This is a genomic window from Streptomyces sp. NPDC002306, from assembly GCF_053593435.1.
Window position 1 is genome coordinate 57672 of record NZ_JBSFCK010000015.1, and the last position, 112350, is coordinate 170021.

The window sequence follows — 112350 nt, forward strand, 5'->3', positions numbered from 1 at the left end:
TGCTGGGCCTTGGCCAGATGGGATCCGCCATTGCCGAACGACTCATCAACGCGGGCCACGAGGTCCGAGTCTGGAACCGGTCGAAAGGCAAGGCTGACGGCCTGGTGGCCATGGGCGCGTCCGAGCTGGACGCCCCCCACGAGGCATGGGAACGGTCACAGGTCTGCATCACGATGCTCGCGGACTCCCGTGCCCTGGCCGATGTCGCGCTCGCGCCCGACGGAGGGCTCGCGCGCACCGCGTCCGGCAAGGGACGGACGCTCATCGACATGAGCACTGTCTCCGCGGAGGTCTCCCGTGACGTGGCCGACGCGGCCGCGGCCGGCGGCGTCCAGTACCTACGCGCTCCAGTGAGCGGGAACCCGGGTGTCGTGCGCGCCGGGAACCTCACGATCATCGCCTCGGGTGAGGATGCCGTCTTCGCGTCCGTCGAAAGCCTGCTCCGCGACATCGGTCCCCATGTGTTCCACGCCGGCGACGGAGATGCCGCACGAATCATCAAGCTGGCTCTCAACCTCATGGTCGCCGGGACGGCCGAACTCCTCGCCGAGTGCATCGCGTTGGCGGAGGCACACGACGTACAACGGGACAAACTTCTGGAGATCGTCGGTGCCTCGGCGGTCGCGTCACCGTTCGTGAAATACAAGATCGGGCCTCTCCTCGCGGACGACTACACGTCTACGTTCAGCTCGCGGCTCATGCGCAAGGACGTGGACCTGATCCTCGAATCGGCGGCGGCCGGTGGCGTTCCGCTGCCGGTCACCGGCGTCGTGCAGCAGCTGCTTCAGGCGTGCATCTCGACCGGTCTGGGTGAGCTGGACTTCATGGCCCTTCTCATCAGGCTTCAGCGCGAGGCGGGTCAGCGCTGATGTGGCGTGGGTGCCGGCCGTGTTCCCCTATCGCGGTCGGCACCCGCTTTCGTGTCCTCTCGGACACCGCCGGTGCGGGTGGCCGACAGGTCCTCGGGCTCCCGACGGGTGGTGGGCCGGTCGATCGCAGCCCCGCCCACCGCGGCGCCGCTCACCAACGCACGGGCAATGGGGTGCGGTTCGGCTTCCGCGCCTTCACCGAATGCACCTGGGCCACCGGCCCGCCGCCCTCCATGGGTTCATCGGAAACCGCGTCGACAATGCAACGATGGAGCCCCCTTCTGTAAACGATTCCAGGTCGAACTGCTCAGCGCAGAATCAATGGCGGACCCGTCCGGAGCTGTCCACCGCACTCTTCGCGTACCTGGAAATCCTCCACAATCGCGGGCGCGAACACCCGTCCTGGGCAGGCTCAGTCCGGCGGAGTACGAACTTCGCGGTACCCGCAGCGCGAAATCAGCTATCCCGACTCCACAAAACTCAGGGCACGCCTGAGTCCCTACCGAACCCGGGGCTGTTCACGTAGACTCCACCAGAAGCAATAACATGCGCGGAGGTTCGGCGATGTCGAAATGCATGCCCTGGAATGCCAGGAGGGGAGCTTGCCCCTGCATGCCTTCTCGAAATCGCTCCGATGACTGAATCCCAGCCCGGTCCATCAAGTGGGCCAAGGACGCCAGGTCATCACCACCGCACCATCATCAGACGGAAACTCGTAATCCCTGAGCCTGCGAAAAAGGTGGTCCGCCGCCAGAGGCTCAGCCGACGCATACACGAACTCCTCGACCACCACACGGTGGTGAAAGTCCTTGCGACCGCCGGTGCCGGCAAGACGACCGCGGTGGTTCAGGCGCTTCGCGACCTCGACAGGCCTGTTGCCTGGGTGTCGCTCGACGGCACCGAGCAGGCGGCTGGGCGTCTGCTCGTCTACATCGAGGCGGCTGTCGAGAACATGGTCCCCAGTGCGGCGGCTGTCGCCTCGGATGCTCTGAGCAGCAGCCTTCAGATCGGTGAAGCCGCTGGACTGCTCGCCGAAAGCCTGCAGGGCAGTCGGCTCATCGTGGTCTGCGACAACGTGGAACGCATCGCTTCCGACGAAAGCTGCACCGCCGTACTGTCCTCCTTCGCCCGCTACCTGCCGTCCGACGCGAACCTCGTCCTGATCTCGCGCGTCGACGTGCAGCTCGACCTGGTCTCGACCAGCGAGCGCGACCGGGTCGGCGAGCTGGTCGAGACCGACCTCGCCTTCGACGTCCAGGAGGCGAGCGCGGCACTTCGAACGGTCGGCGACCTCAACGTCGACCCCGCGCAAGCGGTAGCCGCGACGGCGGGATGGGTGACCGGCGTCCTGTTCAAGGGGTGGCGCCACGCCCGCTCTCGCGAGATGGATCCTGGCTCACTGCACTCCTACGTCGCCGCGAACATATTCAACTCCCTCTCCCTGGCCGAGCGGACATTCCTGCTCCATACCAGCCCGTTGGACGACATATCGGTCAGCGGAGCTCGCGCACTGGGCCAGGAGAACGCGGCGCACATCATGGCCGGCCTCCGGGGCCGATATCTTCCGGTGACGTGGTCCGCCGATGGTTCGCGCATGGCACCCCACCCCATATTCCGCGACTTCCTCCAGGTGACCCTCGAACGGGAGGACGCCGAGACCGTCAGGAAGGTGCGTCGCAGATACGCAGAAGTACTGATCGCCAACGGCGCGCGCGAGGAAGCCGTCGACGAACTGCTCCGGCTCGGCGATGTGGAGGCGGCCGGGCGGTTGGCCGCAGCCGCCCTCCCGAACCTGGTGGCGCGCATGGACTTCGCCCCGGCGGCGCGCTGGCTCGACGCACTGGGTGCCTCGGTCCGGACCCCGACTCCGGAGATCGGATCCGTCGTCCTGCGCGTTGCCTTCGCACTGGAGCAATGGGGCCGCGGAGTTGAGTTCATCGATCGGCACGGCTACGACTGGCTGCCGGAGCCAGGTGCCCCCGACTCCGAGGAAGCCCGCGTCCTGGCCTGTTGGTGCCTTTGGCACTCCGGACGTATCGACGAGGCCCGAACCATCGGCGACCAACTGCCGCCCGGCCGGAACCGGCGCATCGCCGACACATTGATCGCGGGCGCAACCGGCGAGGAACCGCCGCCCTTCCCCGAACACTCATCGACACCCTCCGGCCCGGTCGACGGTCTGCTGATGCGCCTGGCCTTCATCCGCGGTCGCCTTGACGGACTCGACGACCCAGGCACATTCGACCCGTGGCGCACTGTCCTCGGGGGCCCCTGGGTCGTTGCCGCATTGCGCGCCACGGGACGTCTGGACGCCGCGATGGCCATGTACGAGCCTCGTCACAGTTCGTCGCAGCCGGTCTGGCTGCATGCCGTCGACGCGGTCGATCTCATGCTGGACCTCGGCCGCGGAGAAGAAGCCTGGTCCTTGCTCAAGCGCGGGCGAGACCTCATCGCGTCAACAGGTTCCAAGGTGTTCCACAACATGAGCCTTCTCGCCGAAGCCAAACTGTGGCTGCGCCTCGAAGGCAACCGGCAACGCGCCGACCGCGTGCTGGCGGCGGCCGCCGCCAACGGCGCCTCGGACTACGCCCTGACGCGCGAGACGTGGCAGCTGTGGACAGGCCTTTCCCTGCTGTTGCAAAGCAGGGACGCTGAGGCGCAGGAACACCTCTCGGCATGCTTGCTGAGTATGCAGCGAGGAGACCGCCAGCTCGATCTCCCGACGGCTGCGGTGTATTTGGCTGAGGCGCAATGGCGGCTCGGCCTCGAGGATGAGTCCGACGCCACGGCAGAGCTGGCCTTCGTCTCTGCCTCGACCCACAGGACCCAGCACTTGCTGCTGACAGCGTTGGCGGACATGCCATCGGTCGCGTCCAGGGCGGCGGACACCAAGTCCAGTCGCATGTCGCACTGTCACGAAGTCCTGGCCGTGCTCTCGGGCCGGCACCCCGTGCGCGTGAACGCGAGCGCCCCACGTCTCGTCCTCGAGGAGTTCGGAGAGCCGACCCTCACCGTCGACGGGAATGTCGTCCAGCCTCGACTGACGAAGAGTGTGGAGCTGCTCAGCTATCTGCTAGGAAGCCCTGACCGGAGGGCTACACGCGATGAGCTTCTCGGCGCGCTCTTCGGCGGCCGCAACGACGCCGCCAGCCGAAGCTACCTGCGCCAAGCCCTCTTCCGGCTTCGCCAGGCGCTCCCCGCGGACCTGGGGCCGTCCCAGGACGGGGATGTCTTCAGTCTGGTCGGCCCGGAGCTGGCGATGGGCTCGGCCCAACGAGCTGTTGACATTGTCACGCAAGCCGGACGGCAGGACGGAGCGGTTCGGCTCCAGACGCTCTTGCACGCCCTCGGCAGTACGGACAGAGGCCCTTTCCTGGCAGCGGTGGAGGGCAGATGGATCGCGGAGCGTCGCGTGGCTCTGACCGAGATATTCGTGTCGGCCAGAGTCGACGCGGCCAAGGTGGCGTATCGGCTGAACCAGCTACGTGAAGCGAAGGGGCTGGTCGACTGCGTGCTCCGCGACGATCCCTACCGCGAGCAGGCCTGGCAGCTCGCCATCCGGCTTGAGCATGCCAGCGGCAGCGATGACGCGGTGCTGGCGCTCTATCAGCGCTACATCGCACGGATGAGAGAGCTCGGCGTCGCACCGTCCGACGAGATTCGCCGACTTGTCACCCAACTGCGCCGGTAGGGGCTCGCGTAGACGGGCGCGACTGCGGCGTGTGGCGCAAGTGCCCGGATGCCACTGCTGTACCTGACCGGCCTCGCCCAGTTCGCGAAACCCGAGCGTCTGAGACAGGGCCCGTTCTCCACCGACCCCCGACTCGTCACCACCGGCCGGCGTCGCACCCCCCGCCTCGCGAAGAACCGGCCTGGACAACAATGATCAGCAGTTGCCCGACACACCCCGCGGCGCTTCCACAACCCCGGCTGACCAGCTGCTTCCCGCCCCTACGAGCAGCCTCACCCTGACCGCAGCCCTGAAACCCGGCGCTCACCCGACGCGACAGCAGGGCCATCAACCTGCCCACAGGCAGGAATCTCCGCTCCCGACGAGCAGAAGGCGCCCGTCAGCAAGCTGACGAACCCTCATGCGGAAGCGAGATCGAACAGCAAGCTAACACCCTCTTCGCAGCCGGTTAACACCTCGACCGTGACGATGAGCCGCGTTCCTGGACAACTGGAGGCATGACATGAGGACCGGTTCCGAGTACCTGGAATCTCTGCGTGACGGACGTAACGTCATCATCGACGGCGAGCGCATCGAGGACGTGACAAAGCATCCTCTGACCCGTGGCTACGTCGAGCAGGCCGCTCACTTCTACGACCTGCATCACGAGCCCGCGAACCAGGACTCCCTGACCTTCGTCGACGAGGACGGCACGCGGCGTCCGATCGGCTGGCTGTATCCGCGAGACCAGCGCGACCTCGAGCGACGGCGCGACTACGCCAACCAGGTGATCCGCAGCTTCGCCGGCGGCGCGTTCGGCCGCCTCCCTCAGAGCAACAACGGCAACTGGTACGCCCTCGTGGACGACACCGCCCCTTGGGCCGAGCTGTCCAAGGACACGCCCGCGCACGTCGACCTCGCCCGCAACATCGTCACCGACTTCGAGGCCAACCGCGACGCGGACCTCTGGACGGTACCCCTCCTCAACGACGTGCAGCGGGACCGCTCGGACCCCGGGGCGGCCGCGCGCAACCCGATGCTCCGCGTCAAGGAGCGCAATGACGAGGGCATCGTGGTCGAGGGCTGGAAGGGGGTCTCCACCGCGGTCATATTCGCCGACACCATTCTGCTCGGCAACATCGTCAAGCCCGGGACGGAACCGGAGCACATCATCTGGGCGAGCGTCCCGGTGAACCACCCCAAGGTCACGCACGTGTGTCGCCGTTCCAACGCCGCCTCCGCCGAGGCCGACTTCGAGCGGCCTTTGTCCAGCCTCGGCGACGAGCTCGACTCCATGGCGTACTTCGACGACGTCCTCATCCCGTGGGAGCACGTCTACCACCTGGGCAACGTCGATCACTCCAGGCTGTACGCGCAGCGCACGTTCGACTTCGAGCACGCCGACACCCTGCACCACATGATCGTCAACGCGGAACTCATGACCGGACTGGCGGTCCTGATCGCGCAGACGACGGGAACGCTTCAGCACCCGGTCGTGGGATCCGACATCGCCGACCTCGTCCGCTTCCACGAGACGCTGCGCGCCTTCACGATCGCCTCGGAGTCGACCGCGTTCGTGACGCCCAGGGGGCTGTGCAAGCCGAACAACATCTTCTACGACTTCGGCCGCGCGCACTACCTGGAGAACGTCAGCCGGCTGTCGGAGAAGATCGTGGAGATGTGCGGCCGTTCGGCGGTGCTGTCGCCGAGCGTGAAGGACTTCGAGGTTCCCGGGATCGGCACCAGGCTGCTGGAGATGTTCCACGGCACGACGATGAGCGCGCACGACAAGGTGCGGCTGTTCAAGTTCGTCCAGGACCGGTTCCTCAGCGACTGGGCCGGACGCTTTAGGTCGTTCGAGAGGTTCCAGGGCACGCCGCTGTTCCTCATCAAGCTGCTGACGATGCAGCGCATCTCGACCGACCCCGGCGGCTCCATCACCGAACTGGCCCGTGAGGCGATCGGTCTCGGCACCTCCGGCGAGATGACCGCACGCGTCGTCGCCGAGCGCGAGGCGCTGTTCCCCTCGGCAGATGCCGGCGCATCAGTACCCGCGCGCGCTCGGGCCACCGATGCCAACCAGGGCTTCTCGCTGGACGACAAGGACCAGCCCGACTACATCAAGACCCAGGACGCATGACCGCTGCCGATGTGCCCGGCCCGCAAGCTCCCGCGGGCCGGGCACATCGGCAGTTCGCTTCGCTCGTCAGCGATTCAGGAGGCCGTCCATGAACGTGCTCCGCATACTCTCGAGTGCCGTTGTCACGTCGCGGGGTGTGTGAGGGCGACGGTGTGCAGGAGCGTTGTCGACCTGGGACGTTGGCTCTAATCCAGTCCCTCGCGGGTTGGCTGACTGCCCCGTTGATCTGCTCAAAGTCGGCGAAGGGGATGGTCCTTTCGGCTCGTTGGCCCGATGACGCATCGTCGACTTCGTCGGAATGAGTGGTCTTGCCCTGTGCCGAAGACCACGGATGACACATCATGAGCGAGTGCCGACCCGGTTGCCATGGCCACGGGACGGCATGGAGGGGGCGGCGGCGCGGATCGGGGGGCGGGCAGTGCTGCAGCAGCACCGCACAGGGGCGTGCGGCGGGGCGGGGACAGGGAGAGTGCCGTGACCGGGGCGGATCCGGTCGGTCGGCGGCGGGAGTTCGAGGTGCTGGACGGGCTGCTGGCTTCGCTTCTCGACCGCGGCGCCGCACTGCTGCTGAGCGGCGATCCCGGGATCGGCAAGAGCACGCTGCTGGACTACACCGCGCGGCGCGGCCGTGCGCGGGTGCTACGGGCCCGGGGTGTGGAGTCGGAAGCGGTCCTGCCCTACGCGGTCCTCGCGGAGGTTCTGCTTCCGCTGCGCCAGCACTTCGCGCAGCTGCCGGGATCCCAGGAACGGGCGCTGGAGGCCTGCTTCGCCCTCTCCGACGCCACCGCCGGCCCGGACCTGTACGCGGTGTGTGCGGGCGCGCTCGGGGTACTGGCCGCCGCCGGGGACGAGGATCCTCTGGTCGTGCTCGTGGACGATCTGCACTGGGCCGATCCGTCGTCCCGGCAGGTGCTGCAGTTCGTGGCGCGCCGTCTGGAGTCAGAGCGGGTCGTCCTGCTCATGGCAGCGCGGTCCGGCCCGGGTGACGGGACCGCCTGGGAGGGGGTGCCGCGACTGCCGCTGTCGGGGTTGGACCGTGAGGCGTGCGAGGAACTGCTGCGCGGTCTGGGCCTGGACCCGGCAGAGCCCGTGGCGGCACGGATCGTGGAGCTCAGCCAGGGAAACCCTCTGGTGCTCGTGGAGTATGCGGCGACGCTGCGGGACAGCCGGGGAAGCGGGTCGGATCCGTGGGCGACGGTGCGAGAAGCCCCGGGACCCATGGTGGAGCGTGCCTGGCAACGGCCGCTGCAGGCCCTTCCTCCGCAGACCCGCACGGCGCTGGTGTATGTGGCGGCCAGCCGCTCCGGGGACATTCCCGTGCTGGAGCGGGCGTTCGCCGCGGTCGGTCTGCCGATGGCGGCTCTGGGACCGGCCGAGGAAGCGGGCCTGGTGTTCGTGGAGCCGGAGGGAGGCTACCGGCTGCGGCATCCGGTGTTGCGGCCGCTGGTCCTGCACGGGTGTCCCTTGGACCAGAAGCTGCGGGTGTACCGGGTCCTGGCCGAGGCATCGCCCACGGAGCTGCGCGCCTGGTACCTGGCGGCCGCGGCGACCGGACCCGACGAGGAGGTGGCCAAGACACTGACGGCCGAAGCCGAGCGGGCCCGGCGGCTCGGTGCCCTGGGTACGGCGGCCGAGACCTGGTACCGGGCGGCCGAACTGTCACCGGCGCCGCACGACCGCGCCGTACGCCTGCTGCACGCCGCCTCGGACGGCTTCCACAGCGGCGATGTCCGGGACGCCGTGCACTGGTGCGTGCAGGCGCTGAGGTGGAGCAGGGATCCCGCTCTGACAGCGGACATCGAACTGCTCCGCGGACAGGCGTGCGCCTGGTTGGGGGACCCGGCACAGGCCCATCGCCTGCTGGTGTCGGCCGCCAAGGCGATCCGGCCCGCAGACCCGGCACGGGCCGCTGTCCTGTACGGCGCGGCCACACTGCCCGCGGCGATGTCCGGGCACGTTCTCCTGGCGCTGGAACTGGCCCGGGAGTTTTCCGCGCTCGCCGGCGCCGCGCCCGCCGACGGGCACGGTGCGGTTCAGCGCCGGCGGCTGGCAACGGTGCTGTTCGGGGCCGCACAGGCACTGGCCGGCCAGGTGCGCAAGGGCCGGGAACTGCTGGTGCGGGAGCACGCGGCACTTCCCCTGGCCACGACGCCCGAGCTGCAGCAGGTGACGGTGCAGATCGGTGAGGGCCTGTCATGGGTGGACGAGGACATCGCCGCCGGATCCCTGCTCAGCGAGGTCGTCGACGGCATACGCCGTGGTGGCTCGCCCGGGATACTCCCCTACGCCCTCGCGGCCAGGTGCGAGGTCGACAGCTGGCGGCACTGGGCCGCCGCCCGCGCGGACGGTGCCGAGGCCGTGCGCTGGGCCAGAGAGCTCGGGCAGACGGCCATGGGCGGCTATGCGCTGATCCAGCTGGCCCGCCTCGACGGACAGCGCGGCGACCGCGCGGGCTGTCAGGGACGCATCGCCGCATACCGCGGGCACGGCGGCGGACCAGGCACGCAGGGTCTGGAGGTCTTCGCGCTGGGGGCGCTCGGATCGGCCGCGTTCGCCGCGGGCGAGCTGGACGACTGCGTGCTCCACTTCGAGCGCGCCTTCGCGCTCGCCAAGGATTCAGGCCTGGCCAACCCCAACATGCTGACCTTCGTCGCGGACCTCATAGAGGCCCATGTCCACGGCGGGAAACGCGATCGGGCAGCCGAACTGGTCGCCTGGCTGGAGGAGCGCGCCACGGCGACCGGGCTGGCCTGGCCGGAGGCAGCCGCGGCACGCTGCCGCGCCCTCCTGGCAGCCGGCCCCGACGAGGCAGCGCGGTGGCTGGCCACGGCCGAACAGGCCCATACCCGCCGCGAGATGGTCTTCGAACAGGCACGGACCCGGTTGGTGCATGGCCAGGTCCTGCGACGGATGCGCCGCCCGGCGGCGGCACGGACCCCGTTGCTCGCCGCACACGCGTCCTTCACCGCACTGGGCGCCCGGCCCTGGGCCGCGAGGGCCGAGGCCGAGCTCGCGGCAGCCGGGCACCGCACGGTCACCCGGGGCGCGGTGGCGCCGGTGACCGATCTGTTGACGGCACAGGAGCTGCAGGTGGCGCGGGCCGTCGCCGAGGGGCTGAGCAATGTGGAGGCGGCGAGCGCACTGTTCATGTCGCGCAAGACGGTGGAGGCGCACCTCACCCGGGTGTACCGCAAACTGGGCATCCGATCGCGGTCCGACCTGGCACGGACACTGGCGGGGGCCGGGGTGGTGCGCTGAGCCGTGGAGTGCGGGCGGATCATGGCACCAAGACGCAACACCCGCCTCCGGCTGCGCGCGTCGCAAGAATGGCAGCGGGCGGGTCGTCACGGTCGGCACGCGTCTTCGCAGTCGCACGCGCGGCCGGCACTGTGCCTCTCCCTCGCTGCGTCACGGATAGAGCCTCTGGTAGGTCTGCCACACGTGCAGGCCGTACTCCGGCTCGTGGGGGTTGTTCTGCTGGGCCACCGCCCGTACGACGGTCTCCGTGGCCGGAGCGGGTGACGTGGCGAGTTGCGCGATGACCCTGCCGCGGACGGTGGGGATCACCAGCGCGGTGCCGTTCTCGGACACCGCCACGGCCTCGATACGGCGACCCACGTCGTCCGGCATCGCCGCCACCGCCCTGCGCTGCCAGCCGGCACGGTTCTCCCCCCAGAGGGCCGGCCTCTCGGCGTAGGCCCGCAAGCTGGCCTCGCCCAGGCCCAGCCGGTCCGCGGCGGGAAGAGCCGCGAGCGAGGCGGTGAGACACGCCCGCCGTGCGGCAAGGGCGGAGGCCTCCTGCTCCTTGGCGGACCGTTTCTCCCGCGCCGCCTTGTCCGCAGCGGCTTGCCCGGCCACCTCCGCCTCCTTCCGTACCCGGCCCAGGGCTGCCCTGAGCGCCTCCGCCCGGAACATGGTCCTGACGTCGTCGTCGGTGAGGCCGGTCGCCGTGATGTCCCGACGGTGAGCCGCGACGAACGGGTCCGGTGCGATGCCGGGACCCCAAGCGGTCGCGACCAAGGCGAGCAGTCCGGCCACGGCGGTGACCCGGGCGCCCGCGGCGTTGAGCTCCTTCAAGGTCAGCGCGGGCCGCGCCCGGTCGCGCAGCGCCTTGTGCCGGCGCAGCACGGTGATCGCGTACGGCATGGTGGCCTGCTCGATGGTGGCCATGCTGGCGTGCACACCTGCGACCGTGTCCAGCGTGGACTCCCTGGGCAGGGGGTAGTCGCGGCCCCGGTTGGTCTCCCAGACGCCGATGCAGCGGGCGATGCGCAGCGTCAGTTCCTCCGCGGTCGGCGACGAGACGGGCGACACGGGCGCCGCCTCCGCGTCCGTCGGCCCAGGTGCCGGGCCGAGCAGGCCGGGAAGGCGTACGGCCGGTACCTCGCAGTGCGGTTCGCTCACGCGCGTCACGGTCAGACGGGGCCGCTGACCGCGATGGAACCTGTCGCCGACGTCCGCGGTACGGGAGCCCGGCCGGTAGAAGCAGTGCACCTGCAGATCCGGGTCGGCCTCCAACCAGTCGGTCCAGGTCCCGACCGATCCCGCGTACGTGGTGTCCAACGCCCAGACGCCGGTCAGTTCCGCGAGGGCGCCCTGCCGCATCGCCGGATCCCGTCGGCTTTCGGCGAGCGGCTCCAGGAGATCGTAGGCGCGCGAGTGTCCGGCGAGGAGCAGGTTCGTCAGGGCCGGTGACACGGTGCCGCGTACCCGGCCCACTTGATCCAGTACCTCGTCGACCAGGCGGTTGAACCGCTCCGGCCGGCCCAGCGCGTGCCGGCGCTCGAACCCCCTGCCGAAGGCATGCTCACCGCCGGGGTGGGCCCAGTCCAGCAAAGGCACGGCCAGCACCAGGGGACGCCCCGAGGCGTGCACGGGGGCGCCCAGCGCGAACGGCCGGTGGGTCACGAATCCGGCGGGAGCCTGTCCCGGCAACGGGCAACCGTGGAACAGACCGTGCGCGAAGACCAGGACCTCGACGCTCTGCCCGGACAGCGCCCGCTCCGGGCAGAACACGGCCACGGGCAGCGCGGTCGTCGCGGACACGAAGGTCCACAGCTTGCCACCCAGATGGCCGGTGGTCTCGGGAGCGCCGACGGGGGCCGCCTCGGCGTCCGCCGGCCGCGCCGGTGCGGGCAGGCACGGATGTCCCGTGGCGGGCACGAAGTTGACACCTCGGGCAAGGGCCTCCCCGACTCCGCCGATACGCGCGTCGAAGTGCATCATGTCGCCGCTTCCCCTCGCGCCCGGGCCGAGGTCGACCGCACCCCAGGCCAGGCAGGCGTGGTCGCGCAACGCGACGACGAGGTCGCGGGAGAGCGTGAGGAAGCCGCGGCCGGGCGGCTCATGGCCGCAGAAGTCGCTGTCCTTCTGCCTCAGGCTGCCGCGGTCCTGTTCGATCCGGGTCCGCCAGGTCGCCGTGGCCTGGTCGAGGGATTGGCCCTGGCCCACCAGCCCCGCCGTTCCGTTCGACCGCCCGGACTCCAGGGCCGCCCGCAGCTTCGCCGTGTCCTGGCCCAGGGCGAAGTAGGCGATGAGTTCGTCGCTGCGCCGGCGCACCTCCTCCCAGATCCGCTCGGTGGACCGGTCGCGGGCGGCGCCCAGTTGTGAGAAGTACTCCGGAGCGCTCTTGTGCTCGAGCCTGGTCCCGGAGATCAGGAGGGCCGCGTGCCGCACGGCCTGCCAGCTGGTCGGACGGTGGATCCACGGATTCGCCTTGAAAGCGATGTCGAGGGCGAGTCCGAAGGTGTGCACACTGCCCGTCGACGCGCCTGGCCGGGCACCGCCGTGCCGCTCCTTCAATTCCAGCGTCGCACCGAGCGCGGCCGGGGTCATGCCGCGATACGCCGGGAGCGAGAGCAGGTGGCGTTCCGCCTTCCGCAGCCTGCGGACCAGCAGGACGTGCAGCCCGTGGCCGTGCTTCGTCCGCCAGCCGAACACGGACGGGTCTGTCATGGCGTCGAACCAGGTGGCGGGGGTGAACTCGTTGGAGGTCAGGGACGCGAGCGAGGTCTTGTCGTCGACGGCGTGCAGCCGTTTGAGCGCTGCGGCATTGCCCCGGTCGGCGCCGCGGAAACCGGAGCCGGACCGCACGATCAGCCCCAGACTGTCGAGGGTGGATTCCCCGGCCTGCCCGTCGTGCTCCCGCCGGTCGCAGTAGCACTTGATCTGGAACTGGTGCACGCACTCGACGAGGACAGCGTCGGTGTCCGGGCTCGACGCGTCGACCGCCTCGCCGGGCTGCCGCTTGTTGCGGCGGTCGAGCGCCAACTGGACCGCCGCGGGGTCGACGTAGTCGCGCAGCGCGGCGCGGATCTCCTCGACGGTCACCCCCGACACCGCGGAGTGCGTCCGGCGGGTCCAGGCCACCGCCTTGGCCGACGCCCGGGCGGACAGCAGGGAGTCGGCCACCCGGGCGCGTTCGGTCTCGCCGAACGGCGCAACGGCCGCGGCCGTGTCGCGCCGCACGGATGTGCCAGGCCCGACCTCGTCACCGAAGTCGTGTTCGTGGACGGGGAATTCGCCCGACGGCGGATCCTCACGGCGGCGGTCCGCTGCGACGACGGCCGGCTCGACGGGCAGCGGCTCCGAGACTTCGGCCCGCCCCCGGGGGCGCAGCAACAGGCGCCCTGGCGTGAACGGCCCCCGCGCGAGGCCCGGTTCAGCGAGTTGGGCCGGGGTGAGGGCAACACATCGGCCGTGGCCGGCCCGGCCCAGCGCGACCTCGATGAGGAGGTCCCCCGCACGCGGCGCCCGGCGGACTGCGCGGCCCGGCGCCGCCAGTACCTCGAACCTGTCGTCGATCCAGCGTGCGAGGCGGCCGTTCGGGCGATACAGGTACTCGCGGTACGCGGCCGCGGGAAAGGCGCGCAGCAGGACGACGGCGTCCTCGGACTCCATGCTCGGCTCCTTCGGTACGAGAGGTGCTGTGCCCCAGGACATCGCCCCTATCGCCGGGGCACGACGCTCGCGACCACCTGTCCGCGACGGGCGGTGACAACTTTCACCCCGGTCGATCCGGGCCGGGCGATCTCGGCCTCGACCACGGACGGGGGGACGCCCCTCGGATCGATCCTCTTCAGGGCCCGTGCCATCACAGGGGCGTACGCCGGATGGTCCGGGCCGATGCCCAGGGGCCGCAGTCGGGCGGCGGTCCGGGCGCCCAACTCGGCCCGGACCTGGGCCATGTCGGGCGCCATCCGCTCCAGGGCGTGCTCGCTGTACCACCGGCCGTCGATCCAGGTGCCGCCGCCCTGCGGGGGCAGGTCCCAGACCGGGTCGGTCAGCGGACGCGACCGCACGGTGGGAGCCGGGCGCGCCGGGACCGGTCGCCCTGAACCCAGCGCCCGTCCCACCCCGTACACCACGCCGAGCGAGAGCAGAAACTCCCCGGCCGCGCCGAGCTGTGCAACGTGGTCGCCGGTGAACAACTCCCAGCCGCCGCCCCTCTGCCAGCCCCGCTCCAGCGCGAAGTGGAGGGGGTCGACGTCCCGCACCACGCGGTGGAGCCCCAACTCCGCGCGAAGGGTGGCCGGGTGTTTGTCGACGTGGTTGGCGACGATACGGCGGCGGTTCTCGTAGTTCGCGTACCGGGCGGCGCTCGGGGGGCCCGCCCCGAACCAGGCGTCGGCCCGCGTGCGTTCGTCGGCGGTCAGACGCGCCGGGTCGACGGGCGCGCGCATCCGCAGCAGTCCGGGCGTCCGCGGATCGATGAACGCCTCGATGTACCCGCGCTCCAGCTCCGACAGAGGGTGCCCCCAGCCGGTCCGGCCGGCCCGGACCTGGCGGGCCCAGTACTCCGCCACGTCACGGGGCTTCTCGTTCTCGCTGATCAGCAGCACCACGTCGTCGTACGAGTCTTCGGCCGGTACGTCGTCCTCAGCGGCCGGTGCCCTTCCGGCGCCCCTGGCCGCGACCAGTTCCTCGGCGTCGGCGACGAGACGCGCGATGTTCAAGTACCCGCTGCCCAGCCGGAACCGGGAATCGGCCCCCGCCGGCGGATCACAGCTTCCGAGGACCAGCGCGCGGATGTCCCGTGCGTCGAGCCGGCCGCCCGCGACCTCGAGGCAGAGTGCCACGGCACCGGTGACGTGCGGTGCCGCGAAGCTCGTACCGCTTCCACGGACCAGCAGGCCGGTGTTGCGGTCGGTGCCGGGCGGCGCGGACCGGGCGGCGAGCACGGCGACCCCCGGGGCGACGAGGTCGGGTTTGCGGCGCCCGTCCCGCGAGGGGCCCGCGCTGCTGAACCCCGCGGGCGGCCGGGCCGGGTCATGGGCGTCGTAGGCACCCACGACCAGCGGCAGCCTGCTGGTGGCGATCGCGCCCAAAGTCGTGGCCCGGTCGCTGTCGTGCGAGGTGAAGCGGGTCTGGCAGCCGGGGCAGCGGTCGTCCCGCTCGATGAAGGAGTGGTAGCGGCCGCGGACCACCCGGCGGCCCTCCAGCGCGATCGTCCAGTCGCCCGCACAGCCGACCGGGTCGATGTACGCGACGATGTGGTGGTCCCCGTTGTTGGGGTCGTTCGCCCGGTGGTAGACCCGCCCCACTACCCGGCCGTCCACCCGGATGTCGGCCCGCTCGCCCAGGCCCACCCAGCGTGTGGCGGTGCGTCCTGGCGGACTGAGCCGGACGGCGAACTCGTCCCGGCCGTCGTACCAGATCTCCACCTCGTTGGTGGTCACGTCGGTCGGATGGACGACGAAGGTCAACTGGTGCGTCTCGCCTGCGTCGAGGGTGCCGCGCGCGTGAGCTCGCCATTGGAGGTAGTTGCCGGCGGTGTTCACAATGAACGTGCCCGTCCTCGAGGAGAGCAGCTCGTCGAAGGCGCGCTCGACGAGGGTGGTGCCGTCCTTGGGACCGCAGATACGGCCGGCGCTGATGTTGATCACACACGGATGCGAGCCCGCCGTACGGAATATCCAGTCGCACGCCTCCAGCAGGCGCACGGAGTCACCGAAGTTGCCGACACCGCCGGTACGACGGTCGGCGAGGTGCACGAAGAGCAGCTCCGCGTCGGGGGCGACTCCCGCGGGGCCGCCGGCCCGGCCGTTGCCGGCCGCGATGTCCAAAACCCGGGTCCCGTGCGACCCGCGGCCGCTGGGATCGGCGATCGCCGGGTGGTACCCCAGTCGCTCATAGGGCCAGGGGTCCCGCAGGGCCCGGTCGATCTCCGCCCTGCTGTGCACATGTCCGTAACCGTAGGGGTCCGGCCGGGAACCGGCGGCCTGCTCCCGCTGATCCCACAAACCCAGAAAGCGCGTGACAGGAGACTGCGGATCCAATGCGTCGGGCGGCCGCTGGAACGCGGCACTGGCCACGTCCGCGCCCCAGTCGACCGCCGCGACGACCACGCCCGCCCCGGTCGGCCCGAGCAGCGGCCCCCGCCGCAGGTCGGCGCGGCGAGGCAGCGGACGCGCCCCTGGGCTGTCGGGCACCGCCGCGTCCGGCTCACGGCCGGGAACGACGCCGCGGGCCGCCTTGACGCTCAGAACCTCGGGCCGGGCCCGTACGGCGACGATGTCCGAGATCGGGATCCGGCAAGTAGCGACCGTGCCGAACCGGGAGACGACCCGCACGCCAGGCACCTCGACACCCGGCTCGCGGAACCGGACGACCGCCTCGACCTCGCGGTCCGCGTCGGCCCCCGCTTCGGCCCGCAGCACTTCCTCCCACAGAGCGGGATCCACTATGCCCTCGCAATCGTCGGCCGGTGGTCAGTTCTTGTCTTAGGACGGATTCTGGGACGTGTCTTGGCCTTGAGTCGCCGTGTCCTGGTTCTGAGTCGCCGGGCCCTGGTCCTGAGTCGCCGGGCCCTGGCCTTGAGACGGGTCGCCGACCGACTGCATGGCCAGCCCCCATCCGGGTGCCGGAACGACGGTGACGGTGATGGGGATCCGTACGTCCTTGGCGCTCGCGATCACTGTCACGGAACGCGTTTCGTCACCCGCCTTGTACTCCCCGGTGACCGGGTCAACTTTCAGCACGGCCTGGTCGGTCGACTCCCAGGTGACGGTGACATCGGAGAGCGTCCGGCCCTCCTTGTCGACCGGGTAGCCCACGAACCTGCCCGTCTGCTTCGCCTGGACGCTGTTAGGGCTCACCCGGACGTCGGCCACACCTGGCTTGGAGTTCGTGAACTTCCCTACGAGGAAGATGCCACCGATCAGTGCGCCGCTCAGGAACGCCGGGTGCAGCAGAAACCCTTCCACGCCCTTCTTGTTCTGGTCGCCCGGAAGCAGGGCGAGGGGTGCGAAGCGCGCCGCGGCCCGGACGAATTCATGGTCCGCGAGGGTCTCCTGGTACGTGTCCAGGGCCTGGCCGACCGCACCCGTGGCCAATGCCGAGTACATGGACCGGGTGGCCCGGCGGTTGGCCTCGTCGATGGCCCGCCGCATGGAGTCCAGCTCCGCCTTGTTCTCGAGGTCCACCGCACGGACCCTGACGGTGGCCGGACTGGGCCGCCCGGAGGACCGCGGCGGCACCTGCGGCGGCTGCGGCGCCCGACGGGCCGGCGCCTGCCGCTGCCGCTGCCTCCGCCGGGCGTCCACGATCTGGCGCCGCCGGCGCTGCTCCGCGCGCGACGCCTCGCCGTAGGCGTCCCAGCCGGCGTCGCCCCATGCGTCTCCGTACGCTTCCGCCTCGTAGGCTTCTGCCTCGGCGTCACCCTCGTAGGCTTCCGCCTCCAGGGCCTCGAACGCTGCCTCACTCATCGGTCCACTCCCTGTGATGATCGATGGTTGTTGCCGCTATGTCCTGACTCCGCGCCGCCGCCCGCTGCCGCGGACATGCGCGCGACGGCCGGTCCCACCAACTCCGCGAACAGCTCCGGATCCGGCAGCATCCAGCCCGGCGTGCCCGCTCCCCCGCAGACCTCGCAGTCCGACACCAGGCCCCAGCACTCGCAGGCCCCCAGCGCGGCGGAGACGAGGATGTTGGTGTCGGCCAACCCGTCGTACATGGGGGACGGCTGAACCTGTGTCACGACGGTCCGGTCCACCAGCCCGTCGTCCTGCTCGACATCGGCGTAGAAGGTCGTGGGGTCGGGCATGCGTATGTCGCCCCAGCTCGCCATGACCTGCATCAGCAGCCGTTGGGCGAACCCGGCGGGATCAGGACGGACCCGCTCGAACAGCGCCTGTACGTTGTCCAGCTCCGTGGTGTCCATCAGTACAGCCCCTCCCAGGCGGCCGCTTCGGACAGTTCGAGGTTGTCCGCGCCGAGCAGATCGGCGTACAGCGCATCGGGTGACTCGGCCTCCCCGATCGCCTCCGCGTCAGCGGACCCCCGCTCCAGGTACATCAACGCGTCCGCGTCGGCGGCCGCCTCCGCGAAGAGACGGCTCAGCTGCGACAGCACCTGGGCGTTGGGGATGCCGCTGACGGACTTGCGGCCCTGGGCGCCGAGAGCGGTTGACAGCAGACTCTGCAGGACGTCCTGGTGCTGGCTGAGCACCAGACCCTTCGCTGCAGCGTGCGACCCCCCGGCGACCGCAGCCGGCGGTACGACGCCCGGCGGTACAGCCGTGAGCGGCACGGACGGAACGACCGGCGGACCGGGAGCCGGGGGCCCGGCCGCCGCACGAGGCGCGGCGCGGCCGCCTGTGAGCGCCCCGGCCGCGAGGGTCCCCAGCCGACCGCCCACGGCACCGCCGAGGGGGCCGCCGACCATGCTGCCCGCGACGCCGCCCAGCGCCGGCAGGGCCGCCCCGGCCACGGACGCGAACGTCGGATCGGCCAGCACCTTGCCGGCGTCCTTGGCGATACGGTTGAGCGCGGAGCCGAAGTTGAACGCCTCGGCCGGGCTCATCGCGTCCAGAATGCTGTCCAGGGCCTCCTGCATCTCGTACTCGCCCGCGACCGCGTACTCGTCGCGCAGCGCGGACCGCAGGGCCTGAGTGAGCTCGTGCTCCCGCCTCATGGTGAACCTCCTCTTGGAGCACCGTAGGGAGACGGCTGTCACCCCGTCGTCACCAGTGCGTCACCCCACGAATCCGGCGCGGGCCAGGCAGTGGCCCTGCGTTGGGAACGCCCAACATGGGTTCTCTCAAGGCACGTTGTGGGCTCGGCCCGACAAGGCCGTCGACCCGGCCTTCGGTGTCCGTTCCGCCGTCGCCGCGCCCACCACAGCCGTCACGTCCCTGAAGCCCCGATCCCCCGCCACCCTTGTGCGGCCCGTCGGCCGGTCACCGGAATGCCTCACGGACGAGACCCGACGTGGGCCGATCCGGTATCACCGCCGCACCTGTCTCGACGTTCGTCAAAGCAGCGGCACATGGGGAGTTCCCCGATGCGCCGGACCACAGACGTGCAGTTGCGTAGGGCAGGTCAGCGCATGCTCCAGGGGGAGGGTCATGGCATCGACAGGCTGGACGGCAGATCCGTCACTCACCGCTCTCAGTCCCCGGCTCTGCCTGCTCGGCCGGTTCACGCTCGCCTACGGCCCCACCGTCGTCGCTCTCGGGGCGGGCGCACAGCGGCTGCTCGCCTACCTCGCCCTGTGCCGGCACGGCACCCGCGCGGTCGTCGCGGGCACGCTGTGGCCGGAGGTGACGGAAGAACGGGCGCACGGCAGTCTGCGTACGGTGTTGTGGCGGTTGCACCAGGGGCGGGAGCCGCTCGTGCGCAGCGAGCGCGACACGCTGTCGCTCAGCGAGACCGTCGCGGTGGACGTCCGTGACCTGAGGGTGTCGGCCTTGCACTGCATCGGCGCGCCGACCGCTCTTGCGGACGCGATGGACGCGCCCTCGGACCCGCCTCCCGATCCGGGGCGACGCGTTCTCTTCGCCGGTGACCTGCTCCCCGGCTGGGACGAGGACTGGATCGTCTTCGAACGCGAACGCCTGCGCCAGCTCCGCCTGCACGCTCTCGACGCTCTCGCCCACCGGCTCGTCGCGCAGGGCCGGAGCGCCCTCGCCCTCGAGGCAGCGCTGGAGAGCGTCCGCGTCGAGCCGCTGCGCGAGAGCGCCCATCGGGCCGTGGTCGCCATCCACCTGGCCGAGCACAACGTGGTGGAGGCGATCCGCCACTACCGCGCCTTCAAGGACCTGCTCCGCGACGAACTGGGTATCGCCCCCTCACCCTCGTTCGCCTCGATGCTGCCGGACCGCCTGGTGACCGACGGCTGACGGTCGGGTGACACCGCAGCCCGACCCTGGTCCCGACGCACCCCGAGTCTCCCTGCGACGAGCGGAGCGGCATGAGCGACGTCCTGCGGACCCCGACCGCGATCCTGCTCGTCACGGTGTGGTGCGAGCCCGGCACGTCCCTGCTGCGGGCCCGGATCACCAGCACCACCGAAGCGCGGGTGCCGGGCACCGTCCGCTACCTGTCCGGCCGGGAAGCAGTGCTCGCGAGTGTGCGCGACTGGCTGGAGGAGCGTGAGGCGGAATTGCGGGACTGACTGGCCTTCAGCAGGTGCTTGGGCGATGAGGCCGCCGTATTTCGATCGCGGTTCCACTTCAGCGGCTTGACGGGGCGGCCGCTGGTGCCTTCAGCCGTATTGCGGCCGCAGCCGAAGAGGAGCGCTTCGCGTCCCCATGGCAGTTGACCTACGACACCGAATGGCAGGCCAGGGCACTCCCTGGCCTGCCACTGCCTCACGAAAGTGTCGGCGTACCCTCGTGGCTGCCATAGGGCCGCGTGATGATCTCCATGCCATGCCCAGCCGGATCCATGAAGTACAGGCCGCGCCCACCATGGTGGTGGTTGATCTCTCCAGGCTGCTTGAGATGTGGATCGGCGTAGTACGTGATCCCGGCCTGCTGGATACGCGCGAAGGCCGTGTCGAACTCCTCGTCAGAGACGAGGAACGCGTAGTGCTGCATGACGATCGACTCCGCCGGGACGGAGGCGAAGTCCAGGGTGACCCCGTTGGCGGTGGCCACGGGAATGAACGGGCCCCACTCGGTCCCGATCTCAAGCCCCAGGACGTGCGCCAGGAACTCGGCCGACTCCCGGTTGTCCCGGGCATGGATGATGGTGTGATTCAACTCGACTGACATCTGTGGAATGCCTCCGCAAGGCAATCTCACGGGCACCTCCATGCCTCACCCAGTCGGTGACCGACACGCGATGCCGTGCCCGTGATCCTAAGCAACACCGCTCACGACGTCGAGAGCGTTCCCCCGAACTCCGGCCGACGACGACCACACAGCGTCATCAACGAGAAAAGACTCAGGCGCGGGTCCATATGTGCATGACTCCGAAGTCCGAGGTCGCGTATGTGTACCAGGTGCCGTCGGCCAAGGCCTGGGCGGCGCTCGTCACAGGGAATGGGTACGTGATCTGCTCGGGGGGCTGCTGTCCTGTCGAGAGCAGCCAGTGGCGACCCTCACCCCACTCCTCGTCGCTCTCGACGGTCCCGGCGATCAGGGTGGTCTCGTCCAGGAAGCCGCCGGCCCAGTCCCAGGCGGACCAGGCTTCGTCGTTCTCGGGTTCGGCTTCCGGATGGCGCGGGACATCGGACTCGACGTCCCACCGCGCGAGGATCGACCCGTCCGCGGTGTCGTGCACCGCGAGCGTGTCCTGGTCATGGGACACGGTCATGAAGCGCTCGCCCGACGGGTTCAGCCCGATCAGCGCGAGGTCTTGAGTGTCGAAGTAGTTCACGGTCAGGGTCCGGCCGTCCCAGCGCCCCCAGCGCAGGGGCGCTCCGTCCTGGCCCTCCCCGATACTCAGCCCCATCTGACACGGGTCCGGATGGGCCAGGTGATCGCTTCCGGCCGCCGCGGCGCGGGCGTCCACCCGAGCGAGCACCCGACCGTCGTCAGCCGAGACAATCAGCCACTCGTCAATCACCCCGTCCGCCAGTTCGCCCTCCGGCAGCGGGCCACGCACATGTGCCCACACCAGCCGGCCGTCCGACGAGAACCCGGCCGAACCGCTCTCCAGATACTTGTGATCAGGCTGGTCGCCATATTCTTCGTAGGACTCGTGCATCTTCAGGCAGGCGCCGTACCAGCACCCGTGCCGGATCTCCCAGCGCAGGATTCCCGACGGCTCCACCGCCCGTAGCGCGTGCACGCCCGCGAAGACGGCGAGGCCTCCGTCCGGCGCCACGGCCCAGGTCCCCCGCCGCTGCGGCCAAGGCGCCGGAAACCTGACCGACGCATCTTCAGAACTGAGCGTGTAGGAGTCGTCCAGGGGGACCCAGAGTGCCTCCCGGTCGCCGCGCTGCAACAACACCGTACGACCAGCCGACCGTGACAACCGTGGTGCCCTCGCCTCCGACGCGGACAGTGGCGCGGTCAACGTGGCGACCAGACGGGCAACGACAGGGGACACGGGACTCTCCTGGGCAGGGCGGATCACTGTATGCGGGCGAACAGTACGACACGGCAATGACATCGCCCGCCGCGGCAGAGGGGAACGCCCCCCTTCGGCAAACCGTCCCGTAGGTGCATGGCACTGTGCTGCGCGCACGGCGTAGGAATCCGGGGTAACGAGGAGGCGGCCTCCGCCGACGGCTGGTGGGCCGTCGGCGGAGGCCGCCGTACTGCTCGGGCGCGACTACCGCCTGGGGGTCACCCGGAAGGAGCGGATGACGGTCTGGTCGACCGCGTTGCCCGCCGTGTCCCTGGCGGTGAGGCGGATCGATGCGTGGCCGCCGGCCGACGGCAGCGCCAGCTTCGCGATGCCGCGGTCGCCGCCGCACCGGACCTTGACGGTCTTCCAGGTCTTGCCGTCGTCGAAGGAGATCCGAAGGCCCAGCGAGGTGACGGCCGCCGGTCCGCCGCGCTCGGCCGCCACGGTGAAGTCGTACGTACGGCCACCGGCGATGCTGCTGGAGCTGTTCACCGGGCCGTCGAGGCGGACGTTGAGAAGCGACAGTTCGGTCATGGACGGGCTGCTCGGGCGCCCGGAGGTGAAGGTCCACGTGGCCGAGGCCTTGCTGCCCAGGGTCGACCAGCCGACCTCGCGGGTGCCGGTCGACGTCAGGGTGTAGGTGGCCTTTTCGTAGGGGACGGCGGTCTGCAACTGGCCGAGGGAGTCCAGCGACGCGATCTTCACCCCGTTGCGGTACAGGGTCGACGAGCCCGTGGCGCCCCGGGCCTCGCCCGCGTAGGTCGCCGTGTTCTCGCCCGCCGTGGAGAACAGGCCGGGGGTGAGGAAGAGCCGGTCCTCAAGGCGCAGTGCGTCCAGCGACCGGGCGCGCAGCGGGGCATGGTTCCACCACCGGGTGTAGGCCTTGCCCGGCTTGAAGCGCGTGGTGCCCGCGAACTGGATCTCGTCGAAGCCCGCGGTGCCCTGGGCGCGCATGCCGAGCGTGCGGTCCCAGACGATCGCCGCGTCGTCGGTGTAGTAGCGGGTCTGCCGGCCGGGGACCGGAATCTGGTTGCCGTCCACGAAGGTGATCGCGCCGTAGGTCGGGACCGGGGTGTCGATCCGGACACCGAGGGGCTTGCCGCCCTGGTCGGCGTAGGTTTCCTCGACCCGGCCGAGCGCGCTGTCGTGGATTCTGCGGGTGAGGGCGGCGGGGATGCCGCCCTTGGTGTTGACGGCGAGGTTGTAGGCGTAGCTCCAGGCCGGCTTGGTCCTGCTCTTGGGGACCGTGCCGCTCCACCGCTGGGTGGCGAGGAACCAGAACGGGTGGCTGGTGACCGTCGTGGTCGGGGTGGCGTAGACGCGGCTGCCGGGGAAGCCCATCACGAACTTCTGGGTGCCGTAGCGCCCGTCCGCGCTGATAGAGGTGGTGCTGGCGAAGATGCCGTCGTTCTTGGCCTGGTCCTTGTCCACGGTGAGGTTGACCGGTTTGGCGGTGCTGCCGTCGAGGACGACCTTGGTGTCGGAGGTGAGGTTGACGCCCGGCTTGGAGAAGAGGACCGACGTCTGCGCCACGGGGTCGAACTTGCTCGCCGAGATGTCGTACTCGCTCTGCGGCAGTTGCATCACCACCTTGCCGGCGGCGTCGGTGGTGACGCTGTACTGCAGGCCGGTCCGGATGTCGAAGGCGGAGACGTTGGTGCCCTCGCCCACGGGCTTGCCGTCGAGCCCGAGGACCGTGAACGACAGGCCGTGGGTGAGGGGTTCGGCGTAGATGCCGAAGGCGTCGCGGACGGCGGTGGTGCCGTCGTCGGTGGCGGCGACGATCGAACCGCCGTAGGCGCCCGCCATCGTGCCGTCGACGGTGGCGGTGAGGGACGCGGTGGCGGTGCCGCCGGCCGGGACGGTCACGGTGTCGGCCGACAGGGCGAAGGCTCCCTTCGGCGCGGCCTGGCCTCTGGGGCCGTACGCGTCGACGGACAGGTGGAGCGTGACGGCGGCCGCGCCATCGTTGGTGTAGGTGACGGTGCCGGTCCGGGTGACGTCCTGGTGCGGCCAGTCGGCCTTGCCGAGGCTGATGCTGCCGGAGGTGGCGCGCACCTTCTGCGTGCTGGCGCGGGCGACGTCCAGGCGGCCGCTGCCCTGGTCGTAGGCGGTCAGCCCGGGCAGGCCCTTCGCGGCGCTGGTGAGGGCGGCCTTGAAGTCCGCGGCCTTCCAGTCGGGGTGCTGCTGGGCGAGCAGCGCCACGGCCCCGGTGACGTGCGGGGTCGCCATCGAGGTGCCGGAGGCGGTGACGTACGAGGTGCCGACCGGGTCGCCCATCGTGGTGCCCGCGGCGCGGGCCGCGGTGATGTCCGAGCCGGGGGCGACGATGTCGGGCTTGACGGCGAAGTCGCCGATCCGCGGGCCGCGGCTGGAGAAGTCGCTGAGCGTGTCCTGCTTGGTGGTGCTGCCCACGGTGAGCGCGGAGTCGGCGATGCCGGGAGAGCCCACGGTGCCGCCGAAGTAGTCGGCCGCGGGGGCGCCCTCGTTGCCCGCCGCGATCACGAACAGGGTGCCGTGCTCGGCGGTCAGTGCGTCGACCGCCTCGGTGAGCGGGTCGGACTGGGCGTACGGGGGGCCGCCCAGGCTGAGGTTGACGGCCTTGGCGCCTGCCTCGGCCGCCCACGTCATGCCGTTGATCACGGCGTCATCGGGGCAGAAGCCGTCGTCGGTGCAGACCTTGCCGATCAGCAGCTTGGCGTCGGGGGCGACGCCCTTGTACTTGCCGCCGGAGGCCGCGCCGGTGCCCGCGATGGTGGATGCGGTGTGGGTGCCGTGGCCGTTGCCGTCCACCACCGACCCGGAGTCGGTGAAGTCCTTGGTCTGCCCTGTCCCGGCCTTGTCCGCCAGGTCGGGGTGCGTCGGGTCGTAGCCGGTGTCGAGGTCGGCGACGGTGACGCCCCTGCCGGTGATGTGCGCACCGGTGGAGTCGACGCTGTCCCAGACCTTGGGAGCGCCGATGATGGCCGTGCTCTCGGCGAGGGCGACACGGCTGCGGCCGTTGAGCCACAGCTTGTTCAGCGGGCCGCGCAGCCCCTGTCCTCCGGTGACGAACGTCCAGAACGATGCGGCGTCTCGCTTGGTGGGGGCGAAACTGCCGCCGTTCAGGGCGTCGAGAGTGCGGGAGATCCTGGCGCCGTGCTGCTGGATCGCGCCGCGGGCGACGGCGGACTTGCCGCTACGGCTGGAGTAGATCAGCGGAAACGTTTCTCTTGACGCGTCGTCATAGCCGGCGCCGAGCTGCTCGGTGACGTCGAACAGGCGGGGGTCGAGCTTCCCCGCCGTCAGCAGGGCCTGAGCATCCGACGGGACCACCGAGATGTGATGGTCGGCGCCGTGCCATTCGTGCGACACCGCGAAGCCGATGTGGCCGCGGCCGGGGCCACGTTGAACGCTGACGCCCGGAACACCTCCAGCGCCTCGGGTGACGGTGACCTTGTCACCGGTGATCAGCGTGAGGGTGCGAACCGTCTTGGCCGCGGGTGACGCGGTGTTCGTGACGGGTATGGCGGTGGCGGAGCCCTGGGATGCCTGCGCGGCGCCGGGTACGGCGCCCGCGACGAGGCAAGCCAGAGCGGGCAGCAGGACCCACCCGGCTCGTATACGCATGTATGAGTACCCTTTTTGCCGTCCGGGAGACCTGTGGCACGGGCGGCGGACGGCGGGGTGTCCGGCGGTCGCCGGACACCCGGAACACGGCCTGGGCAGCGCTGAGTCAGGGTGTACGACGTCCCGGTCAGCTCGAACTCCCGACCGAGTTCTTGGTCACGAGGGATGAGAAAACCACACTGGATCGATGTTGCCTAGACTCCAGCTGCAGATCGCGATCTTCATGTCCGGGTGGCCTGGTGCTGGTAGTGGGCGGCCTGGGATCGGGCCTGGTGGGGGCGTCACCAGCGCAACCAGCCAAGCCGGTGGGCAGCGCTGTGGACGAGCCGGACGACGAGTGCGATTCACAGGTGTGGGATCTCGTTGCAGGTGCGCGGTATCAGCCTGTCGGGCTTCGGGGCGCCGGGGGGCGTCGGCCCGAACGACGGCGAGGAAGGCATGGGCGAGCATTGCAGGGGTGACCCGGCGGTGCCAGGACGTCGAGATTGTGACCTGGTGTTCGTCCAGTGCGGTCAGGCCCTTGCGGGGCTGGAAGGTCTCCTCGACAAGCGCCTGCGCCCTGCAACCCGCACCAGGATGGACAGCGACGCCGGGGTGGCTGAGTAGCAGCGGTAGAGGGCGAGTTCGTCGGTGTGTCGGTTGCGGCGGACGGGCAGGTAGCGCTGGGGCGGTCATCGGCGATGCCGGTCGGGGCACAGTCGTTGAAGCGGTGGCCCTTGGCGTCGGCGGAGCGTTCTTGCCAGGTCTGCTTCGGCAGATTCTTGGACCAGTGCGTCGGGGCGGAACGTGCCCGCGCGGGTGGTGATCTGGTGGTCGCGGCCGACGGCGAGTATGTAGTCGACCTGCCTTCCTCCAGCGTGGTCCGCAGGTGTGGGTTGCTTCCGTAAACCTCGTCGCCGGTCTCCCAGGAGACGGGGTCGGCGGCGGCCCGTGCGCGACCGATCACACGCGCGGCGAGCGCGGGTTTCGTGGTGAAGCCGGCGGAGTCGGGTATCCCGGGGCCGCCCCGGCAGCGGGCCGTGTCCTGGGTCCAGGAGCGCGGGACATACAGCTCCCGGTCGATCGCCGCGTGCTCGAGAGGGGACGCGAGGTGGACGGCGGCCTGGCTGTTCTCGACGCGTCCTGCGGTGCCGATGTACTGGCGCTGGACTCCCACCGTGCCGGCGCAGTCTCTTCAGGTCGCCGGTCTCATCCGCGACAGGCACCGCGTCCGCATGGTGCAGGTGCTCGACGACGAGGCCGCGGCCATCGTCGCGTACCGCGTCGTGAACCCACCTGGCCCTCGACAGCAGGTGCCGCAGACCCCGCCTGCGCTTCTGTCTTCACACGCCGACGGTCACCGGTGGGCGCACCCGTTCCCGGACCAGCCTGAACCTGTGCCATCGACTGGCAGGCGGCGAACCCGGAAACCCGCGCGACGGCTACCGACCCGACTGACACCCTGGCGCGCATGACTGCGTCACCGACCGCGAGACAACGACTTGCCGCGCTTCACCGCTATGCGGCCGTGAACCGTGAGGACTTCACCGGCCAGAACCTTGCTTCCACTCGCGCGTCCCAACTGCGGTTCACCCATTGCTCGTTCATCGACGCGGATCTGCGCCACGCCACCCTGGACGGGTGCTGTTTCAGGTTCTGCGATCTGAGCGGCGCTGACCTGCGGGGCGCTTCACTGCGCGGGGTCAGCCTGACCGGATGTGACCTACGGAGTGCTGATCTGCGCCACACCGATCTGACCGGCGCCAGACTCGGGAGCGTGAACACCGGTACGCCCTTGCGCGGGCTGACCGTCATCACCGGGGCCCGGTTCGAGGGGGCGACCCTGCGCAATGTTCAAACGGAAAGCGTCATCGGCTGGCCGCCCGGGCACGACGGAACCAAGTAGGGCGTGCCGGGAGGAACGCTGATCTCAGCGCCGACCAAGCTGAGGCTGAGCACCGGACTCCGCCAGCCGAAGCACCCAGCGACACGACGCAAGACCGCGATATACAGCCGGAGTACTGGGCGCTCTCACGCCGGGGCGGCGCTGCCACCTGGAGGCCGGCGGAGCAGGTGCAGGCAGACGACCGAGGCAACGACGGTCCGCCGTTCTGAGGCGTTCAGACTGGAATTCGTTTCGACTACGTACCGCTGCCATCCGCGCCACCGGTTGACCGAACTCACCGTGACCCGACCGAGTGTCTCGGGCACCGGGGTCTGTTTCGGATCGGTCTCCGTAAGAAGCCACTCGCCGGACAGAAGACCCCGCCGTGTGAGGAAGAGTTGGCGTCCCTGCTCCGTCTGGAGGGTCAGCCGCAGGCTTTGCATGACTCCATGGGCAACAGCGGTGCCGACCTCCTGGTCCGCGCTGTCGGCAAAGTGGAACCGCACCGGGCCGAACTGGCCGAACCGGGAACGCCTCTTGATACGGACGATGCACTCGCCGGACGCTTTCGCGAGGAGGAAGTGCGTGTCGTCGGTGTGCGTGACCTGGGCGAGCGGGGTCTCCTCCACGGTGGACACGGCCAGGACAGGGCCCACGTATCTGCGCCACGATGAACGCTCCGGTTGCCTCACCACGACGGCTTCCAGTTCGAACAGACCTGATTCCGTCATCGGCCTTCCTCCCCCCGCCACGGCTTCCCCTCGACCGTGTACGTCCACTGTGACCGAGAACCTGTGCGACTCCTATCCCCTGGGCGCAAAACGACGCCACTCGATGGGGCCCTGGACGATGCCGGCGGCGCTCATCTCACCGCTCAGGACGAGGGGGCGAAGTCGGCGGACTGGTCAAGGCGGAAAGCGGAGCCCAAACCCGTCGGAGTCCAACCCGCGCGCAGGGCCACGCGAACAGCCGCAGCGACAGTGGACGGCAGCACAGGCTCAGCCTCGCGTCCGATCCAGTTGCTCGGATGCGGCTGGCCTGTGGTGACCACGAGCGTCGTCCCCGGCGTGTCCGCATGCTCGACCGCGAACGTGCACGGCGACCAGGACAGCCCCTGGAAGTACGTCGGCCTGCCTCGCAGCAGCCAGCGGTAGCCCGTGCCGTCGACAACGATCCGCCGTGATCCCTTGCGGACCAGTGTCATGGGTCCCCCCCCTCAGTAGCCAATACGCCGGCGAGCCAGGCCTGGCGTGCGGCCGACGGGCGGAATCAGTCATCAATAAACGATCACTCGCCACCGCTCCACCCACAGCAGCCGATCGTGGTCCGACACGTGTACCTGGACACGGTCGCCGTCCACCTGCCGGACGTCGCCGTAGAGCGTGGCATGGGGGAGGTCCACCCTGACGATGTCGTGGACATCCAAGTCGTTCTCGATCGCCCGGCTCCACACCTTTGAACAGTGCTCACAGACGTAGCCGACCACCTCAAGACCCGCAACGGTCATCGGTCGGCCCGGACGGACCGCCTCAACGAAGCATCGAGGGCAGGGGTCGGCAGTGTACGGGCCAACGGATCGGGACATTGTTCGATCTTGCTGTACGACACTGAAGTACAGCAACCCCAGCAACCGCCGGCACCCGGTACCGCCCCGCGGAGCTCTTCGGCGGCCTCTCTGACCTTCAATGACCTGACGGTGCTTGCCGCACCAGGAGGCGACTTCGGTTGGTCAGTCTGGTGTCGGGTCCGCAGGACCTACGCTCGCATGAACCCGTGGCTCCGTTCCACTTTCGCCACGTGCAGCGTGTAGCTCTGGTACCACTCGGCTCGCCCACGCTTCTGCGCTGCACGGTGCTCGGCGTTGGTACGCCACTCCGTGAGGGCATCGGCGTCCCGGAAGTACCCGACGGTGATGCCCAGCCCGCCAGGAGTCTGCGCGTGGTCCATCCCCAGGAACCCCGGGACGTCCTTCACCAGTTCTTCCATGCGGGCGTTGGTCTCGCTGTAGCCGCTCTGTTCGTGGGCTCGCACCGTGGTGAAGACAGCTATGTAGTAGGGGGGTTCAAAGGCTTCGACGGGCGTGACAGGCGCTTCTGAGTGATCGCTCATGGCGTCACCGTAAGGCGGGACGTGCCCGACGATCCAGCGCCTTTCCTGACCGGGATACATGAGGGACCGGGTTCGTGACCGAAGCCGTCCGAGCTCTCCTTCCAGCTCCCGGCAACGGCCAGTAGCCTGCCAGCTCACGATCCCGCCAAGTCCTCAGGCACCGGGCGGGTTGTAGCCCCCCTCAATGCAGCCAACCAGCCCCTCGCCCCTCGGTTCTCCGTTGAAATCGCTTGGGGAGATGTCCGCTGGCAGTTGGCACATCGTAGGGGCAGGCCATTTCTACCGACTCGGTCAACCCGGGACCGAGCAGTCCAGGATTCGCCCGTCCGCCGTCCCCACGACCAGTCGTTGTTGCTCCGCCCGGTACGCGGCGGACACCGGCGTGACGGGATGGCCGTGCGCGCGCAGGGTGTGCCGGGCTCGCACCTCGCCCGTCGCCGTGTCCAGGGTCTCCACCTCACCGGTGAGGTACACGACGTACAACCTCCGCTCGTCGCCGTCGAGATCGGCGAGCGGCTTGTCGGTGACGTACACCCAGCGTGCCTCTCCGTCCGGCAGCCGGCGGCTCACGACGTACGTGCCCTCGCGGGTTTCGGCGTAGGTGGCGCCCCGTTCGTAGGACCGGCCCGCGTGGACGAGGGTGTGTGTCAGCTCGACGGCGGGGCCGTACCAGGGCTGGAGTGCGGACGCCGGGTCCCAGCGCAGAGGGAAGAGGGCGCGCACGGTGGCGGGACCGTGGGCGCCTGGAGGATCGATCGCGTGGACCCACGGCGCGTCATCGTCCGGGCCGGGGCCGTCCGCGTAGAGCAGACGGGCGCTGTGTCTGACGCGCAGCGCCGGGGAGTTGGAGCCGCTGGGAACGAGGCCCAGGCGTGCCGCCACCTGGTGCGTGGGGGCGAGCAGCAGCGCGTCGTGTGCGTCGTGCCCTTGCGGGCGCAGGGCGAGCCAGCCTTCGTCCGCGGCGCACAGTGCGGGGACGGATGGCACGTCCACGGAGTCGACCGCGCCGCCGTCCGTCGTCGATATCCGCCGAACAGTGGTCGCGCGGTCAACGCGGCGACCCGTCACCTCGTCGCGTCGGTAGCCGCGGTACGTCACCCACGCCGACTCGTCGTCAGGGGCGGCCTCGACCCGGACGCTCCCCTCTCCCTCCGCAGGTAGGGCCCACTTCAGCGCGCCCGAAGGGTTCCAGCATTCGAGGTCCGTGTACCGGCCGGTGGCGAGCACCCGGCCGTCGGTCAGCACCGCGAGGTCCCGCACGTCCGCCCGCCGCCGCCACCGGCCCTGCGTCAGCCGCGCGAGGGTGTCCTCGACGCGCGGGTCGTAGAGGAGCCCGCTCTCGACCATCGGATGGCGTGTGTCGTCGGGGTCGACCAGACCGGCCGGAGCGGACAGCCAGTCGTCCACCGCGACGGCCAGCTCGAAGCCCTTGTCGAAGCCGCCGTCCTTGTCCTCGGGGGAAAGCAGCATCGCGAGCCTGCCGTCCTCCAGCCAGCGCAGGTGGCGCACTTGGCGGCTCTTGCTCAGCAGGTTCGTCACGTGTCCGGTCTCCAGGTGCAGCAGGAGCAGCTGTCCCTGAAAGTCCCAGGAGCCGTCGTAGCGGCCGGTGCCGACGGCGACGAGCGGCAGCTCGGGGTGAGGCTCGATGGCACATACGGAGTGGCGTGAGGCGATGACGTGGCGCGGACGGAGGGTGTCGGCCTCGTACACGCCGATCCGGTGGCTGAGCCAGCGGCCCGTACCGCGCCACATGACGTGCCCGAGGTCACCGGCCGCGATGACACAGCCGTGACGTGCGTCGGTCACGGCCCATACGGGCCGGCCGATCTCGGCGAACGGCTGGTCCCCGAGTATCCGGCGGACGGTCAGCTCATCCGGCATGATGATCTCCCCCCAGGTGGCGGACAGTCTGCCAGGCTCGGCGCTTTCCTGCGGTCTTCCGAGGGAATCGACTCATCCATGGACGTGATCGGGAATGGATCGTTCGTGCGCGCGCTCGCTCGCTCGCTCGCTGACCAGTACATGGGTGAGCGCGATGTGCCTGGTTCAGCGTGTGGCGCCTGGCATCGTGCCGTCTACATCAGTGAGGTCGTAGTGGTGCGCGAGATCCGTCGTGGACACCGCGGAACCTGAGCGGTCCCGGACCGCTGGGTCGGCTGCCAGGGCCGCCACACCCCGCCCGACGAAGCGCGGCGACTCCGCTGCGCCGACGTCGAACGTACCCTCGCCGGGAAGCTCGATCTCCGAACGGCCGCGGTCGCTCGTCCGCGTGGCGGCGTCGACCAGCTCGGTCCGGACGAGGCCCGGCCACACTGAGACGACGGAGACATCTCGCGGGCGCAGTTCCACGGCCATGTCGGCCGTCATCTTGTCGAGCGCGGCCTTGCCCACGCCGTACGCGGTGTTGTGGGAGTACTGGCGGGCGCCTGCTGACGAAATGTTGACGATCAGCCCCCGTCCCGCGGTGAACAGGAGGGGTGCCGCATAGACGCTCGCGACGTAGTGCGAGCGCGTGCCGATGTCCAGTACTTGATCCCACGCGGCGAGCGGCAGTTCCCAGAACGGCTTGCCGAGCCACGCTCCGAGGTCCGGGGACGAGAAGACGTTGTTCACCAGCAGGTCCAACCGTCCGGATTCGCTCCGCACGCGCTCGAACACGTCCGCGACCTGACTGTCGCTGCGGTGATCGCAGACGACGGCTATCCCCTTGCCGCCCGCTGCGGTCACCTGCTCGGCGGTCTCGTTCACGGTGCCCGGCAGCGGGCCCGCCGAGACGCTGCGACCGGTGACGTAGACCGTCGCGCCGGCGGCACCCAACTCAAGCGCGATCCCCTTGCCCACTCCACGGCTCGCGCCTGTGACAACGGCGATCTTGTCGACCAGCGGTCGATGCATGTCCACTCCTCCGGAAGGTCACTGCCTGGGCCGTCGCGGCAGCCCCGATGTCCCCGTGGCCCCCGTATGTCTCGGCACAGTAGGCGTTATTGCACTGAGTGCAAAATTGCGAGGGTGGTATGTTCGCACCCATGGCGGCGGACGGGCTGAGACAGCGCAACAAGGACAGGAAGCGGGAAGCGATCCTGCGGGCCGCCCACGAGCTCTTCGCCGAGCGCGGCTACGAGTCGGCCACGATCACCGACATCGCCGAGAAGGCCGAGGTTTCCCGGCGCACCGTCACCCTGTACTTCCCCGCCAAGCTCGACCTCGCCCTGGCTCACCTCGACACGCTCGAAGCGCGGCTCCACGCCGCCATCAGCGAGCGCGAAGCGGGCTGGAGCGTCATCGATGCCGTCGAGCACTGGCTCTACGGCGAACTGGACCACCCCCAGGAACACAGCGCCCTCACCGAACGCATGCTCGCCCTCAACCCGCAACTGCTGGCTCCCCACAAAGCACGCATGGCCGAGATCGTCGAGAGCGGGGCACGTCGCCTGGTCGAGGACACGGACACGCCTCCTGATGAGAGGGATGCGCGCATGACGGCCGCCGCCGCCGCTGCCCTGTGTTCCTCCCTGGGCCCCACGCCGACACGCGAGGACATCGCCGCGGCCATGACCTTCTTGCGTGCGGGTGTGGAGGCCCTGGCGACGAGGGATACGTGAATGACGCCGTGTGGCCGTGAACCTTGCCGATAGGTCGTCGACGGCGGCTGTCGCGTTGGACGACCTGTGCTCAGGAGCACTGAGCCGGGGGCTTCCCTGCGGAAGGCGAGGTTCAGGTACCGGCGTTCACACCCCGGCGCTCCCGCTCCCCCGCTCGACCGGGATCCACAGCTGGGAGTCGGTCTCCGCGCCGATTTCCACGGGCCGCGTCCGCAGAAGCTCCGGACCTGGCCGGCTCACGTAAGGGTTCGAGGGGAACCACTGCGTGAACACGTCTCGCCACAGCTCCTGAAGGGCGCTCGGATAGGGGCCGTGGTTGTCGAAGACCGCCCAGGTCCCGGCCGGCACGTCGAGAGCGTCGAGCTCATCGACGGCCACCTCGGGACCGGTCACCACGCCGATCCAGTGGTCCACCTCGGCGCCCTCCGCCCGGCTGTCGGTCAAGTGCACCGCCGCCGACAGGATCCCCTCCGGCTCCCGGCGACCGGGCAACTCCTTCATCCGTACGATCGCCCGCTCGTCCAGACTCTCCACGTGCGCCGCGGCGGCCGCGTTGACCCCCTCGTGCACGAGGGGGACCCGGGCCTTCGTGCCCACGACCCTAAACGACTCCTTCTCCACGATCCGATACCGCATGGTCGTACTGCCCTCGACCACGACACGGAAGGACATGCGCGGCTGTGCCGTGAGCACCGCACCCGTGCGCCGGGCCTCGCCCGGCCCGATGCCGTGCACCGACCGGAAGGCCCGAGCGAACGCCTCACCAGAGCCATACCCGTACCGCACGGCGACATCGAGCAGCGTCAGCTCCCCGGCCAGCACATCGGCCCCGGCGAGCGTCATCCGCCGGCGCCGCACGTAGACCGGAAGCGGCATGCCGGCGAGCGTGGAGAACAGCCGCCGGAAGTGGTACTCCGACACCGCGGCGATCCGGGCCACCTCAGCCACGTCGACCTCTCGGTCGAGGCATGCCTCCAGGTGGTCCAGCGCCTGGTTCAGCCGCTCCAGCACACGTATCCGTCCTTCCTCATGGCTGCCCTCCGCTGTGGGAAGGCCCACCCTGCGAACCAGGCACGGCCGCGGGAACCGCAGCGGCCGGCACGCGAGCCGAGCCGGAGTCGCTCATGGAGAAAATTCGATCGCGTGCCGCCCGACAAAACCAGTGCGGGAATTGTTGGGCTGGAAGCCCCGGCGTCACCTGAGGCTTACGCCCATGATTGATATTAAGGGAGTATGCGAGCCGCGGTTCGCCGCAGTCCGTGCGGCCCTTGCGGATTCGCTCGGCAAGGACGACGTGGGCGCCTCCGTCGCTGTCTACCTCGACGGCGAGCGGGTGGTCGACATCTGGGGCGGGTACGCCGACGCGGACCGCTCTGTCCGTTGGGAGCGTGACACCCTCGTCGGCGTGAACTCGACGACCAAGAATATGACCGCCCTGTGCGCGCTCATCCTGGCCGATCGAGGCCGGCTCGATCTGTCCGCGCCAGTCTCCGCCTACTGGCCCGAGTTCGCCGCGGCCGGCAAGGAGAACGTGCTGGTACGGCATGTACTGTCCCACACCGCGGGGCTGCCGGAGCTGTCCTGGCTGACGGCGGTCGAGGACCTGTACGACTGGGAGAGCGTGACGGCAGAGCTGGCTGCGCAAGCACCCGAATGGGAACCCGGAACGGCCGCCGGCTATCACGCGCTCACCTTCGGATTCCTCATCGGTGAGATCGTCCGCCGCATCACCGGCCGCAGCCTCGGCGAGTTCTTCGCCGAGGAGGTCGCCAAGCCGCTGGGCTCGGACTTCCACATCGGACTCTCCGCCGAGCACGACGACCGCGTCGCACCGCTCATCGCGCCGCCGTCACTCACCGACAGGTACGCCGCCAGCGCACCGCCCGGACCGGACGGCGTGCCCCGGGAGATCACCGGTGCCGCGATCCGGGTCAAGGACGTCAACTCAGTGGCCTGGCGCCGTGCGCAGATCCCCGCCGTGAACGGCTTCGGCAACGCTCGCTCTGTCGCTCTTGTTCAGTCGGTACTGGCGAACCGGGGAACGGCCGGCGGGGTGCAACTGCTGTCCGCCCAGGGTTGCGAGCCCGCGTGGCAGGAGGTGTTCCGTGGTGAGGACCGCGTCCTGGGGACGCAGATGTGCTGGACGGTGGGCTTCGGCAAGTTCGGCAACACCTTCGGCTGGGGAGGCTGGGGCGGCTCGCTGGTCGCGAGCGACCCCGACTCACGCATGACGGTGGCCTACGTCATGAACCAGATGATCGACCGGGACCAGCAGGAGGACAACCGCGGCCTGGAGATCGTGATGGCCGCCTACAGCGGACTGCACTGACAGACAACGGGTGCTGTAGGCCGGCACCATCTGCCCCTCTCCCGCTCGCGGTTCCGCGGGCAGGAGGGGCCCCTTCCGGTGCGGATGAACTTCATCGTCCGCACCGGAAGGGGCCCGCCGTGCGCGCCAGCATCGGGCCCTTCGGCGCGGCTCCCGTACTCGCTCTGCAGGCAGTCGAGTTGATGCTCCGCCTGGGCCAGGGCTTGGCGTAGGAACTGTCCAGGACCGACAGGTCCGGAGCGGACTGGCCCGCATCGGCGTGGCATACGTTCATGGGTGGTGTCCTTCGGCGCCTCCAGCGCGTCATCGAGGTCAAGGGTGATCCCCCTGACGACGCGGGCAGCCATGCCCGCGTCGTCAGGGGGATCGGGCCCCAGGGAGCTCTGCCAGATCCCCGGGGCCCGCACGCGCGGCGCTGCCCGTGAGCGATCGCCTGCTCGGCACGCCGCATTACAACCGGGGGAAGCGGGCTCGGGGTCTCGCTTCCCCCGGGCGGTCTTCAGGTTCACACGCGGTCGACGGCCCGGCACATTGGATCATGACCCTGGGTAGCCGTCTCTCGCCACGCCTCGCAACTCGGACGCGCGTTCTATCCGCACACATCCCGAATCGCTGGGATCGCGGCCAGGAGCGGCCGGAACTGTGTGACATCGTGGCGCTTGCCGCCGGTCAGTGTGACGGCGAGCGGTATGCCGTTCCGGTCGACGGCCAGACGGTGCTTGCTGCCCGGCCAGCCCCCGCCGACCCGCGCAAGCCCGGTGTGGTCCCCCTTTCAGCGCCCGGACGTGCAACCTGTCGATCGACGAGTCGTCCCTTTCCAAAAGCCCCGCCGCCCGCAGCTCGGCGTGAAGGATCCCGTGCGACCGGGGCCAGACGCCAGTTTCAGCCCAGTTCCGGAGCCGACGCCAGGCGGTCACTCCCGAACGGCCAACGACCTGGATGGATGATGTCCCGCAGGCTGTACGAGGTGACATCGCGGCCGTGGTCGGCCAGCGTCCAACAGGTCTTGCGTAGCAGGTCCGACAAGAGCCCGCGCATGAACTCCCGGGCCCGTCAACGTGGTTCCACCCGGGTGAACCGTTCAGTGATACGGCCCATGCGTGCCTCGAGCAGATCCTGCCGCCGGGCAGGATCTGTGCTGTGACCTGCGGCACCAGCCTGGTCTTCTGTCCTCACACACCGATGGTCACCGGTGGCCGCACCCGTTGCGCATGCCACCGATGGGTGAGCAGAAGGTGTCAGGTATCGGCACTGTGTTGGGCCGACCCAGACCAGGCAGCTACGAGGCGACAACGAGCGCGCAACGGGTAGGCGGCGACGCTGTGGCCCGAGTTCGCTTGCCCCGTACCATCCAGAGGACGGGGGCCAGACGCGCTCTCCGGGCAGGGGGGGCCATGCGGGCGACCACTTCACGGCCGGTGTTCCGGCGCTTCATCGGGGCCTTCGCGGCCGGCGTGGCCTTGACCGCAACCTCTGGGTGCACGGTTCCGGTCGATGCCGTCACAGGTATCTCTGTGACCAGCGACGGCCATCTGCTCGGCGTCATGATGGTCTGTGGGCATCACATCGACGGCGCGACTCTCTACACGGACAGCGCCGACGTCGACAAGACAGTGACGGTCGGTTCATGGACATCCGACCGTCCCGTCAAGGCAGGTCTCACCACCTGGCCCCTTGATTCTTCTGCCGCCGGCTGGACCGCGACCAGGTCTCTCGCTCCGCTCACCGCCAAGACCAGCTACGCCCTCTACGGTTGGACCGAAGACAACTCGTGGTCATCGAGGAGCGTCACCTTCACTCTGGCCGACCGGGACCGGCTCGCTCCGGGAAAAGTCCTCTACAACAACATCTCGGACAACGGCGACGAATCCACAATCACCGTCCCCATAGCGAAGTTCAAAGCCCGGGCCTGCCACAACATGTGACGCAGTGGCGCCTCCGGACAGGCCGAGGCACTCCTGTCCGGGGGCGGGCGCTCAACACCTTCGCCGTCACAGATCACGATCTACGACTGGTGCATGGGAAGCCGGTGACATGTCTGGCTGACTGTCCGGTGCCAACGTCGCATCCGTGGTGGGTGACCAAGTCGGCCACGGCATGCAGGCGGCCGCTATCGGCCGACTGCGGACCGTCGTGCGCGCCCTCGCCGACATCGATCTGCCGCCCGACGAACTCCTCCTCCGCCTGGACGACGTCGCCATCCGCCTGTCCGTAGAAGTCTCCTTCGATGCCTTCGTCGATACGGCCTCCCTGCCACGCCGAACCGGCAGCAGCAGACGCGCGGTCCCGTGGACAGGGCCGCTCATGCGACCGTCCCCGTCAACGTGGCCGCGGCTACGCCGTGTGCTGGGCGGCGAGGCGTACGGGAGCGTTCTGGGCGCCGTAGCCCTGGTAGTCCGGATCGCGCTGGAGGAGTTCGAAGAAGAGTCGGCCGATGGTGCGGGTGTAGCAGTGGCGGAAGGTGCCGCCCGCGTCGCGGTCGTAGAGGATGCCCAGCTCCTGGTAGGTCTCCAGTTCGTCGTCCGGGAGGTTGTAGCGGGCGGCGAGATCGTCGTAGTAGTTGGCGGGGATCTTCAGCAGGCGGCCGCCGGCGGCGCGGAAGCGGTGGGCGGCGGTGACCACGTCGTCGGTGGCCAGCGCGATGTGCTGGGCCGGTGCGTCGCTGTCGGTGGGTGCGGCGCCGACGGTGAGGACGATGCGTACGGCGCCGTCGGCGGTGCTGACGGCGCGGCTGCGCAGGAGCCCGTAGGGGTCTGCGACGTCGACGCTCTCCTGGGGGCGCAGGCCGAGGACGCTGCGGTGGAAGAGGGTGGCTTCGTCGAAGTGGTGCCAGGGCTGGGTGAGTGCCAGATGGTCGATGCGGCCGACGGCGGCCGGACCCGTGGAGGCAGCCGCGGTGGCTACGGCGGGATGCTCGTCCGTGGTCGTGAAGTCGGCTTGCCAGTCGGGTAGTTCGGGGTGGCCGGTGGCGCAGAAGAAGAGTTCGGTGCCGTCGGGAGCGGCCACCGCGTCGAGCGGGACGTCCTCGGGGGTGCGGCGGCGGGGCAGTACGGGGGCGAGGAGGGCTTCGGCGCGGCGGGCGGCGGCGGCCGGGTCGGGTGACTCCAGGCCGATCGCGGCGAGGGTGGTGCTCTCGCGGCGCGCGGCGGTGCCGGTGTTGACCAGGATGCGGGCGTCGCCCTGTTGCCAGAGGTCGACCGGTTTGCTGCGGTGCCGTGCGGTGCGGGTGAAGCCGAGCGCGCCGAGCACCTGGGTGACGGGTTGAGCGTCGGGGGTGGCCAGTTCGGCGAAGGCGATGCCCGACGGGACGACCGGTGGCGGTAGTCGGGTGACCCCGGTGGCTTCCTGGAGGACGAGCAGGGAGCGGTGGGCGTCGACGGCAGTCGGTGCCGCATCGGCCTGGCGGAAGACGTCGTTGAAGATTTCGAGGGAGAGGGGGCCGTCGTAGCCGGTGCGCAGCACGTGCCGCAGCAGGCCGGCGATGTCGAAGCCGCCTTGGCCGGGGAAGCAGCGGTAGTGGCGGCTCCACTGCAGTACGTCCATCGCGAGCAGCGGGGCGTCGGCCAGCTGGAGGAAGAAGATCTTCTCGCCGGGGATGTTCTCGATGGCTTTGGGGTCGGTGCCGCGGGAGAGGATGTGGAAGCTGTCCAGGCAGGTGCCGAGTGCCGGGTGGTCCGCGCTCGCGACGACGTGCCAGGCGTGGTCGTAGGTGCTGATGTGGCGGCCCCAGGCGAGGGCTTCGTAGGCGACGCGGATGCCGAATTCCTGCGCCAGGTCGGCGAGTCGGCTCAGTTGCTCGGCGGCAAGGTCGTCGTCGTCGAGGGCGAGCGGGGAGACGCTGGAGCAGACGAGGACGGTGTCCGCGCCGAGGCGCCGCATGACCTGGAACTTGTGGCGGGCGCGGCGCAGGTTGCGGGCGAACTCGTCGGCGGGCACCGCCTCGGTGTCCCGCATCGGCTGGTAGAGGTCGATGCTCAGGCCGAGGTCGGCGCAGCGGCTGCGGATGTCCTCGGGGGTGAGGGGGCTGGCGAGGAGGTCGTTCTCGAAGATCTCCACCCCGTCGAAGCCGGCCTGGGCAGCGGCGGTCAGCTTTTCGGTGAGGGATCCGCTGAGGCAGACGGTGGCGATGGATGTACGCACCTGTGTTCCTCTCTTCCGTCCGGTCGGTTGCCGCCGTGGGTGGGTGCTACTGCGCGGTGGGCACGGCGCCCGTGAGCTGCCGGAAGTCCGCCAGCATCCGGGTGCTGTCCGGTTCTTGGCCGGTGAACAGCCGGAAGGCGTCGGCGGCCTGGAAGACGGCCATGCCGCCGCCGTCGAGGGTGACGCAGCCTGCGGCGCGGGCGGTGCGCAGCAGTTCGGTCTCCAGTGGCCGGTAGACGACGTCGGCGACCCACAGGCCGGGGTGGAGCAGTTCGGCGGGCAGGGGCAGGCCGGGGTGGGCGGCCATGCCGGTGGGGGTGGCGTGCACCAGGCCGCCGGCTTCGTCGGCCGCGGCCAGCAGAGCGGGCAGGCGTTCGGGGCCCGCCATGGCCGCGCGGTCCGCGCCGAAGTGGCGGCTGAGGGTGGTCGCGAGGGCGGCGGCCCGCTCGGGCAGGGCGTCGACGAGGGTGATCCGCTCGGCGCCGAGGGTGAGCAGGGCGTGGGCGACGGCTGCGCCCGCGCCGCCAGCGCCCAGTTGCACGACGTGCTGGAGGGGTGCGTCGGGCAGGCCGCGGGCGAAGGATTCGGCGAAGCCGGTGACGTCGGTGTTGTGCCCTGTGGCGCGGCCGTCGGTGTCGATGACGACGCTGTTCACCGCGCCCAGTGCCTGGGCCTGCGGGCTGAGCGCGTCGAGGTGGGGGAGGACGAGTTGCTTGCACGGGTGGGTGATGTTGAGCCCGTCGAAGCCGAGGTCGCGGGCGGAGCGCAGCAGGTCGCCGACCGCCTCGGGCGGTACGCCCAGAACGTCGATGTCGACGATGCGGTAGACGTACCGCAGGCCCTTCCGGTCGGCTTCCCGCTCGTGCAGCGCCGGGCTGAGCGACGTTCCGATGCCGGAGCCGATCAGTCCGACGAGGTACGCGTCCTTGGCCACCGGGAACCTCCTGACAGCCAGCAATGTACGAACTAGTACGTTAGCTATATCAGTGCGGCGGCCGCACCGGAAGCCCCCGGCCTGCGCGCGGGAGCCACGCCGGCGCCGGCTTCTACAATCACCGGCACCGCACCTACACGCGAAGGAAGCCGATGACCAGCGCCGACGAAGCGGCACGACCCAACGGGCGGATCCGCGACGCGGCCCGCACCCAGGCCGAGATCCTCGACGTCGCGACGCAGGAGTTCGCGCGCGCCGGGTACGACGGCGCCCGTGTCGACGAGATCGCCGCCCGCACCCGCACCACCAAGCGGATGATCTACTACTACTTCGGCGGCAAGGAGCAGCTGTTCACGGCCGTGCTCGAGCGGGCGTACGCGGTGATCCGCCAGGCCGAGCGGGAGCTGGACGTCGAGCATCTGGACCCGGTGGCGGCCATCCGGCGGCTGGCGGAGCTCACCTTCGACCACCACGAGCAGCACCCGGACTTCATCCGCCTGGTGAGCATCGAGAACATCCACGAGGCCGCGCACATCGCCGCCTCCGAGGAGCTCGGCCGGATGGGTTCGCCCGCGCTCGACGTCATCCGCCGCATCCTCGACTCCGGGCGGAGGTCCGGGCTGTTCACGGCCGACGTGGACGCCGTCGACCTGCACGCCTTCATCAGCTCCTTCTGCTTCTTCCGGGTCGCCAACCGGCATACCTTCGGCGCGCTGTTCGGCCGCGACCTGGTGGACCCGGCCCAGCGCGAGCACTACCGGTCGATGCTCGGCGACATGGTGATCGCCTACCTGACAGCGGACGGCGCGGCGGCCTGAGCCACGGAGCGGGCCCGACCCTTGACAGCGGGGCGCCACCGGCGCAACATCCCTACCCATTGCGGCTAACTACCCAGTGGGTTAATTAGCAGGGGCGACCACTCGCAAGTCCCGCCTCCACCCGCCCTGTTCGCCCTGCTCGTGCGCCCGCTCCACTCGTCTGCTCACTCCGCCGCGGGTGGAGTGCCCTTCCGAAGGAGTACGCCGTGCCCGTCTCCCCCTCCCTCGGCGCAACCGCCCCGCCCGGCCGGCCGAAGAAGGCCGCGGCGGCCGCCTGGATCGGCAGCGCGCTGGAGTACTACGACTTCTTCATCTACGGCAGCGCGGCGGCACTGATTTTTCCGAAGGTCTTCTTCGACTCCTCCGACCCGGCGAACGCCACCCTGCTCTCGCTCGCCACGTTCGGCGTCGCCTACGCCGCCCGTCCGATCGGCGCGCTGTTCCTCGGCCATTTCGGCGACCGTGTGGGCCGCCGCTCGATCATGGTGTTCACGCTGATCCTGATGGGCCTGTCGACGTTCCTGATCGGCTGTCTGCCCACCCGTGCCGAAGCCGGCGCTCTCGCCCCGGCCCTCCTGGTCGCCTGCCGCGTCCTGCAGGGCATCTCGGCCGCGGGTGAACAGGCCAGCGCCAGCTCGATGACCCTGGAACACGCGCCGGAGCGGCGGCGCGGCTTCTTCACCAGCTTCACCCTCAGCGGCACCCAGGGCGGACAGCTCATCGCCACCCTCGTCTTCATCCCGGTCGCCTCGCTGCCGGAGCACCAACTCCTCACCTGGGGCTGGCGGATACCGTTCTGGGCGAGCATCGTCGTCGCCGTCGTCGGCTATCTCATCCGTCGCACGCTGGAGGAGACACCCGCCTTCGCCCGGCAGGCCGCGACCGAGGGCGTCGTACGGCTGCCGCTGGCTGTGCTGCTGCGCGAGCACTGGGCGGACGTGCTGCGGGTGATCGCGGGCGCACTGATCGCTTCCGTCTCCACGATCTTCACGGTGTGGGCGCTGGCATACGCGACCAGTGACGCGGTCGGCATGGGCCGGACCCAGATGCTGTGGGTGGGCGCGCTGGCCAACGTGGCGGCGCTCGCCGCCATCCCGCTGTGGGCCGTTCTGTCGGACCGCATCGGCCGCCGCCCGGTGTACCTGATCGGCGCCGTGGGCAGTGCTGTCGCGATGACCGGCTACCTGTGGGCGATCTCCACCGGCTCCTATGCCCTGATCTTGCTGCTCGGCATCGTCGCCTTCGGCATCGTCTACAGTGCCGCGAACGGCGTGTGGCCCTCGTTCTACGGTGAGATGTTCTCCACCCGCGTGCGGCTGTCGGGTATGGCCATAGGTACCCAGATCGGCTTCGCGGTGGCCGGATTCGCCGTCACCTTCGCCGCGGAGATCGCGGGCCCGGACGGCACCGACTGGTCGTCGGTGGCCCTGTTCACCGCGGCGCTGTGCGTCCCGCCGGTGGTGGCGGCCCTCACCGCCCGCGAGACCCACACGGTGCCCACCGAGCGCCTCGGCGAACGGGTGGCGCGGGACGCTGTCCAGCCCGTGGCAGTGACCACGTAGGCGGCCTTCTGGATCACCCGGCCGCTCCGGCGGATGCTGCCCGGAGTCCCGGCGTTCCGAGCGCCGCCGGGGCCAGGACCTTCGTCGGTGGTTCACCAGCGTCACCGTTCCCCCGTGAGGCCGGCCCGCAATACAGGACACGTCGCCTTGCGGGCCTTCGTCGACGTCCGTCATCGCCAGCCCGCAAACCTTTCGTGCGGCAGAGACGACGTGCTCGCCGTTGAGGGCTGCTCGCCGCGGCACTTACCGCGCGGTTCGCGCCTGGTATCGGCCTGTTGCTGCGGGACGGCGGGGTATGAGTGCGGGCCGGCTACCGGGGCGGGTGAGATCGATCAAGGTGGCGTGGTCCGGAGACAGTGAGCAGGCCGGGTCGGTACGGGCCGCGTCTCCGGTCAGGGCGAATGCCTGGCAGCGGCATCCTCCGAAGTCCTCGGTCCGCCGCTCGCAGCCGCGGCAGGGGTCGGGCATCCAGTCGGTGCCGCGGTAGGCGTTGAAGGCGGGTGACTCCTCCCAGATCCAGCGCAAGGGCCGGTCCGCGGCGTTGGGCGCATCGAGTCCGGGCAGTGTCGCCGCTGCCGGGCAGGGAAGGGTCGTGCCGTCCGGAGTGACGGTCAGCGACACCGCACCCCAGCCTCCCATGCAGGGCTTGGGTGTGCCGGAGAAGTAGTCGGGAACCACCCAGGTGATCTCGGGAGTGCCGTGCAGGCGTTCCCTCCAGGCTTCCACCTGTTCCCCGGCGGCGGCCAGCTGTTCACGGCTCGGCATGAGTGCGGCCCGGTTGAGCAGGCCCCAGCCGTAGAACTGTGTGTTGGCCAGTTCGACGCGGTCCGCTTTCCAGGCCACGGCGAGTTCCATCAGTGCGTCCAGGGCGTCGAGATTGTGCCGGTGCAGGACCACGTTGATGCCGAGGGGCAGGCCGCGTTCCTTGACGAGTGCCGCAGCCTGGCGTTTCGCCTCGAAAGCGGGGTGGCCGGCGAGGTCGTCGGACCGGCGTGGGTCGGCGTGCTGGACGGACAGTTGGACACTGTGGAGCCCGGCATCCGCCAGGGCATCGAGCCGTTCGGCCGACAGTCCTACTCCGCTGGTGACCAGTTGGGTGTACAGGCCCGCGCCCGCTGCGGAACGGGTGATCCGCTCAAGGTCCTTGCGCAGCAAAGGCTCGCCTCCGGAGAGGTGTGTGTGCAGGACGCCGAGATCCGCCGCCTGGCGGAAGATGCCGGCCCATTGACCGGCTGTGAGTTCCCGCGACCGGCGGGTCAGTTCCAGGGGGTTGGAACAGTAGGCGCAGTGCAGGGGGCAGGCGTGGGTGAGTTCGGAGAGCAGTGCCCAGGGCGGGGTGGGAGCCGTCATCGCAGACCGCCTTCTGTACGGAGGTTGTGCAGGAACGAGATGACGTCGTCGCGGATCGTGTGCTGTACGGGATCCGGCGCGAGGGCGGCGATGATCTCGTCGACGGTGCGGGTACCGTCGACGAGATCGAGGACTGCCCGGCCGGAGCCGTGCAGGACGATGACCCGTTCGGGCAGGAGCAGGACGTGGGTGTCGCGCACCTGGTCGTGGCGCAGGCGGGCGGCGGGTGGCAGGCGGGGGCGCCAGGTGGATGGGTCAGGCATTGCGGCGGTCCTGGTCGGCGGCCCCTTGGACACTGTCGAGCAGGCTCCACAGGACGTCGCACTTGAAGGACAGTGCGGCCAGGGCCTGGTGCTGCTGCTCGCGGGTGACGGACCACGCGCGTACCCAGCCCAGGGCTTCGCTTCCGTCGCGCCGGCCCTGGGGAACGCGGCCTCGGAAGTAGGACAGGCCGTCGGACGTGATCCAGGGGTAGTGCAGGGGGAAGGTCTCCAGGCGCGTCAGCATGATCGACGGAGCGCAGAGCTCCGTCAGGGACGAGGCGACGGCTTCCAGCACAGTGGCGTTGCGGCAGAAGTTGACGTAGCCGTCCACGGCCAGCCGGACGCCGGGCAGGAGGTGCCGATGCTCGAGCAGCTCCTCCCGCCGGAGGCCGACGGCCTCGCCGAGCCGGAGCCATCTCTCGATGCCGCCGTCCTGATCGGTGTGTCCGTCGTGGTCCTGGATGCGTCGGAGCCAGGACCGGCGTTGCGCGGGCAGGGGGAGTTTGCTCAGGATGAGAGCGTCCTTGATGGGGATGTTGCACTGGTAGTAGAAGCGGTTGGCGACCCAGGTGCGCAGCTCGGCCGGTGTCAGCCGGCCTCGGTGCATGCGCTGGTTGAAGGGGTGGCGGTCGTGGTAGCGGCCGACCGCCAGTTCCCGCAGGCGGCGTTCCAGTTCCTCCGCGGTCCAGGGTGCCGGGCCCTCTTCGGTGGTGCGGTGGTGGGTGCCGAGCGCGGTGCCGGGTGCGGTCGTGGTCATAGGGACACCACCATCCTGTCTGCGGCGACGCCCAGGCCCAGGCCGGCGAGCCGTTCGTGTGCGGGATCGTCCGGGTCGACCAGAGGATTGCTGTTGTTGAGGTGGGTGTAGAGGATCTGTCCGCCGCTTCCTTCGAGGCGGGGGGCGGTGCCGTGCGGGCCTTCGATGGGCAGGTGCCCCATGGCGGAGGCGGTGCGCCGGGAGAAGCCTGTGCGGCGGGGCTCGTCGTCCCTGAGGAACGTTCCGTCGATCAGGACGCAGTGCGCGGCGGCGATCTCGTCGTCGAGGCGGTCGCTCCAGTGCGCGAGGGCCGGCGCGTACAGTGCCGTCTTCTCGGTGGCGGGGTCGTGGACTTTGAGAGCGACGCTCCAGGCCGGGTGTGCGGGTTCGTCGGCGGCGTAGCGGGGGCGCTTGGCGGACAGCGGGACCGCGCTGACGTGGAGTCCGCCTAGGTCCGTGGGGTGTTCGGCTCCGGCGAGGGGAAGGCCGTACCAGTTCAGCGCGGTGTAGGGGGAAAGGATCTCGTCGAGGGCCAGACGTGTGGTCAGGGCTTTGCGCACGGGTTCGGTGCACCAGATGTCGATGCGGGAGGCTTCCCTGAGCCGCAGGAGGCCGAGGGTGTGATCGAGTTCGGCGTCGGTGAGAACGACGCGTACGACGGGCGTGCGTTCCTGTCCGGCGTCGGGTCTGAGGCTGGGGTGGCTTTCGAGCTGCTCGGCGATGTCCGGTGTGGCATTGGCGAGGAACCAGGTCCCTGAGTCCGCCGGTCGGAGGGCCAGTCCGTCGTGGAGGCGTCGGCGTGAGGGGTTTCGGCGTGTCCCGGTGCAGCCGGGGCACGCGCAGTTCCACTGAGGTATGCCACCACCGGCTGCTGTGCCGAGGACGCGCAGCAGCACGGCGGCGTCCCCCTACTTCGTGCGCAGCGAGTAGGCGGTCACTTCGAGGGCGGTGTCGACCACCGTGAAGTCGGGGCTCTGCCAGTCCGCGGGGGTCTGGGCCGCCGGCTCGGTCGGGTGCTGGGTGGGGGTCTCGTCGCGCATGGTGATCTTGCCTTCCTTCAGGGAGGGGTGAGGGCGCCGTGGTGGGCGCCCGGAGCCGGCCGACCGTTGCGGCCGGAGGTCACTTGCAGAACGGCGCCTTGCCCATGGCGGATTCGATGCCGCCGAGGAGGAGCTTCTGGAACTCGGCGGCGCCCGCGAAGGAGCCGTCGGTGGAGAAGTCCTTGGCGTCGTGGCCGAGCGTGGTCAGCCAGGCGCGGCCGCCGTCGTAGTACTGGCACCACGCGACGGGGTGGTTCCTGCCGTGCCCGGGATGGTTGTAGTTGCCGGCCACGCCCTTGGCGAGGGTGCTCTCGTCGACATCGGCCAGGACACGCACCCGCGTCGGCGCGGGGACGAGGTTGTACCACTCGTCGGAGAAATTCCACCTGGAGGGCAGCGACTTCGTGGAGGCGTCCTTGCGGTCGACGGTCTCGACCGTGCCGGGCTGTGCGGGGCCGTGGTCGTAGAAGTTGGCGTTGCCGAGCAGTCCCTCGTACCAGGGCCAGTTGTATTCGGTGCCGAACGCGTTGTGGACGCCGACGAATCCGCCGCCGCCGCGGACGTACTGCCGAAGCGAGGTCTGGGCCGCGTCGTCGAGGGCATCACGGCTGGTGGAGTAGAAGATGACCGCGTTGTACTTGAACAGGGTCGCGGGTGAGGCCAGTTGGGATACGTCCTCGGTGTAGTCGACCTGGAAGCCGTTGTCGGCGCCCAGCTTGAGCACGGCCTTCTGGACGACGTGGGCGTCGGTGAGGGGCGGGTTCAGGCCCGTGGCGAGCGCCGGGCCGAGGTTGGCGTGGCGGGGGCCCGCGGTGCGGGTGTAGAGCAGGACTTTGAAGCCCTTGGTGGTGTCGAAGTTGCCCCAGTTGTGGTAGCAGCGGGCGTCGATGCCGCGGCACACGCCGTAGTCGGGGTCGCCGAGTTCCTGGGCGCCCTGGCCGATGCGGCCCTGCGCCATGCTGAGGGTGCCGGTGGCCACCAGGGCGACGGTGATGCCGACGGTCGTGGCGGCGCTGGTGAGTGCTGCATGCAGCGGACGCATGCGGAATCTGGCTCTCATGTGGCGTCCTTACCTCGTTCGGAAGAGCGTGGCGGGCGGCCTGGCGGGGTGGGGGCTGGGCCAGGAGGCGCGCAGGGCTGCCGCAAAGCCGCTACGAGAGTGCGGTGCGGTGGGCGGGCTGTTAGCGGACGACGATCTTGCCGGTGTTCTGCGGGGCGATCGGGTCGTTGTAGAAGTACTCGCCGGGGGTGTTGAAGGTGTACGCGTAGGACTGGCCCGGCATGAGGAGCCCGGTGTCGAACTCGGCCTCGAAGAAGGAGACCGCGCCGTGCGCGGACTTGTTGTCCGCGGGGTTGACGAAGGTGATGGTGGTGCCCTGGGCGATGCTCAGATGCTGCGGTGCCATGGCGTTCTGGGCCACGAGGTTCTCGGTGGCGCCGGGGGTGTTCTTCGCGTTGTCCCAGGTCCTGCCCAACGTGATGGTGTTCTTGGCGGTGTCGCCGGTCACGGCGGCGGTCCGGATCTGGTTGCGCTTGGACGGCGGGGTGGGCGCGGCGGCCGGCTTCACCGTGCCGCCGAGCTTGAACGCCCACAGGTGGTCGCCCCTGGGGATGTCCGGGTAGGGCAGGCCGTTTCCGCCGGCGAGCACGGCGATGTACTGCTCGCCGTCGATCTCGTAGGTCAGCGGGTTGGTGTTGACGCCGGCGCCGCACTGCCAGGTCCACAGTTCGCTGCCGTCGCGGTCGTCGAGGGCGGTGAGGACGCCGTCGGGGCGGCCCTGGAAGAGCACGCCGCCGGCGGTGCTGAGGACGCCGTTGCCGTGGGCGAGGGACCACTCACCCTCCTGGCGCCAGGCCACGGTGTTGGTGCGCGGGTCGACGGCGGCGAGTCCGCCGGCGAAGTACTCGCCGAGGGGCCGTGCGGTGTTGACGCGGCCGCCGTGGGTGTTGGAGTAGGCGGAGTTGATGAGGCCGTAGCCGACGTAGACCAGGCCGGTGCGGTGGCTGAAGGACGGGGAGGACCAGTCGGCGCCGCCGCCCGCGCCGGGGAAGATGATCGTCGCGCGGTCCCAGTGGGCCTCGAAGAGGCCCCCGGTGGGATAGAAGGGCACCGGCCGGGTGGCCTTGTCGAGACGCGGCTCGGTCTCGACGAAGGGCTCGCCGCCGGGGAACGGCTGGGTGGGGGCGGTCTTCTGGGCCGCGTGCTGCGGCACCGGACGCTCCTGCATGCCGTGGATCGGCCTGCCGGTGGCCCGGTCGAGCATGTAGTACATGCCCGTCTTGCTGCCGTAGACGACGATCTTGCGCTTCTTGCCGTTGACCAGGATGTCGGCGAGGACGGGGGACATGACACCGTCGTAGTCCCAGATGTCGTGGTGCACGGACTGGAAGTGCCAGCGCCTCTCGCCGGTCTTGGCGTCCATGGCGACCAGGCAGTTGGCGAAGAGGTTGTCGCCGCCGCGGGTGGAGCCGTCCGTGCGCGGATAGGGGTTGCCGAACGTCCAGTAGACGATGCCCAGTTCGGGGTCGACGGCGGGGTGGATCCAGCAGACGGCGCCCCCGGTCTTCCAGGTGTCGCCCTCCCAGGTGTCGTGGCCGTACTCCCCCGGGCCCGGAGTGCCCCAGAAGACCCAGGCGACCTCGCCGGTGCGGGCGTCGAGGGCGTAGGCGCGGCCGCGGGCGCCCGCGGTGCTGCCCTGGGTGCCGATGTAGACGAGCCCGTCCCAGTACACGGCGGCTCCGGCGAGGCCGCCCTTGCTGCCGCCGCACTGGCCGGACGCCGGGTCGCAGTCCGGGTCGCCCTGGTCCTCGACCATCAGTTCGCGGCTCCACACGACGGCGCCGGTCTTCTGGTGGAGAGCGAGGACCTTGTTGTCGCCGGAGATGGTGAACGCGAGGCCTTCGCCGAGGGCGAGGCCGCGCATGTTGGTGGTGTCGGTGCCGACGTTCGTCTTCCACTTCACCTGACCGGTGCGGCCGTCGACGGCGAAGACGTTCTGCTGGGTGGTGGCCAGGTAGAGCACGCCGTCCTGGGCGATGACGGCGCACTGCTGGGCGGAGGAGGTGGAGGCGTTCTCCAGGTTGATGTGCCAGGCGCCGCCGAGCTTGCGGACGTTGCCGGCGGTGATCTTCCGGAGCGAGGAGTAGCTGTGGTTGCCGAGGTTGCCGCCGGCCTTGGGGTAGTTCGCGCCGGTGGCGGCGTGGGCCTGGTCGGGTACCGGCCGCGCCAGGCCGTCGGCTGTGTCGGCCTGGGCGGGTGTGCCGTGGAGCAGGGCGACGGTGGTGGCTGTTCCGGCCGCGGTCGAGGTGAGAAAGCTGCGTCTGTCCATGGTCCCTCTTTCATGACGAGTCCTGAAATACCCGTCAGTGGCGGGGCTGCGGAGTCTCAGGTGGGGGGAGGGAAGCTGCGAGGCGGATCATGGTCCGCTGTACGGTTCGGATGGTCCGTACGATGGTTGCCGATTGGCGGAAAGCTACGTTAGGGATGCGCTGGGGGTGTGGCAAGAGCTCTGACGCGGATTGCTCACGCGTCTTTCGGCTGGGGCAGACGCGCCGGCAGCATGGTGCGCGGGATCGGGCCCTTGTTGCGGCGGCCCTGCCCGCTCTCCTCCCACGCGTGGGCGAGGATGCCCACCGAGCGGCTGAGGACGAACAGGCCGCGGGCGAGTGGGGCGCGAAAGCCCAGCTCGGCGTAGATGACGGCGGTGGCGCCGTCGATGTTCATCGGCACGGGCCGGGCGCCGGCTCGGCGTCTTTTGAGGATGTCCTCGACGCAGAGGGCGGCGCTCAGGAAGTCGCCGCCGACGACGTTGTCGGAGACCGCCTGCTGGACCAGACGGATCAGCGGATCGCGCCGCGGGTCGACGGGGTGGAAGCGGTGGCCGAAGCCCGGAAGGTAGCGCGAGCGGCTCTGCCAGTCGGCCATGACGTCCTGGGCCGCCTGCCGCCAGGTGACGCCGGAGGCGTGCAGGTCGCGGATGTCGGTGAGCATCTCCACGCACTGCTGGCCGGCTCCGCCGTGGGCGTCGCCCAGCATGTTCACGCCGGTGGCGATGGCGTTGTTGAGGCCGACCCCGCAGGTCGCCGCCATGCGGGCGGCCGCGATGGACGGGGCCTGGGGCCCGTGGTCGACGCCGGCGACCAAGGCCGCTTCGAGCAGGGCCGATTCGCGTGGCGTGGGTGTGGTCGCGCGCAGCATCAGCCAGATGACGTCGACCAGGCCGACGGTGCCGATGAGGTCCTGCACCGGGTGGTCGCGCAGTTCGATGCTGCCGGGCTCGATGTGGCTGACCGCGGTGGCCCACCACTGTGCGGCCTCACCGGCGTCGTGGGGAACGCTGGTCATGACGCGGCGGCCTCTCCGGCCGGCTGGGCGGCCGCGTCGAGCCAGCGGCTCGCGATCTCCTCGCGGTGGACGTTGTGTTCGCCCAGCAGCGGCGGCGGAGAGGGCGGCCCGAAGGCTTCCCCGTCGACCAGAACGCCGTTGCCCACGACGTGCAAGGACTGTCCGGGACGTCCTGGATGGCTGAGAGGGGTGATGAAGTTCCGATGGGCCAGTTGCGGCTGGCCCAGGGCCTGGGGCACGGTGAGCACCCGGGCCGCGGGCACACCGGCGGCGTTCAGGTCGCGCTCCCAGTCGGCGGCCGGACGGCTCGACAGTGCCGCGTTCAGGGCGGTGTTGAGCTCGTCGCGATGAAGCTTGCGCTGTTCCCGTTCGCCGAAACGGTCATCAGTGATCAGTTCTGGCGCGCCGGCCAGCCGGCACAGCGCTTCGAACTGGCGCTGCTGGTTCGCCGCGATGTTGAGCGGTCCGTCCAGGGCGTGGAAGGTGCCGGAGGGGGCCGCGGTGGGGTTCTGGTCACTGAGCGGTTCGGGTGGGATTCCGCTGACCAGGTAGTTGGAGACGGCCCAGCCCATGGTGGACAGCGACGCCTCCAGCATGGAGATGTCGAGGCGGCTGCCGTGCCCGGTGCGTTCACGATGCAGGAGAGCGGCGCTGATGGCGAAGGCGGCCATCAGGCCGCCGGTGGTGTCACAGACGGGGAAGCCCACGCGCTGGGGCGCGGTCTCGGGTGTGCCGGTGATGCTCATCATGCCGGTGAGACCCTGGACGATCTGGTCGTACGCGGGTGCGTCGCTCATCGGGCCGTCCTGTCCGAAGCCGGAGATGGAGCAGTAGACGAGACGCTCGTTGAGCTGGGCGAGGCGTTGCGCACCGTAGCCCATCCTGTCCAGGACACCTGCCCGGAAGTTCTCCAGCAGCACGTCCGCCGCGGACAGGAGCCGTTCGAAGAGTGCCCGGTCGGCGGTGTCCTTGAGATCGAGTTCCAGGGAGGACTTGCCCGCGTTCTGGGCGAGGAAGGACGCCCCGACACCGTCCCGGTTGAGGGAAGGATCGGGGCCCAGGTTCCGGGCCAGGTCGCCGTGGCCCGGACGCTCGATCTTGACCACTTCGGCGCCCATGAGCATGAGCTGGTAGCTGCAGTAGGGACCTGCCAGCACGTTCGTGAGATCCAGAACGCGTATTCCGTCCAGTGGGCGAACGGGCATATGACGTCTCCTTCCAGCGGCGCCTGCTGCGGCGCCGCTGCCGGCGTGGTTAGGTGCGCGGCCCCAGGGGGTGGCGGAAGCCCTGCGAGGCGATGCGTGCGGCCGTCTCGCGCAGGTCGTCCGCGAACACCGCGATGTCCTGCTCCGTGATGCGCGCACTGGGGCCGCTCAGCGAAAGGGAGGCGACCGTGACACCCGACTGGGTGCGGATGGGCACGGCGACGGCCGTGAGGCCGATGTCGCGCTCGCCGTGGCTGGTGGCGTACCCCCGGCTCGCGGCCTCGTCGGCCCACAGCCGCAGTTGCTGCACATGGGCCACGCCGTGTGGGGAGGCGGCCGCGACCCGCTGCAGCAGCCCGTCGGTGGCCCCGATGAGCAGCACTTTGGACGAAGCGCCGGCCCACAGTGGCAGTTCGTCGCCGACGCGCACCACGTGCCGCAGCGGCTGAGGGCTTTCCTGCTGGGCGACGCAGACACGGTGGATGTCGCGGCGGATCATCAGATTCGCCGTCTCGCCGCGCCGGTCGACCAGTTCACGCAACAGCTTCTGCGTGTCCGGCGGCAGTTCCCAGCTGGTGTGGGCCAGATGGGCCCAGCGCCACAGGCCGGGCCCGGCGGTGTAGCCCCCCGGCGTCGCCCATAGCAGTCCGTACTGCTCCAGCGTCTGGACGAGGCGCACCACGGTGGTTTTGGGCAGGCCGGTCGCATCGACCATGTCCTTGAGCGGAACGGTGGGCTGATCTTCGGTCAGCAGCGACAGGATGTCCAGAGCCCGGCGCACGCTGCGTACGCCGCTCGGTCCTTGCTCCGCGTCCATGCGCTCTCCTTCGTCAGTGGTCGGCCGCTCGGCCCGTTGCCGGGCGCGGCACTCGAGGGGACAGCTTCCACCAGCCAAGGTCCATTCGAAAACCGCTGGCTTCAACTTCCTCACGCCGACCTATTGCCACGGCCTCTCGGCGCCCGTACGTTACACGCCAGTCCACAGAGCAGTCCACGGAAACCATCAGATGGTTTTTTCTGGAGACGTGATGCTGCAAGACCTCCTCAAGGCCGCCGACCAGAACGACGTGGCCGAGGCCCTCCCCTACCTCGCCGGATGCTGGGGCGGCGAAGGCCCTCCCACGGACCGCACCGGCCCCTATCTGCGGCGCACCGTCAGCCGCGCCCCCGCCGCGACCGAGCGTGAGATCGACACCGCGCTCGCGCAGGCCGGCCGCTACGCACGGCAGATGGCCGACCTCGCGCCCGCCGCCCGCGCCGACATCCTGGAGGCCGCGTCACGCGACGCGCTCGCCCACCGCGACCGGCTCGCTCGCCTGCTCGCCCTGGAGCTGGGCAAACCCGTCAAGGACAGCCGCACCGAGATCGAACGGGTGGCCTCGACGTTCGCGGTGTGCGCGGCCGAGGCCCGGCGCGTCGACGGTGAGACCCTGCCCGTGGCCGGCTGGAACACCGGCATCGGCACCACCGCCTTCACCTACCGGGCGCCCGCCGGAGTGGCTCTGGCCATCACCCCGTTCAACGCGCCGGCCAACCTCCTCGCCCACAAGCTCGGTGCCTCCTTCGCGGCGGGCAACACCACCTTGGTCAAGGCCCCGCCGCAGGCGCCCGCCGTCTCGGCCGCCGTCGTCGCCCTGCTCCTGGACAGCGGCATGCCCCACCAGGCGGTCCAGCTGCTGCACGGCGGCGGTGATGTCGGCGCCGCCCTGTGCGCGGCCGACCCGGTCAGCGTCATCAGCTTCACCGGCAGCGCCGACACGGGTGCCGCCGTGGCCCGCGCCGCGGGCCGCAAGCGGCTCGCCCTGGAACTGGGCGGCAACGCCGCCACGATCGTGTGCGAGGACGCCGACGCCGCCGCGGCCGCCCGGATCTGCGCCCGCACCGGATACAGCAACTCCGGTCAGAGCTGCATCTCCGTACAGCGTGTCTACGTCCACCGGTCCCACTACACCGAGTTCCTCGACGCCTTCACCGCGGCAGTCGACGCCCTGGTCGTCGGTGATCCTCTCGACGACCGCACGGATGTCGGTTCCATGGTCGACGAGAACGCGGCCGAACGCGTGGTGGCCTGGTCCGACGAGGCACGCCGGCTGGGCGCGAGGGTGATCCGCGGCGGCACCCGTGACGGCGCCACCGCCGCCCCGACCATCGTCGCCGACCCGCCCGTCCACGCCTCCGTGGTCGTGCACGAGGTGTTCGGCGCACTGGTCGCCGTCCTGCCCTTCGACGACTTCGACACCGTTCTCGATCAGTGCAACGCCAGCCGGTACGGACTGCAGGCCGGCCTGTTCACCCACGACATCACCCGCATCCTCACCGCCTGGCGGCGCCTGGAGGTCGGCGGACTGATCGTGAACGGGACCTCCAACTTCCGCCTCGACCATGTCCCGTTCGGCGGTGTGAAGGACTCCGGCTTCGGCCGCGAGGCCCCTCGGTGGCTGATCGAGGACTACACCGTCGTCAAGACCCTCGTCCTGCGCGGACTGTCCATCTGGGGCGACAGCCGCGAGCTGCCCAAGGAGAACCCGTGACCACTGTGACCGCCGCCGAGGCACTCGTCGCCCAACTCGAGTCCTACGGCGTGGAGTACGTCTTCGGCACCTGCGGGCACACCAACATCGCCCTACTCGACGCGCTCGGCCCCAGCTCGGTCGAGTTCGTGATCGCCCGGCACGAGCAGGCCGCGGCCCACGCCGCCGACGGCTTCGCCCGGGCCACCGGCCGCCCCGGAGTGCTGCTCACCCATGTGGGGCCGGGCATGATGAACGCCGTCACCGGCGTCGCCACGGCCGCCCTGGACTCCGTGCCGCTGGTCGTCATCACCGGCGACATCCCCTCCTACTACTACGGGCGGCACCCGCACCAGGAGGTCAACCTCCATGCCGACGCCGACCAGACCGCGATCTACCGGCCCTTCTGCAAGCGCACCTGGGAGGTCCAGCGGGTCCAGGACATCCCCCGCGTCACCGAACGGGCCTTCTTCACCGCCGCCGGCGGCCGGCCCGGCACTGTTCTGATCAATGTTCCGATGGATCTGTTCAACCGGCCGGTCGCGCCCTACGACGGCGGCCATCCGCTGCCCGGACACCTCGGCCGCCCCGGCCTGGACGCGGAGACCGCCGACCGGATCGCCCAGGAACTGCTGCGGGCGCAGCGGCCTCTGATCTACTTCGGCGGCGGCCTGCGCGGCCCCCGGGCGCGCGCCGAACTGCTGGCCCTCGCCGAGCACCTCGACATCCCACTCGCCCACTCCCTGATGGGCAAGGGCGTCGTCTCCGACCGTCATCCCCTGCTGCTGGGCATGCCCGGCTTCTGGGGACTGGACAGCACCCACGAACACACCAAGGGCGCCGATGTCGTCCTGGCGCTGGCCACCCGCTTCGCCGAGACCGACGCCAGCTCCTGGGACGCGACGTACACCTGGAACTTCCCGCCGAGCCGGCTGATACAGATCGACATCGACCCCGCCGAGATCGGCCGCAACTACCCCGTGCACATCGGTGCCGTGGCCGATGTGGAACTCGCCCTGGAGAACATCGGTGCGGCGGTCCGGGCCCGCCGGAGCACGCCCGTCTCGCGTCCGGGCCTGCGCGAGAGCATCGCCGCCGCGCGAACCGCCGTGTTCGACGCGGCACGCGAGGCCGGCCGCAGCGACAATTTCCCGCTGCGGCCCCAGCGCATCCTGGCCGACCTGCGCGAGGCCCTGCCGCACGACGCGATCCTGGTCACCGACGTCGGCTGGAACAAGAACGGCGTCGCACAGTGCTACGAACTGCCGGAGGAAGGCCGCTTCATCACGCCGGGAGGCGCCTCCACCATGGGCTTCGGCCCGGCCGCGGCCGTCGGCGTGCAGATCGCCGAGCCCGGGCGCGTCGTGGTCGCCCTCATCGGTGACGGCGGCATGAGCGCCCAGCTGCCCGCGGTCCCCATGGCGGTCGAGCAGGGCGCACCCGTCATCTTCGTGGTGATGAACAACCGCGCCCACGGGACCATCGCCGACCTGCAGGCCTCGTCCTTCGGGCGTTCCTACGGCTGCGAGTTCACCGACGCCGAGGGCCGGCCCTACAGCCCGGACTTCGCCCGGTACGGCGAGTCCTGCGGCGCCGACGGCTACCACGTCACCGCACCCGGCGACCTGCGCAAGGCGCTCGACGACGCCATCGCCCGCCGCCGCCCGGCCGTCCTCGACGTCCCCATGGTCAATGAGCCGGTACCCACCCCCGGCCACTGGAACATCAAGGACATCTACGCCGGCCGCTTCCCCGCCGACATCCGCTGATCCCCCTTCCTGCAACGCCCGCCGGCCCCGGCAGCACGGGCCGGCGGAGCTCGCGTCGCCTCCCCCCACCCCGCCCGCCACCCCACCGACACCGACGAGGTGACCATGATGTCCCGCATCTCCCAGCCTTCGGCCCCACACACCCTGCTCGCCGCCGCCATCGCCGCGGCCGCGGCCCTCACCGCCTGCAGCGCGCCCGGCGACTCCGACAAGGGCGGCAGCTCCGACTCGGGCCCCATCAAGATCGCCGTCGTCAACGCCCGCAGCGGCCAGCTCTCCTCGCTGGGCGACTGGGAGTACAAGGGCGCCAAGCTCGCCGTCGACGAGTGGAACAAGAAGGGCGGCATCAACGGCCGTACGATCCAGCTCAAGTCGTTCGACGACCAGGGCGACCCCACCACGGGCACCAACCTGGCCCGAAAGATCTCCAGCGAGCACTACATCGCGATGATCGGCACCGCCGAGAGCGCGGTCACCATCGCCATGGCGCCCGTCCTGAAGCAGGAGGGCATCCCCAACATCACCTCCGGCCAGTCCGACGGCCTCGTGGCACTGAAGAGCGAGTTCCTGTTCCTCAACGGCCCGACCAGCACCACCTACGACAGCACGCTGGCCAAGCACCTGGTGCAGACCAAGGGCTACACGAAGATCGCCATGATCACGAACAACGGCTCCTTCGGCACCGGTGAGCACGACGCCTTCACCAAGGCCGCCAAGGACCTCGGCGTCACACCGGTCACCGACCAGGTCGTCACCACCGACCAGAAGGACTTCAGCGCCGCCCTCACCAAGATCCGCGCCAAGAAGCCGCAGGTCATCTTCATCGGCTCGGAAGAGGTCGAGGCCGGCCTGATCGTCAAGCAGGCCCGCGACCTCGGTATCACCGCCCCGTTCGCGGGCGCGGCTCCACAGGGCACACCGGTCTTCGTACAGACCGCGGGCAAGGAGGCGGCCGAGGGCACCATCGTCAGCTCCCCCTACCTGAGCAACGACGCCGGCCCCGCGGCGCAGAAGTTCGCCGCCGCCTACAAGGCCGCCTACGGCGAGGACGCCGAACTGCACGGCGCCAAAGCCTACGACGGCACCAGCATCCTGCTCACCGCGCTCAAGAACAGCAAGGTGGCGACCGGCAAGAAGCTCGCCGACGCGATCCGTGCGACCCAGTACGACGGCCTGCTCGGGCAGTTCCGGTACGGCGCCGACGGCGTAGGCATCACCAAGACCAGCATCGGAGTCATCAAGTCCGGCGCGCTCGTCGCGCAGAACTGAGGGACGACGTGCAAGACACCCTCCAGACGCTCGTCAGCGGTCTGAGCCTCGGGGCCGTGTACGCCCTGGTCGCGATGGGCTTCTCCCTCGTCTACCGCACGATGGGACTGGTCAACTTCGCGCACGCGGACATCGCCATGATCGGTGCGTACGCCGCCTCCACGTTCTACCTCACCTCCCGACTCCCCTTCGCCGTGGCCATGGTGACCGCCATCGTGGTCACCGGGGCCATCGGCCTGGTCATCGAGCGAGTACTGCGCCCGCTGGAGAACAAGGACTTCGACCTCATGCTCATCGGCACGATCGGCTTCGGCATCGTGCTGCAGGCCGTCGCCATCCTGATCTGGGGCACCACCGGCCGCGCCGTCCCCTCGCCCCTGCACTCCGCGCCGCTGGACCTCTTCGGTATCCGGGTGCGCACCTACGACCTGCTGGTCATGGCGGTCGCCGCGGTCGCCGTCGTCGCCCTGGCCTTCTTCCTGTCGCGCACCAAACGCGGCGCGGCCATGCAGGCGGTCGCCATGGACCACGAGGCGGCCACCTCCGTGGGGATCGACGTGGGCCGCAGCAACGCCCTGGCCTTCGCCATCGGCGCCGGGCTGGCCGCCCTCGCGGGCGGTCTTGTCGGACCCATGCTCTACGTCGACGCCTCCCTCGGCGGAGCGCTGGGCATCAAGGGCTTCGCCGCGGCGATGCTCGGCGGTTTCGGCTCGATCCAGGGGGCGGTGGTGGGCGGTGTGGCCATCGGCGTCCTCGACTCCTACGCCGCCGGCCACTTCCAGGGCTACTCGGTCCTGGTCACCTTCCTGGTCTTCACCGCGGCCATCATGATCCGGCCCACGGGGATCTTCGGCGAGAGGACGGTCAGTCGCGCATGAAGACCCGCATGGCCACGACAGGCGCGATCATCGTCGCTGCCTGGCTGCTCCCCTACGGTCTGGGGAGCTACACCATCCACGTCGTCAACATCGCCCTCATCTACGCCCTGCTGGCGATCGGAATGGGCCTGGCGATGGGCGTCTCCGGCCAGATCAACCTCGCCCAGGTCGCGTTCTTCGGCGTCGGCGCCTACGCGGTCGCCATCCTCACCACCCACTACGGGTACGGCTTCTGGACCGCGGCCCTGCTCGCCGTCCTGGCCACCGTCATCACCGGCCTGTTCGTCGGCGTCCCCGCCCTGCGGATGCAGTCGCACTACCTGGGGATCGTGACCCTCGGTCTCGCCCTGGGATTCATCAACTGGATCACCAACGCGCACATCTCCGGCGGCGCCGACGGCATCTCCGGTGTCCCCGGCCCCACACTGCCCGGTATCGATCTCTCCAGTGAGTACCTCTACTACTACCTGGAAGCGGTGGCCTTCGGCCTGGCGCTCGTCTTCGGCCTCTTCGTCGTCCGCACCTCACTCGGGCGGCGCCTGCGCGCCATGCGCGACGACTCCCTGGCGGCCGGAGCGATGGGGGCACAGATCCCGCTGCTGCGGATGACGGCCTTCCTCCTGGCCAGTCTCTACGGTGGCCTCGCCGGAGTCCTCTACTCGGGACTCATCCGCTACGTCGCACCGGAGACGTTCTCGATCGGAAACATGTTCATCCTGCTGGCGATGGTCATCATCGGCGGCCGCCGTTCCCTGGTGGGCTGCGTGGTCGGAGCCATCGGGCTGACCCTGGTCCGGGAATGGCTCTCGGACTTCTCCACCTACGCCCAACTCGGCTACGGCATCGTCGTCGTCCTCATGGTCGTGTTCGCGCCGACCGGTCTCGCCGGCATCCCGGCGCGACTGCGCGGCGTATACGAACGACGGCGCGGCCGGCGCTCCGTCCGCGCCGAGTTGCGGCCCTTCACGCCCTACTCCCCCATCGAGCGTCCGGACACCGCGAACGTGCTGCTGGCGGTGGAAGGCATCACCAAGCAGTTCCGCGGCCTGCGAGCGCTCGACGAGGTGTCCCTCGCCGTGAACGAGGGCGAGATCCGGGGGATCGTGGGTCCCAACGGCTCCGGGAAAACGACGCTGTTCAATGTGATCAGCGGCTTCTACCGGGCGACGGCAGGCACCGTCCGCTTCGCCGGCGGCGACACCACCACCGCCCGGCCTTACGTCCTGTCACTGGCCGGAGTGTCCCGCACGTTCCAGAACCTGCGCCTGTTCGGGCAGCTGACGGTGCGGGAGAACATCCTTGTCGCACTCGACCGCAGCCGCACCCGGTCGATCTGGCAGTACGCCGTGTGGCAGCCGGGAGTGTGGGCACACGAGCGCCGGCTGCGGGCGCAGGCGGCCGAAGTGCTCGATCGTTTCGGGCTGGCGGACTTCGCGGACGCCGACCCCACGGCGCTTCCGTACGGAATCCAGCGCCGTATCGAGATCGCCCGTGCCATGGCGGCGCGGCCGAGGCTGCTGTTGCTCGACGAACCGGCCGCCGGGCTCAACGGCGAGGAGGTGCGGCAGCTCATCCGCATCGTCCGCTCGATCAGGGACAGCGGCACCACCGTGATCCTCATCGAGCACAACATGGGGCTGGTGATGTCGCTGTGCGAGAAGATCACCGTCCTGTCCAGCGGGAACGTCATCGCGGAGGGCACCCCGCAGCAGGTCGTGACCGCGCCCGAGGTCATCGAGGCCTATCTCGGCGAGTCCGACCTGGCCGAGCTCGGCATGGACGCTCCCGAGGCCGGCGACCACCCTGATCGTGCGAAGGAGGCGACCTCATGAAGGTCATCGCAGGCAACGCCGCAGAGTGCCTGAGTGTGCGGGAACTGAGCGTGCACTACGGCGGGGTCCAGGCCGTCAGCTCCATCGACTTCAGCGTCGAGCCCGGCCAGTCCGTCGGCATCATCGGGGCCAACGGGGCCGGCAAGACCTCCACTCTCAAGGCGCTCATGGGTCTGGTTCCGCGCAGCGGCGGCAGCGTCCGTCTCGGCGACAAGGACCTCACCCGGGTCAGGGCCCGCGACATGGTCCGCCACGGCATCGGCTACGTTCCTGAGGGCCGGCACGTCTTCCCCGGGCTGTCGGTCGAGAAGAACCTCCTCCTGGGCGCCTACTCCCGCGCCTGGGACAAGGACACCCATCGGCAACTCGACGAGATCTACGCGCTCTTCCCCGTGTTGAAGGAGATGCGCGAGCGTCTGGCAGGGGCGCTGTCCGGCGGACAGCAGCAGATGCTCGCCATCGGACGCGCACTCATGACCCGTCCGCGTCTGCTGGTACTGGACGAACCGTCCATGGGTCTGTCGCCGAAACTCGTCGGCACCATCCTCGACGTGCTGCTGCGGCTGCGCGAGGAAGGCCTGAGCCTGCTCCTGGTGGAGCAGAACGCCAAACTCACCTTCGGGGTGACCAGTCACTGCATCGTGATGGAGAACGGCCAGGTCGCCATGCGCGGCACCTCCGCACAACTCAGCCACGACCCGCGGGTGCGGGAGGTGTACCTGGGCCTGTGAACCCCGCCACGGCCGGCACACCCGCCACCGATCCACGGGTGGTACTGGCGCTACCGCTGCGGGTGGAACGCCTGATGCTGAGGAGCCGATAGTTCGCCGCCCGCATGGAAGACAACTACTGCGCCAAGGACGGACCGGTCACCGAGCGGTACATCGCCGGCCGCGGTGCGCGGGCTGCGGGCGGCGCCGCGACGGCATGTGGTCGGCCACCGGAGGACGCAGAACAAGCTGATGAAGGCGAGCAGGCCGAGCGCGTCCACGTCGGCGGTGATCCGCCCGCTCTCCCGTCCTCTGCGCAGGAACCGCTCGATGACCGCGAGTGCCGGAGTCCGCAGGTCCGTCAGTGCCGCGACGGGGGCAGGTGACGCCCTCGGTGGACGTTCTCGATGCTCACCGGACGGACGAAATCGGGGCGGGACTCGTGATGGTCGAAGGTCAGCTCCGCCAGCCGCCGCACAGCGTCCACCGGATCCTGCTCGTCAGCGTCCAACAACTGCTCCTGCTGGCGGATTTCACGGTAAGCGCCCTCCAGGAACGCTATCAACACGCCTTCATCGCTGCCGAAGTAGAAGTAGCTCATCCTCTTGCTCGTCCGAGTCCGCGCCGCGATCTCGTCCATGCGCGCGCCGGCGTACCTGGCCTCCGCGAACTCCGCCCTGGTTGCCGCGAGATCTCGCGCCGTGTGCGGTCGGCGTCGCGCGAACGGTGCCGTGTCCGCTGAGACGGCCATCCCCATGCGAACCCCCACGCCCGCCCCCGCCGAATGCGCGACGTGTCCTGAGCGCGGTCGGCGCATCCTTGCCACTTCCCGCAGTGCGCCGATCCTGATATGGATAACGAACCAGTTCGTACATTACTCGTATGGAGTCCGGATGAACCAGCACTCGTACCTGGTCGGGTTGATCGCACCGGGAGCCGAGTTCTCGGTCAGCTCCGAACTCCACCGACGCGAAGCCGAGCGCCACCGCCTGCGTTACCTGTGCCGACACCTGGGCGGGCGGCGGGACTTCGGCACGCTGCTCGACGACTGCCGGGTCTTCGGGTTCTCAGGACTCAGCGTGGCCGCATCCACCGATCACCCGGTGACGGCCCTTGACGGACTGTCTCGAACCGCTGCCAGAACGGGCACGGTCACCACCATCGTCTACGACACGGACGGCCGGGCCACCGGCCACGACACCGGCATGGAAGTCTTCACCGCCGCCTTCGCGCGGAGCCTGCCGGACGCCGCACTCTCCCGGGTCGTACAGGTCGGCGCGACGGGTGCGGGCGTATCCGTCGCTCACGCACTCGCTGAGCACGGCGTGGAACAACTGACTGTGATCGACCCCGACTCGGCTCAGGCTTCAGCCCTGGCCGAGGCCGTGAACCGGCACACGGAGAACCGACCGGCCACGGCCCATCCGGTGGAGACTCTCGACCACCACCTGAAGCAGGCCGACGGACTCGTCAACGCTCTCCCACCCGCGGAGGACTCCGACCGCTTGGCCCAGCTTCTCACCGATTCACTGCGCGGCGACCTGTGGATCTGCGACCTCGACCACCGCCCTGGCGCGGGACCGCTCGCGCGGGCGGCATGGACCTCGGGGTGCCCGGTACTGCAGGGCGGGACCCTGCTGGTCCACGCGGCAGCGCGAACCTTTCACCTCGTCACGGGCCGTCACGCGCACACCTCGCACATGCTCGGGGACTTCGCCGACCTGACAGCCGCACCGGCTGCCCACAGCTGAAACCGCCTCGCCGCCACGCAGGAGCGGCACTCCGACAGATCACGTTGTGACACGCACGCCCTCATCCGGCCTGCGCTGCGGGTGAGCGTGGCCCCGAGCACCGCCGCACTCGACCGTCTCACCGGCCGTCGTCCCGGCGCCCTGCGGGCCGTCTGAGCGCCCCCGTCGACATCTGCGAGGACCTGTACCGAGAGCCTGCGGCCCCGCCCCTGCTCCAGCCTGATGACGTACTCGACACTCACTCCGGCGAATGTCGCCAGTTCCGCGCGGCGCGGTGCAGGCGGGTGGGTGAGCTGTGGTGCTGCGAGCGACGAGAGTCGGGAGAACTCGACCTGGGAAAAACGCCTTCGCCGGCACACGGCATCCCGCTCGCGCCGGACCGGTCAGGACGGTGGGCGGCGGACCGGTCCGGCTGCGGCGTACGCGATAATCGCTGCCGGGACGGGAGCGCGTCGGTGACCGGACAGCGCTGATCAGGGGACATGCACATGGGGACCGAGACGGCGGGCAGGGGCGGGCTCGGGCAGCTGCTGACCGAACTGCGGGCCCGCGCCGGGATCAGTCAAGAACAGCTGTCGCACGCGGCGGGGATCAGCGTGCGCGCGGTGGCGGATCTGGAGCGAGGGCGGACGCGGGGAGCGCAGCGCAGGACGGTGCGGGCACTCGTCAGTGCGCTGGAACTGGACGCCGAGGACGCGCGCGAGCTGGAGGCGGCGGCTGCCGCCGGTCGGCCGCGTCCCCGGTTCGCCGCGGGGCCGGCAGTCCGGGGTGCGCTGGAACTGCCGCGTGGCGTCGCGGACTTCACCGCGCGAGGGCCGGCGCTCGGCCGACTGCGGGCGTGGCTGGAGCAGGCCGATCCGGAGCACGCTCCGGTGGCGGTCATCTCGGGCGAGCCGGGACTGGGCAAGACGTCGTTCGCCGTGCACGCCGCTCACCAGCTGGCGCCGCTCTTCCCGGACGGACAGTTCGCGGTCGGCCTGCACGGCATGCAGCCCGGGCCTGTCCCGGCGCGGGACGCGCTCGCGGCACTGCTGAGCGCGGCAGGCGTGGCCCAGAGCGCTGTGCCGGCGGCAACCGAGGACCGTGCGGGACTGTGGCGCAGTGTGGCGAAGGAGAAGCGCTTACTGGTCCTGCTGGACGACGCGGCCGGCGAGGAGCAGGTACGTCCGCTGCTTCCCGGCGGCGGCCGCTCACTCGTGATCGTCACCAGCCGGCGCGCGCTGGCGGGGCTGGAGTCGGTCCACCGGTGTGAACTTGCGGTGCTGCGGCGGGAGGAGGCCGTCGAGCTGCTGACGAGGATCGCCGGACGGCAGCGGGTGGAGCGTGAGGCGCAGGCGGCCCGTGACATCGTGGACCTGTGCGGGGGCTTGCCGCTGGCGGTACGGATCGCCGGCCAGCGCCTGGCGTCCCGGCCGAACGAGCATCTCGCGAAGCTGGCCACCCGGCTGGCCGACGAGGAACGGCGCCTTGACGCGCTGCAGGCCGGCAGCCTCCAGGTGCGGGCGGCGTTCGCGCTCTCCTACCAGCAGTTGGCCCCCGCGGCGCGCCTGCTGTTCCGGCGGGCTTCCCTGGCGGCGGGCCCCGACTTCAGCCCGGAAGTCGCCGGCCTGCTGGCCGACCTGCCGATGGACCAGGCCATTCAGCACGCCGACGACTTGGCCGACGCCGGCCTGCTGCAGACCCACCCGGCCGCCGAACGGTACCGCTACCACGACCTCCTGAAGGTCTTCGCCGCCGAGCAGTTGGCCGCCGAGGACGGGCCCGCGGGCACCGGCGACGCACTGGAGCGGGCCGACCGGTGGATCCTGCAGCGCGCCACCGCCGCCGCGCTGCGGTTCGACGCCGACCGCCACCAGGACACCTCACTCGGCGACCCCGATCCACACTCCGCCCCCGCCGGCCGGGACGCGGCCCGGGCCTGGCTCGAAGCCGAACGGGACAGCTGGCTCGCCGCCCTGCGCCGCGCCGCGGCGGCGGGCCGCCACCGGCGCGTGCTCGACGTGGCCGAGGCGATGCACTGGTTCTCGGACCTCAACCAGCACTGGGAGCTGTGGGCCGAGGTCTTCTCGCTCTCCTCACGCGCCGCACGTGAACTCGGCAGCCGGCAGGAGGAAGCCGTGCACCTCAACTACCTGGCGTGGGCGTGCAACATCTGCGTCTACGACCACCACGCCGCGTTGGCGGCGGCCGACGCGGCACTCGCGGCGGCCCGCGAGGCAGGGGACCGGCTGCAGGTCGGGTGGGCACTGGGCTACGGCGCCGGAGCCCTGATCCGCACCGGCCGTCCGGACGAGGCGATCACCTGGCTCCGCGAAGCTGACGCCTGCCTGGGCGCGCTCAGCACCACCCAGGCCGTCCTCGGCCGGCTGAGCGTCCTCAGCACCCTCGGCAACACCCTGCGCCAGCAGGACCAGCCCGCCGAGGCACTGACGGTCCACCTCCGTGCCGAAGCGATCTGCAGCGCCGGGCCCCCCGGACCTGTCGGCATCGCCGAGCTCTATCGCGCCGTCGCCCAGCAGAACATCGGCAACGACTACGCCGCCCTGGGCCACTGGAGCAAAGCCGAGCAACCTCTGCGCGACGCCCTGGCCAACTTCGAGACACAGTCGGCGGCCGCCTGGGCCGAACCCGCACGCCTCGACCTGGGACGCGTCCTGGCCCGCCTCGGCCGGCACCTCGAAGCCCGGCAGACCCTCACCACCGCCCACCACGCTCTCCGCGCGCTCAACAGCCCCCGCCAGCACGAGGCAGCCACCGAACTCGGCACACTCCGCACCCCCTGACCTCTCTGTATGGGTGGACTTGCGCGGGTCGGTGCCGATCAGCATCAAGGGCCTGCGTGTGGTGCGCGGCCCTCCCTGTGATGGATGCTGCCTCCGGCTCGGCGCCCGGTCTGTCGTTGGGCGCGGCAGTTGGGCCGGAACGGCCCAGGCTCGCGACGTGTTCCAGTTCTCGGGCACCGGCGGCGTCCAGAGGCGGGGCGGCGGCCAAGACCTGCAGGGTGCGGCGTCGCGCCCCCGGCACCGGCCGTGCTCCGTGTACGACAGCGCCCGCACGACCACCCCCGTGGCCTGTGCCGGTTCCTCCTGACACAGTCCGGCCCCGTCCGCAGACCGCGACGACGCACGCCGAAGTCGCCGACGGCAGGTGTATCGCTGCCGATGCTGAATGTGCCCCCTGACCGACGAGGTCCCGCCGGAGCACGAACCGCACCGGCAAAAGTAGGCAGGACGTCACTTCTGCCGGTGAGACTTCCTGTTCAGCCCTCGGTCCGTCGGGTTGGCTGGAGGCAACCCGGACATGGGTCCGGACCCATCCGGCCGCCTCGATCCCTCGCACCCTCTGCGGAACACGTGCGTGCGTTCAGTGGAGAAGCCGGCCGTCTCCAGTGCACTCGGACAGGAGCCCCATGCCCCCCACCCTCTCTCGCGCCGGCGCCGGACCGCGTCGGCGGTCCCGGCCGCTGGCGCGTCTGTTGACGGTCTGTGTCGCGCTCAGCGCCGCACTGCTCACGCCCGTAGCCGCCGGGGCCGTCGGGACGAGCAACGAAGACGCCTACCGGCACATCGGGGCGGCGGACCGGACCGACTGGATGAGAGACATCGCGAGCGACACCTCGCTTGCGGCGATGTCCGTGCCCGGCACCCACGAGACGCTCTCGCTGCACGGCGGCGACGTCACGCAGACACAGGAGGACTTCGGCGACAGCGCGAACACCCTGACGGCGCAGCTGGAACGGGGAATCCGCGCCATCGACATCAGGGCCCGCGTCACCGAGGGCAAGTACTTCACCGTCCACCACGCGGTGTACTACCAGCAGGCCAACTTCGATGACGTCCTGAGCAAGGCGCAGGCCTTCCTCGGTCAGCACCCGAGCGAGACCATCGTCATGCGCCTGAGGGCCGAGTGCCCCTTCACCAGCCCGGGCCTCTTCGACTGCGCGAACGATCCGTCCACGGTGACCCCGGACACGTTCAGATCGATCTTCTCCGGATACGTGGCGAAGTACCCCGGCCTCTTCTACTCCCCTTCGGTGGCGGGCACCGGCAGGACGGCGGTTCCCCGTCTCTCGCAGATCCGCGGCAAGCTGGTCCTGGGCAGCCTCGACGGTATCGGCGGCTACAGCGACAACTACGGGATCAGCACCTTCAACGAGAACCAGGAGGACCACTGGGCGGCGGCCAACCCTCCGCAGAAGTGGACCTACGTCAAGGCGAACGTCGATCGGGCGGTCAGCGGCGACAAGGGGCAGATGTACGTGACGTACACCTCCGCGTCCACGGCCCCCTTCAACTTTGATCCGTTCCATTACGCCGGCGGAATCGACGACATCCCCGGTGTCAACTTCCAGTTGATGCAGTACCTCAACAGCGGAGGCGCGAACGGCCGCCTCGGCATCGTCATGATGGACTTCCCCGGCTGGGCCCTGGTGAACGACATCATCTCCCGCAACGACGACGGCATCGTCAAGGGCGGCAACCGGGCGATCTGGGTGGTCAACCCCGACAAGACCTACGTCAACTCCGAGTACAACCGGTGCATGGTGCGGGGACCTGAGTTCGACAGCTCCAAGACCGGGGGCCTGGTCACCCAGCACGCGTGCCAGTCGACGGCACCCAGCAGCCACCAGTGGCAGGCCGAGCTCCCCTCGACCTATGACGGCCAGGGCTACTACTGGATCAAGTCCAGCAACGGCAAGTGCCTGACCGTCCCGTACAACAACGGCACCCCACCGTCGGCCGGGACCCAGCTGTTCTGGTGGGGGTGCGAGACCCGCTGGTTCTCGGGCAACCAGCTGTGGAACATCATCCCGACCAAGGTCGGAACGGTCAACGGATACAAGGGGGCCTACCTGTTCATCAACAACTGGACGGGCCAGTGCCTGTCGATGGACCCGGCCACCGCCTCCACCTCAGGTGGCAAGGTCACCCAGGACACCTGCCCCAAGTAGCGCTCACACCCGCGAGAAGACTGGACGGCAACACGCCCCGGCTGCCCGCTGCCCAGGCAGTGACAGCCGCCGCGTAGCCAGAGATGTGAAACCCACCGGCGCGCCCCCTGACAGGGGCGCGCCGTCAGCGATCGCCGCCGACCTGTGCATCAGCAGGGTCAAGTCCCGCCACTCGGCCTGAACCCGTCCAGCTCCCACAAGTAGCTCACCAGCGGGGAAGCGAGGGCGAGAAGGCGGCTGGATGACCGGCTCCTGGCCAGGAGGATCCGCCGCGAAGGCCTGCGGACCGCGTGGAACAGCGCGGAACGAAATGGAACGCCCAACCCTTAGGTGGGAACACGGGCTGGACAGGCCGCGCGCTCTTGAGAGTGCGCGGCCTCGAACGGGTCGGCTCCACCCAATCCGAACATGGGTCGAGAACCGGGACAGGGATGAACATTTCGAGAAAGAGCCGGCTGTTCGCGATGGTCGGGGCCCTGGTGGCCTCGCTGGCCGTGTCCGGGGGCACCGCGTCGGCGACTGTGCCCACAGGGGCCGCCGACCACGCGGCGAACTCGCAGAACTTCAGCATCACTGCCGACGACCAGCAGAACCAGTTCGTCGAAGCGGTCGGCACCCCCAACGCGACGGTGGTGATCGCGGGGACCGTGAATCTCAACCTGAGCGGACTGTCGGCCATACCGGTAGCACCCGGGGTTCGGATCATCGGCGACCGCACGGCCGTCGCGAGGGGGCCGCGCATCTTCACGACGACGTTCCCGCGCACGCTGTTCACCATCGGGGACAGCAACGGTGGCACCGCGGACAACGTGCGGATCAGCGGGATCAGATTCGACGGCGGGGCGCCGATGGACCCCAAAGCATCGGTGGATACCACGGACGCCAACGGGATCGACATCTGGTCCAGCCAGAACGTGGAGATCGACCACGCCGAGTTCGCCCGGTGGCGCGGCGCCGCGATCAACGTGCAAGATCCCGGCAACCGGATCAATCGTGCCAACGCCGACACGGTGTGGGTGCACGACAACTACATCCATGACAACCAGCACCCCACCATGGACGGCATCGAGGACGCGTTCGGCAACCACCACGGCGCCGGCTACGGCGTGGCCCTGAACAACGGCGCCTACGCGCTGATCGAGAAGAACGAGTTCCAGGCCAACCGCCACTCGGTCGCCGGTGACGGCCGGCCCGGCACCGGATACCTCGTGTACCGCAACCTCATGGAATCGCCCGGGCTCGGCTTCTCGCTACTGGGCTGGGACCACTACGAGCACCTCATCGACATGCACGGCCGCGGGGACTGCTCCAACTACCAGTGCGGGCCGGCCGGTGAGTACGCCGACATCGCCTACAACTCCTTCCCCTCCACCAACTCGACCGAGATCAAGCTGCGCGGCACGCCCTCGGACGGATTCGACGTCGAGAACAACGTCTTCGCCCACACCGTCAGATGGTCCACCACCTTCACCAACGGCGCGCTGGACCAGACCGAGACCGGTCTGCACGACAACGGCGGGAACGTCCTGGGCGCCAACCGGGACAACCAACGTACGTGCGACTTCGACGGCGACGGCATCACCGACCCCTTCATGACCACCGGCCGGACCTGGTGGTACGCCACCAGCGCCGGCGACCAGCACTGGGTCTACCTCAACCAGTCGAACGAGCGCATCGCCGACCTCCAGCTCCGCGACGTCAACGGCGACGGCCTGTGCGACCTGACCTCGGTCAACAACGGCAGGGTCTACTACACCCACCGCCAGACCGACGACGCGGTACGTCCCGGCAACGGCCTTCCCACGGTCGCCCCCGCCCCCGGTTCCTCGGTCGCCATGGCCTCCCAGAACGAGACGGACGCCTCCAAGGGCGTCCAGGCGTTCGCCGTCGACGCGCAGGGCGGGCTCTACACCACGCACATCGTCCCGGGCACGCCGGCCCCGGACTGGACTCCTGAGTACGACACCCCCGCACCGCTGACGTCCGTGGCGGCGGCGACCAACGCCGACGGCCGGATCGAGCTGTTCGCCCTCGACCGCAACGGGCTGATCCACTCGCGCACGCAGACGAGTCCCGGGTCGAGCAGCTGGTCGGCGTGGAGGAACATCGACGGCATCCTCAATTCGATCTCCGTGGCGCGCAACCAGAACGGAACCCTTCAGATCTTCGGCACCAACTCCGCCGGTACGATCTGGACCCGCTCCCAACTGCAGCCCTCGGTCGACAACTGGAACGGCTGGCAGCAGATCGACGGCCTCCTGAACAAGATCGTCGCGGGCACCCACGCGAACGGCACGATCGAGATCGACGGCTTCAACTTCAACGGCACCCCGTTCCACCGCCGGCAGAACACCGTCAACGCCACCAGCCCCGGGTCCGGCTGGTCGCCCTGGGCCCAGATGTTCACGAATCAGGGCGTGCTCACGGACATCTCCATAGCCCCCACCTACTACCAGGAGTTCGCGTTCTTCGGTGTCTACGGCGACACGGCCTACCAGAACACCGAGGTGGCGTCGGGCGGCTACAACACCGGCGGGTGGCACGCCATCGCGTACGGCGGCGGCATACGCAACGTCGCCGCACAGCGCTGCGGCACCGACGTACTCCTGATCGGCGTCACCGGCGACGGAAAGACCAAGATCAACCAGATCGGGGGCGGCTTCATCGGTGGTGACACCGGGTGGAACCTGATCAACGGTGCCACGGCGCGTGCCTCCTGAGTCACGGGGCCTACTGATCTCTCGGATCGGCCTCGGGCGGTCCGGGTGAGGGTCAGCGCCGTCTCGGTGAGGCAGCCGTCGCTGAGTTCGGGACAGCGCTGGATGTGTACGAGTCCTCCGCGCGGAAGGCGCGGGTGAGGTGGTCGGGGCCGGTGAATGCGGTAGTGGACATCGGCCCAGACCCAGCGTGCGAAGGCCTGCACGTGGCTGCGGTCGGACGCCAACTCCGCTCACCCGAGCAGCACTTCACACAACTTCTCCGAAGTGCAGATGCATCCCTTGGTCAGCTGACGGGACAATCCGTCCCGAGGGGAAGGGCCGGTACGGGGCCGGAGACCGGCGGCGAACGGCGCGGGTAGTAGGTTTCCTACCCGTGTCACCACACCAGGACAAGACCAGGGCGGCCTACGACGGGGTCGTCGAACTGTACGCGTCGATGTTCGCCAACCAGTTGGAGACGCAGCCGTTCGCGCGGAACATGATCGGCACCTTCGCCGAGCTCGTGCGTGGCACGGGGAACCTGCGGGCAGCCGATGCCGGGTGCGGACCCGGTCATCTGACGGCCATGCTGCACGACTTGGGGCTGGACGTCTTCGGGCTCGATCTCTCCCCGGCCATGGTCGCCCACGCCCGGCAGGCCCATCCGGAGCTGCGGTTCGACGAAGCGCGAATGGAGGCCCTGCCGGTCGAGGACGGCGCGCTCGGCGGAGTGCTGGCCCACTACTCGATGATCCATACCCCACCTGGAGAATTGCCCGCGCTGCTCGCTGAGCAGGTGCGGGTCCTGGCATCAGGGGGCCTGCTCCTGGTGTCCTTCTTCGGGACCGAGGGGCCGGAGCCGGTCCGCTTCGACCACAAGGTGGCGCCCGCCTACAGCTGGCCGGTGGAGCAGTTCGCCGAGTTGCTGGCCGGGGCCGGCTTCGTCACGGTGGCCCGGTTGCTCCACGACCCGGCGTCAGAGCGGGGCTTCCTCGACACCCACGTGCTGGCCCGCCGCCCATAGTCGACACCCGGAGCATGGCCGCCACTGGCTTCGGCGTGGATGGCACCCATCAGGCAGGTGGCACCACTCACGTCAGTGAGCGCGCCGGAGCACCAACCACCGACAGTTGGGACCGTGCGGACGCCGACCGCAGCCACATCTCCCCCGCGTCGACCAGCCCAAGTGGCCCTCACCGGGCCGAAAACCTCAGGTCCGATCTCACTGGCACCAGAGGACGGGCACGGGTGCGCCTCACGCCCACGGGGATGGTCCTGCCGCCGTGGCCAAGCCGGATGCGAACCACGCAGCGACCGCATCCGGCTTCGGCTCATCACATCCCTACGGCCCAGTGCCATGGCGCGGACCGGTGACACCAGGCATTCTTGCGCCACCCCCAGGGCACGTCATCCGCCCGCGGTGACCTCGGCCTCCCAGCGCAGCAGGTCGCCCGGCTGACACTCGAGCACCTCACAGAGCGCGGCAAGTGTCGCGAAGCGAACCGCCTTGGCGCGACCGTTCTTGAGCACCGCGAGGTTGGCGGGCGTGATCCCCACGCGTTCCGCGAGCTCGCCCACGGACATCTTCCGCTTGGCCAGCATGACGTCGATGTCGACGGCGATCGGCATCAGATCACCTCGTTCAGTTCGTCCTGCATCCGCGTCGCCTCGACATCACGTGCGACGGCCTGGGCGAGGAGCATCCGCAGCACGAGCACGATGAGCGCGACGCCCAGGATGGCCACGCCGATCCCGCCCATGATGACGGTGACGCCCGGGTCCTCCCGCTGGCCCGGCGCGTTGACGGCCGTGATCGCGAACCACACGAGGGCAGCCGCAACGATTGCGCCGATCACACCGTCCACGTAGCGGAAGGCGGCGTGGGAGAAAACGGTTCCGCGTCGCACCATCGCCACCAGACGCCATACGCAGACCAGGGCGACCTGGACCGAGATCAGACCCAGGATCGTGATCACCCGCAGCGAGGTCAGTGGAAGCGAGCCGTCCTCCGGATCACTCCCACTGACCAGCACCCAGACCATCATCACCTGAACGAGCACGGTGCCGGTGAACACCATTGCCAGCACGGCGCGCAGCGCACCCACTGTCATCTTTCCCATGACCCACCCTCACATCGAGTTACGATGGGAATCTATCGAAAGTCGATAGGTTAGGCAAGGGGTGCCGACGCAGAGGGCGGACGTCGGCTTCGGGCCGCAGAGGAGCGTTCGCCGCCTCCTTCGACGCCGCCCGCCTGCCCCTGATCCACGCTGCTCCTGCGAGGTGGAGTGGTGGATGGGCGCCCGCTCGGTGACGGCCGCCTGAGGGCCAGGTTCAGTCCGGCGGATCACGGCCGTAGGAGGATGACAGAATCCGCGGTATGGACGAGCACAAGACCGGGACCGTGCTGTGGCGCCCCTACGAGCTGACGGTGGTTCGAGCTGCCGGCGTGAGCCCTGAGGTGGAGCTGGCGCTGGCGGACCCGGGGCTTCCGGACGACTGCCACCGCATGTTCGTCCGCGATGCCGCGCTGGAACTGCAGGCTCGTGACCTGCCCTGCGGGCCTGCCGTGCGCCTTGGTGTCTTCGAGGACGGCGTCAACTCCTACTGGCTGGCGATCCACTCGGGCGAGGTGTGGATGGCTTACGGATACGACGGCGGCTCCCAGCGCTTCGCCCTGGTCAACTCCTCTGTGAGCGGCCTGCAGCGACTGCTCCGACTGTGGGACTCCTTCGTACGGTCCGGCCGGAGCGAGGACGACGAAGACTACGACGATTACGTCGCCGAGCTCATACTCCAGGCTCAGCAGCAGGATCCGGTCGCGTTCGGCGACGAGGACAGTTGGTGGTCACGGGTCTTGGAAGAGGTCGAGTTGGGCGTCCTGGGCCCCGAATGACGGCGCCGAACCTCACTGCCTGAGCCACAGGCGGATCGAGGCCACGGTCACGGTTCCAGTGAAGACGAAGGCGAGCCGGTCACGGCCTCAGCCCACCGAGCACGGATCCCGTCGGTCAGCGCCTTCCGGTCGATACGCCATCCGCCGGCATCACCCTCGACCACCGCCAAGAACGTCATGGCCATGGCCTATCAGATGCCTATGATGCAGCGCCGATCGGCCGTTGCCCAACGCCGGAACGGACTCAGTCGCACCATCAGCTCCCTGCGAGGCTCTGCGTACGGTACTCCAGGTGGCACGGGTACAGCCGCATTGGCTCACGGGGGCCGTCTGCGAACGCCGCTGCGGCAGTGTCCGACGGAAACCGGCCGCCTGCCCGCGCTGCATCGCATGCCCCGAGGAGGACTGAAGGGCCCCTGTGGGGCCATCGTGGCCCAGCACTATGCGGGGCCCGCGGATGGGGCGTCAGTCGAAGCAGCCGGTCTTCGCCCCATCCGTCTCGGAGCCGACCTCTATCTCGAATCCGGAACCCGAGTCGAACTCCGGCCCAGCCTCGTAGCCCCGCCTGACCTTCAGCAAGCGGGCATTGGTGAAGCTCACGGTCAGCATGAGGGCTTCGCCGTCCCCGCCTTTGGTGAAGCACAGTCCCGCGGTTGTTTCAGGGGTGTTCGAGCCTGAAGGGTCGTGCTCCAGCCGCCATCCGTCCGCCGTGGCGGCAACACGGTAGAAGTCCACGACCTCCTGCCGGGAGCCGGGGAAGGCGTAGATGCGTTCGGCGTACAGCCAGGCGTCGCCGCTGTCGTCGTCGATGCATTCCGCGTAAACCGAAGCCAGGCTCTTCGGGGCGATCGCTCCCTCTGGTACGAATTCCAGGATCGGCTGGGAACGCAGATCTTGCACCCGTGTCGCCGTGTCGTCACAGGTATTGAACGGAGAGAGCCCGGAGCAGCCGGTCAGGCCGGTGGCGAACAGGGCGGTCGCCAGAAGCAGTGCGGCGGACACGGCGAGCGGCTGGACGGGCTGCGTCCGGGACAGCATGGAGCGTCTCCCGAGGGTCGTGGGCATCTGTTGAGGAACGGCAGGAGTAGCGACAAGAGGATGTACGGCGGCAACAGCGCCAGCCCCGGCACTCGGTTGCCATCTCGACCTGCCCCAGGACGGCGGCGTCCCACGAACAAGCCCGGGATCAACCTGGCCAGGTACCAGTTGTCGTAGTGCCGCTCGGCAGCCTGGCACAGGTGTGGGCAGAGGTGGCGGCAGTTCTTGTAATCAGGCCACGAAACGGTGGCGGGTCGCTCACTCGCTTCCTGCGCATCGCCGGGTCAGGGCGAAGAGTTGGCGCCTTGGATGACTTGCCACCCGGAAGCCAAGGTGCCCGACCTGAGATGTCGAACGCCTTCTCCTCGAAGCGTCACGAACGCAGTCATGCCAGTGTCGAGTGCCGCGACTCGACGTCCGAAGAAGAGGATCTGCGTCAGCTTGAGATCGACCGCCTGCAGGGAGCCCTTGAGCCGGTCGAAGCGGGCATCACGGTGGACCGGTCCTCGTAGGCAACGCACGGAGACAGTGGCCTGTTCCGGGCTCGCCACGATGACCCGGTCGATCTGCAGTTCCACGTCGTTACGACGGCTGCCGTGGCCAGCGATGTCGTTCACGGACCCTCCTCCTCACACTCGGCCGGGACACCGTCCTGAAACCGGGATCCAGCGCGGACGGCTTGCACTCCATGGCGAGCGGACAGAACGGGTTGCCCACCGTTGGTGACCTTGGCGCGGAGCTTGACGGTGGAGACCAGCGACTCGGGCAATCTGGGCGGCAGCCTTGGTCCACTTGGCACCGGAGGTGCGCGGGAGTATCTCGCTTGCCTGCTCGGCGCGCGCGGTCCTCGGCCTCGGCCCCGCAGGTCTCCTGCACTACTCGGTCGATCAGTCCCGTTCGGGAGCGCCCGGTGGAGTCCAGGATTTCACGGGGGCCGGGGGCGCCTCGAAGGCGCCTCTCAACATGTCCTTCAGGCTCTTCGCCGGGGCTTCCTTCTCCTCAAACGTGTGCGCCAGCCGGGCCACACTCACTCGTATGTGACATGCGCGGTGCCGTTGCTTCAGCAGCACGACCCACACCCCGTCCCCAGTCAGGAAGGCATGGCGGGCCGGCTCGTCTCCGGGCCGCGTGTGCCTGGCCAAAACGTCCGGTATGTAGTGCAGGGCGGCGTCTTCAGCGGCCTCGGCCGCCTGCGACTCGTCCTCACCGATGTGATGCGTACCCGCCAGCCGCCAGTGGTGCAGCTTCACATCAACGCCGTCGAGGCGCTCGCTTGTCCGGTAGTCCTCCTCGATAAGGACGTACCACTCGGTGGTCATAACCGGCGTCTACCTGTCTTCCGGGGCCACGTGAGCCCCCTACGTTCTTGGTGCCGTTCGCTTGAACGCGCTCTTCATATCACCTCACGGAAACCACCCAGTTTCCCGACCCCGCAGGACATGGTCGACTCGCGTTCCCTCATCGCCGCAACTTCGCGGATAGTCATGCGTTTTAGACTAAAACCTCACTTACCCACCGATTCATACCTAATTCACCCCGATTGGTGGATATTTCGGAATCAAGGGCCCTGATCACAGGAAGCCGATCCTGTTCTCTTCGCAGTACGGGTTTGCCTGAAGTCCCAGGCCGACTCAGGGCAGGGCACGGGCGGGGGCTGACCGAACGAGACCGCCAGCGGATCCCACGTTCGTGGTCACGCCGGCCTGCAGGCATTACCTCCGAGCGTCTCCGCCCAGATCCGCCAACCGCCGAGGTATCCCCCGTTGATGTTCACCGGAACAGGTCGCAGTGCCATACCGGTGATCCTGCTCACCCGCCTCCCGGCACATACCCACACCCCCGGCCCTCGCCGGGACCATCGCCTCCCGATGACGGGACCGCCACCACAGTGATGACGTGGGCTTGTTCGTTCCGCGCACCAGCGTTCAACGAGATTGGGTAATCGCTGAGTTGCAGTTCGGTTCAGGCGTGACCCGCCGGGGCCACGTGGACGAGTATCGGGCCGATGGACGTGCTCCACTCGTTGCCGGACTCGACCGCGGCACGCCCCCGCTCGGCCAAGAGTGCCCCGATGGGGTCGATGAAGTTCTCGAAGAACACCGACTCTCGGGCGGCGTCCATTCCCAGGCCATGCAGGGTCTCGGTGGCATCGAGACGGAAAGCCCGGACGGCCTCGTCGAAGTCACCGCCCGTCCACTCGTCCACGTGTTGACCGGACAGCACCCAAGTCATCTTCAGCATGGGCCCAATGCTAACCGGCTGAGGGAAAGGTGCGCGTCGCTTGGGTGGCGTCACCTCTGCATGCAGTTCACCTTCACGCAATAGAAACTGACGGCAGCTCAAATTCCTGAGTTACAGAACTCCCATCGAAATGAAGACAGTACGGCCAACAGGAGAGTGCACACCGAAGCGCGAGGAACATCTCGCGGGTGTCATCGAGTGTCTTGTCGTGAATCTCGCCCAGCAGATCCCCGATCTCTGCTGAGCCTTCGGCGCCCCATCGTCTTGCATGTTGAAGCGCATCGCTGCCGACCACGGAATCGAGTTCCTCACCGACTGCGGGTTCTGCGGCTTCCCACCTTCGTATCATTAGAAATGACCCCACACCAGGGGATGCCAAGTGACGTACATAGCCCCCGAGTGTCGGGCCAAAGCCAAGGCACAAGGCCACCCGTACGCTTCGGAGGAGATCATCGCGGCTGGGTACGATCTGGCAGGCCGCGTCTGCCGAGAACTCCACCGCACCGGTCTTCCCGCCCATGTCGAGCGTCCGGGAGTGTCAAGACAGCCCGGCGTCAAGGTGGAAGTCAACAGCCAGGGCGAGTACGCCGGAGGCCTCTACATCCGCTGGAGCGCCCCAGAACTGGCAGAAGCCGGTATCCGGGCAGTGGCAGAACAGCAGAATCCGAAGGCGCCGGAGTGGAAGCGCTACGCCGAGGTCGTTCTGCTCATGCGGACGGCATTGATCGGGATCCTGCGACCGGCTGGCTTCTCCGTCATACAGGCCGAGGAGGTCGACGATGTGGCTGAGGGTGATGTGTACGTTCACGCCGATGCAATGGGCAGAGAAGACTCTTGACCCGAGCAGGCCGCGAGGATGCACGCACCGCGGCCGTCGCGGGCGAGGATGACGGTTGCATGGCGGCCCATGAGCCAGTCGAGTCGCTTGACGCGGCGAGGGCGTGAGTAGTTGAGGTACAGAATGCGCCGCTGCTATTGATCTTGCTTAGGACTAACGAAATGATCTTCGAGGTGGTTGGATCAGCCTGGGGCTGATGATCCAAGCGGTGCCGCCAGTGCGGGGCAAGCGGGGCCGGCCCCGCCGCCGCCCCGATGCGGTGCTGGGTGACCGCGGCTACGACCACGACAAGTGCCGCAGTCTCGTCCGGGACCTCGGCGTGAAGCCACTGATCGCCCGCCGCGACACCGAGCACGGGTCTGGCCTCGGCAAGCAACGCTGGGTCGTGGAGCGCGCGTTCGCCCACCTGCACTGGTTCCGCCGCCTGCGGATCCGCTGGGAGATCCGCGACGACATCTACGAACCGTTCCTCACCCTCGCATGCGCCCTCATCTGCCGGCGACGACTGCGCGCTCTGGCGAGCGATGCCACGGGCTAGTCAGTCGCCGCCAGCCGGTTGAGAACTTCCACGGCGGTGAAGCTCCAGCCGACCAGGCGCTGCCCACTCCAGTTGACACCGATCACGAGTCCATCCCTGGCGGCATCAGGCAGTACGCGTTCGCACCAGGTGTCCAGGGGCATGGAACCAACGCGTAGCCCGTGCCCCCAGATCTTCGCTGCCCTCTGGGCGCGGGCCGAGGTCGACCAGAACGGAAAACTTCGCGTGCCGTCCTCGGAGAGGTGAGTCGGGCTTCCATCATCATCCCGAACAAGCCAGACCACTCGGCTCTGGCGGACATCTCGGAAGAATGCTGCCGCTTGCGAACCACTCTGCCTCATGGCCAGCGAGCCTACCGCTCCCCACCACCGGCCTGGCCGCGGCCGCGAGCGGCGGCCAGGCCGTAGTGGGTGCCCTGGACGATGAGTTCGCGGATGAACTCCGCGAAGGCGGCGAAGACGTGGAAGACACGCCGGCCGCCAGGGGTGGTGTGTCCAGGTTCTCGTTCAGCGAGGTGAAACCGATCCCGCGCATGAGGAGTTCAGCGACCATGTTGATGAGGTCTCGGAGGCTGCGGCCGTGGCGGTCGGCCGAGGTGCCCCGAGCGTCGAGGAAAGCGTGGCGCCCCTGCGGCTCCGGGCGCAAGTCGGTCCTGCCGGACCTCTTGTCGGAGAAGATCCTGCGGCACCCGGCGGCGGTGGGAGCGCCGAGCTGCCGTTCGAGCTTCTGCCCGACAGTGGAGACCCTCGCGTGCCCGATCTTGATCTGTGTGCGGACGACGGGTCGGCGACGAGGAGTTCGGGGTGGCCGGGCAGCCCCTGAAGGTCGCTCATGACCTCGGATCATGTCAGGAGACGGTGGTCCGGAGCTGTTGAAGGCCCGGATCGGCAGCGGGTGGGGGGCGTCGACGGAAGGTCTTGCGCGCCCGGGCAGCAGATTCTGGGAGTCCGTGCGCAATCCCCTTGCGCAATGGTCAAGAATCGTTGACCATTGCTGGCATGCCTACCGACGATCTCCCCGAGACGTTCCACGTCACCACCGACGAGCAACTGCGCGCCGTCTCCAATCTCACGCGTCACCGGATCATGGCCGTGCTCCGCTTCGAGCCCGCGACGATCACGCAAATCGCCGCGCGAGTGGGTCTCGCGAAGGGGAGTTCCAGCTACCACGTACGGCTGCTGGAGCGGGCCGGCCTCGTGAAGGTGGTCCGGACACGCAAGGTCCGGGGGGTCACCGAGCGGTACTACGCCATGGCCGCGCGGTCGATCGAGCTGCCGGATCCGGGCGAAGGAGGCCCCGATGTGCTGATGCGGCACGCGGTGGCAGACCTGGAGGCATCGCCGACGGACAGCGAGCGCCACGTACGGATGGCGCATCTGCGGCTCACCGAGGAGCAGTTCGCACAGCTCGGGGCGCGGCTGCAGGCCCTGGCCGACGAGTACCGGGAACTGTCCGATCCGTCGCTGCCGGACGCGTCACTCGTCTTCGCACTGTTCCACCCTGCATCCCGCAAGCAGACCGAAGGAGACACCAAGTGACTGCAGACATACGGGCGTTGCCGACCGGGTTCGGACGGCTGTGGACCGCACAGACGATCTCCTCGCTCGGTGACGGGGTGACGCACGCCGCACTGCCGCTGCTCGCGCTGACGCTGACGCGGGATCCGATGGCACTCGCCGTCGTCACAGCCGCCGGAACCCTGCCGTGGCTGCTTTTCGGGGTGCTCGGCGGTGCGCTGGTGGACCGCTGGGACCGCCGGCGCACCATGTGGGTCACGGACACGGCACGTGCGGTGCTGCTCGCGATACCGGCGGCAGCGGCCGCACTCGACTTACTGAGCATTCCACTGCTCGCGGCCCTCGCCTTCCTCCTGGGCCTCGGCGGGCTCTTCTTCGACACGGCCGCCACGGCCTACCTGCCGGATCTCCTCGGCCGCGACCCCGCACTCCTGGAACGCGCCAACTCCCGCCTGCGCGGCACCCAGACCGCCGCGTCCGGCTTCGCCGGGCCGCCCGCGGGCAGTGCCCTGCTCGCCCTCGGGCGGGCGGTCCCGCTGCTCGCCGACGCGGTCTCGTTCGCCCTCTCCGCACTGCTCGTACGCTCACTGCCCGCCGCACCCCGGCCCGCACCACAGGCCCGCGAGTCGCTGCTGCGACAGGCGCGGGCCGGCGCCTCGTACGTGTTCCGGGATCAGCTGCTCCTCGGGCTCGCCCTGCGCCCGGCGGTCGGGAACATCGCCTTCCTCGCCGTGGAGACCGTCCTCGCCCTCTTCGCGCACGACCGCCTCGGCATCGACACCTACGGCTTCGGGCTGCTCCTCACGGCGGAGGCCACCGGCGGTCTGCTCGGCGCGGGCATCGCCTCCTTCCTCGGCCGACGACTCGGCACCGGCACCGCGCTGACCTGCACGGCCGCAGTCGAAGGACTCGCCATCCTGGGCCTTGCCGCCGCCCCCAACCCGTACGTCGCCGGCCTCGCGCTCGCCGTCTGCGGAGCGGGCATGGGCGCCACCATGGTCCTCGCGCCCTCCCTCCGACAGGCGATCGTCCCCGCCCACCTCATGGGCCGAGTCGCCTCCACCTCCCGGATGCTCGCCATGTGCGCCGCCCCCATCGGCGCCTTCCTCGGCGGCTGGCTGGCCACCACCTACGACATCCGCACCCCCCTCTACACCGCCGCCGGCCTCCTCCTCACCATGACCGCCATCACCGCAACCATGACCAGCAACCGCCGGGTGGAAGCGGCGCTGCATGCCGCCGCCCCGGCCGGCGATCCAGATCACCCGGAATCCCAGGTCCCCGTTCAGGAGCGCACAAGTTAGGGCTCAGCGAGGTCGTTGAGCCGGTGCTGACCCGGCCCGGCGTTCCCCGCCTCGGCCCCAGAGCGTCGGGCGTCTGGCGTCCACGGGATGCGACGAATGACCCAGCGAACCAGTACGCCGCCGCAATCCTCGTCGTCCGCGACAGCCTCCGGGTTCCGGAAAGCGCACAGGCCGGTGGGCACGGCGGGCGGGACACACGGTCAGCCGTCGGCGGACCGCAGACCCTCTGCCGGCCGCGACCTGCGAACCGCTTTGACTCTCCGGTCGAACTCGCGGTTGAGGAGCGGCAGGAGAACGCTGCCGAACCGTGCCAAGACCCGGGTGCCCGCGTCCGGGCAGATCACGAAACGCCGCCGCTCGATGCCATCCACGATGGCCGCCGCGACCTTCTCCGCTGTGAGCGGCTTGATCGCCCCGCCGACCACGCGGGTCTCCTCCGGCTTCCACCGGTTCTCCTCGGCGAGCTGTGGGGTGTCCACGTCCGGTGGGTAGACCACACCCACGTGCACTCCATGGGGGATCAGCTCGCTTCGCACCGACTCCATCAGCCCGCGCACAGCGAACTTGGCCGGTCCGTACGCGCTGTAGCCGAATATGCCGATCAGCCCGGCGGCGGACGAGACCGCGACCACGCTGCCGTGCCCGCGCTCGACCATGCCAGGGGCCACGGCCCGGATCGCGTACAGCGTGCCGAAGTAGTCGACCTCCATCATCTGCCGGAAGACCTCGTCCGGCAGTTCCAGGAAGTGCCCGGGGCGGGCGAGCCCTGCCGAGGTGATCAGGACGTCGCAGGGCTGACCCTGTTCTTCCTCCAGTTCGGCTATGGCGCGAGTGAGGGCTGACTGGTCTGCCACGTCGGCCGCCCGCGCGGCGGATGACAGGTCCTTCGCGGCCTCCGCCAGACGCTCCCGTCCCCGCGCGATCAGCGACACCTTCGCCCCGCGCTCCGCGAACAGCCGGGCCGTGGCCAGGCCGATGCCGCTCGAGCCGCCCGTCACGATCACATGTGCCGAACTGACGTCTGCTGGGCGGGTGTTCCGCAGTCTCATGGCTGGGAGCGTATAGGGCGGGTTCATCGTTGGCAGGACGTCTATCAGCGCGGTACGTCGGAGAAGTGTGCGCGGCCGCGGGCTCGCTGAAGAACCATCATCTTGAAGTCGCTGGTCACGAGTGAGCCGCTCGGCTCAGTGGCCTTCACCGTGGTCCCGCACAGGATCCAGCCGTTGAGGTTGGCGGTGTGGCGGGTGGTGTTGGCGAGCCCCACTCACTCCTGAGTGAGCCGCTGAAAGCGAGTACGCCATCAGGCGGTTCACGGCGTCCGGCCGTGACCCTTCTCACGGTGTCCGGATGCGACCTCCAGGTCCGGGGGCCAGTCAGTAGGCATAGGCAGGGTGGAGGCGAACACGCCCTCCGCCGCGTTTGTTTGACGTGTCGTCACCCCATGACCAGGAAGGATCATCGTGCCCCGTTTGACCGGCTCGCACAGACCTCAGGGCGGCTTGGCCGTCCCGGGGCGGACCGTGCGCGCGTTACCCGTCGTCCCCTTGCTGGTACTGGCGATGCTCGCCTCGCTGCTGGCGTTGGCGCCGCAGGCCGAAGCCGCGGACATTCCGACCCAGGAGGAGGTGAGCCGGGCATTGGACAGTGCCCCGAGCACCAACTATTTCTGGACGGGAAGGACCGGCAAGTGCGCGGGCGAGGAGGACAGCGTCAAGGGCACGGCCGAGCAGCTCGCACGGGAGCGCGGCGGCAAGACCCTGGAGATGAGGCTGCGGGAGGCAGGCGTCAAGATGCCGTCCTTCGACGCCCCCGATCCGGCCAAGGACATCTGGCGGTTCGCGTCGCGGGAGTACGCCAAGAAGACCAGCTACCAGGCCTGGGTCGTGAAGGGCAGCTGCGTCCGTGACGGCAACACGTGGGAGGAGAAGGAGTTCCCCAACCTCAAAGCCGGCGGACAGGTGCACTGCGTCTGGGAGATCGACGCCGAGCACCCCCTGGCCGAGAAGCTCATCTGGAACGACTGGTTCTGGGGCGGGACCTGCGCGAAGCAGGTGCACCTGAGGAACAAGGCCAGGATCGCCTGCTACCTCTACGACACCATGGGGCCCAGGTGGGAGCACGGCACCGGGGTGCATGGGGACTACTTCCACGGAAACTGGTTCATCCACGGTACGCCGTGGGGCGGTAGCAGGAACGACCGGGCAGTGGACCGGGATGCCGCCGGATACTTGTTCTCCATCGAACCGACCAGCACATGGCCGACGGATCCGGCCGGATTCCAGGCGGACCACGACGAGTTGCTCGGCTGGTTCCGCAGCGGTGACGTCAGGCCGTACCGGGTCGAGATCATCGACGCCTCCACCACCTTCAGCCGCCTGTGGTCCGAACCGTACGAGAACATCTGCGGGAGTGGAGCGGGCTCCTCGGACAGCCCTCGCGGCGTGGGCGAGTTGAGCAAGCGGGCCGTCACGGTCATGCCGTTGGGCGACTCCATCACTTCCGGCGTCGGCAGCTCCACCAGTGCCGGCTACCGGGCGCCGTTGTACGACGACCTGAAGCGGGCGACGAAGTCGGTCGACTTCGTCGGATCGGTGCGCACGGGCACGATGCCGGACGGCGACAACGAGGGTCATCCCGGCTGGCGGATCGACCAGATCGCCAAGGTCGCGGACTGTTCCGTACCCTCCCAACGGCCCAGCGTGGTCACCCTTCACGCAGGCACCAATGACCTCAACCAGAACCACGACGTCGCATCAGCACCGGCGAGACTCAACAACCTGATCGGTCAGGTGCTCGACGACGCTCCCGAGGCGACCGTACTCGTGGCCGATCTCGTCCCGGCCACCAAGCCCGGCCTGCAACCGCTGATCGACGCCTACAACGCCCAACTACCGTCGATGGTCGACGGCTTCCGCGACCGCGGCAAGCACGTCGCGCTGCTCGACATGAGCGCGGTGACCACCGCCGACCTCGCCCAGCCCGCACACCCCAACGACGCCGGGTACCGCAAGATGGCCGACGTGTTCCTGGACGGCATCGCCCAGGCGGCAGCCGACGGCTGGCTGGCGGACCCCCACAGCGGGACCGGCAAGGCGTGCGGCTCAAGTGACGACGACACCAGCAAGGCCGGGCCCGGCTGGGAGGCCATCGGTGTCATCGCCCCCGGCATGAACCGGTGCACCGGGCGTACGGACCTGGTCGAGCTCAACGGCGACGGCCGCGCCGACTACGTCAAGATCGGCGACGACGGCTCGGTGTGCGCCGCCCTGAACACCCCCGGGGCGGACCTCCTGCACCCGCACTGGGCCGACCCCACCCCCGGGCGCGGTCTCTTCCCGCCGATGGGCACGTCGGGCTTCGGCGCCGGCGTACGGTTCGCCGACGTCACCGGCGACGGCCGCGACGAGTACTTGTACGTCAGCGAGGAGGGCGCTGTCACGGCCTGGCTCAACGACGGGCGGCAGGGCGACGACGACCAGATCCCGTACTTCGGGCGCAACCTGGGCGTCATCGCCCCCGGAGTCCGCGGCGCCACCCGCGAGCAGATCCGCTTCGCCGACGTCAACGGCGACCGCCGCGCCGACTTCCTGCGCGTCGGGGAGTCGGGGGCCGTCGACGCCTACATCAACACCCCCGACAGCGACGGCACCATCCACTGGAAGGAGTGGCTGAACTGGGCCGGGGGCGTCCAGGGCGGCTCCCGCGACCAGCTCCGGCTCGCCGACGTCAACGGAGACCACAGGGACGACTACCTCATCGTCGGCAGCACCGGGGCCGTCCACGCCTACATCAACAACGGAGGCGGGGGCGCGGGCAGCTTCATCAAGGAGCTGTACTTCGTCAACGCAACCGGCTACCCGGGCGACAAGACCACGTTCCGGGACGTCGACGGCGACGGCAAGGCCGACTACGTCGTCATCTACGACGGCGGAGCCGTCCGCGCCTGGCACAACCGCGGCGGCAACACCGGATAGCGGACGGGAACCGCCGACAGCGCTCCACCCCCGGGTGCCCGAACACGCCGCCGTGTCCGGGCACCCGGGGACACGGACGTCAGGACCTCCGGACCCAGCTGGCTCACGCAAGGGTTCGAGGGGAACCACTGCGCGAACACGTCCCGCCACAGCTCCTGGAGGGCGCTCGGGCAGGGGCCGTGCTTGCCGAAGACCGCCCAGGTCCCAGGAGGGTAGTTGTACACGCTGACCGTCGATGGCCCAACACCCCACGCCTCGGGGCGCAATCCGCCTGTCGCCCGACGACACGACGGGCGGATGCCGGTTCTTTGGTCCGGCGCGAGGGTCAGTTCGCCTGCCACCATCCGGTGACGGCGGCCGCGTAGTCGTCTGCGGCTTCCTCCCAGACGAAGTGGCCCGCGTCGAGGACATCGAGCTTGCTGTGGGGCAGGTGCTCGTGCAGGTACTCGGCGTTGGCCACCGGCACCACCGGGTCGTTGCGGCCCGTGATGATCTGGACCGGCGTCTCGATGCCGGGCAACAGGCCACCGAGGATCGGCAGTTCGGCAGGGTACCCGCGGACGTAGGGCATCTGGTCGACGAAGCGCTGGCCCACGTAGGACGCGAGGTAGTCCTCACGCACGGCGTCCGGCAGTTCGTAGCCCGCGATGTTGTCGATAGCGACCGTGACGGCGGCCTTGGGGGGAAAGGCGCGATACGGGGACAGGTCCTCGTCATGCACCCATTCGTTCAGCGGGCTTCCGAGCCGGAGCGGGACCGCCGCTCCACCCGTTCCCACGACCGCACTGCGGAACCGGCCCGGACGCCGCGCCGCGGCGAACAGCACCGCGCTGGTGCCGATGTCCGGGCCGACGACGTGCGGGGCGTCCAGCCCGAACTCGTCGGCGATGCGCAGGATGAAGTCCCCCATGGCTTGCGGGGAGAGCAGGTCCTCGCGGAGTTCGGAGTGCCCGAATCCCGGCAGGTCCACCGCTGTCAGACGGGCGCGCTCGGCCAGTTTCGACCAGCTGGCGTCATAGGCGTACAGGCTTTCCGGCCACGGGCTCAGCAGCAGAGCCTCGCGGCCATCGCGGGGCGTGTCGCTCTCGGCGTACCGGATGGACAGCCCGTCGATCGTGCGGAACCGGGTCTTGATCGCAGTCATCTTCATTTCCTTTCCAGGAACCCGCCTGGGTCGGGATGACCCTTCGTGTCATCGAGCGCCGCGGATGGCTCCGCCGGAGAAACTGGCGTGTCCGCGCGAGTCCGCGCTGGTCGCCGACAGCGAAGATCACATCAGGCGAAATGTTCTTTCTTCAGTAGACCATTACTGTGCGACACACGCCACTGTGCGATGTAAGTTTCTTTTTCCACTAGGCGATGTCCGTTAGGATGGGTAAATGGCCAGAGATGAAGCATCGGAGCCTGCACGGCGGATCCCGGCGACCGCTGCGGCGATGGTGGACCTGCTCAACTCCCGGCCGCACGCCGCAACCGACTCCCTCGACACGCTTCACGCCGATCAGGCGGCACACGCCCTCCTTCGGCCGTTCGGCCACCCCGAAGCGGCCGCGCCGCCATCGCCGGAGCGCCTCGCCGACATCCGCGCCCTGCGCGCGACCCTCATGACCATCGTCGCCGCACCGGACAGCGCCGCAGCGGCGCCCGGCTGGGCGGAACTCACCGAACGCGCCTCCTCCGTCACGCTCCGGCATACATTCTCGGCACCCGGGACGGGGCTGCAGCAGGTGGACGGCGACCCCGTGGTCGGCGGCATCACCCTCGCGGTGGCGCAACTCGTGACCGAAGGCACCTGGCCCCGCATCCGCGCCTGCGCCAACGAGCACTGCGAGCACGTCTTCTACGACACCACGCGCAGCCGCACACAGCGCTGGCACTCATACGAAATGTGCGGCAACAAGAACAACGTGGCCGCATACCGAGCCCGAAAAAAGACCCGCGCCGACGACTGACGGCAGCATCCGCCCGACGGCACCCTCACCAAGCGACCCGGACCCGATCGGCACGTGGCAGGCGTTTCCGCACACAGCCAGCGGAAGTGGCGGCTGTGGTGTGCGGTACTGATCGTTTCGGAATTCCGTCCTGCGGAGATGCCGACGGCCTCATGGAACAATCCCTTCAGTCACGACCTTGAGGGATGGCGCCATATGGAACGGGCTGAGGCTGCGCGAGATCTCGTGCTTGGCTACGTCCACACTCTGGACGCGATCGATGAGGCCATGAGGGCGGCAATCCCCTCGCTCGAGCGACTGGCAGACGTCCTCGGCCTGGCCCGTTCGCGCCGGATCAGCCGGAGTGATCACATCGGCGCCTACTCCTACACGGTTCATGGGGCAGGGTGCCGCTTCGTGAGCGGCAACGGCGCTGAGGTCGACGTGGACTTCGCAGTTGACGGGAGCGAAACCTTCGACCTCTGGCGGCTGCGCCGGTATGGGCTGAGCCTGCCGGAGCCTCTTGATCTCACGGATGAGGACCTGCGGTCCGCAGTGCGGTCGCTGCAACCGCTTCTGAACGAGGTGCGGCCGAGGTGGTTCAGCGTAGCCAACTGATTCATCAGGGACGGATTCACAGGCGGCGCAGACACATGAGGCCGCAAGCCAGTTCCAGCAGGTCCTCATGGAGATCTGCGCGTCGCTCGTAGCGGGTGCGGAGCCTGGCCGATCACTTCCCAGCCGAGGTCATCTGGCCGGCAGAACGTCGCCAGGTCAGCGGGACAGAAGGTAGCGTCACGCACTGGCCTGGGGCGCAACCACGGTCTTCGGGGATCAGTGATCGTCCGGCGGCGTTCGGCCGGTCAGGCGCGGTCGTGGAGAGTGACCTGGTAGCCGTCGGGGTCGGCGAAGGTGAATGTCCGGCCGAAGGGGCCGTCGATCGGTTCGGAGACGATGGTGTGACCGTCGGCGGCGAGAGCATCGTGAATGGCCTGGACGTCTGTGGCGTGGAACCAGATCGCGGCACCGATACCGGGCTGAGCAACGGATGCGAGATCGGTACCGGGAACGACGTCGCGGAGTGCGAAGGCGATCGGCTTCGTCTCGAAGACGACGGCGTGCGGAGGTCCGGCCTGCGAGCGGACGAGGCCCAGGTACTGCTCGTAGAACGCCTGCGAAGCGTCGAGGTCGCGCGCTTGGAGCGAGATGAAGTCGGGTCCGGTGGCGGGCATGATGACGCTCCCTCGTTTCGTGTCAGTTTTCTGACACAGGTCAATCTATGTCAGACTTCTGACATGAATCAAGACGGTGTCGACCTGGAGACGTCGCTGGGCTACCTGCTGAAAGAGGCGTCGAGCGTCCTCCGCGCAGCCATGGAGGAGGTGCTGCGGCCCCTCGGGATGAGCGTGACGCACTACTCCTGCCTCGAGCTGCTTGCTCAACGACCGGGCTTGTCGAACTCCGAGCTCGCGCGGGGCGCGTTCGTGACACGGCAGTCGATGAACGTGCTGCTCCAGGCCCTGGAACGAGACGGCTACGTGACCAGGCCCGCGGAGGCACCCGTCGGGAAGGCCCTTCCCACGCGGCTCACGCCTCGCGGTCTACAGAGCCTTGAGAAGGCGAGCGCAGCGGTCCGGTCCGTCGAGGTCAGAATGCTGGCCGGCATGACCGAGACCGAACAGTCGGGCGCGTTCCGGATCCTGCAGAGCATGATCCATTCCCTGCGTGAGGGCAACGCCGGCGCATAGCTCGTTCCCGGCGCACGTCTCGTCACTCCCGGACAGGAGTGCAGCCGAGGGTGAAAATCCGTGCCGCCGACCTCGAACCGAGGGACCCCGACTTGCCCACCGCCCGCGAGCCGACCGCGCGCGGGCGCTGCGTCCGTCCAGTCGACCGTGCCGCCCGAGACCTCCGGCCCCGGAGATCTGGACCGTACCGCCGGAGTAGGTCACCTCGTAGAAGTTGACCTCGCCGCCCGCGAAGGTCGACCCGTCGAAGTGGACCGTGCCGCCGCAGAAGGTCACCTCGCCAAGGCCGACCGGCCCGCCGCACAGAATGCCTGCTCCCTGATCGCCACCCCCAGGGTGCAGCACGCTTTCCGTCCACTTGCCGCGTCCGCCTCGCAGTCCGTCAGCGGGCTTGGCGTGACCGAACCGGCATCGGCCACGGCTGCGACGTTGTCACAGGGCAGAGCACTGTCCTGTCATTGCACCGCACGAGGCAAATTTACTTTTATGTCTCATATGACCCATTCGCAAGCCTTCCGAGGACGACAGCTCCATGACCAGGACCACGATCAGCATCGATCAAGCGAGACACGCATCCGATATATCAGACACGGCGTTCGCGCTGCTCGACGAGCAGGGGACGGTGGTCGCGTGGACGCAGGACGCCGAGCACCTGGTCGGATACTCCGCCGGTGAGGTGGTCGGCCGGTCCGCCTCACTCGTCCTGCCACGCTTCGGGGTGGCGCCGACGATGTCGGCGTACGTCGAGCAGTGCCGAGCACAGAACGGCTGGTCGGGCACGACGACGGTGCGCCACCGGGACGGTCGCAGGCTCGCCGTCGGCATGCGGATCTCGATGTTGTGGGGCCAGGACGGAGCAGTGCGGTGGCTTGCGTCCGCGACCAACATCGGCGCGCCGTCCGGCGACGCGGTGAACGTATTGGTGCAGGGGTCGATCCTTGACCACGCGCCGATCGGTGTCTCCCTTCGTGACCTGGAGCTGCGTAGCACCTGGGTGAACGACGCGATGGAGAGCCACGACGGCGTCCCTCGTGGCCGGCGTCTCGGATTCAGGATCACCGACTCGTGTCCCAGTGCCGAGACCGAAGCCACGGAGGCGATGATGCGGCGGGTGCTGAGGAGCGGTAGCAACAAGGTCCACGAATACCGGACGTGGCTGCCGACACCTCTGGGCGAGGAGCGCCCGCTCGCGGTTTCGTTCTCCTGCCTCCTGGGCGCCGACGGCCGGCCGCTGGGAGGGTGCACCATCAGTGTCGATGTCACCGAGAGCCGGCGGGAGCACGAGCGCCTCACCGTCCTTGGCAAGGCCGGCACACGTCTGGGCAGCACCCTGGATGTGATGCAGACCGGTCAAGAACTGGCCGATCTCGCCGTGCCCCTGTTCGCCGACGGCGTCGCCGTGGATCTGGAGCAGTCGGTCCCGTTCGGCGAGGGGTCGCCGGTCCGCATCGGCTCGATCGGCGAGCGCCTCCCCGTTCTGCGGCGGGTCGGCTTGGCCTCGATCCACCAAGGGGCGCCGGAGTCCCCTTGGGTGCGCGGTGAGCGGACACTCATACCGTCCGTCTCGCCCATCGCCCAGGTCCTGCGCACCGGCAAGTCCTACCTGGAACCGAACGTGGACACCGCCCCGGGCGGATGGATCGACGAGTCGCCGGCACTGGCGCAGAGGATCCGTGATCATGGCATGCATTCCGTGATGGCCGTACCCATCCGCGCACAGCGTGTCCTGCTGGGCGTGGCGGTGTTCATCCGCACCGAAAACCCGCTGCCCTTCCAAGAGACCGATCTGCTCCTGGCCGAAGAGCTCGTCAGCCGCGCCGCGGTGTCGTTGGACAAGGCCCGCCAGTACCGCCGCGAGCACACCGCGGCCCTCGCGCTCCAGCGCAATCTGCGCCCTCACCGTCTGCGTGGCGGTGCGGCCGTCGAGGCCGCCTCCCGCTACCTGCCCGCCGACATCGACCGTGGTGTCGGAGGCGACTGGTTCGATGTGATCCCACTGTCCGGCGCCCGCGTGGCCCTCGTCGTCGGCGATGTGGTCGGACACGGCATCAACGCCGCCGCGACCATGGGCAGGCTCCGCACCGCCGTCCACACGCTCGCCGACATGGAGGTGCCCCCCGGCGAACTGCTGGCCGCCCTGGACGACACGGTCCAGCGACTGGCTGAAGCGGACGCCGACACTCCGGACTGGAATCCCGCGGTGGTGGGCGCCACCTGTCTGTACGCCGTCTACGACCCGACCACCCGCCGGTGCACCATGGCGGCGGCCGGGCACCCACCGCCCGCGATCATCGACCCGCAGGGCAAGGTGACCTTCCCCGATCTGCCCACCGGCGCCCCGCTCGGCATCGGGCTGGGAGCCCTCTTCGAGGCCACGGAACTGGAGCTGCCCGAAGGGACCCTCCTCGCCCTGTACACCGACGGCATGACCGAGACCCGCGAGGGCGACATCGAGGAGGGAATGCGCTGCCTGGGCGCCGCCCTCGCCCGACCGGAGCTGTCCCTGGAAGAGCTCTGCAGCCGGGCGATGGCACCCGTCGAGGATCAGGTGGCATGCGACGACGCCAGCCTGCTCCTGGTCCGCACCCGCTCGCTCAGCCCGGCCCAGGTCGCCTCCTGGACGCTGCCCCGTGACAGCACCGTCGTCCATCGCGCCCGGAACCTGGCAGCCGGTCAACTGGCCGAATGGGGACTGGAAGGGCTCGAGGGCACCATGAAGCTGATCGTCAGCGAACTGGTCACCAACGCCGTCCGCCACAGCACCGGTCCGATCGGTCTGCGTCTGATCCAGCACGAGGTCCTGACCGTCGAAGTGTCCGATGCCGACTTCTCCTGCCCTCGTACGCACAGCCCGCGCGATGTCGACGGGCACGGTCGTGGCCTAGCCACGGTCGCCCAACTGTCCCGCAGATGGGGCACCCGCCCGGCGCATGGCGGCAAGGTCCTCTGGGCCGAAGTAGACCTTGCCCACGCAGCGGGCCGCTGATCGATCGTCCGTCGGGGCGCCGACGTGAAGCACGTGAGGTGTCCCGGGCCGCCAGGAGGGTGTCGTCGATCGCCGCACGTACGGCCAGTGCGGCCACCCCCGTGGGGCCTCCGCACACAGCGTCCCCGCCTCACACCCCGGTCACGCAGACAGGTACCGCGTCTGGTACCACGTGAAGTACCTTGGGTCCATGCCTGCACTCAATGTGGAATTCAGCGAGGACGAGATGGCACGGCTGCGCGAACGGGCGGCTCTGGCGGGCCGGAGCCTGAAGCAGCATGTGCACGACGTGACGGTCGAGGAAGCCGACCGTCTCGCCTTCGTGGAGGGTGCGGTCGCTGAAGCCGCCCGGGTACTCCCCGGCGTCGAGGCCCGTTTCCCCGCGGGACAGCGGTGAGCCCGGTCATCCGCGTCGACGTCGGCTGGGTCCTGCAGATCCAGTCGGCGATCTCCCCGCTGAATGTGCCCATCGCGGACTGGGGCAGCCTGGGGTACATGGCCGGCCGGCACACCTTCGAGCGGGAGCGCGGCGTCCTGTACTACGAGGAGATCGCCTCCCGGGCCGCGACCTTCCTGCACACCGCGCTGCTGCTGCGTCCGTTCACCGATTACAACCTCGTCATCGGCTGGGCCTGCGCCAGCCAGTACATGCACCTCTCCGGCCGGCCCCTCCAGGCCAAGGACGATGACCTGTACGAACTCGCCCAGGCCATCCGGACGCAGGAAGCCGATCTGCGCGCCGTCGCACAGCGTCTGGAGTCCTGGCGCAGCGAGTGACTGACGGTGAGGGCCCCGCGTCCATCGCTCAGGCTGCCCCGCACCGGACTCCCAGGGACTGACTCCCCACCCTCCGGTGCCCGGTGCGACCCCTCAGACACTCCCCTGCACAATCGTCCGGGGGACCGCCGGGAGGTGTCGCCAGAAGCGCATGCCTTTCCGCGCGGTCGGGACCGCCCCTCTGCCTGCGGCCACGCGCTCCGGCTGTCAAGACGGTGCAGGTGAATGCGCGGGGCCCTGTCATCTCGTCGGCCTGGCGGCCGACTGTGGCATCCGCATCCCTTGGAGTTAAGATCCGCTGCCGACCTGCGGAAAGTCCGAACGGGCGGCTCACATGGGGAGTGAGAAGTGGCTGAAGCAGTCAGGGTGCCGCGCGGGCGGGCCCGGCTCGCCTACGGCGCGCTCGCCGCGTTCGCGCTGGTGACGGCCGCGGCCGGGCTGACAGCGTGGCACAAGTACCAACTGCTCACAGATCCGCACACGCCAGGACCGTACGTCGACAACCCATTGGTCGAGGCCGACACGTATTTCAGGAACCTGGCCGGCTGGCGAACCGCACTGCTGCTCGTGGCTCTGCTGCAATTCAGCATCTGGCTCGACGGCATGCGTGACGTCGCGGATGTGCTGTGGCGGCAGGGACAGCGTCGGCGCAGGGCGTGGGTGGTCTTCGGCTGGGTGACACCACTGGCACAGTTCTTCGTACCCAAGATGTTCGTCAACGACCTGTGGGCCGCCGGCCAGTCACAGCCACCGCGCCATCGTGGACATCCTCTGCTCACGGCGTGGTGGCTCTCCGTCCTCGTCGCGGCGAGTACGTACGCCGACGCCTCCGACGATCTCAAGAAGGCGGTCAACGCGGGCCAGGCTCGACATGTCCTGCAGCAGGTCATGCTGAGCGATGGTCTGTACATCTGCGCCGCCGCACTGTCGATCACCCTCGTCTGGCAGCTCGCTCGCCGGTTGGAACGCGCCGCGTCCATGGCGGCCCCTGAAGCCTGGCCGACGGGCGAAGCGAGAACCTGAGAATCCTGGGAGTGTTGGCGGCGTCCAGGACGGTCTGGCGGCGGCCGCCCTGGATCTCGCGTGGAGAGGGGCGGCCGCCGCTTTCAGACGCGGGTGTTAGCGAACGTCGACGAAGTCGCCCGCGGGCGCGGCCGGGCTGGCGACCGTGACGCCCTCGTACAGGTAGCGGAAGTCGCCGTCGACCGTGGCCTTGACCGTGGTCTTCAGGTTGCCCGCGGAGTCCGACTTGATGGTCTTCAGCGTCGTGTAGACGGTGGAGCCCTTCTTGCGAAACTGCAGCTTGACCGGCTGGTTCGTGAAGCCGCGGTAGGTGTTGGTCTCCCAGTCGGCGCGCGTCAGCTTGCCGGTGACCGTGAGGGTCTTGCCCTTCTTCACCGGCTCCGGCGCGGCGTTCACCGACAGCCCAGTGCCACGCTGGACCAGCGTGGTCGCGGAGGTGGCACCGTCCGCCCAGCCGACCTTGGTGATGTCAGCGTCCGGGGAGCTCAGGTCCTGGCCGTTGAGGGCGATGGCGAGGGCACCAACGCGCCAGGTGCCCGCCTCCGGGTTGAGCAGGTCGCCGTCGTTCGGGTAGATGTCGATGGCGCCCTTGCAGCTGGCGGTGGTCGCCGACGTGACCGTGCAGGTCGCGTCCTTGGCGCCGAACAGCATGTTGTCGGGCAGGTCGAAAGACCCCCGGTAGATGTAGGGACCCGTCAAGAAGTCGGCCGCCGTGATGTCCACGTCGGCGCCGTGGGTCATCGTGTAGGTGACGGACGTGGCGACATGGGCGGTCGGGCCGACCTTGACAGACTTGGCGATCTTGACGTTGGAGAACTGCACGTCCATCTCGTACGGCTCGTCGTCCGGGGCCGGGGCCCGGAACGCGGCCTTGCCCGACGCGGCGTGGGCGGCGGAGAAGAGCTTCGCCACCTCCGCGCGTGAAGGCGCCGCGGCGTCGGCGTGCGCGGCCGGCACGACGAACGCGGAGAGAGCCAGGGCGCCGGTAGCGGCGGCCACAGTGGCACGAATACGCATACTTTCCCCACTGAGGAGAAGAGGGCCACGCACGGCGGTCGTCACGCATCGCTCGTACCACCGCAGCGGCCCTGATGGTAGGGAGTCTGTTGACTCAACGGGTCAGACGATCACTCCGGGGAATGGTTGTACAAAGTTTGAAGATTTTGTGAGTCCTTGTCGACGGCCGCCTCGCCGATCGCCCACCGGTGGTGTCGCTCGGCGGATCCGCAGGTCCGGGGCTCGTGGCGGCCGGAGGGCCGGAGGGTCGGATGATGTACGTGCTGGCCGATCCAACGGATCAGGCGTCGCGGCAGCCGTCGGCGCCTCCCGGCCTGCGCCGCAACGAGGTCGCGGCTCTGGCCGACATGAGCGTGGCGTACTACGCGAGCTGGAGCGCGGCAACCTCGCTGTGGCCATCCTGCACACCGGAGGGGCCCCCAGTTCCGACCCGGCGCCCATGACGATATGCAGTACGGCCGGTCACCCCGCCCTCGGACACAGCAGCCTCAGGATCCCGGTCCGGCCTGGTGCGCGAGATCCCTCATGCCCAACGCCGGGCTTGAGACCAGTCCGGTGATCGCTTCGTGGCGTCGTGGGGCGTTCGGGTGGGGCGGCCGTGTCCGAGCGATCCGGTGTGTCGTTGGGACGCTGATTGATCTTGTGTGGCCGACCGGCCGTCCCGGCCTTTCGGCACCTGTCACGAACCGAGAGGAACACGATGACCGCCCACTTGACCTCCTCCGAGCTCCAGCAGACCCAGACCGACATCAAAGACACCGCGGCGAAGCTGCAGACCGAACTCGGTGAGATGAAGGCTCACATCGTCGAACTCGCCGGCACTTTCGGCAGCAACGCGGCCACGACCTGGCAGCAGATGCTGAGCGACTGGGACGCCAGCGCGCAAGAACTCAACCAGACCATCGACGCCGTTCAGCAGGCACTCGGACAGGCAGCCGAGAACTACCAGGCTCCTGCGAAGGAGAACGTCGGCATGCGGATCTGACCCGTCTCGCGGCCATCTCCCGGCGCCTCGCTGGACAACCCCGACACCTCCGGCGGCTGCGCGGCGGGCGCCGACCCGGCCTTCCACAGTGACCACTTCGAAGTCTGACGCTGCGATATCGGGCTGTTCTTCACTATTTGATCTGGCAGCTCGTAGCACCTGCCGCCCTCCATGCGTCCGGAGCGCGGATGCACGCTCGTTGCGGTCCTCCCAGCGAAGTGACCTCGCGAGGGGACCGGGCCCCAGGGATCCCGCGAACCGCGATGAGTTTCGCGGCCTCCGGCGGTCGTATGGTGGAACCCGTTGCCGAGGAGGGCTTCTGATGCGCAGCCTGACCTATTCGATGGGCGTCTCCCTTGACGGCTACATCGTCGGGCCGGACGGCGATTTCGACTGGACGGCGCCCGACGAGAAGGTATTTCGCTTCTGGATCGACGACATTCGAGAGGTCGGCGTCCACCTGTTGGGGCGACGGCTGTACGAGACGATGCTGTACTGGGAGACCGCCGACCAGAATCCATCACTCGACGACGCGGAACTCGAGTGGGCCGCGCTCTGGAATCCGCTTCCCAAAGTGGTGTTCTCCACCACCCTGTCGGCGGTGCAGGGCAATGCCCGCCTGGCCTCCGGCGGCCTGGCGGAGGAGATCGAGCGGCTGCGAGCCGAGCCGGAGGAGGGCGACATCGCGATCGGCGGCGCGACTCTCGCCGCCGAAGCGGCCGCGTCGGGTCTGATCGACGAGTACCGGGTCATGGTCTACCCGGTGCTGGTCGGCGGTGGCATTCCCTTCTTTCCCCGAGGCGAGCGCCGGGTGGATCTCGAACTCGTCGAGACCCGCACCTTCAGGTCGAAAGTCGTCTACCTCCGCTACCGTGTGGCGCGCTGACCGGCTCGTCCGCCGGTCCCTGAAAAGAACGGGCCAGTCACTGCCGATGGCGGCGAGCTTGTCGCCAATGAGCTTGCCCCGCCTCGATTGGTGTGCGGCGGACACACCCCCGGGCGGACCTCGAACCGCCTCGTAGCGGCGCCGTCGCGGATACGGCTTCTACGACTCGTCGGCAACGGTGCGTGCGCCGCTGCGCGACGGGCTCCTGATGGCGGAGGTGACAGCAGGCGCTGTCCAACTCGCCAGCAGACGCAGTGCGTCGGTGGAGGCACCGGGGTTCGGTGTGTACAGGCACAGGGTCTGGTCGGGGTCGCCCGCGAACGTGAGCACCTCGTAGTCGACCGTGAGCTCGCCGACCAGCGGGTGGCGGTAACGCTTGGAGCCGTGTGTCTTCTCCCCCACCTGACGGGCGGCCCACCTTGTACGGAACTCCGGACTCTTGATACTGAGCCGGCCGACCAGTTCCGTCAGCAGCGGATCGTCCGGGTGGCGCCCCGCGTCCAGGCGCAGCATGGCCACGGTGTCGGTCGCCACCGCTTCCCAGTCGACGTACAGCTCCCGGGCGGCGGGATCGAGGAACTGGTATATGGCCATGTTCCGGTCACGGTGGGGCAGAGCGTCGAAGTCCGTGACCAGGGCGCGGGCGAGACCGTTGGCGGCCAGTACGTCCATCCGGCGCCCGAGGACGAGAGCGGGCGCGGACTCACCCAGCAGATCCAGCATGCGGTGCACCTCGGGCCGCACCCGCTGAGGACGATTTGGGCCTCGTCGGCCGGTGGGGGTGGTACGTGTGCGTGTCAGGTCGAGCAGGTGCCGACGTTCCACGTCGTCCAGGTCCAGGGCACGGGCCACGGCTTCGAGGACCGCGTCGGAGGCGTTCGGCTGCCTGCCCTGTTCCAGGCGGGCGTAGTAGTCGACGCTCACCCCCGCCAGGTACGCGACCTCCTCGCGGCGCAGCCCCGGTACGCGGCGGGCGGTGCCGGTCGGCGTGACGCCCGCGTCTTCGGGGCGCACCTGGGCGCGGCGGGACCGAAGAAAGGCCCCGAGCTCGACATTGTGGTCCATTCCTCCAGTCTCACCGACCGTCCAGGGCTGCTGCCCCCCTCAGGGTGGACCTGTCAGACCCAGGTTGAGCAGTGCGTGCTCGGGGGCCGGATCCGGGGGCGCGACGGACGCAGAGTGGATACCAGGCGCCGATCAGGCCCCTTCCCTCACGATCACCCCTTTCATGGAGAAGACCCTCATGTCCGCTCTCACCCGGAACAACCCGCTCGCCGGCCGCGTCGCCGTGATCACTGGCGCGTCCAGCGGCATCGGCGAGGCCACCGCCCTGCGTCTGGCCGACCTGGGCGCCAAGGTCGCCCTCCTCGCCCGCCGCCAGGACCGCCTCGACGAACTGGCCGCGAAGATCGAAAAGGCCGGCGGCACCGCGCTGGCGATCACCCTCGACGTGACGGACAAGGCCGCGGTCCACGCCGTCGCCGATCGTGTCGCCGCCGAGCTCGGCACGGCCGACCTGGTGTTCAACAACGCCGGTGTCATGCTGCCCGCCTCGATCGAGGAGCTGCGCGAGGACCAGTGGCAGCAGCAGATCGATCTCAACATCTCCGGCCTGATGAACGTCATCGGCGCCTTCACGCCGCAGCTGGTCGCCGCGGCGGCCGAGGGACGCCCCGCGGACCTGATCAACAACTCGTCCATCGCGGCGAAGAACATCTTCCCGAAGTTCGCGGTGTACTCCGGAACCAAGGCATTCGTCACGCACATGTCCGTGACACTGCGCGCCGAACTCGGTCAGAAGGGCGTCCGCGTCTCCGCGATCGAGCCGGGCATGGTCATCACCGAGCTGGAGACCCACATCACCGACGCGGGGGCCCGGGAGTGGTTCGCGGGCTCGCACGACGTGATGCTGCACGCCGAGGACATCGCGGAGACGCTCGCCTTCACCGCGGTACTGCCCCGCCGTGCCAACCTTCAGCAGGTCACCGTCATGCCCACCGGTCAGCCTGCTTGAGAGGAGGTGGACAGAATCGCGAGCTTGGTGACAGAGCGCGCTGCTGCTCACCCGACCGGCGATTCCGGTCGGGTGAGCAGCACGCCTGCCTTCGGGCCGGGCGGCCTGCCGGCATGGTCTGCCGCCGCGTGATGGTCAGTCGAAGACGACGACCTGGCGTCCGACGACGTCGCCGCGGCCGAGGGCGTCCAGGTTCTCGTTGATGTCTTCGAGTTTGACCTTGGTGACGTTGTGCTTGATGAGGCCGGCTTCGGCCAGGGAGAGCACCTCGACGAGATCGAGATGGTTGCCCCAGAAGGAACCGAGGTAGGACAGCTCCGTTCCTACGAAGGGGAACTGCTTGTGCTCGACGTGGTGGCTCATGAGGCCGACGGCCGCCAGCACCCCCTCCGGGCCCAGCAGATCGAACCCCATCGAGATGGACGCGTTGCTGCCCACGCAGTCCAGGATGGCATCCAGCGTCCTGCGGCCCGTGAGCTGTTCCAGTTCGTCCTGAATGGCCTCGGTGGACTTGTCGCGGACGTTGATCCCGTAGTCCGCGCCGTTCTCCTTCGCCACATCCAGCTTGCTGTCCTTGCGTGCGAGAGCCACCACGGTGGCTCCGCCTCCGAGCAGCTTCGCGTACTGGATCCCGTAGCTGCCCAGCCCTCCGATGCCCGTGACGGCGACGGTACGGCCAGGACCCAGCTTGCCCGTGTCCCGGATCTTCCTCAGACCCCGGTAGGGCGTCATACCCGCATCGGTCATCGGGGCGAGCAGCTCAGGCGCCTTTGCGGCGTTCTCCGAGACCGGAATCGCGTGTCGGCATTCCACGGCCATGTACTCGGCGAAACCGCCGGGAGGGCCGAAGCCCACCCACCGGCCGTTGCCGCTGCACAACTGCTCGTTCCCCTCGCGGCATTGGCGGCATGTGCCGTCCCCCCAACTGGGATTGACGACGACCATGTCACCTTCCGAGTAGCCCACCGATTTCGGAACGGCGCTGCCGAAGCCCGCTACTCGGCCTGTGACCTCGTGACCGGGGATGAAGGGGAGGTCCACGGGGAACGGACCTTCGAAGTAGCCTTCGAGCTGCTGGAAATCGCTACGGCACATGCCTGTCGCCGCGACCTTCAGCAAGATCTCTTCCGGCGCGGGGTCGGGTACGGGAATCTCTTCGATTCGAAGGGGTTCTTTGTATCCGTGCATCCGAGCTGCTTGCATCTGCATGAGGGCGCCTCGCTTTCGCTGGCAGGCAACGGTGCGGGCCCGTACAGCGTCAGGGTTCCGGATGCCACATCGGCCACCGCGACCGCCACTCCGCTTCGGATACCACCAGGTTCCTGCGTTTGCCGCCGCCACGCACCCGGAAATGGAGGGTGATCACGCGGAGAGGCGGCCAGCTCACCAACCGCTTCAGCGGGCGCGACCCCTACTGAGAAGACCTCTCGCCGGTTGTGCCCGTGCCATCGGAGATTGATCGGCGACGGCAGATGCTCACCGATACGCGCGGGTGCGCAGGGATGCGCGCGGTGCGCACGGATGCTGGAGATCATGTCGGATCTCGTCTCGAAGCAGATCGACCTGCTGGGCAGAGTCCCTCGATCTTCGGCAAACCGCCTGTGATACGTCCCTGCAGCCATGTCTCCACTTTCGGCAGGCTCCAGTCAGCCGCTGGCGTCTGCAACGACTTGCTTGGCACTCGCAAGCAGGGCGGTCATGGTTTCGGTAATCTGACACTCACTCAAGAGAGCGCAACGGCACTCAAATCCGGCCCTTGGGCGGGCGGCTGGTCACGCCGCTTCGGTGCGCGTGGGGGTCGCAGCCACTTGTCGAGACTCCCGTTGGCGTGAGGGCTGATGCCGTCGTCGATGATTTCCGTGGAGTTTCAGCACAACGATGCCGGCGGGAACGATGAGGATCATCAACACACCGCAGCCGACAAGGACGTCGGGGGCACTGGCCCGGTCGAGGAGGAAGCCTCCGAACGCGGCGCCAAGGGGGGAAGCTGTCAAAAGTATGGCGCTACGCGCCGCCAGCACCGTGGTGAGCAGCTCGGCGGGTGCGCGGTCCTGGATCAGGGTGAACGAAAGCGCGGAGTAGGGGCCGTAGACGAGTCCGGCGAAAGCGAAACCGATCAGGGAAGGCAGGGCGGTGTCCGTGAGCGCGAAGGGAACCATGCCGACGCCGTGCCCCGCGATGATGCCGAGCATGACCGGCCACAAAGGGAGCCGTCTGGCCGCGCCGCGGGCAAGAGCGCCAATGACGGCTCCCATACCGAAGGCGGCCCAATAGGCGCCGAGCAGCCCCGCGCCGGCATCGAGGTCGTCGGAGACGAACAAGGGGAGAGCGACTTCGACGGGGCCAAAGGCGAGGTTGAACACCCAGGTCACGAGGAGCAGGCCGAGGAGTTCCGGCTGACGGCACAGCATCCTCAGCCCGCGCTGTGTTCCCCCGGTCACCGGGGGCAGCGGTGACCGGGGCAGGGCAGTACGGCTTGTCTGGAAGGCGAGCACAGCGAACGTGGCGGCGTCCAGGCCGATGATCCATGTGGGAGATACCGCTCCCACGAGAAGACCCGCGAGAGCGGGGCCGGCGATGGTCGCGCTCCACAGACTGGTGCTCAGCACACTGTTGACCGCCAAACGCTGGTCGTCAGAAAGCAGAGGGCCGAAGAGTGCGATGCCAGGGCCTACGCCGCAGGCGTCGGTGCTCGGCTGCGCCGATGGTCGCGGGGTGCATCGCACCCGGCGGCAGCCGCTCCCGACACGGTCAGCACGGTGACGGACCGCGCCTCGACCGCAGCCGCATGCGCCGCGGATCTCGACGGCCTGCCGACCAGCCGGACCCCCCTTTCCCGCACGCTGCGGCGCGCCCACCTTGTCCGGAGTCGCGCGCACGGGCCGCGCCAGTAGCCAGCCCCGACTCCACTTCGTTCCGCGCCGTTCCAGACGACCAGGAAGAAGGAAGGTGACGGGACGGCCTGGGGAACGCACGTGATCCCGTTCGTCCTCTCCCGCATGTCCCACTACCGCATCAGGCAACGTTCGCCTCGCTGGTGGAGCACGGAGAAGTAAATCGTTGGGGTGGCGCAGGGGAATCTGCCACGCTTATCGGATGGGTGCATTGGACGCAGTGGCAGGCAGGATCGCGGGCGGGGCCACCGTGACGTTCCGGCCCAGCGGCTCCTCGATGGTCCCGCTGATCCGTAGTCGGCAGCAGGTGGTCGTTGCCCCAGTCGATCCATCGAAGTTGGAGGTCGGAGACATCGTCCTCGCCCGCGTCGCAGGGACGGTCTACTTGCACTTGGTGTCGTCCGTGGACCTCGCCAGGAAGCGGGTGCAGATCAGCAATAACCGTGGTCTCGTCAACGGCTGGACCAGCCATGATCGTGTCTTCGGTATCTGCGTGGCAGTCGACGGCGTCACTCGCTCGGGAATCGCAGGCAAGGCGCTCGCGGCCGACTCCGACGACTCCTCCTGAACTTGACGTTCCGGCGGCATCGGGCCACCAGGCTGTATGGGTGACAGAACGAGTGCGTGTTCGCGAGGCCGAGGACGACGAGGGTCAGCGATTACTGCGGATCAACCGCAGCGGCACGGGCTCCATGGTGACCTGGCAGCGCGCACAGATGGTGCCGTTGTCCGCTCAGGGCATGCCGGTCGCGAAGATTCCTGGTCGTGGAAGGAGCGATCGCGCTGCTGCACTGGTTCCGCCGCCTGTGCGTCCGCTGGGAGATCCGCCACGACATCCACCACGCGTTCGCCACCCTCGGCTGCGCCGTCAGCTGCCGGCGACGACCGCGCGCCGCACTTCGTCGGGCGTAGGGCAGGCGATGCGCCCCAGGGAATGGCCTGCTCGACGCGTCAGAACGCACTCACAGCAGTCGTGCCCACGCAGCCTCACATCCGGGATCTCAGCACGTCGACCTCACAGCCCGGCGCGAACGCGTCGAAGCCGTGCTCGATCAGCCAGCGAACGACCAGCAGGCTTCGCAACGACCACCACGCGCGGATCACGTCGAGGTCGACGGCGGTGCCGTAGCCGGCGATGACGTCGTCGAGGTGCTCCTCGTGTCCGAGCGTGAAGGCGGCGAGGTCGTACAGGGCGTCACCCTGGCCCGCCTCGGACCAGTCGATGATGCCGGTGACCTCGCCGCCGTCGACAAAGATGTGCGCGATCTGCAGGTCGCCGTGCGTGAACGCCGGAGTCCACGGCCGCAGCGCGGCCTCGGCGACCTGGCGGTTGCGGGTGACCAGGTCGGCGGGCAGGACGCCATTCGTCACGAGCAACTCGCACTCGTCGTCGAGTTCCGCCGTCAGCGCGTCGATGCTCCGCCCGGCCCGGCCGAGCCGGGGCGGCAACGGTGCGTCGTGCAGCTTCCGGATGGCGGCGCCCGCCGCGGCCCACTCCGCCGCTGACCCGGTCGACGGGCCGCCAAGGCTCCCGACCGTTGTCCCCGGAAGCGCGGCGAGCGCAAGTACGGGCGGCTTGCGCCACAGGACCTCTGGGGTCGGGACCGGCGCGAGGGACATCACCTCGACCTCGACGTCGATGCGCGCCTGATCGGCGTCCACCTTCAGGAACACGTCGCCGACGCGCAGGGTCACGCGCTCGGAATGGGCGACGACGACTTCGACCTCATCCATGGGCGACCAGTATCCCGGGGATGACCGCCGACGTCGCCGGATTTGTCGCGGGCGATCACACGGCTGATCACGTCCCGCCAACCGGCGGCCCCGTGCACGACACCGACCTCGGCTCCTCGTCCTGGGGCGCCGTCAGGCAGCATGGGACGGTGGACTTCGATCAGCCGTTGCCTCGCGAGGTGAAAGTCATCGATTCGGCCTCGCTGTTCAGGCTGGAGGAGCGGGCATGGCACCTCGGTCTGAGCCAGAGGTTGGACCCAGCGTGGGTGCGAGCGACTGCGGCGGCTGATGGCATCCACTACCTGCGGCCGGCCCTGTGGCACAGCCTGTCCCACCGCCCGGACGTTCCGCGTCATCTGCGGTGCGAACTGTTGATCACTCTGCGTGTGGGAGACCGCGCGCTGAGCTTGCTGGACGTACTTCCCGACGACTTCACTCCGCTGTCGAGAGTGACCTCACGCGAAGAAGGCATACAGGTCCGTCAGCTCCTCGATCGTGCTCCGTCGGTCAGGGAATGGCTCCTACGGGAGGGCGAGGGCTCGGGCACGCTGTGACAGGCGTCGCCAACAGCTGGGCGCGCAGCCGATGGTGAGGAAGGGCTTCGTGAATGTCATCGCGGATCTCCCAGCGGATCCGCAGGCAACGGAACCAGTGCAGGTGGGCGGTTGGGTCGGCCGCGCGGTGAGGTGCCCGCCGTGGCAGGTCCTGTTCCCCTGCCTCCCGCCGAACCGGACGTGACGGTTTCCCAGTCATCAGGATCTCCAGTGACTATTGCGTGGAGTGGGTGGCTGAGCGTCTCGTCGCGTGGCGGGCGGGCGCCGGTCCGGACTCCGCCCGCCCCGTGGCTCTCTGCTTGCTCCGAGCCCTCAGCACCGGCCTGCTGATCGGGCCGGTCACCGGGCATCGGCTTCGACGCCGCCGTCCCGCCGTTACCAGGAGTTTGCGGCCTGCTGTCCGCTGATGGCGTTCTCGCTTCCTGGCGTATCGGTGGTGACGTGAAACGCAGATACCCCTGCAGACGATGCTGGCGATCTCTCGCACGCTTCGAAAGGTACGAGCGGGTCTGAGCACGGTTTCGGAGCGCGGCCGGAGCCGCCGACGGGTGACGGTCGTCAGCGGTGGCGCCATCCGGACGGGGGACACAGCAGGGCGCGTGAGGACGGACGCGAATGTCTGAGGACGGACCGGCCGCGGTAGGCATCCCGTGTGCAGACCTTTCTCCCCTTCCCCGACTTCATGCAGTCCGCCGCGGTCCTGGACCAGGCGCGGCTGGGCAAGCAGCGGGTCGAGGCCCTCCAAGTGCTCAGAGGCCTGACCGTGCCCGGTTACGGATGGCGGAACCATCCTGCGGTACTCATGTGGATCGGCTACGAGGAGGCTCTGGTCCGCTACGGCCTGGACGTGTGCGGCATGTGGACAGCGGAGGAGCGCGCCGACACCTGCGCCGCCACGCTCGCCACCGAGTTCGGCCGATACCGCCCCGGCTCCGCCGCGCGGACGCAGGAACGCCTCGCCGAGGACGGCGAGCTGCCGCCCTGGCTGGGAGAGCCCGCCTTCCACCGCAGCCACCAGTCGGCGTTGGTGCGCAAGGCGCCAGAGTTCTACACACCGTTCTTCCCGGACGTCCCCGACGATCTCCCGTACATATGGCCGACGTCCGACCGGGCCTCGTAGAACACGGCCGGGCGAAGACCCTCAGCGGAACACGGCCCAGGGGCCGCTCGCGCACTCGGTCAGTAGCGAGGCTCCGTCAGCGGCAAGTGCTGCTCTCGTTGCTCTTCATGCGGCGTCATGTTGGTGGGTTCCGTCTGGATGTGACAGGTGGCGGGGCGGGCGGTCACACCCGTGGTCACTCGCCCGCGCCACCCCTTCTCACCAGGCGTCACACCACTATTTGGTCCACCATGTGGCCGTCCTTCACCTGAGAGCGGAGGAGGTCTTTACGGACCTTTCCGGTGGCGTTGCGCGGCAGCTCTGTCACCAGTTCGAGCCGGCGGGGCTGGTACCACTCCGTCATGCCGCGGGCGGTCAGGAACTCCCGTAGTCCGGCCAGTGTGGGTGTGGCCGCACCGGGAACGACGACCGCGCAGGCGAGTTCGTTGCCCGTGTCGTCCAAGTAGCCGACCAGGGCGACATCATGGACGTCAGGGTGGGCGAGCAGTTCCGTCTCGACGTCGTTGATCGGGATCATGAAGGAGCCGCCGATACGGTCCGCGGTCCGGCCGATGATGCGCAGGCCCCCTCGACCGTCGGGAATCGCCAGGTCACCGGTGTCGTACCAGCCGTCGTCCACGTGGGCCATGACCCGCAGCCGGCCGCTGTCCCGGCCGAAAGTCGCCAGGCACACACCGCCGCCACGGACGAAGAGGCGGGCCGGCTGCTCGGCGGTGGGCGGGGTGTCGGTGTCGGACCGGAAGTCGAGTTCCAGTCCTGCTCCTGGCCTGCCGTCGCTCTGCGAGCCCCACAGCGGCGGATCGTCGCGGCGGGTCCAGGTGTGGCCGGGGACCTCGGTCATTCCCCAGAGGGTGCGCAGCGGCACGCCCCAGGTCTGCGGGACGGAGGCGACCAACTGGCCGGGAACCGTGGTGGCGCCGCTGAGCACCATGCGCGGCGAGAGGGCGGGCCGGGGTTCCACCTGGGCAGCCGTGACGAGCGCGGTGACGAAGGGCGGTGCACCCGCCAGGACGGTGGTCTCGCTCTCGGTGATGATGTCCAGTGCGCCCTTGGGATCCCAGACGTCGGACAGCACGGAGGCGCCACCGACCAGCAACGGGATCATGATGTTGTACATCAGCCCGAAGATGTGGGTCAGTGCCTGTGTGGTGAAGAACCGGTCTCGGGTGTCCAGCCCCTCCGCTTGGGCTATCGCCGAGCTCCCGGCGTAGAGCGTGTTGAAGGTGTGCAGCACCCCCTTGGGCTCGCCGGAGGTTCCTGAGGTGAACAGGACCAGGGCCACCCGGTCAGGGTCCTCGGCGGGCAGCGCGCTCGGGAGCGTCCGGGGCTGTCCCTCCCGGGGTGTCTCCTCGAAGTGGCGGCGGAAGTTCACCACGTCCTCGGAGGTGTCGCCCCCGGTGATGACCACCCGGTGCCGCAGCTTGGGCAGGCGGGGCGCCATCTCGGCCACGGCGTCCGCGTACCGCACGTCAGCCCACTGGTCGACCGTGACGCACACGTCGGCGTCCAGTCGCGACAGGATGCGTTCCAGCTCGCGTGGGCCGATGGACATCATGACGGGTGCGACGACTGCCCCGACTCGTGCGCAGGCCAGCAGCAGCGCGCTGACCTCCCACCAGTTGGGCAGCTGCATCGCGACGACGTGCCCCGGCCCGACGTTGAGCTCGTGCAGCGCCGCGGCGAACCGCTCGACGTAGTCGCCGAGCTCCCGGTACGTAAGGCGGCGCACGTCCGTTCCGGCTCGGTAGGCGATCACCGCGACGGCTTCCGGTCTTTCGTCCCGCCACTTCTCCAGATCGGCCAGCGGGCCCTCGCTCCGCCAGACGCCCGCGGCGCGATATTTCTGTACCGCGTCCTCGTCTGGCCTCAGCTCGGACAAGATCATCTGTGTACTCTCCCTCTCGCCGCCCCGCCCACCGGCGATCTATTTCGATTTCTCGGCCGGTGGATTCCGGGCCGGGCTTGGTGAACCTTCTCTTCCGCTCTGCGGAACTTGACAAGGCGCGCCGCTGTCACGTCACGGTCGCCGGCCTGTCGGACGCGGCCCGGCAACCGGCCTCTACGAGGGACGCTGCTCGTCGCGGTCAGTCGGCCATGACCGCGCGGCGCAGCGAGCCGTCCGTGAGCAGCTTGGCGATCTGCTGGAACTCTCCGTCCAGGGGGCGGTCCTCTTGGACGAAGGGGACGGTGCCGCGCAGGAAGGCGTGGGCACGGGCGGTAAGGGGGCCGAGTCCGTCCGCGCCGATGATGTCCGCGGCCTGGCAGAGTGCCACCAGGTGGATCGCGGTGACCTCGCTGATCAGGTGAACGGCGGTCCTGGCGTGCCGGGCGGCGATGGTGCCCATGCTGACCTTGTCCTGGTTGTGCGCCTCGGTCGACCGGGAGAAGGAGCTGACCGGCATGGTCAGGTGGAGTGCTTCGGCGGTCAGAGCGGAGGAGGCGATCTGCGCGCCCTTGAAGCCATGGTGCAGTCCGGCTGCCGGATGGGTGGCCTCGACCGGGGCGATGAGGTTCGCCGGAAGTCCCAGGTTGAACTTCGGGTCCACCAGCAGCTGCACTTGTCGGTCCAGGAGGTCACCCACGCTGGCGATGGTGGCGGCGAGCGCACCGGCGGCCTGGGCGACATGGCCGCCGTAGAAGTTGCCGCTGTTGTGGACGCTGAAGGACTCCGCGTCGAAGAGCGGGTTGTCGTTGGAGGAGTTGATCTCGTTGGTGATCCACTGCTCGGTCCACTGAAGGGTGTCGCGCAGCACACCGATCACGTGGGGGGCGCAACGGATGGAGTACGGGTCCTGGATACCGCGTTCGAGTTCCAGGTACGTGGAACCCTCACTGATGCCGTCTCCCCGGAGGTCGGCGTCCGTGCCGATCAGGGCGGACCCTTCGAGGATCCGCCGGATGTTCTCGGCGCTGGTCATCTGGCCCGGATGCGGCTTGTTCAGGTGCGGGAACGCGGTGAACTGGTCCCTGCTGCTCCTGCGCACCTCGGCGGCCAGCGCCGTGCACAGTTCGGCGCACCAGGCCAGTTCGCGTGCCTCGGTGAACGCCAGTGTCAGATAGGCGGACATAAACGAAGTGCCGTTGACCAGGGCGAGGCCCTCCTTGGCCTGCAGTTCCACCGGCTGCAGACCGGCCGCGCGCAGGGCGTCGACGGCCGGCATCCGCTCACCCCGGTAGGTGACGGTGCCTTCGCCGGTGAGTGACGCCGCCAGGTAGCTCAGCGGGGCCAGGTCGCCGCTGGCACCCACCGAGCCGCGCTCCGGGATCTGCGGCAGGATGCCGTGGTGCAGCATGTCCAGGATGAGACGGACAGGCTCCTGCCGGATGGCGGAGTGTCCTCGGGCGGCACTGTTGGCGCGGATCAGCATGGTCGCGCGAATGACCTCGTCAGGTGCCACCGGGCCGGTGCCCACACGCAGGAACCGCAGCAGGTTGCGCTGCAGAGCCACGGTCTTCTCGGGACTGATCTGCCGGCTGCTGCTGTCACCGAAGCCCGTCGTGACGCCGTAGATGGGTATCCCTGACGCAATGAGGTCGTCCTTCACCTGAAGGGATTTCTTCATGCGCAGGACCGCGTCTTCCGCCAGGCCCAGCCTCGCTCCCTCCCCCATGGCGGAAACCCGGTAGACCTCGTCCACGCCCAGATTGTGACCGTCGAGGTGGAGTTCAGACATGTCGACCGGATAGGGGTTGTGCATCACGTTTTCCTTCACTGTGCAAGAAATAGGTATTACGGGGGACGGCAGGCACGACGGGAGTATGAGAGCGGGCCTCGCGGCAGGACGGGACAGGTCGCCACAGCTGAGGCTTGTCCGTCGTCGGCGGTCGGCACGGCCCACCAACACTCAGACCGGTTGACTGGAGTGCCACGTACTGCTGAGGGACACCGCCAACGGCCTTTACGTGAAGGCGATTCCAAGGGAAGCCACTCGGAAACTCCTATTCGGTCGGCATGAATACGCCCCATGCCGTCCACCGGAATCGACGAGCCTCCATGACACCTCGCTGTGCCATACACGCAGGCCGCCGGATCCAGCTTCTCCTTGGCTCGCTACGATCGCGATCTGATTCGGGCTGACCCGAAGAACGACATTCCGAAAGGATCCACCCAGACCGCCATGGCCTACCGCATACACTTCACGGTTCAGGATCTGGCCCGGACACGTGTAGCCGAGGCGCCGATGCCGCTGCACGAGTTGGAACTCGCGGCGCGCGCCCTGCAGAGCCGCAGTCAGCCGACTCGTCTCGACGCCTGGCGAAATCGTGCTCGCACACAGCTCTCGCCCCAGGCCCGCATGGCCTTGGCCCTGATGCCGTCCGTGGGATCCTCACCCAACTTCCTCAGTCCCACGAAAGCGGGCACCATCGAGCAACTGCTGGAGCAGATACGCGCCACACCTCGCGCGCTTGTCAAGGCAGATGTAATCGAAGCAGCACTGCATCACCCTTCTCTTCCCACGTGGGCACACCAGTTGTCGGAAGATCCGTCCTTGTTCGCCGAACTCTGCACGGGACTCGGCCATCTCCACGCATGCCTACTGGCCCCGAATTGGGGTCAATTGACCGAACACCTGGCGGCCGACCAGACCCTGCGCCTACAGCACATACTCACCGGCGGCGTCGATCAACTACTGACCCAGGCAAACCCGCGATGGATGCGATGGAATCCGCCGGTCCTGGAAATCCGAATGGCGAACGGAGCCGAGCGTGACCTCTACCTGGAAGGGCAGGGCCTTCTCCTCATTCCGTCGATGTTCGGCACGCGCGCCGTCGTCACCGAAAGCCAGCCCGTGTCCGTGAGCTATCCCGCCTACCAGGACCCTCATGAACTCGCCCCCGTTGTTTCCGCGCCCGGCCAAAAGCGCTCCCCCGGTGTGGCGACGCTGCTAGGGCGGACGCGCACCGCGGTGCTGGCCACCATTGCGGAACACCAGGGCTGCTCCACCAAGGAATTGGCCGCACTCTCAGGTGTCGCGTCCGCGAGCGCGAGCGAACACGCAACCATCCTCCGCGAAGCCGGACTGATCCGTTCCCTCCGCCACCGAAACTCCGTACGTCACAGCCTCACCGCCCTCGGCCTGGCACTCCTCAACACACCAGGGTCTCACTGAGACCCCAGGGAGCAATCGTCCGCATCAAGATCTGTTTCGAGCAAGCTTGCGCTGCTGATCAGTCGCTGATGAATTATTCGGCATCGAATTCACATTCCCTATCACAGAAGTGGCGACCAAGGTGACTCCGAGGAAGCATAGAAGAATTCCGGAGCCACCTTCCGTTCCGCTTCCAAAAATGCTGCGCAGAACGCGGGACGCTGGCGTCCGGGCCGTTAGCAGCGGAGTACATACGTATGTGGCGATTGGGCCGACAGTGACCAGGCCGGCCACCGTGCCTGCCTGTACCGTCATTCGCCGCAGCGAGAAGACCCTGCCTTCCAAACCGGGTTCTATAGCCTCGTGCCAGACGCTCTGAGAACAAGCGATGACTACGGGAAAACCAAAAGAAAACACAAACGAAGAGCCGATAAGGACGACTGATTGGGAGATCATGCTGGCAACGACAACGGCCACTCCGCTCAGAACAGCTGCCGCGGTGATCCACAACTGCGGACGTTTCGGACCGCCCCAAATGGACATGACGAGGCTACCTGCCGCGAGCCCGACACCCCCAGCGGTACTCACCGCGGCAACTGCCACATTATGCTGGCTCGGTGGAACGCTGGCCACTATAAGCGGCAGCAGCAGAACGCTTGCTGCTGCTTGTACGGCATACATGACGGTAGCGATCCGCAGTAGACGAACCAAGCGGTGGTCGCCGCTGATTGCCCGCCACCCGATAAGAAGTTCTGACCTCCACGACTTCTTTTCCTTGAAGTCTGAGGCCGTTTCGGTGAGCTCAGCAATTTTCACCATGGCTAGACTGAGAATTCCAACTGCTCCGGCAAAAATATCAGCGAAGAGAACCTGAGTGAGTCCACCGGTATTGAGCAGTGACGTGGAAATTGCCGGGCCAAGTATTTGTGTGACCGCGAAGCCTGTCTGTGTCATACCTCCGGCGCGGCCACGATGCTGCGGTGGGACCATTGCTCTGACACTCGCGGCGAAGGCCGGCCATTGAAAGGCACCGCAAATCGATTTCACGATCACAACTGCATAAATCTGCCATACAGCGAGATGGCCCGAGCTCTGGCTGATTACCAGAGCGACAACCCCAGCCAGTGCCGCCGTGTCCGCCAAGAGCAGGATCGTCTTGCGTCGAAACCTGTCCACAAGGACACCTGCCGCTGGACCTGCTATTAGTCCAGGCACAAAACCAAGGAAGAGACCGGTCGAGAACTGCGTGATGGAATGCGTTTGCTGATATACCCACAGAGTAAGCGCAAAGCTACTGACTCTTGAGCCGAGGACAGTGAGCACGCGTCCGACCCATACCAGCAAAAAGTATTTCATCGTGATTCTCCGAGCCAGAAAGACGTGTGGCGGATGCAGCTTCGCCTGGACGGGCCGCCACACAGATCGGCGACCCGTCGAGAACTTTTACGGCCTTCAATTCCTACTTGGCCAATTGCTCGGCGAGCACAGGACCGATCTGGGCCAATGGACGGAGATCACACATTCCTGCATGGTCTGAATCGACCGGCACGACACGCAACTCTCCGTCGAAGAATTCCCGCCACACGTGCGAGACGTCTTCGCGAGAACCGCGTCCAGCGCGTAGAGCCATGAAGTGGAGGCCAGGACCCCGATAGAGGCCGAGTGCCACTTCCCTCCGAAACCTGGAATTGGTACGCACATTTCGCAAGTAGGCCGACATGTCAGACTCCTGGATGTCCCAAGAGCCACCGAGATGTCTCAGCACGACATGGTGGGCCTCAGCTGCCGTAATCGTGCTCGTATCCACGTCCGGCTTGATCCCCAAACCATCCAGGAGCTCCATCAGAAGCATGGAGTCATCGAGCTCTTGACTCGGTGCTGTTTCAGCCTGGACAGGGTAGGAATCCAGCAGAGCGAGAAAGTCGACTTCCGCACCTTGTCGCTGCAACTCCACCGCTACCGCGTGGGCGATGTTTCCTCCGACAGAATAACCGAGCAAGCGGTACGGTCCGTTGACCTGAACTGACCTGATGTGGTCGACATACCAGCCGACCAGATCTTCCGGCCCGGGATCGGCAACTTCCTCTCCACGCATGGGAGCTTGAAGTCCGTACAGCGGCTGCTCAGTGCCGAGATGCCTGAGAAGACCGGAGTAGGTCCAGCTCAGCCCACTGACCGGAGGCAAGCAAAAGAGCGGCGGCTGAGTTCCAGTGGTGCGGAACGGCAGAATCGGCTCGAATGGCTTGCTGCTGATTGGGTGGCTAAGCAGCTCCGCGAGATCGGCCACCGTTGGCCGCTGCATGAAGTTGATCAGCGATACATCAATTCCTGCAGCCGATCGAATCTTACTGATCAGCCGGACCGCTAGCAGTGAATGTCCACCCAGATCGAAGAAGTTGTCATCCAACTCGACCTCGTCAATGCCCAGCACCTCAGCGAATGCTGCACACAGGAAACGCTCCTCGGGCGTGACCGGACCACGTCCTGCACGGGGGGCTGCGTAGTCGGGTGCGGGCAGCGCCCTACGGTCGACCTTGCCGTTCACCGTCAACGGCAGGGCATCGAGGGTGATGATGGCTGACGGGACCATGTATTCCGGCAGGTGTGTGTGCAGGGCGGCCCGGATGCCGGCGGCATCGAGTGCGGGTGCGGGCAGTTCGGGGCTGCCGGCTGCCGAAGTCACGTAGCCGACGATCCGCTTGTCTCCGGGAGTGTCCTCGCGGACGATCACGGCAGCCTGCGCGATGCCCGGCTGCGCCAGGAGTACGGTCTCGATCTCGCCGAGTTCGATGCGGAAGCCGCGGACCTTGACCTGATCATCCGTGCGGCCCAGATACTCGAGTTCCCCGCCGGCATTCCACTTCACCAGGTCACCCGTGCGATACATCCGCTCACCCGCACCACCGAAGGGGTTCGCCACGAACCGCTCCGCCGACAACCCCGCACGCCCCACATACCCACGGGCCAGACC

92 protein-coding genes and 8 pseudogenes (1 of these 100 cut by a window edge) are annotated in these 112350 nt (G+C 68.9%); 46 read left to right on the forward strand and 54 right to left on the reverse strand.

The window, feature by feature from the left end; genetic code table 11:
- The 4 genes from ACWCQK_RS26335 to ACWCQK_RS26350 form a co-directional block, all read left to right on the forward strand.
- Window positions 1–869: the 3' portion of an NAD(P)-dependent oxidoreductase gene (locus ACWCQK_RS26335; RefSeq protein ID WP_451158900.1), read on the forward strand. 67 nt of this gene lie to the left of the window's left edge; 869 of the gene's 936 nt are visible here — the last part of the coding sequence; its start codon lies beyond the left edge, outside the window; it ends in the stop codon at window positions 867–869.
- A gap of 796 nt (window positions 870–1665) precedes the next feature.
- Window positions 1666–4560, forward strand: a complete 2895-nt coding sequence (locus ACWCQK_RS26340; RefSeq protein ID WP_451158902.1) for a BTAD domain-containing putative transcriptional regulator — start codon at window positions 1666–1668, stop codon at window positions 4558–4560.
- A gap of 502 nt (window positions 4561–5062) precedes the next feature.
- A complete protein-coding gene (locus ACWCQK_RS26345; protein WP_451158904.1) occupies window positions 5063–6679 on the forward strand; it encodes a 4-hydroxyphenylacetate 3-hydroxylase N-terminal domain-containing protein in 1617 nt (538 codons plus the stop codon).
- Between the two features lie 474 nt (window positions 6680–7153).
- The gene (locus tag ACWCQK_RS26350) at window positions 7154–9937 is read left to right on the forward strand and encodes an AAA family ATPase (RefSeq protein ID WP_451158906.1); all 2784 of its coding nucleotides are present in this window, start codon (window positions 7154–7156) and stop codon (window positions 9935–9937) included.
- A 150-nt stretch (window positions 9938–10087) separates the two neighbouring features.
- Here the strand turns inward: ACWCQK_RS26350 and ACWCQK_RS26355 are convergent, their stop codons facing one another.
- The 5 genes from ACWCQK_RS26355 to ACWCQK_RS26375 are packed head-to-tail and all read right to left on the reverse strand — an operon-like array spanning window position 10088 to window position 18592.
- Window positions 10088–13579, reverse strand: coding sequence for a hypothetical protein (locus ACWCQK_RS26355; RefSeq protein ID WP_451158908.1), 3492 nt, complete (start codon window positions 13577–13579; stop codon window positions 10088–10090).
- Window positions 13580–13626: 47 nt separating this feature from the next.
- The gene (locus tag ACWCQK_RS26360; protein ID WP_451158910.1) at window positions 13627–16362 is read right to left on the reverse strand and encodes a S8 family serine peptidase; all 2736 of its coding nucleotides are present in this window, start codon (window positions 16360–16362) and stop codon (window positions 13627–13629) included.
- Between the two features lie 39 nt (window positions 16363–16401).
- Entirely contained in the window at window positions 16402–17385 is a 984-nt protein-coding gene (locus ACWCQK_RS26365; RefSeq protein ID WP_451158912.1) for a hypothetical protein, read from the reverse strand.
- Window positions 17382–17840, reverse strand: a complete 459-nt coding sequence (locus ACWCQK_RS26370; protein ID WP_451158914.1) for a hypothetical protein — start codon at window positions 17838–17840, stop codon at window positions 17382–17384. The genes ACWCQK_RS26365 and ACWCQK_RS26370 overlap by 4 nt, the downstream gene beginning before the upstream one ends.
- Window positions 17840–18592 (reverse strand): hypothetical protein, encoded by a 753-nt coding sequence (locus tag ACWCQK_RS26375; protein ID WP_451158916.1) that lies wholly within the window; start codon window positions 18590–18592, stop codon window positions 17840–17842. Before ACWCQK_RS26375 ends, ACWCQK_RS26370 begins: the two co-directional genes overlap by 1 nt.
- 433 nt (window positions 18593–19025) lie before the next feature.
- On the opposite strand from ACWCQK_RS26375, the gene ACWCQK_RS26380 reads away from it, so the two are divergent.
- Together ACWCQK_RS26380 and ACWCQK_RS26385 are read left to right on the forward strand one after the other, a co-directional pair.
- Entirely contained in the window at window positions 19026–19799 is a 774-nt protein-coding gene (locus ACWCQK_RS26380) for an AfsR/SARP family transcriptional regulator (RefSeq protein ID WP_451158918.1), read from the forward strand.
- 71 nt (window positions 19800–19870) lie between these two features.
- A complete protein-coding gene (locus tag ACWCQK_RS26385; protein WP_451158920.1) occupies window positions 19871–20074 on the forward strand; it encodes a hypothetical protein in 204 nt (67 codons plus the stop codon).
- A 196-nt stretch (window positions 20075–20270) separates the two neighbouring features.
- On the opposite strand, the gene ACWCQK_RS26390 is transcribed toward ACWCQK_RS26385, so the two are convergent.
- The 4 genes from ACWCQK_RS26390 to ACWCQK_RS26405 all read right to left on the reverse strand — a co-directional run bounded on the left by ACWCQK_RS26390 (window position 20271) and on the right by ACWCQK_RS26405 (window position 26743).
- Window positions 20271–20675 carry a VOC family protein gene (locus tag ACWCQK_RS26390; protein ID WP_451158922.1) on the reverse strand — a complete coding sequence of 135 codons (405 nt, stop codon included), beginning with the start codon at window positions 20673–20675 and terminating at the stop codon, window positions 20271–20273.
- 172 nt (window positions 20676–20847) lie between these two features.
- Entirely contained in the window at window positions 20848–21732 is an 885-nt protein-coding gene (locus ACWCQK_RS26395; protein ID WP_451158924.1) for a hypothetical protein, read from the reverse strand.
- Window positions 21733–22182: 450 nt separating this feature from the next.
- Window positions 22183–25587 carry a S8 family serine peptidase gene (locus tag ACWCQK_RS26400; RefSeq protein ID WP_451158926.1) on the reverse strand — a complete coding sequence of 1135 codons (3405 nt, stop codon included), beginning with the start codon at window positions 25585–25587 and terminating at the stop codon, window positions 22183–22185.
- A gap of 379 nt (window positions 25588–25966) precedes the next feature.
- Window positions 25967–26743 (reverse strand): transposase, encoded by a 777-nt coding sequence (locus ACWCQK_RS26405; protein ID WP_451158928.1) that lies wholly within the window; start codon window positions 26741–26743, stop codon window positions 25967–25969.
- 294 nt (window positions 26744–27037) lie between these two features.
- Here ACWCQK_RS26405 and ACWCQK_RS26410 point away from each other — a divergent pair, with 294 nt between their 5' ends.
- A complete protein-coding gene (locus ACWCQK_RS26410) occupies window positions 27038–27472 on the forward strand; it encodes a pentapeptide repeat-containing protein (RefSeq protein WP_451158930.1) in 435 nt (144 codons plus the stop codon).
- A gap of 125 nt (window positions 27473–27597) precedes the next feature.
- On the opposite strand, the gene ACWCQK_RS26415 is transcribed toward ACWCQK_RS26410, so the two are convergent.
- The 6 genes from ACWCQK_RS26415 to ACWCQK_RS26440 all read right to left on the reverse strand — a co-directional run bounded on the left by ACWCQK_RS26415 (window position 27598) and on the right by ACWCQK_RS26440 (window position 32455).
- Window positions 27598–28089, reverse strand: a complete 492-nt coding sequence (locus tag ACWCQK_RS26415; protein WP_451158931.1) for a hypothetical protein — start codon at window positions 28087–28089, stop codon at window positions 27598–27600.
- 236 nt (window positions 28090–28325) lie between these two features.
- Window positions 28326–28655 (reverse strand): hypothetical protein, encoded by a 330-nt coding sequence (locus ACWCQK_RS26420; RefSeq protein ID WP_451158933.1) that lies wholly within the window; start codon window positions 28653–28655, stop codon window positions 28326–28328.
- A gap of 72 nt (window positions 28656–28727) precedes the next feature.
- Window positions 28728–28958, reverse strand: coding sequence for a hypothetical protein (locus ACWCQK_RS26425; RefSeq protein WP_451158935.1), 231 nt, complete (start codon window positions 28956–28958; stop codon window positions 28728–28730).
- Between the two features lie 248 nt (window positions 28959–29206).
- Entirely contained in the window at window positions 29207–29560 is a 354-nt protein-coding gene (locus tag ACWCQK_RS26430; protein ID WP_451158937.1) for an antibiotic biosynthesis monooxygenase family protein, read from the reverse strand.
- 291 nt (window positions 29561–29851) lie between these two features.
- Window positions 29852–31441 (reverse strand): hypothetical protein, encoded by a 1590-nt coding sequence (locus tag ACWCQK_RS26435; RefSeq protein WP_451158939.1) that lies wholly within the window; start codon window positions 31439–31441, stop codon window positions 29852–29854.
- Between the two features lie 165 nt (window positions 31442–31606).
- Entirely contained in the window at window positions 31607–32455 is an 849-nt protein-coding gene (locus ACWCQK_RS26440; protein WP_451158941.1) for an SDR family NAD(P)-dependent oxidoreductase, read from the reverse strand.
- Between the two features lie 131 nt (window positions 32456–32586).
- Here ACWCQK_RS26440 and ACWCQK_RS26445 point away from each other — a divergent pair, with 131 nt between their 5' ends.
- Window positions 32587–33162, forward strand: coding sequence for a TetR/AcrR family transcriptional regulator (locus ACWCQK_RS26445; RefSeq protein ID WP_451158943.1), 576 nt, complete (start codon window positions 32587–32589; stop codon window positions 33160–33162).
- 126 nt (window positions 33163–33288) lie between these two features.
- Here the strand turns inward: ACWCQK_RS26445 and ACWCQK_RS26450 are convergent, their stop codons facing one another.
- On the reverse strand, window positions 33289–34173 hold the full coding sequence (locus tag ACWCQK_RS26450) for an AraC family transcriptional regulator (protein WP_451158945.1): 885 nt from the start codon (window positions 34171–34173) through the stop codon (window positions 33289–33291).
- Window positions 34174–34375: 202 nt separating this feature from the next.
- Here ACWCQK_RS26450 and ACWCQK_RS26455 point away from each other — a divergent pair, with 202 nt between their 5' ends.
- Window positions 34376–35491, forward strand: a complete 1116-nt coding sequence (locus ACWCQK_RS26455) for a serine hydrolase domain-containing protein (RefSeq protein WP_451158947.1) — start codon at window positions 34376–34378, stop codon at window positions 35489–35491.
- 604 nt (window positions 35492–36095) lie between these two features.
- Here ACWCQK_RS26455 and ACWCQK_RS26460 read toward each other — a convergent pair.
- Window positions 36096–36426 (reverse strand): annotated as a pseudogene (locus ACWCQK_RS26460) (transposase); the annotation flags it as partial.
- Window positions 36427–36885: 459 nt separating this feature from the next.
- On the opposite strand from ACWCQK_RS26460, the gene ACWCQK_RS26465 reads away from it, so the two are divergent.
- Both ACWCQK_RS26465 and ACWCQK_RS26470 read left to right on the forward strand, forming a co-directional pair.
- The gene (locus ACWCQK_RS26465) at window positions 36886–37416 is read left to right on the forward strand and encodes a hypothetical protein (protein ID WP_451158949.1); all 531 of its coding nucleotides are present in this window, start codon (window positions 36886–36888) and stop codon (window positions 37414–37416) included.
- Between the two features lie 121 nt (window positions 37417–37537).
- Window positions 37538–37709 (forward strand): annotated as a pseudogene (locus tag ACWCQK_RS26470) (SpoIIE family protein phosphatase); the annotation flags it as partial.
- Between the two features lie 116 nt (window positions 37710–37825).
- Here the strand turns inward: ACWCQK_RS26470 and ACWCQK_RS26475 are convergent.
- Both ACWCQK_RS26475 and ACWCQK_RS26480 read right to left on the reverse strand, forming a co-directional pair.
- Window positions 37826–39631 (reverse strand): bifunctional sugar phosphate isomerase/epimerase/4-hydroxyphenylpyruvate dioxygenase family protein, encoded by a 1806-nt coding sequence (locus tag ACWCQK_RS26475; RefSeq protein ID WP_451158951.1) that lies wholly within the window; start codon window positions 39629–39631, stop codon window positions 37826–37828.
- 46 nt (window positions 39632–39677) lie between these two features.
- Entirely contained in the window at window positions 39678–40565 is an 888-nt protein-coding gene (locus ACWCQK_RS26480) for a shikimate dehydrogenase (protein ID WP_451158953.1), read from the reverse strand.
- A 152-nt stretch (window positions 40566–40717) separates the two neighbouring features.
- Here ACWCQK_RS26480 and ACWCQK_RS26485 point away from each other — a divergent pair, with 152 nt between their 5' ends.
- Both ACWCQK_RS26485 and ACWCQK_RS26490 read left to right on the forward strand, forming a co-directional pair.
- Complete coding sequence (locus ACWCQK_RS26485; protein ID WP_451158955.1) at window positions 40718–41383, forward strand: TetR family transcriptional regulator; 666 nt, start codon at window positions 40718–40720, stop codon at window positions 41381–41383.
- A 206-nt stretch (window positions 41384–41589) separates the two neighbouring features.
- Window positions 41590–42945: an MFS transporter gene (locus ACWCQK_RS26490; RefSeq protein WP_451158957.1), complete on the forward strand. Its 1356-nt coding sequence runs from the start codon at window positions 41590–41592 to the stop codon at window positions 42943–42945.
- A 243-nt stretch (window positions 42946–43188) separates the two neighbouring features.
- On the opposite strand, the gene pqqE is transcribed toward ACWCQK_RS26490, so the two are convergent.
- The 10 genes from pqqE to ACWCQK_RS26540 all read right to left on the reverse strand — a co-directional run bounded on the left by pqqE (window position 43189) and on the right by ACWCQK_RS26540 (window position 52722).
- Complete coding sequence (gene pqqE / locus ACWCQK_RS26495) at window positions 43189–44295, reverse strand: pyrroloquinoline quinone biosynthesis protein PqqE (protein ID WP_451158959.1); 1107 nt, start codon at window positions 44293–44295, stop codon at window positions 43189–43191.
- The gene (gene pqqD / locus ACWCQK_RS26500) at window positions 44292–44558 is read right to left on the reverse strand and encodes a pyrroloquinoline quinone biosynthesis peptide chaperone PqqD (RefSeq protein WP_451158961.1); all 267 of its coding nucleotides are present in this window, start codon (window positions 44556–44558) and stop codon (window positions 44292–44294) included. The genes pqqE and pqqD overlap by 4 nt, the downstream gene beginning before the upstream one ends.
- The gene (gene pqqC, locus ACWCQK_RS26505; protein ID WP_451158963.1) at window positions 44551–45315 is read right to left on the reverse strand and encodes a pyrroloquinoline-quinone synthase PqqC; all 765 of its coding nucleotides are present in this window, start codon (window positions 45313–45315) and stop codon (window positions 44551–44553) included. Before pqqC ends, pqqD begins: the two co-directional genes overlap by 8 nt.
- Entirely contained in the window at window positions 45312–46211 is a 900-nt protein-coding gene (gene pqqB / locus ACWCQK_RS26510; protein ID WP_451158965.1) for a pyrroloquinoline quinone biosynthesis protein PqqB, read from the reverse strand. Before pqqB ends, pqqC begins: the two co-directional genes overlap by 4 nt.
- Before the next feature lie 12 nt (window positions 46212–46223).
- Complete coding sequence (pqqA, locus tag ACWCQK_RS26515) at window positions 46224–46355, reverse strand: pyrroloquinoline quinone precursor peptide PqqA (protein WP_451158967.1); 132 nt, start codon at window positions 46353–46355, stop codon at window positions 46224–46226.
- A gap of 79 nt (window positions 46356–46434) precedes the next feature.
- A complete protein-coding gene (locus ACWCQK_RS26520) occupies window positions 46435–47415 on the reverse strand; it encodes a ThuA domain-containing protein (protein WP_451158969.1) in 981 nt (326 codons plus the stop codon).
- Window positions 47416–47536: 121 nt separating this feature from the next.
- The gene (locus tag ACWCQK_RS26525; RefSeq protein WP_451158971.1) at window positions 47537–49684 is read right to left on the reverse strand and encodes an outer membrane protein assembly factor BamB family protein; all 2148 of its coding nucleotides are present in this window, start codon (window positions 49682–49684) and stop codon (window positions 47537–47539) included.
- A gap of 194 nt (window positions 49685–49878) precedes the next feature.
- Window positions 49879–50700, reverse strand: coding sequence for a citryl-CoA lyase (locus ACWCQK_RS26530; RefSeq protein WP_451158973.1), 822 nt, complete (start codon window positions 50698–50700; stop codon window positions 49879–49881).
- Window positions 50697–51905 carry a CaiB/BaiF CoA transferase family protein gene (locus ACWCQK_RS26535; protein ID WP_451158975.1) on the reverse strand — a complete coding sequence of 403 codons (1209 nt, stop codon included), beginning with the start codon at window positions 51903–51905 and terminating at the stop codon, window positions 50697–50699. Before ACWCQK_RS26535 ends, ACWCQK_RS26530 begins: the two co-directional genes overlap by 4 nt.
- 49 nt (window positions 51906–51954) lie before the next feature.
- Window positions 51955–52722, reverse strand: coding sequence for an IclR family transcriptional regulator (locus ACWCQK_RS26540; protein WP_451158977.1), 768 nt, complete (start codon window positions 52720–52722; stop codon window positions 51955–51957).
- 211 nt (window positions 52723–52933) lie between these two features.
- Here ACWCQK_RS26540 and ACWCQK_RS26545 point away from each other — a divergent pair, with 211 nt between their 5' ends.
- From ACWCQK_RS26545 to ACWCQK_RS26570, 6 genes are all read left to right on the forward strand, one after another.
- Window positions 52934–54436, forward strand: a complete 1503-nt coding sequence (locus ACWCQK_RS26545; protein WP_451158979.1) for an aldehyde dehydrogenase family protein — start codon at window positions 52934–52936, stop codon at window positions 54434–54436.
- Complete coding sequence (locus tag ACWCQK_RS26550; protein WP_451158981.1) at window positions 54433–56184, forward strand: thiamine pyrophosphate-binding protein; 1752 nt, start codon at window positions 54433–54435, stop codon at window positions 56182–56184. The genes ACWCQK_RS26545 and ACWCQK_RS26550 overlap by 4 nt, the downstream gene beginning before the upstream one ends.
- A gap of 108 nt (window positions 56185–56292) precedes the next feature.
- Window positions 56293–57453 carry an ABC transporter substrate-binding protein gene (locus ACWCQK_RS26555; protein ID WP_451158983.1) on the forward strand — a complete coding sequence of 387 codons (1161 nt, stop codon included), beginning with the start codon at window positions 56293–56295 and terminating at the stop codon, window positions 57451–57453.
- A gap of 8 nt (window positions 57454–57461) precedes the next feature.
- Window positions 57462–58331 (forward strand): branched-chain amino acid ABC transporter permease, encoded by an 870-nt coding sequence (locus ACWCQK_RS26560; RefSeq protein ID WP_451158985.1) that lies wholly within the window; start codon window positions 57462–57464, stop codon window positions 58329–58331.
- Window positions 58332–58339: 8 nt separating this feature from the next.
- Window positions 58340–60163: a branched-chain amino acid ABC transporter ATP-binding protein/permease gene (locus ACWCQK_RS26565; protein ID WP_451158987.1), complete on the forward strand. Its 1824-nt coding sequence runs from the start codon at window positions 58340–58342 to the stop codon at window positions 60161–60163.
- The gene (locus tag ACWCQK_RS26570; RefSeq protein WP_451158989.1) at window positions 60160–60894 is read left to right on the forward strand and encodes an ABC transporter ATP-binding protein; all 735 of its coding nucleotides are present in this window, start codon (window positions 60160–60162) and stop codon (window positions 60892–60894) included. Before ACWCQK_RS26565 ends, ACWCQK_RS26570 begins: the two co-directional genes overlap by 4 nt.
- Before the next feature lie 50 nt (window positions 60895–60944).
- Here the strand turns inward: ACWCQK_RS26570 and ACWCQK_RS26575 are convergent.
- A pseudogene (locus ACWCQK_RS26575) lies at window positions 60945–61690 on the reverse strand (TetR/AcrR family transcriptional regulator).
- A 76-nt stretch (window positions 61691–61766) separates the two neighbouring features.
- Here ACWCQK_RS26575 and ACWCQK_RS26580 point away from each other — a divergent pair.
- The 5 genes from ACWCQK_RS26580 (at window position 61767) to ACWCQK_RS26600 (ending at window position 71298) form a co-directional block, all read left to right on the forward strand.
- Window positions 61767–62624 carry a saccharopine dehydrogenase NADP-binding domain-containing protein gene (locus ACWCQK_RS26580; protein WP_451158991.1) on the forward strand — a complete coding sequence of 286 codons (858 nt, stop codon included), beginning with the start codon at window positions 61767–61769 and terminating at the stop codon, window positions 62622–62624.
- 488 nt (window positions 62625–63112) lie between these two features.
- A complete protein-coding gene (locus tag ACWCQK_RS26585; protein ID WP_451158993.1) occupies window positions 63113–65407 on the forward strand; it encodes an NB-ARC domain-containing protein in 2295 nt (764 codons plus the stop codon).
- A 626-nt stretch (window positions 65408–66033) separates the two neighbouring features.
- A complete protein-coding gene (locus ACWCQK_RS26590) occupies window positions 66034–67575 on the forward strand; it encodes a phosphatidylinositol-specific phospholipase C domain-containing protein (RefSeq protein WP_451158995.1) in 1542 nt (513 codons plus the stop codon).
- Between the two features lie 431 nt (window positions 67576–68006).
- Window positions 68007–70295, forward strand: a complete 2289-nt coding sequence (locus ACWCQK_RS26595; RefSeq protein ID WP_451158997.1) for a tectonin domain-containing protein — start codon at window positions 68007–68009, stop codon at window positions 70293–70295.
- A gap of 373 nt (window positions 70296–70668) precedes the next feature.
- A complete protein-coding gene (locus tag ACWCQK_RS26600) occupies window positions 70669–71298 on the forward strand; it encodes a class I SAM-dependent methyltransferase (protein WP_451158999.1) in 630 nt (209 codons plus the stop codon).
- A gap of 26 nt (window positions 71299–71324) precedes the next feature.
- Here the strand turns inward: ACWCQK_RS26600 and ACWCQK_RS26605 are convergent.
- The 3 genes and pseudogenes from ACWCQK_RS26605 to ACWCQK_RS26615 form a co-directional block, all read right to left on the reverse strand.
- Window positions 71325–71633: pseudogene (locus tag ACWCQK_RS26605) on the reverse strand (hypothetical protein); the annotation flags it as partial.
- 48 nt (window positions 71634–71681) lie between these two features.
- Entirely contained in the window at window positions 71682–71903 is a 222-nt protein-coding gene (locus ACWCQK_RS26610) for a helix-turn-helix domain-containing protein (RefSeq protein ID WP_451159001.1), read from the reverse strand.
- Window positions 71903–72394 (reverse strand): DUF2975 domain-containing protein, encoded by a 492-nt coding sequence (locus ACWCQK_RS26615; RefSeq protein WP_451159003.1) that lies wholly within the window; start codon window positions 72392–72394, stop codon window positions 71903–71905. The genes ACWCQK_RS26610 and ACWCQK_RS26615 overlap by 1 nt, the downstream gene beginning before the upstream one ends.
- Before the next feature lie 260 nt (window positions 72395–72654).
- Here ACWCQK_RS26615 and ACWCQK_RS26620 point away from each other — a divergent pair, with 260 nt between their 5' ends.
- Window positions 72655–73170: an SUKH-4 family immunity protein gene (locus ACWCQK_RS26620; RefSeq protein WP_451159005.1), complete on the forward strand. Its 516-nt coding sequence runs from the start codon at window positions 72655–72657 to the stop codon at window positions 73168–73170.
- Window positions 73171–73635: 465 nt separating this feature from the next.
- Here the strand turns inward: ACWCQK_RS26620 and ACWCQK_RS26625 are convergent, their stop codons facing one another.
- The 5 genes from ACWCQK_RS26625 to ACWCQK_RS26645 all read right to left on the reverse strand — a co-directional run bounded on the left by ACWCQK_RS26625 (window position 73636) and on the right by ACWCQK_RS26645 (window position 76744).
- Entirely contained in the window at window positions 73636–74208 is a 573-nt protein-coding gene (locus ACWCQK_RS26625; RefSeq protein ID WP_451159007.1) for a hypothetical protein, read from the reverse strand.
- Window positions 74209–74492: 284 nt separating this feature from the next.
- On the reverse strand, window positions 74493–74825 hold the full coding sequence (locus tag ACWCQK_RS26630) for a hypothetical protein (RefSeq protein ID WP_451159009.1): 333 nt from the start codon (window positions 74823–74825) through the stop codon (window positions 74493–74495).
- Window positions 74826–75095: 270 nt separating this feature from the next.
- Window positions 75096–75527: a hypothetical protein gene (locus tag ACWCQK_RS26635; RefSeq protein WP_451159011.1), complete on the reverse strand. Its 432-nt coding sequence runs from the start codon at window positions 75525–75527 to the stop codon at window positions 75096–75098.
- A gap of 643 nt (window positions 75528–76170) precedes the next feature.
- Window positions 76171–76449, reverse strand: a complete 279-nt coding sequence (locus ACWCQK_RS26640) for a hypothetical protein (RefSeq protein ID WP_451159013.1) — start codon at window positions 76447–76449, stop codon at window positions 76171–76173.
- Between the two features lie 73 nt (window positions 76450–76522).
- A complete protein-coding gene (locus ACWCQK_RS26645) occupies window positions 76523–76744 on the reverse strand; it encodes a hypothetical protein (RefSeq protein WP_451159015.1) in 222 nt (73 codons plus the stop codon).
- An 84-nt stretch (window positions 76745–76828) separates the two neighbouring features.
- Between ACWCQK_RS26645 and ACWCQK_RS26650 the strand changes: the two genes are divergently transcribed.
- Both ACWCQK_RS26650 and ACWCQK_RS26655 read left to right on the forward strand, forming a co-directional pair.
- Complete coding sequence (locus ACWCQK_RS26650) at window positions 76829–77287, forward strand: hypothetical protein (RefSeq protein ID WP_451159017.1); 459 nt, start codon at window positions 76829–76831, stop codon at window positions 77285–77287.
- 196 nt (window positions 77288–77483) lie between these two features.
- Window positions 77484–77825, forward strand: a pseudogene (locus ACWCQK_RS26655) (transposase); the annotation flags it as partial.
- Here the strand turns inward: ACWCQK_RS26655 and ACWCQK_RS26660 are convergent.
- Both ACWCQK_RS26660 and ACWCQK_RS26665 read right to left on the reverse strand, forming a co-directional pair.
- Window positions 77822–78166 carry a DUF2750 domain-containing protein gene (locus tag ACWCQK_RS26660; protein WP_451159019.1) on the reverse strand — a complete coding sequence of 115 codons (345 nt, stop codon included), beginning with the start codon at window positions 78164–78166 and terminating at the stop codon, window positions 77822–77824. The pseudogene ACWCQK_RS26655 and the gene ACWCQK_RS26660 overlap by 4 nt on opposite strands.
- An 11-nt stretch (window positions 78167–78177) precedes the next feature.
- Window positions 78178–78671, reverse strand: a pseudogene (locus ACWCQK_RS26665) (recombinase family protein).
- Between the two features lie 152 nt (window positions 78672–78823).
- Here ACWCQK_RS26665 and ACWCQK_RS26670 point away from each other — a divergent pair.
- Window positions 78824–79363 carry an ArsR/SmtB family transcription factor gene (locus tag ACWCQK_RS26670; RefSeq protein ID WP_451159021.1) on the forward strand — a complete coding sequence of 180 codons (540 nt, stop codon included), beginning with the start codon at window positions 78824–78826 and terminating at the stop codon, window positions 79361–79363.
- Window positions 79364–79380: 17 nt separating this feature from the next.
- Entirely contained in the window at window positions 79381–80646 is a 1266-nt protein-coding gene (locus ACWCQK_RS26675; RefSeq protein WP_451159083.1) for an MFS transporter, read from the forward strand.
- A gap of 200 nt (window positions 80647–80846) precedes the next feature.
- On the opposite strand, the gene ACWCQK_RS26680 is transcribed toward ACWCQK_RS26675, so the two are convergent.
- Window positions 80847–81695, reverse strand: coding sequence for an SDR family oxidoreductase (locus ACWCQK_RS26680; RefSeq protein ID WP_451159023.1), 849 nt, complete (start codon window positions 81693–81695; stop codon window positions 80847–80849).
- A 44-nt stretch (window positions 81696–81739) separates the two neighbouring features.
- Window positions 81740–81910 carry a hypothetical protein gene (locus ACWCQK_RS26685; RefSeq protein ID WP_451159025.1) on the reverse strand — a complete coding sequence of 57 codons (171 nt, stop codon included), beginning with the start codon at window positions 81908–81910 and terminating at the stop codon, window positions 81740–81742.
- Between the two features lie 256 nt (window positions 81911–82166).
- Between ACWCQK_RS26685 and ACWCQK_RS26690 the strand changes: the two genes are divergently transcribed.
- The gene (locus tag ACWCQK_RS26690) at window positions 82167–84620 is read left to right on the forward strand and encodes a GDSL-type esterase/lipase family protein (RefSeq protein WP_451159027.1); all 2454 of its coding nucleotides are present in this window, start codon (window positions 82167–82169) and stop codon (window positions 84618–84620) included.
- A 325-nt stretch (window positions 84621–84945) separates the two neighbouring features.
- On the opposite strand, the gene ACWCQK_RS26695 is transcribed toward ACWCQK_RS26690, so the two are convergent.
- Window positions 84946–85764 carry an alpha/beta fold hydrolase gene (locus ACWCQK_RS26695; RefSeq protein ID WP_451159029.1) on the reverse strand — a complete coding sequence of 273 codons (819 nt, stop codon included), beginning with the start codon at window positions 85762–85764 and terminating at the stop codon, window positions 84946–84948.
- Between the two features lie 235 nt (window positions 85765–85999).
- Between ACWCQK_RS26695 and ACWCQK_RS26700 the strand changes: the two genes are divergently transcribed.
- The gene (locus ACWCQK_RS26700) at window positions 86000–86572 is read left to right on the forward strand and encodes a CGNR zinc finger domain-containing protein (RefSeq protein WP_451159031.1); all 573 of its coding nucleotides are present in this window, start codon (window positions 86000–86002) and stop codon (window positions 86570–86572) included.
- A gap of 195 nt (window positions 86573–86767) precedes the next feature.
- Window positions 86768–87169: a DUF6896 domain-containing protein gene (locus tag ACWCQK_RS26705; protein ID WP_451159033.1), complete on the forward strand. Its 402-nt coding sequence runs from the start codon at window positions 86768–86770 to the stop codon at window positions 87167–87169.
- A 16-nt stretch (window positions 87170–87185) separates the two neighbouring features.
- On the opposite strand, the pseudogene ACWCQK_RS26710 reads toward ACWCQK_RS26705, so the two are convergent.
- A pseudogene (locus tag ACWCQK_RS26710) lies at window positions 87186–87275 on the reverse strand (IS5/IS1182 family transposase); the annotation flags it as partial.
- 139 nt (window positions 87276–87414) lie between these two features.
- Entirely contained in the window at window positions 87415–87783 is a 369-nt protein-coding gene (locus ACWCQK_RS26715; RefSeq protein ID WP_451159035.1) for a VOC family protein, read from the reverse strand.
- A gap of 63 nt (window positions 87784–87846) precedes the next feature.
- Between ACWCQK_RS26715 and ACWCQK_RS26720 the strand changes: the two genes are divergently transcribed.
- From ACWCQK_RS26720 to ACWCQK_RS26740, 5 genes are all read left to right on the forward strand, one after another.
- The gene (locus ACWCQK_RS26720) at window positions 87847–88299 is read left to right on the forward strand and encodes a MarR family winged helix-turn-helix transcriptional regulator (protein ID WP_451159037.1); all 453 of its coding nucleotides are present in this window, start codon (window positions 87847–87849) and stop codon (window positions 88297–88299) included.
- 532 nt (window positions 88300–88831) lie between these two features.
- Window positions 88832–91285: a SpoIIE family protein phosphatase gene (locus ACWCQK_RS26725; protein WP_451159039.1), complete on the forward strand. Its 2454-nt coding sequence runs from the start codon at window positions 88832–88834 to the stop codon at window positions 91283–91285.
- A gap of 190 nt (window positions 91286–91475) precedes the next feature.
- Window positions 91476–91682, forward strand: a complete 207-nt coding sequence (locus ACWCQK_RS26730; RefSeq protein ID WP_334661266.1) for a hypothetical protein — start codon at window positions 91476–91478, stop codon at window positions 91680–91682.
- Window positions 91679–92062 (forward strand): hypothetical protein, encoded by a 384-nt coding sequence (locus tag ACWCQK_RS26735; RefSeq protein WP_451159041.1) that lies wholly within the window; start codon window positions 91679–91681, stop codon window positions 92060–92062. The genes ACWCQK_RS26730 and ACWCQK_RS26735 overlap by 4 nt, the downstream gene beginning before the upstream one ends.
- Before the next feature lie 348 nt (window positions 92063–92410).
- A complete protein-coding gene (locus tag ACWCQK_RS26740; protein WP_451159043.1) occupies window positions 92411–93085 on the forward strand; it encodes a DUF4328 domain-containing protein in 675 nt (224 codons plus the stop codon).
- Between the two features lie 96 nt (window positions 93086–93181).
- Here ACWCQK_RS26740 and ACWCQK_RS26745 read toward each other — a convergent pair whose 3' ends face one another.
- Complete coding sequence (locus ACWCQK_RS26745; protein WP_451159045.1) at window positions 93182–94084, reverse strand: hypothetical protein; 903 nt, start codon at window positions 94082–94084, stop codon at window positions 93182–93184.
- Window positions 94085–94802: 718 nt separating this feature from the next.
- On the opposite strand from ACWCQK_RS26745, the gene ACWCQK_RS26750 reads away from it, so the two are divergent.
- Together ACWCQK_RS26750 and ACWCQK_RS26755 are read left to right on the forward strand one after the other, a co-directional pair.
- Window positions 94803–95087, forward strand: a complete 285-nt coding sequence (locus ACWCQK_RS26750; RefSeq protein WP_451159047.1) for a WXG100 family type VII secretion target — start codon at window positions 94803–94805, stop codon at window positions 95085–95087.
- 322 nt (window positions 95088–95409) lie between these two features.
- Complete coding sequence (locus ACWCQK_RS26755) at window positions 95410–95973, forward strand: dihydrofolate reductase family protein (protein ID WP_451159049.1); 564 nt, start codon at window positions 95410–95412, stop codon at window positions 95971–95973.
- Between the two features lie 159 nt (window positions 95974–96132).
- Here the strand turns inward: ACWCQK_RS26755 and ACWCQK_RS26760 are convergent, their stop codons facing one another.
- Entirely contained in the window at window positions 96133–97038 is a 906-nt protein-coding gene (locus ACWCQK_RS26760; protein ID WP_451159051.1) for a helix-turn-helix transcriptional regulator, read from the reverse strand.
- A 163-nt stretch (window positions 97039–97201) separates the two neighbouring features.
- Between ACWCQK_RS26760 and ACWCQK_RS26765 the strand changes: the two genes are divergently transcribed.
- Complete coding sequence (locus ACWCQK_RS26765; RefSeq protein ID WP_451159053.1) at window positions 97202–97987, forward strand: SDR family oxidoreductase; 786 nt, start codon at window positions 97202–97204, stop codon at window positions 97985–97987.
- Between the two features lie 135 nt (window positions 97988–98122).
- On the opposite strand, the gene ACWCQK_RS26770 is transcribed toward ACWCQK_RS26765, so the two are convergent.
- Together ACWCQK_RS26770 and ACWCQK_RS26775 are read right to left on the reverse strand one after the other, a co-directional pair.
- Entirely contained in the window at window positions 98123–99196 is a 1074-nt protein-coding gene (locus tag ACWCQK_RS26770) for an NAD(P)-dependent alcohol dehydrogenase (RefSeq protein WP_451159055.1), read from the reverse strand.
- A gap of 563 nt (window positions 99197–99759) precedes the next feature.
- Complete coding sequence (locus tag ACWCQK_RS26775; protein ID WP_451159057.1) at window positions 99760–100995, reverse strand: MFS transporter; 1236 nt, start codon at window positions 100993–100995, stop codon at window positions 99760–99762.
- Window positions 100996–101083: 88 nt separating this feature from the next.
- On the opposite strand from ACWCQK_RS26775, the gene ACWCQK_RS26780 reads away from it, so the two are divergent.
- From ACWCQK_RS26780 to ACWCQK_RS26790, 3 genes and pseudogenes are all read left to right on the forward strand, one after another.
- Window positions 101084–101449, forward strand: coding sequence for a S26 family signal peptidase (locus ACWCQK_RS26780; RefSeq protein ID WP_451159059.1), 366 nt, complete (start codon window positions 101084–101086; stop codon window positions 101447–101449).
- A 40-nt stretch (window positions 101450–101489) separates the two neighbouring features.
- Window positions 101490–101639: pseudogene (locus tag ACWCQK_RS26785) on the forward strand (IS630 family transposase); the annotation flags it as partial.
- A 7-nt stretch (window positions 101640–101646) separates the two neighbouring features.
- Entirely contained in the window at window positions 101647–101793 is a 147-nt protein-coding gene (locus ACWCQK_RS26790; RefSeq protein ID WP_451159085.1) for a hypothetical protein, read from the forward strand.
- A gap of 75 nt (window positions 101794–101868) precedes the next feature.
- Here ACWCQK_RS26790 and ACWCQK_RS26795 read toward each other — a convergent pair whose 3' ends face one another.
- Entirely contained in the window at window positions 101869–102615 is a 747-nt protein-coding gene (locus ACWCQK_RS26795) for a phosphotransferase family protein (RefSeq protein ID WP_451159061.1), read from the reverse strand.
- A 20-nt stretch (window positions 102616–102635) separates the two neighbouring features.
- Here ACWCQK_RS26795 and ACWCQK_RS26800 point away from each other — a divergent pair, with 20 nt between their 5' ends.
- The gene (locus ACWCQK_RS26800; RefSeq protein WP_451159063.1) at window positions 102636–103169 is read left to right on the forward strand and encodes a hypothetical protein; all 534 of its coding nucleotides are present in this window, start codon (window positions 102636–102638) and stop codon (window positions 103167–103169) included.
- Window positions 103170–103821: 652 nt separating this feature from the next.
- Window positions 103822–104289 carry an MSMEG_6728 family protein gene (locus tag ACWCQK_RS26805; protein ID WP_451159065.1) on the forward strand — a complete coding sequence of 156 codons (468 nt, stop codon included), beginning with the start codon at window positions 103822–103824 and terminating at the stop codon, window positions 104287–104289.
- A gap of 208 nt (window positions 104290–104497) precedes the next feature.
- On the opposite strand, the gene ACWCQK_RS26810 is transcribed toward ACWCQK_RS26805, so the two are convergent.
- Both ACWCQK_RS26810 and ACWCQK_RS26815 read right to left on the reverse strand, forming a co-directional pair.
- Window positions 104498–106174 (reverse strand): AMP-binding protein, encoded by a 1677-nt coding sequence (locus ACWCQK_RS26810; protein ID WP_451159067.1) that lies wholly within the window; start codon window positions 106172–106174, stop codon window positions 104498–104500.
- Between the two features lie 199 nt (window positions 106175–106373).
- A complete protein-coding gene (locus ACWCQK_RS26815) occupies window positions 106374–107963 on the reverse strand; it encodes an HAL/PAL/TAL family ammonia-lyase (RefSeq protein WP_451159069.1) in 1590 nt (529 codons plus the stop codon).
- Between the two features lie 333 nt (window positions 107964–108296).
- Here ACWCQK_RS26815 and ACWCQK_RS26820 point away from each other — a divergent pair, with 333 nt between their 5' ends.
- Entirely contained in the window at window positions 108297–109400 is a 1104-nt protein-coding gene (locus tag ACWCQK_RS26820; protein ID WP_451159071.1) for an ArsR/SmtB family transcription factor, read from the forward strand.
- A gap of 24 nt (window positions 109401–109424) precedes the next feature.
- Here the strand turns inward: ACWCQK_RS26820 and ACWCQK_RS26825 are convergent, their stop codons facing one another.
- Window positions 109425–110735: an MFS transporter gene (locus ACWCQK_RS26825; RefSeq protein ID WP_451159073.1), complete on the reverse strand. Its 1311-nt coding sequence runs from the start codon at window positions 110733–110735 to the stop codon at window positions 109425–109427.
- A 103-nt stretch (window positions 110736–110838) separates the two neighbouring features.
- Window positions 110839–112350: thioesterase domain-containing protein (locus ACWCQK_RS26830; RefSeq protein ID WP_451159075.1), on the reverse strand; the 1512-nt coding region annotated here is incomplete at its 5' end.

Coding starts and splice junctions, on each gene's coding strand:
- ACWCQK_RS26345 (WP_451158904.1), top strand. CDS start 5,063: ATGAGGACCGGTTCCGAGTACCTGGAATCTCTGCGTGACGGACGTAAC.
- ACWCQK_RS26355 (WP_451158908.1), bottom strand. CDS start 13,579: ATGGAGTCCGAGGACGCCGTCGTCCTGCTGCGCGCCTTTCCCGCGGCC.
- ACWCQK_RS26365 (WP_451158912.1), bottom strand. CDS start 17,385: ATGAGTGAGGCAGCGTTCGAGGCCCTGGAGGCGGAAGCCTACGAGGGT.
- ACWCQK_RS26370 (WP_451158914.1), bottom strand. CDS start 17,840: ATGGACACCACGGAGCTGGACAACGTACAGGCGCTGTTCGAGCGGGTC.
- ACWCQK_RS26375 (WP_451158916.1), bottom strand. CDS start 18,592: ATGAGGCGGGAGCACGAGCTCACTCAGGCCCTGCGGTCCGCGCTGCGC.
- ACWCQK_RS26380 (WP_451158918.1), top strand. CDS start 19,026: ATGGCATCGACAGGCTGGACGGCAGATCCGTCACTCACCGCTCTCAGT.
- ACWCQK_RS26385 (WP_451158920.1), top strand. CDS start 19,871: ATGAGCGACGTCCTGCGGACCCCGACCGCGATCCTGCTCGTCACGGTG.
- ACWCQK_RS26390 (WP_451158922.1), bottom strand. CDS start 20,675: ATGTCAGTCGAGTTGAATCACACCATCATCCATGCCCGGGACAACCGG.
- ACWCQK_RS26400 (WP_451158926.1), bottom strand. CDS start 25,587: ATGCGTATACGAGCCGGGTGGGTCCTGCTGCCCGCTCTGGCTTGCCTC.
- ACWCQK_RS26410 (WP_451158930.1), top strand. CDS start 27,038: ATGACTGCGTCACCGACCGCGAGACAACGACTTGCCGCGCTTCACCGC.
- ACWCQK_RS26420 (WP_451158933.1), bottom strand. CDS start 28,655: ATGACACTGGTCCGCAAGGGATCACGGCGGATCGTTGTCGACGGCACG.
- ACWCQK_RS26425 (WP_451158935.1), bottom strand. CDS start 28,958: ATGACCGTTGCGGGTCTTGAGGTGGTCGGCTACGTCTGTGAGCACTGT.
- ACWCQK_RS26430 (WP_451158937.1), bottom strand. CDS start 29,560: ATGAGCGATCACTCAGAAGCGCCTGTCACGCCCGTCGAAGCCTTTGAA.
- ACWCQK_RS26435 (WP_451158939.1), bottom strand. CDS start 31,441: ATGCCGGATGAGCTGACCGTCCGCCGGATACTCGGGGACCAGCCGTTC.
- ACWCQK_RS26440 (WP_451158941.1), bottom strand. CDS start 32,455: ATGCATCGACCGCTGGTCGACAAGATCGCCGTTGTCACAGGCGCGAGC.
- ACWCQK_RS26445 (WP_451158943.1), top strand. CDS start 32,587: ATGGCGGCGGACGGGCTGAGACAGCGCAACAAGGACAGGAAGCGGGAA.
- ACWCQK_RS26455 (WP_451158947.1), top strand. CDS start 34,376: ATGATTGATATTAAGGGAGTATGCGAGCCGCGGTTCGCCGCAGTCCGT.
- ACWCQK_RS26465 (WP_451158949.1), top strand. CDS start 36,886: ATGCGGGCGACCACTTCACGGCCGGTGTTCCGGCGCTTCATCGGGGCC.
- ACWCQK_RS26485 (WP_451158955.1), top strand. CDS start 40,718: ATGACCAGCGCCGACGAAGCGGCACGACCCAACGGGCGGATCCGCGAC.
- pqqE (WP_451158959.1), bottom strand. CDS start 44,295: ATGACGGCTCCCACCCCGCCCTGGGCACTGCTCTCCGAACTCACCCAC.
- pqqD (WP_451158961.1), bottom strand. CDS start 44,558: ATGCCTGACCCATCCACCTGGCGCCCCCGCCTGCCACCCGCCGCCCGC.
- pqqC (WP_451158963.1), bottom strand. CDS start 45,315: ATGACCACGACCGCACCCGGCACCGCGCTCGGCACCCACCACCGCACC.
- pqqA (WP_451158967.1), bottom strand. CDS start 46,355: ATGCGCGACGAGACCCCCACCCAGCACCCGACCGAGCCGGCGGCCCAG.
- ACWCQK_RS26520 (WP_451158969.1), bottom strand. CDS start 47,415: ATGAGAGCCAGATTCCGCATGCGTCCGCTGCATGCAGCACTCACCAGC.
- ACWCQK_RS26525 (WP_451158971.1), bottom strand. CDS start 49,684: ATGGACAGACGCAGCTTTCTCACCTCGACCGCGGCCGGAACAGCCACC.
- ACWCQK_RS26530 (WP_451158973.1), bottom strand. CDS start 50,700: ATGACCAGCGTTCCCCACGACGCCGGTGAGGCCGCACAGTGGTGGGCC.
- ACWCQK_RS26535 (WP_451158975.1), bottom strand. CDS start 51,905: ATGCCCGTTCGCCCACTGGACGGAATACGCGTTCTGGATCTCACGAAC.
- ACWCQK_RS26540 (WP_451158977.1), bottom strand. CDS start 52,722: ATGGACGCGGAGCAAGGACCGAGCGGCGTACGCAGCGTGCGCCGGGCT.
- ACWCQK_RS26545 (WP_451158979.1), top strand. CDS start 52,934: ATGCTGCAAGACCTCCTCAAGGCCGCCGACCAGAACGACGTGGCCGAG.
- ACWCQK_RS26555 (WP_451158983.1), top strand. CDS start 56,293: ATGTCCCGCATCTCCCAGCCTTCGGCCCCACACACCCTGCTCGCCGCC.
- ACWCQK_RS26565 (WP_451158987.1), top strand. CDS start 58,340: ATGGCCACGACAGGCGCGATCATCGTCGCTGCCTGGCTGCTCCCCTAC.
- ACWCQK_RS26570 (WP_451158989.1), top strand. CDS start 60,160: ATGAAGGTCATCGCAGGCAACGCCGCAGAGTGCCTGAGTGTGCGGGAA.
- ACWCQK_RS26580 (WP_451158991.1), top strand. CDS start 61,767: ATGAACCAGCACTCGTACCTGGTCGGGTTGATCGCACCGGGAGCCGAG.
- ACWCQK_RS26585 (WP_451158993.1), top strand. CDS start 63,113: ATGGGGACCGAGACGGCGGGCAGGGGCGGGCTCGGGCAGCTGCTGACC.
- ACWCQK_RS26590 (WP_451158995.1), top strand. CDS start 66,034: ATGCCCCCCACCCTCTCTCGCGCCGGCGCCGGACCGCGTCGGCGGTCC.
- ACWCQK_RS26595 (WP_451158997.1), top strand. CDS start 68,007: ATGAACATTTCGAGAAAGAGCCGGCTGTTCGCGATGGTCGGGGCCCTG.
- ACWCQK_RS26610 (WP_451159001.1), bottom strand. CDS start 71,903: ATGCCGATCGCCGTCGACATCGACGTCATGCTGGCCAAGCGGAAGATG.
- ACWCQK_RS26615 (WP_451159003.1), bottom strand. CDS start 72,394: ATGGGAAAGATGACAGTGGGTGCGCTGCGCGCCGTGCTGGCAATGGTG.
- ACWCQK_RS26620 (WP_451159005.1), top strand. CDS start 72,655: ATGGACGAGCACAAGACCGGGACCGTGCTGTGGCGCCCCTACGAGCTG.
- ACWCQK_RS26625 (WP_451159007.1), bottom strand. CDS start 74,208: ATGCTGTCCCGGACGCAGCCCGTCCAGCCGCTCGCCGTGTCCGCCGCA.
- ACWCQK_RS26635 (WP_451159011.1), bottom strand. CDS start 75,527: ATGACCACCGAGTGGTACGTCCTTATCGAGGAGGACTACCGGACAAGC.
- ACWCQK_RS26640 (WP_451159013.1), bottom strand. CDS start 76,449: ATGCTGAAGATGACTTGGGTGCTGTCCGGTCAACACGTGGACGAGTGG.
- ACWCQK_RS26660 (WP_451159019.1), bottom strand. CDS start 78,166: ATGAGGCAGAGTGGTTCGCAAGCGGCAGCATTCTTCCGAGATGTCCGC.
- ACWCQK_RS26670 (WP_451159021.1), top strand. CDS start 78,824: ATGCCTACCGACGATCTCCCCGAGACGTTCCACGTCACCACCGACGAG.
- ACWCQK_RS26680 (WP_451159023.1), bottom strand. CDS start 81,695: ATGAGACTGCGGAACACCCGCCCAGCAGACGTCAGTTCGGCACATGTG.
- ACWCQK_RS26695 (WP_451159029.1), bottom strand. CDS start 85,764: ATGACTGCGATCAAGACCCGGTTCCGCACGATCGACGGGCTGTCCATC.
- ACWCQK_RS26700 (WP_451159031.1), top strand. CDS start 86,000: ATGGCCAGAGATGAAGCATCGGAGCCTGCACGGCGGATCCCGGCGACC.
- ACWCQK_RS26705 (WP_451159033.1), top strand. CDS start 86,768: ATGGAACGGGCTGAGGCTGCGCGAGATCTCGTGCTTGGCTACGTCCAC.
- ACWCQK_RS26715 (WP_451159035.1), bottom strand. CDS start 87,783: ATGCCCGCCACCGGACCCGACTTCATCTCGCTCCAAGCGCGCGACCTC.
- ACWCQK_RS26720 (WP_451159037.1), top strand. CDS start 87,847: ATGAATCAAGACGGTGTCGACCTGGAGACGTCGCTGGGCTACCTGCTG.
- ACWCQK_RS26725 (WP_451159039.1), top strand. CDS start 88,832: ATGACCAGGACCACGATCAGCATCGATCAAGCGAGACACGCATCCGAT.
- ACWCQK_RS26730 (WP_334661266.1), top strand. CDS start 91,476: ATGCCTGCACTCAATGTGGAATTCAGCGAGGACGAGATGGCACGGCTG.
- ACWCQK_RS26750 (WP_451159047.1), top strand. CDS start 94,803: ATGACCGCCCACTTGACCTCCTCCGAGCTCCAGCAGACCCAGACCGAC.
- ACWCQK_RS26755 (WP_451159049.1), top strand. CDS start 95,410: ATGCGCAGCCTGACCTATTCGATGGGCGTCTCCCTTGACGGCTACATC.
- ACWCQK_RS26760 (WP_451159051.1), bottom strand. CDS start 97,038: ATGGACCACAATGTCGAGCTCGGGGCCTTTCTTCGGTCCCGCCGCGCC.
- ACWCQK_RS26765 (WP_451159053.1), top strand. CDS start 97,202: ATGGAGAAGACCCTCATGTCCGCTCTCACCCGGAACAACCCGCTCGCC.
- ACWCQK_RS26770 (WP_451159055.1), bottom strand. CDS start 99,196: ATGCAGATGCAAGCAGCTCGGATGCACGGATACAAAGAACCCCTTCGA.
- ACWCQK_RS26780 (WP_451159059.1), top strand. CDS start 101,084: ATGGGTGCATTGGACGCAGTGGCAGGCAGGATCGCGGGCGGGGCCACC.
- ACWCQK_RS26795 (WP_451159061.1), bottom strand. CDS start 102,615: ATGGATGAGGTCGAAGTCGTCGTCGCCCATTCCGAGCGCGTGACCCTG.
- ACWCQK_RS26800 (WP_451159063.1), top strand. CDS start 102,636: ATGACCGCCGACGTCGCCGGATTTGTCGCGGGCGATCACACGGCTGAT.
- ACWCQK_RS26810 (WP_451159067.1), bottom strand. CDS start 106,174: ATGATCTTGTCCGAGCTGAGGCCAGACGAGGACGCGGTACAGAAATAT.
- ACWCQK_RS26815 (WP_451159069.1), bottom strand. CDS start 107,963: ATGTCTGAACTCCACCTCGACGGTCACAATCTGGGCGTGGACGAGGTC.
- ACWCQK_RS26825 (WP_451159073.1), bottom strand. CDS start 110,735: ATGAAATACTTTTTGCTGGTATGGGTCGGACGCGTGCTCACTGTCCTC.